The sequence below is a fragment of the Flavobacterium sp. LMO6 genome, from assembly GCF_009495795.1.
In the GTDB taxonomy this organism is placed as follows: Bacteria; Bacteroidota; Bacteroidia; order Flavobacteriales; family Flavobacteriaceae; genus Flavobacterium.
Genome location: NZ_WIBH01000006.1, coordinates 57,672 through 173,014, shown reverse-complemented (window position 1 = coordinate 173,014; position 115,343 = coordinate 57,672). Strand labels below are relative to the sequence as shown.

At 30.4% G+C, this 115,343-nt stretch carries 115 protein-coding genes (2 of these 115 cut by a window edge); 41 read left to right on the top strand and 74 right to left on the bottom strand.

The window, feature by feature from the left end:
• Both uvrA and GFJ99_RS08265 read left to right on the top strand, forming a co-directional pair.
• Nucleotides 1-2,234 carry the 3' portion of an excinuclease ABC subunit UvrA gene (gene uvrA / locus GFJ99_RS08270; protein WP_153208314.1) on the top strand. It extends 559 nt beyond the left edge of the window, so the window shows 2,234 of its 2,793 coding nt (coding positions 560-2,793); the start codon falls outside the window, past its left edge; it ends in the stop codon at nt 2,232-2,234.
• Nucleotides 2,234-3,430, top strand: a complete 1,197-nt coding sequence (locus GFJ99_RS08265) for an LETM1-related biofilm-associated protein (RefSeq protein WP_153208313.1) — start codon at nt 2,234-2,236, stop codon at nt 3,428-3,430. Before uvrA ends, GFJ99_RS08265 begins: the two co-directional genes overlap by 1 nt.
• Nucleotides 3,431-3,536: 106 nt before the next feature.
• Here GFJ99_RS08265 and secA read toward each other — a convergent pair whose 3' ends face one another.
• From secA to GFJ99_RS08245, 4 genes are all read right to left on the bottom strand, one after another.
• Nucleotides 3,537-6,893: a preprotein translocase subunit SecA gene (gene secA / locus GFJ99_RS08260; RefSeq protein WP_153208312.1), complete on the bottom strand. Its 3,357-nt coding sequence runs from the start codon at nt 6,891-6,893 to the stop codon at nt 3,537-3,539.
• An 86-nt stretch (nt 6,894-6,979) separates the two neighbouring features.
• The gene (locus GFJ99_RS08255; protein ID WP_002986941.1) at nt 6,980-7,201 is read right to left on the bottom strand and encodes a DUF2795 domain-containing protein; all 222 of its coding nucleotides are present in this window, start codon (nt 7,199-7,201) and stop codon (nt 6,980-6,982) included.
• Nucleotides 7,202-7,377: 176 nt separating this feature from the next.
• Complete coding sequence (locus tag GFJ99_RS08250; protein ID WP_008253500.1) at nt 7,378-7,947, bottom strand: cob(I)yrinic acid a,c-diamide adenosyltransferase; 570 nt, start codon at nt 7,945-7,947, stop codon at nt 7,378-7,380.
• 16 nt (nt 7,948-7,963) lie between these two features.
• On the bottom strand, nt 7,964-8,845 hold the full coding sequence (locus GFJ99_RS08245; protein ID WP_153208311.1) for a PPK2 family polyphosphate kinase: 882 nt from the start codon (nt 8,843-8,845) through the stop codon (nt 7,964-7,966).
• 76 nt (nt 8,846-8,921) lie between these two features.
• Here GFJ99_RS08245 and GFJ99_RS08240 point away from each other — a divergent pair, with 76 nt between their 5' ends.
• From GFJ99_RS08240 to GFJ99_RS08210, 7 genes are all read left to right on the top strand, one after another.
• Entirely contained in the window at nt 8,922-9,743 is an 822-nt protein-coding gene (locus GFJ99_RS08240) for a hypothetical protein (protein WP_153208310.1), read from the top strand.
• A 50-nt stretch (nt 9,744-9,793) separates the two neighbouring features.
• Complete coding sequence (locus tag GFJ99_RS08235) at nt 9,794-11,257, top strand: DUF5687 family protein (protein WP_153208309.1); 1,464 nt, start codon at nt 9,794-9,796, stop codon at nt 11,255-11,257.
• 20 nt (nt 11,258-11,277) lie between these two features.
• Nucleotides 11,278-11,973, top strand: a complete 696-nt coding sequence (locus GFJ99_RS08230; RefSeq protein WP_153208308.1) for an ABC transporter ATP-binding protein — start codon at nt 11,278-11,280, stop codon at nt 11,971-11,973.
• A gap of 224 nt (nt 11,974-12,197) precedes the next feature.
• Nucleotides 12,198-12,731 (top strand): RNA polymerase sigma factor, encoded by a 534-nt coding sequence (locus tag GFJ99_RS08225; RefSeq protein WP_153208307.1) that lies wholly within the window; start codon nt 12,198-12,200, stop codon nt 12,729-12,731.
• A 2-nt stretch (nt 12,732-12,733) separates the two neighbouring features.
• A complete protein-coding gene (locus GFJ99_RS08220; protein ID WP_153208306.1) occupies nt 12,734-13,627 on the top strand; it encodes a hypothetical protein in 894 nt (297 codons plus the stop codon).
• A gap of 44 nt (nt 13,628-13,671) precedes the next feature.
• On the top strand, nt 13,672-13,986 hold the full coding sequence (locus GFJ99_RS08215; RefSeq protein WP_153208305.1) for a hypothetical protein: 315 nt from the start codon (nt 13,672-13,674) through the stop codon (nt 13,984-13,986).
• Complete coding sequence (locus GFJ99_RS08210; protein ID WP_153208304.1) at nt 13,976-14,320, top strand: hypothetical protein; 345 nt, start codon at nt 13,976-13,978, stop codon at nt 14,318-14,320. Before GFJ99_RS08215 ends, GFJ99_RS08210 begins: the two co-directional genes overlap by 11 nt.
• Before the next feature lie 8 nt (nt 14,321-14,328).
• Here GFJ99_RS08210 and GFJ99_RS08205 read toward each other — a convergent pair whose 3' ends face one another.
• Nucleotides 14,329-15,969: an amidase family protein gene (locus GFJ99_RS08205; RefSeq protein WP_153208303.1), complete on the bottom strand. Its 1,641-nt coding sequence runs from the start codon at nt 15,967-15,969 to the stop codon at nt 14,329-14,331.
• A 106-nt stretch (nt 15,970-16,075) separates the two neighbouring features.
• Complete coding sequence (locus GFJ99_RS08200) at nt 16,076-17,707, bottom strand: ABC-F family ATP-binding cassette domain-containing protein (protein WP_008253513.1); 1,632 nt, start codon at nt 17,705-17,707, stop codon at nt 16,076-16,078.
• 178 nt (nt 17,708-17,885) lie between these two features.
• Here GFJ99_RS08200 and GFJ99_RS08195 point away from each other — a divergent pair, with 178 nt between their 5' ends.
• Nucleotides 17,886-20,006: a M3 family metallopeptidase gene (locus tag GFJ99_RS08195; RefSeq protein ID WP_153208302.1), complete on the top strand. Its 2,121-nt coding sequence runs from the start codon at nt 17,886-17,888 to the stop codon at nt 20,004-20,006.
• A 55-nt stretch (nt 20,007-20,061) separates the two neighbouring features.
• Here the strand turns inward: GFJ99_RS08195 and GFJ99_RS08190 are convergent, their stop codons facing one another.
• From GFJ99_RS08190 to GFJ99_RS08145, 10 genes are all read right to left on the bottom strand, one after another.
• Nucleotides 20,062-20,280: a DUF2007 domain-containing protein gene (locus tag GFJ99_RS08190; protein WP_008253515.1), complete on the bottom strand. Its 219-nt coding sequence runs from the start codon at nt 20,278-20,280 to the stop codon at nt 20,062-20,064.
• An 11-nt stretch (nt 20,281-20,291) separates the two neighbouring features.
• Nucleotides 20,292-20,906 carry a DEAD/DEAH box helicase gene (locus GFJ99_RS08185; RefSeq protein WP_153208301.1) on the bottom strand — a complete coding sequence of 205 codons (615 nt, stop codon included), beginning with the start codon at nt 20,904-20,906 and terminating at the stop codon, nt 20,292-20,294.
• A gap of 78 nt (nt 20,907-20,984) precedes the next feature.
• Entirely contained in the window at nt 20,985-22,148 is a 1,164-nt protein-coding gene (locus GFJ99_RS08180) for a sigma-54 dependent transcriptional regulator (protein ID WP_153208300.1), read from the bottom strand.
• Between the two features lie 10 nt (nt 22,149-22,158).
• Entirely contained in the window at nt 22,159-22,986 is an 828-nt protein-coding gene (locus GFJ99_RS08175; RefSeq protein WP_153208299.1) for a mechanosensitive ion channel family protein, read from the bottom strand.
• 7 nt (nt 22,987-22,993) lie between these two features.
• Nucleotides 22,994-24,292, bottom strand: a complete 1,299-nt coding sequence (locus GFJ99_RS08170) for an ABC transporter permease (protein ID WP_153208298.1) — start codon at nt 24,290-24,292, stop codon at nt 22,994-22,996.
• Nucleotides 24,293-24,294: 2 nt separating this feature from the next.
• Nucleotides 24,295-25,215, bottom strand: coding sequence for an ABC transporter ATP-binding protein (locus GFJ99_RS08165; protein ID WP_008253520.1), 921 nt, complete (start codon nt 25,213-25,215; stop codon nt 24,295-24,297).
• Between the two features lie 158 nt (nt 25,216-25,373).
• Nucleotides 25,374-26,492, bottom strand: coding sequence for a molecular chaperone DnaJ (dnaJ, locus tag GFJ99_RS08160; protein ID WP_008253521.1), 1,119 nt, complete (start codon nt 26,490-26,492; stop codon nt 25,374-25,376).
• Between the two features lie 56 nt (nt 26,493-26,548).
• Nucleotides 26,549-27,112 (bottom strand): nucleotide exchange factor GrpE, encoded by a 564-nt coding sequence (locus GFJ99_RS08155; protein WP_153208297.1) that lies wholly within the window; start codon nt 27,110-27,112, stop codon nt 26,549-26,551.
• Nucleotides 27,113-27,315: 203 nt separating this feature from the next.
• Nucleotides 27,316-28,221: a TIGR01777 family oxidoreductase gene (locus tag GFJ99_RS08150; RefSeq protein WP_203228780.1), complete on the bottom strand. Its 906-nt coding sequence runs from the start codon at nt 28,219-28,221 to the stop codon at nt 27,316-27,318.
• A gap of 127 nt (nt 28,222-28,348) precedes the next feature.
• The gene (locus GFJ99_RS08145) at nt 28,349-28,804 is read right to left on the bottom strand and encodes a DUF4442 domain-containing protein (protein WP_153208295.1); all 456 of its coding nucleotides are present in this window, start codon (nt 28,802-28,804) and stop codon (nt 28,349-28,351) included.
• A gap of 233 nt (nt 28,805-29,037) precedes the next feature.
• Here GFJ99_RS08145 and GFJ99_RS08140 point away from each other — a divergent pair, with 233 nt between their 5' ends.
• From GFJ99_RS08140 to GFJ99_RS08125, 4 genes are all read left to right on the top strand, one after another.
• Nucleotides 29,038-29,367 carry a PadR family transcriptional regulator gene (locus GFJ99_RS08140; RefSeq protein WP_008253526.1) on the top strand — a complete coding sequence of 110 codons (330 nt, stop codon included), beginning with the start codon at nt 29,038-29,040 and terminating at the stop codon, nt 29,365-29,367.
• Nucleotides 29,368-29,372: 5 nt separating this feature from the next.
• Nucleotides 29,373-31,151, top strand: coding sequence for a PspC domain-containing protein (locus GFJ99_RS08135; RefSeq protein WP_153208294.1), 1,779 nt, complete (start codon nt 29,373-29,375; stop codon nt 31,149-31,151).
• An 18-nt stretch (nt 31,152-31,169) separates the two neighbouring features.
• On the top strand, nt 31,170-31,895 hold the full coding sequence (locus tag GFJ99_RS08130) for a head GIN domain-containing protein (protein ID WP_153208293.1): 726 nt from the start codon (nt 31,170-31,172) through the stop codon (nt 31,893-31,895).
• 311 nt (nt 31,896-32,206) lie between these two features.
• Nucleotides 32,207-33,043: a GIN domain-containing protein gene (locus tag GFJ99_RS08125; protein WP_153208292.1), complete on the top strand. Its 837-nt coding sequence runs from the start codon at nt 32,207-32,209 to the stop codon at nt 33,041-33,043.
• A gap of 24 nt (nt 33,044-33,067) precedes the next feature.
• Here GFJ99_RS08125 and GFJ99_RS08120 read toward each other — a convergent pair whose 3' ends face one another.
• From GFJ99_RS08120 to msrA, 3 genes are read right to left on the bottom strand one after another with little or no spacing between them, the layout of a single operon-like run.
• Complete coding sequence (locus GFJ99_RS08120) at nt 33,068-33,379, bottom strand: hypothetical protein (RefSeq protein WP_153208291.1); 312 nt, start codon at nt 33,377-33,379, stop codon at nt 33,068-33,070.
• A 47-nt stretch (nt 33,380-33,426) separates the two neighbouring features.
• Nucleotides 33,427-34,095 (bottom strand): GTP cyclohydrolase I FolE, encoded by a 669-nt coding sequence (gene folE / locus GFJ99_RS08115; RefSeq protein ID WP_040470088.1) that lies wholly within the window; start codon nt 34,093-34,095, stop codon nt 33,427-33,429.
• Nucleotides 34,096-34,109: 14 nt separating this feature from the next.
• Nucleotides 34,110-34,763 (bottom strand): peptide-methionine (S)-S-oxide reductase MsrA, encoded by a 654-nt coding sequence (msrA, locus tag GFJ99_RS08110; RefSeq protein ID WP_153208290.1) that lies wholly within the window; start codon nt 34,761-34,763, stop codon nt 34,110-34,112.
• Between the two features lie 151 nt (nt 34,764-34,914).
• On the opposite strand from msrA, the gene GFJ99_RS08105 reads away from it, so the two are divergent.
• The 4 genes from GFJ99_RS08105 (at nt 34,915) to GFJ99_RS08090 (ending at nt 38,615) form a co-directional block, all read left to right on the top strand.
• Nucleotides 34,915-35,577, top strand: coding sequence for an ABC transporter ATP-binding protein (locus tag GFJ99_RS08105; protein WP_008253540.1), 663 nt, complete (start codon nt 34,915-34,917; stop codon nt 35,575-35,577).
• Complete coding sequence (locus tag GFJ99_RS08100; RefSeq protein WP_153208289.1) at nt 35,577-37,190, top strand: hypothetical protein; 1,614 nt, start codon at nt 35,577-35,579, stop codon at nt 37,188-37,190. The genes GFJ99_RS08105 and GFJ99_RS08100 overlap by 1 nt, the downstream gene beginning before the upstream one ends.
• On the top strand, nt 37,183-37,941 hold the full coding sequence (locus GFJ99_RS08095; protein WP_153208327.1) for a TIGR02757 family protein: 759 nt from the start codon (nt 37,183-37,185) through the stop codon (nt 37,939-37,941). The genes GFJ99_RS08100 and GFJ99_RS08095 overlap by 8 nt, the downstream gene beginning before the upstream one ends.
• 101 nt (nt 37,942-38,042) lie before the next feature.
• Nucleotides 38,043-38,615, top strand: coding sequence for a pentapeptide repeat-containing protein (locus GFJ99_RS08090; RefSeq protein ID WP_153208288.1), 573 nt, complete (start codon nt 38,043-38,045; stop codon nt 38,613-38,615).
• Nucleotides 38,616-38,624: 9 nt separating this feature from the next.
• Here the strand turns inward: GFJ99_RS08090 and can are convergent, their stop codons facing one another.
• From can to GFJ99_RS08070, 4 genes are all read right to left on the bottom strand, one after another.
• Nucleotides 38,625-39,260, bottom strand: coding sequence for a carbonate dehydratase (gene can, locus GFJ99_RS08085; protein WP_153208287.1), 636 nt, complete (start codon nt 39,258-39,260; stop codon nt 38,625-38,627).
• Between the two features lie 16 nt (nt 39,261-39,276).
• Nucleotides 39,277-40,860: a SulP family inorganic anion transporter gene (locus GFJ99_RS08080; protein ID WP_153208286.1), complete on the bottom strand. Its 1,584-nt coding sequence runs from the start codon at nt 40,858-40,860 to the stop codon at nt 39,277-39,279.
• A gap of 69 nt (nt 40,861-40,929) precedes the next feature.
• Nucleotides 40,930-41,220, bottom strand: a complete 291-nt coding sequence (locus GFJ99_RS08075; RefSeq protein ID WP_008253547.1) for a hypothetical protein — start codon at nt 41,218-41,220, stop codon at nt 40,930-40,932.
• Between the two features lie 83 nt (nt 41,221-41,303).
• Nucleotides 41,304-41,783 carry a Dps family protein gene (locus GFJ99_RS08070; protein WP_008253548.1) on the bottom strand — a complete coding sequence of 160 codons (480 nt, stop codon included), beginning with the start codon at nt 41,781-41,783 and terminating at the stop codon, nt 41,304-41,306.
• Between the two features lie 98 nt (nt 41,784-41,881).
• Here GFJ99_RS08070 and GFJ99_RS08065 point away from each other — a divergent pair, with 98 nt between their 5' ends.
• A complete protein-coding gene (locus tag GFJ99_RS08065) occupies nt 41,882-42,820 on the top strand; it encodes a LysR substrate-binding domain-containing protein (protein WP_008253549.1) in 939 nt (312 codons plus the stop codon).
• A gap of 50 nt (nt 42,821-42,870) precedes the next feature.
• Here GFJ99_RS08065 and GFJ99_RS13755 read toward each other — a convergent pair whose 3' ends face one another.
• The 4 genes from GFJ99_RS13755 to GFJ99_RS08045 form a co-directional block, all read right to left on the bottom strand.
• Nucleotides 42,871-43,065, bottom strand: coding sequence for a hypothetical protein (locus GFJ99_RS13755; protein WP_153208285.1), 195 nt, complete (start codon nt 43,063-43,065; stop codon nt 42,871-42,873).
• Between the two features lie 135 nt (nt 43,066-43,200).
• Complete coding sequence (mnmD, locus tag GFJ99_RS08055) at nt 43,201-43,866, bottom strand: tRNA (5-methylaminomethyl-2-thiouridine)(34)-methyltransferase MnmD (protein WP_153208284.1); 666 nt, start codon at nt 43,864-43,866, stop codon at nt 43,201-43,203.
• Nucleotides 43,867-44,033: 167 nt separating this feature from the next.
• Nucleotides 44,034-44,483, bottom strand: coding sequence for a hypothetical protein (locus GFJ99_RS08050; protein WP_153208283.1), 450 nt, complete (start codon nt 44,481-44,483; stop codon nt 44,034-44,036).
• On the bottom strand, nt 44,483-44,974 hold the full coding sequence (locus GFJ99_RS08045; RefSeq protein WP_008253555.1) for a DUF4920 domain-containing protein: 492 nt from the start codon (nt 44,972-44,974) through the stop codon (nt 44,483-44,485). Before GFJ99_RS08045 ends, GFJ99_RS08050 begins: the two co-directional genes overlap by 1 nt.
• A gap of 313 nt (nt 44,975-45,287) precedes the next feature.
• On the opposite strand from GFJ99_RS08045, the gene GFJ99_RS08040 reads away from it, so the two are divergent.
• The gene (locus tag GFJ99_RS08040) at nt 45,288-46,355 is read left to right on the top strand and encodes a branched-chain amino acid aminotransferase (RefSeq protein WP_008253556.1); all 1,068 of its coding nucleotides are present in this window, start codon (nt 45,288-45,290) and stop codon (nt 46,353-46,355) included.
• Between the two features lie 65 nt (nt 46,356-46,420).
• Here GFJ99_RS08040 and GFJ99_RS08035 read toward each other — a convergent pair whose 3' ends face one another.
• Nucleotides 46,421-46,804, bottom strand: coding sequence for a nucleoside triphosphate pyrophosphohydrolase family protein (locus GFJ99_RS08035; RefSeq protein WP_008253557.1), 384 nt, complete (start codon nt 46,802-46,804; stop codon nt 46,421-46,423).
• Nucleotides 46,805-46,879: 75 nt separating this feature from the next.
• Here GFJ99_RS08035 and GFJ99_RS08030 point away from each other — a divergent pair, with 75 nt between their 5' ends.
• The 3 genes from GFJ99_RS08030 to GFJ99_RS08020 are packed head-to-tail and all read left to right on the top strand — an operon-like array spanning nt 46,880 to nt 48,591.
• Complete coding sequence (locus GFJ99_RS08030; protein ID WP_008253558.1) at nt 46,880-47,068, top strand: membrane protein; 189 nt, start codon at nt 46,880-46,882, stop codon at nt 47,066-47,068.
• A 34-nt stretch (nt 47,069-47,102) separates the two neighbouring features.
• Nucleotides 47,103-48,119: a GyrI-like domain-containing protein gene (locus GFJ99_RS08025; protein WP_153208282.1), complete on the top strand. Its 1,017-nt coding sequence runs from the start codon at nt 47,103-47,105 to the stop codon at nt 48,117-48,119.
• A gap of 22 nt (nt 48,120-48,141) precedes the next feature.
• The gene (locus GFJ99_RS08020; RefSeq protein ID WP_153208281.1) at nt 48,142-48,591 is read left to right on the top strand and encodes a hypothetical protein; all 450 of its coding nucleotides are present in this window, start codon (nt 48,142-48,144) and stop codon (nt 48,589-48,591) included.
• A gap of 32 nt (nt 48,592-48,623) precedes the next feature.
• Here GFJ99_RS08020 and GFJ99_RS08015 read toward each other — a convergent pair whose 3' ends face one another.
• Genes GFJ99_RS08015 through GFJ99_RS08005 form a run of 3 tightly spaced genes read right to left on the bottom strand, consistent with a single transcriptional unit; the run spans nt 48,624 to nt 50,611 of the window.
• A complete protein-coding gene (locus GFJ99_RS08015) occupies nt 48,624-49,349 on the bottom strand; it encodes a ThiF family adenylyltransferase (protein WP_153208280.1) in 726 nt (241 codons plus the stop codon).
• A 22-nt stretch (nt 49,350-49,371) separates the two neighbouring features.
• Nucleotides 49,372-50,028: a TatD family hydrolase gene (locus GFJ99_RS08010; RefSeq protein WP_153208279.1), complete on the bottom strand. Its 657-nt coding sequence runs from the start codon at nt 50,026-50,028 to the stop codon at nt 49,372-49,374.
• Complete coding sequence (locus GFJ99_RS08005) at nt 50,021-50,611, bottom strand: DUF1684 domain-containing protein (RefSeq protein ID WP_153208278.1); 591 nt, start codon at nt 50,609-50,611, stop codon at nt 50,021-50,023. Before GFJ99_RS08005 ends, GFJ99_RS08010 begins: the two co-directional genes overlap by 8 nt.
• A gap of 84 nt (nt 50,612-50,695) precedes the next feature.
• Here GFJ99_RS08005 and GFJ99_RS08000 point away from each other — a divergent pair, with 84 nt between their 5' ends.
• The 4 genes from GFJ99_RS08000 (at nt 50,696) to GFJ99_RS07985 (ending at nt 54,712) form a co-directional block, all read left to right on the top strand.
• A complete protein-coding gene (locus GFJ99_RS08000; RefSeq protein WP_153208277.1) occupies nt 50,696-51,922 on the top strand; it encodes an MFS transporter in 1,227 nt (408 codons plus the stop codon).
• A 100-nt stretch (nt 51,923-52,022) separates the two neighbouring features.
• On the top strand, nt 52,023-52,382 hold the full coding sequence (locus GFJ99_RS07995) for a BlaI/MecI/CopY family transcriptional regulator (RefSeq protein ID WP_153208326.1): 360 nt from the start codon (nt 52,023-52,025) through the stop codon (nt 52,380-52,382).
• Between the two features lies 1 nt (nt 52,383).
• Complete coding sequence (locus GFJ99_RS07990) at nt 52,384-54,498, top strand: M56 family metallopeptidase (RefSeq protein ID WP_153208276.1); 2,115 nt, start codon at nt 52,384-52,386, stop codon at nt 54,496-54,498.
• A gap of 73 nt (nt 54,499-54,571) precedes the next feature.
• The gene (locus GFJ99_RS07985; RefSeq protein ID WP_153208275.1) at nt 54,572-54,712 is read left to right on the top strand and encodes an SsrA-binding protein; all 141 of its coding nucleotides are present in this window, start codon (nt 54,572-54,574) and stop codon (nt 54,710-54,712) included.
• Here GFJ99_RS07985 and GFJ99_RS07980 read toward each other — a convergent pair.
• Together GFJ99_RS07980 and GFJ99_RS07975 are read right to left on the bottom strand one after the other, a co-directional pair.
• The gene (locus GFJ99_RS07980; protein ID WP_203228779.1) at nt 54,709-55,152 is read right to left on the bottom strand and encodes a hypothetical protein; all 444 of its coding nucleotides are present in this window, start codon (nt 55,150-55,152) and stop codon (nt 54,709-54,711) included. The two genes, GFJ99_RS07985 and GFJ99_RS07980, sit on opposite strands and share 4 nt — an antisense overlap.
• A gap of 15 nt (nt 55,153-55,167) precedes the next feature.
• Complete coding sequence (locus GFJ99_RS07975) at nt 55,168-55,449, bottom strand: hypothetical protein (protein ID WP_040470094.1); 282 nt, start codon at nt 55,447-55,449, stop codon at nt 55,168-55,170.
• 152 nt (nt 55,450-55,601) lie between these two features.
• Here GFJ99_RS07975 and smpB point away from each other — a divergent pair, with 152 nt between their 5' ends.
• Nucleotides 55,602-56,054: an SsrA-binding protein SmpB gene (gene smpB / locus GFJ99_RS07970; protein ID WP_008253583.1), complete on the top strand. Its 453-nt coding sequence runs from the start codon at nt 55,602-55,604 to the stop codon at nt 56,052-56,054.
• 9 nt (nt 56,055-56,063) lie between these two features.
• Nucleotides 56,064-56,426: a helix-turn-helix transcriptional regulator gene (locus tag GFJ99_RS07965; RefSeq protein ID WP_008253584.1), complete on the top strand. Its 363-nt coding sequence runs from the start codon at nt 56,064-56,066 to the stop codon at nt 56,424-56,426.
• Here GFJ99_RS07965 and GFJ99_RS07960 read toward each other — a convergent pair whose 3' ends face one another.
• The gene (locus tag GFJ99_RS07960; protein WP_008253585.1) at nt 56,427-57,068 is read right to left on the bottom strand and encodes a protein-L-isoaspartate(D-aspartate) O-methyltransferase; all 642 of its coding nucleotides are present in this window, start codon (nt 57,066-57,068) and stop codon (nt 56,427-56,429) included.
• A 168-nt stretch (nt 57,069-57,236) separates the two neighbouring features.
• Here GFJ99_RS07960 and GFJ99_RS07955 point away from each other — a divergent pair, with 168 nt between their 5' ends.
• The 7 genes from GFJ99_RS07955 (at nt 57,237) to GFJ99_RS07925 (ending at nt 64,754) form a co-directional block, all read left to right on the top strand.
• Complete coding sequence (locus GFJ99_RS07955) at nt 57,237-58,202, top strand: Gfo/Idh/MocA family protein (RefSeq protein WP_153208274.1); 966 nt, start codon at nt 57,237-57,239, stop codon at nt 58,200-58,202.
• A 404-nt stretch (nt 58,203-58,606) separates the two neighbouring features.
• Nucleotides 58,607-59,497 carry a 3-hydroxyacyl-CoA dehydrogenase family protein gene (locus GFJ99_RS07950; RefSeq protein WP_153208273.1) on the top strand — a complete coding sequence of 297 codons (891 nt, stop codon included), beginning with the start codon at nt 58,607-58,609 and terminating at the stop codon, nt 59,495-59,497.
• 65 nt (nt 59,498-59,562) lie between these two features.
• Nucleotides 59,563-60,816: a DUF1015 domain-containing protein gene (locus GFJ99_RS07945; RefSeq protein WP_153208272.1), complete on the top strand. Its 1,254-nt coding sequence runs from the start codon at nt 59,563-59,565 to the stop codon at nt 60,814-60,816.
• A gap of 91 nt (nt 60,817-60,907) precedes the next feature.
• Nucleotides 60,908-61,588: a YggS family pyridoxal phosphate-dependent enzyme gene (locus tag GFJ99_RS07940; RefSeq protein WP_153208271.1), complete on the top strand. Its 681-nt coding sequence runs from the start codon at nt 60,908-60,910 to the stop codon at nt 61,586-61,588.
• 60 nt (nt 61,589-61,648) lie between these two features.
• The gene (locus tag GFJ99_RS07935; RefSeq protein ID WP_162523945.1) at nt 61,649-63,010 is read left to right on the top strand and encodes an exonuclease domain-containing protein; all 1,362 of its coding nucleotides are present in this window, start codon (nt 61,649-61,651) and stop codon (nt 63,008-63,010) included.
• Between the two features lie 4 nt (nt 63,011-63,014).
• Entirely contained in the window at nt 63,015-63,965 is a 951-nt protein-coding gene (gene miaA, locus GFJ99_RS07930) for a tRNA (adenosine(37)-N6)-dimethylallyltransferase MiaA (RefSeq protein ID WP_153208270.1), read from the top strand.
• Between the two features lie 63 nt (nt 63,966-64,028).
• Entirely contained in the window at nt 64,029-64,754 is a 726-nt protein-coding gene (locus GFJ99_RS07925; protein WP_153208269.1) for an acyl-[acyl-carrier-protein] thioesterase, read from the top strand.
• Nucleotides 64,755-64,899: 145 nt separating this feature from the next.
• Here GFJ99_RS07925 and GFJ99_RS07920 read toward each other — a convergent pair whose 3' ends face one another.
• From GFJ99_RS07920 to GFJ99_RS07860, 13 genes are all read right to left on the bottom strand, one after another.
• A complete protein-coding gene (locus GFJ99_RS07920) occupies nt 64,900-65,598 on the bottom strand; it encodes a response regulator transcription factor (RefSeq protein ID WP_008253598.1) in 699 nt (232 codons plus the stop codon).
• Between the two features lie 20 nt (nt 65,599-65,618).
• Nucleotides 65,619-67,202, bottom strand: a complete 1,584-nt coding sequence (locus tag GFJ99_RS07915) for a sensor histidine kinase KdpD (RefSeq protein WP_162523942.1) — start codon at nt 67,200-67,202, stop codon at nt 65,619-65,621.
• 71 nt (nt 67,203-67,273) lie between these two features.
• Entirely contained in the window at nt 67,274-67,861 is a 588-nt protein-coding gene (coaE, locus tag GFJ99_RS07910) for a dephospho-CoA kinase (protein WP_008253603.1), read from the bottom strand.
• Between the two features lie 3 nt (nt 67,862-67,864).
• Nucleotides 67,865-68,863: a glycosyltransferase family 2 protein gene (locus tag GFJ99_RS07905; protein ID WP_153208268.1), complete on the bottom strand. Its 999-nt coding sequence runs from the start codon at nt 68,861-68,863 to the stop codon at nt 67,865-67,867.
• 127 nt (nt 68,864-68,990) lie between these two features.
• Nucleotides 68,991-73,538 carry a T9SS-dependent choice-of-anchor J family protein gene (locus tag GFJ99_RS07900; RefSeq protein WP_153208267.1) on the bottom strand — a complete coding sequence of 1,516 codons (4,548 nt, stop codon included), beginning with the start codon at nt 73,536-73,538 and terminating at the stop codon, nt 68,991-68,993.
• Between the two features lie 233 nt (nt 73,539-73,771).
• Nucleotides 73,772-74,962, bottom strand: a complete 1,191-nt coding sequence (gene fabV / locus GFJ99_RS07895) for an enoyl-ACP reductase FabV (RefSeq protein ID WP_153208266.1) — start codon at nt 74,960-74,962, stop codon at nt 73,772-73,774.
• A 63-nt stretch (nt 74,963-75,025) separates the two neighbouring features.
• Nucleotides 75,026-76,678: a DNA repair protein RecN gene (gene recN / locus GFJ99_RS07890; protein WP_153208265.1), complete on the bottom strand. Its 1,653-nt coding sequence runs from the start codon at nt 76,676-76,678 to the stop codon at nt 75,026-75,028.
• A 23-nt stretch (nt 76,679-76,701) separates the two neighbouring features.
• Entirely contained in the window at nt 76,702-77,595 is an 894-nt protein-coding gene (locus GFJ99_RS07885; RefSeq protein WP_153208264.1) for a DUF4835 family protein, read from the bottom strand.
• The gene (gene coaBC / locus GFJ99_RS07880; protein ID WP_153208263.1) at nt 77,585-78,796 is read right to left on the bottom strand and encodes a bifunctional phosphopantothenoylcysteine decarboxylase/phosphopantothenate--cysteine ligase CoaBC; all 1,212 of its coding nucleotides are present in this window, start codon (nt 78,794-78,796) and stop codon (nt 77,585-77,587) included. The genes GFJ99_RS07885 and coaBC overlap by 11 nt, the downstream gene beginning before the upstream one ends.
• 6 nt (nt 78,797-78,802) lie before the next feature.
• Nucleotides 78,803-79,117 carry a DNA-directed RNA polymerase subunit omega gene (locus GFJ99_RS07875; RefSeq protein WP_008253630.1) on the bottom strand — a complete coding sequence of 105 codons (315 nt, stop codon included), beginning with the start codon at nt 79,115-79,117 and terminating at the stop codon, nt 78,803-78,805.
• Between the two features lie 9 nt (nt 79,118-79,126).
• Nucleotides 79,127-79,921: an outer membrane protein assembly factor BamD gene (locus tag GFJ99_RS07870; protein ID WP_153208262.1), complete on the bottom strand. Its 795-nt coding sequence runs from the start codon at nt 79,919-79,921 to the stop codon at nt 79,127-79,129.
• A gap of 97 nt (nt 79,922-80,018) precedes the next feature.
• The gene (dapA, locus tag GFJ99_RS07865; protein WP_153208261.1) at nt 80,019-80,897 is read right to left on the bottom strand and encodes a 4-hydroxy-tetrahydrodipicolinate synthase; all 879 of its coding nucleotides are present in this window, start codon (nt 80,895-80,897) and stop codon (nt 80,019-80,021) included.
• 1 nt (nt 80,898) lies between these two features.
• The gene (locus GFJ99_RS07860) at nt 80,899-81,417 is read right to left on the bottom strand and encodes a hypothetical protein (RefSeq protein WP_153208260.1); all 519 of its coding nucleotides are present in this window, start codon (nt 81,415-81,417) and stop codon (nt 80,899-80,901) included.
• Between the two features lie 45 nt (nt 81,418-81,462).
• Between GFJ99_RS07860 and GFJ99_RS07855 the strand changes: the two genes are divergently transcribed.
• Together GFJ99_RS07855 and GFJ99_RS07850 are read left to right on the top strand one after the other, a co-directional pair.
• Nucleotides 81,463-82,251, top strand: coding sequence for a 5'-nucleotidase C-terminal domain-containing protein (locus GFJ99_RS07855; RefSeq protein ID WP_153208259.1), 789 nt, complete (start codon nt 81,463-81,465; stop codon nt 82,249-82,251).
• Nucleotides 82,252-82,262: 11 nt separating this feature from the next.
• On the top strand, nt 82,263-83,177 hold the full coding sequence (locus GFJ99_RS07850) for a bifunctional UDP-sugar hydrolase/5'-nucleotidase (RefSeq protein WP_153208258.1): 915 nt from the start codon (nt 82,263-82,265) through the stop codon (nt 83,175-83,177).
• A 21-nt stretch (nt 83,178-83,198) separates the two neighbouring features.
• On the opposite strand, the gene GFJ99_RS07845 is transcribed toward GFJ99_RS07850, so the two are convergent.
• From GFJ99_RS07845 to rpsF, 6 genes are all read right to left on the bottom strand, one after another.
• The gene (locus GFJ99_RS07845; protein ID WP_153208257.1) at nt 83,199-83,897 is read right to left on the bottom strand and encodes a hypothetical protein; all 699 of its coding nucleotides are present in this window, start codon (nt 83,895-83,897) and stop codon (nt 83,199-83,201) included.
• Entirely contained in the window at nt 83,890-85,881 is a 1,992-nt protein-coding gene (gene ligA, locus GFJ99_RS07840) for an NAD-dependent DNA ligase LigA (protein ID WP_153208256.1), read from the bottom strand. The genes GFJ99_RS07845 and ligA overlap by 8 nt, the downstream gene beginning before the upstream one ends.
• A gap of 1 nt (nt 85,882) precedes the next feature.
• On the bottom strand, nt 85,883-86,356 hold the full coding sequence (locus GFJ99_RS07835; RefSeq protein WP_153208255.1) for a DUF6495 family protein: 474 nt from the start codon (nt 86,354-86,356) through the stop codon (nt 85,883-85,885).
• 73 nt (nt 86,357-86,429) lie between these two features.
• Entirely contained in the window at nt 86,430-86,873 is a 444-nt protein-coding gene (rplI, locus tag GFJ99_RS07830) for a 50S ribosomal protein L9 (RefSeq protein WP_008253648.1), read from the bottom strand.
• Nucleotides 86,874-86,936: 63 nt separating this feature from the next.
• On the bottom strand, nt 86,937-87,233 hold the full coding sequence (rpsR, locus tag GFJ99_RS07825; RefSeq protein ID WP_008253655.1) for a 30S ribosomal protein S18: 297 nt from the start codon (nt 87,231-87,233) through the stop codon (nt 86,937-86,939).
• 2 nt (nt 87,234-87,235) lie between these two features.
• Nucleotides 87,236-87,577 (bottom strand): 30S ribosomal protein S6, encoded by a 342-nt coding sequence (rpsF, locus tag GFJ99_RS07820; protein WP_008253663.1) that lies wholly within the window; start codon nt 87,575-87,577, stop codon nt 87,236-87,238.
• Between the two features lie 150 nt (nt 87,578-87,727).
• Here rpsF and GFJ99_RS07815 point away from each other — a divergent pair, with 150 nt between their 5' ends.
• Entirely contained in the window at nt 87,728-88,423 is a 696-nt protein-coding gene (locus GFJ99_RS07815) for a LytTR family DNA-binding domain-containing protein (RefSeq protein ID WP_008253664.1), read from the top strand.
• A gap of 1 nt (nt 88,424) precedes the next feature.
• Here the strand turns inward: GFJ99_RS07815 and priA are convergent, their stop codons facing one another.
• From priA to sucC, 5 genes are all read right to left on the bottom strand, one after another.
• Nucleotides 88,425-90,875, bottom strand: coding sequence for a primosomal protein N' (gene priA, locus GFJ99_RS07810; RefSeq protein WP_153208254.1), 2,451 nt, complete (start codon nt 90,873-90,875; stop codon nt 88,425-88,427).
• Nucleotides 90,876-90,975: 100 nt separating this feature from the next.
• Nucleotides 90,976-91,539, bottom strand: a complete 564-nt coding sequence (locus GFJ99_RS07805; protein ID WP_008253667.1) for a chalcone isomerase family protein — start codon at nt 91,537-91,539, stop codon at nt 90,976-90,978.
• 21 nt (nt 91,540-91,560) lie between these two features.
• Nucleotides 91,561-92,484 (bottom strand): YihY/virulence factor BrkB family protein, encoded by a 924-nt coding sequence (locus tag GFJ99_RS07800; protein ID WP_008253668.1) that lies wholly within the window; start codon nt 92,482-92,484, stop codon nt 91,561-91,563.
• 3 nt (nt 92,485-92,487) lie between these two features.
• Nucleotides 92,488-93,345 (bottom strand): carboxylating nicotinate-nucleotide diphosphorylase, encoded by an 858-nt coding sequence (gene nadC, locus GFJ99_RS07795; RefSeq protein WP_153208253.1) that lies wholly within the window; start codon nt 93,343-93,345, stop codon nt 92,488-92,490.
• 125 nt (nt 93,346-93,470) lie between these two features.
• A complete protein-coding gene (gene sucC / locus GFJ99_RS07790) occupies nt 93,471-94,664 on the bottom strand; it encodes an ADP-forming succinate--CoA ligase subunit beta (RefSeq protein ID WP_153208252.1) in 1,194 nt (397 codons plus the stop codon).
• 236 nt (nt 94,665-94,900) lie between these two features.
• Between sucC and lysA the strand changes: the two genes are divergently transcribed.
• Nucleotides 94,901-96,106, top strand: coding sequence for a diaminopimelate decarboxylase (gene lysA, locus GFJ99_RS07785; RefSeq protein ID WP_153208251.1), 1,206 nt, complete (start codon nt 94,901-94,903; stop codon nt 96,104-96,106).
• A gap of 393 nt (nt 96,107-96,499) precedes the next feature.
• Here the strand turns inward: lysA and GFJ99_RS07780 are convergent, their stop codons facing one another.
• The 8 genes from GFJ99_RS07780 to GFJ99_RS07745 form a co-directional block, all read right to left on the bottom strand.
• Nucleotides 96,500-97,021: a hypothetical protein gene (locus GFJ99_RS07780; RefSeq protein ID WP_153208250.1), complete on the bottom strand. Its 522-nt coding sequence runs from the start codon at nt 97,019-97,021 to the stop codon at nt 96,500-96,502.
• An 8-nt stretch (nt 97,022-97,029) separates the two neighbouring features.
• Nucleotides 97,030-98,640 (bottom strand): alkaline phosphatase PafA, encoded by a 1,611-nt coding sequence (gene pafA, locus GFJ99_RS07775; RefSeq protein ID WP_153208249.1) that lies wholly within the window; start codon nt 98,638-98,640, stop codon nt 97,030-97,032.
• A gap of 111 nt (nt 98,641-98,751) precedes the next feature.
• Nucleotides 98,752-99,180 (bottom strand): hypothetical protein, encoded by a 429-nt coding sequence (locus tag GFJ99_RS07770; protein WP_153208248.1) that lies wholly within the window; start codon nt 99,178-99,180, stop codon nt 98,752-98,754.
• Nucleotides 99,181-99,193: 13 nt separating this feature from the next.
• Nucleotides 99,194-100,138 (bottom strand): nitronate monooxygenase family protein, encoded by a 945-nt coding sequence (locus GFJ99_RS07765; protein WP_153208247.1) that lies wholly within the window; start codon nt 100,136-100,138, stop codon nt 99,194-99,196.
• Nucleotides 100,138-101,754 (bottom strand): S8 family serine peptidase, encoded by a 1,617-nt coding sequence (locus GFJ99_RS07760; protein WP_153208246.1) that lies wholly within the window; start codon nt 101,752-101,754, stop codon nt 100,138-100,140. Before GFJ99_RS07760 ends, GFJ99_RS07765 begins: the two co-directional genes overlap by 1 nt.
• A 73-nt stretch (nt 101,755-101,827) precedes the next feature.
• Nucleotides 101,828-102,775: a calcium/sodium antiporter gene (locus tag GFJ99_RS07755; protein ID WP_153208245.1), complete on the bottom strand. Its 948-nt coding sequence runs from the start codon at nt 102,773-102,775 to the stop codon at nt 101,828-101,830.
• Nucleotides 102,776-102,786: 11 nt separating this feature from the next.
• Nucleotides 102,787-103,974, bottom strand: a complete 1,188-nt coding sequence (gene mnmA, locus GFJ99_RS07750) for a tRNA 2-thiouridine(34) synthase MnmA (protein WP_153208244.1) — start codon at nt 103,972-103,974, stop codon at nt 102,787-102,789.
• A 4-nt stretch (nt 103,975-103,978) separates the two neighbouring features.
• Nucleotides 103,979-104,740 (bottom strand): toxin-antitoxin system YwqK family antitoxin, encoded by a 762-nt coding sequence (locus GFJ99_RS07745; RefSeq protein WP_153208243.1) that lies wholly within the window; start codon nt 104,738-104,740, stop codon nt 103,979-103,981.
• Nucleotides 104,741-104,922: 182 nt separating this feature from the next.
• Here GFJ99_RS07745 and GFJ99_RS07740 point away from each other — a divergent pair, with 182 nt between their 5' ends.
• Complete coding sequence (locus tag GFJ99_RS07740; protein ID WP_008253693.1) at nt 104,923-105,873, top strand: fasciclin domain-containing protein; 951 nt, start codon at nt 104,923-104,925, stop codon at nt 105,871-105,873.
• Between the two features lie 60 nt (nt 105,874-105,933).
• Here the strand turns inward: GFJ99_RS07740 and proC are convergent, their stop codons facing one another.
• The 8 genes from proC to guaA form a co-directional block, all read right to left on the bottom strand.
• Nucleotides 105,934-106,734, bottom strand: a complete 801-nt coding sequence (gene proC / locus GFJ99_RS07735) for a pyrroline-5-carboxylate reductase (RefSeq protein WP_153208242.1) — start codon at nt 106,732-106,734, stop codon at nt 105,934-105,936.
• Nucleotides 106,735-106,792: 58 nt separating this feature from the next.
• Entirely contained in the window at nt 106,793-108,679 is a 1,887-nt protein-coding gene (gene yidC / locus GFJ99_RS07730; RefSeq protein WP_153208241.1) for a membrane protein insertase YidC, read from the bottom strand.
• Between the two features lie 52 nt (nt 108,680-108,731).
• Complete coding sequence (locus tag GFJ99_RS07725; protein WP_008253701.1) at nt 108,732-110,345, bottom strand: CTP synthase; 1,614 nt, start codon at nt 110,343-110,345, stop codon at nt 108,732-108,734.
• Nucleotides 110,346-110,712: 367 nt separating this feature from the next.
• Nucleotides 110,713-110,940 (bottom strand): DUF3820 family protein, encoded by a 228-nt coding sequence (locus tag GFJ99_RS07720; RefSeq protein ID WP_153208240.1) that lies wholly within the window; start codon nt 110,938-110,940, stop codon nt 110,713-110,715.
• Between the two features lie 40 nt (nt 110,941-110,980).
• Nucleotides 110,981-111,739, bottom strand: coding sequence for a hypothetical protein (locus GFJ99_RS07715; protein ID WP_153208239.1), 759 nt, complete (start codon nt 111,737-111,739; stop codon nt 110,981-110,983).
• 49 nt (nt 111,740-111,788) lie between these two features.
• Complete coding sequence (locus GFJ99_RS07710; protein ID WP_153208238.1) at nt 111,789-112,193, bottom strand: OsmC family protein; 405 nt, start codon at nt 112,191-112,193, stop codon at nt 111,789-111,791.
• Complete coding sequence (locus GFJ99_RS07705; RefSeq protein WP_162523941.1) at nt 112,193-114,067, bottom strand: LysM peptidoglycan-binding domain-containing protein; 1,875 nt, start codon at nt 114,065-114,067, stop codon at nt 112,193-112,195. Before GFJ99_RS07705 ends, GFJ99_RS07710 begins: the two co-directional genes overlap by 1 nt.
• Nucleotides 114,068-114,180: 113 nt before the next feature.
• On the bottom strand, nt 114,181-115,343 hold the 3' portion of the coding sequence (gene guaA, locus GFJ99_RS07700; protein ID WP_153208236.1) for a glutamine-hydrolyzing GMP synthase. 370 nt of this gene lie beyond the right edge of the window; 1,163 of the gene's 1,533 nt are visible here — the last part of the coding sequence; its start codon lies off the right edge, out of view — the gene reads right to left on this strand; its stop codon occupies nt 114,181-114,183.

Sequence of the window (115,343 nt, the reverse complement as noted above, 5' to 3'; positions counted from 1 at the left end):
GTATTTTAGTGAATAACGAAATGGTGCGTTTGGATACGTTAGAGCAAGACCAATTGGACAACAAAGATATTTTACTAATTGTTGACCGAATTGTAGTTAAAACAGAAGAAGAATTCTTTAATCGTTTAGCCGATGCTGTGCAAACTGCATTTTATGAAGGAAAAGGCGTTTGTTATTTGCAAGAAGTGGATACTAAAAAACGTTTAGAATTTAGTGCCAATTTCGAATTAGATGGCATTTCGTTTTTAGAACCTAATATTCACTTATTTAGTTTTAATAATCCTTACGGGGCTTGTCCTACTTGTGAAGGATATGGAAGTGTTATTGGAATTGATGAAGAATTGGTTATTCCAAATACGGCTTTATCTGTATATGAAAATGCAATTTTTCCTTGGCGTGGCGAAAGTATGAGCTGGTACAGAGATCAATTGGTTAATAATGCTTATAAATTTGATTTTCCAATTCATAAACCTTTATTTGAACTTTCCGATGAACAAAAACAATTAATTTGGGACGGAAACAAATATTTTACAGGATTAAACGATTTCTTTTCTGAATTAGAAGAGAAAAATTATAAAATTCAAAATCGCGTTTTGCTATCAAGATACAGAGGAAAAACAAAATGTAATACTTGTAAAGGAAAACGACTTCGCTCTGAAGCAAATTATATTAAAATTGCTAATAAAACTGTTTCTGATTTAGTGGATTTACCAATAGTAAATTTGATTGATTTTTTCAAAAAATTAGAATTAAACGAATACGATGCAAAAGTTGCCAAACGTTTATTAATTGAAATAAACAATCGGTTAGACTTTTTATTCAATGTAGGATTGAGCTATTTAACGTTAAATCGTAACTCTAACTCACTTTCTGGTGGCGAATCGCAACGAATAAACTTAGCCACTTCTTTAGGAAGTAGTTTGGTAGGCTCGATGTATATTTTAGACGAGCCAAGTATTGGATTACATCCAAAAGATACCGAAAGATTAATTGAAGTTTTAAAAGAATTACGTGATTTAGGCAATACCGTAATCGTTGTTGAACACGACGAAGATATTATGAAAGCTGCTGACATGATAATTGATATTGGACCTGAAGCGGGAACGCATGGTGGCGAATTAGTGGCGCAAGGAACGTATGAGGAAATCTTAACATTTGATTCGTTAACAGCGAAGTATTTGAACGGAAAAGAAGAAATTTCGGTGCCAAAGACAAGAAGGAAATTCAAAAATCATGTTGAAATTATTGGTGCTAGAGAAAATAACTTAAAAAATGAAAACTTTACTTTTCCGTTGGAATGTCTAACTGTGATTACAGGTGTTTCGGGAAGTGGAAAAAGTACATTGGTAAAGAAAATTTTGTTTCCAGCCATTCAAAAGAAATTAGAAGGTGTGGGAGAAAAAGCTGGACAATTCACCGAATTAGCTGGAAGTTTTTCACACATTAAACATATCGAATACGTAGATCAAAATCCTATTGGAAGAAGTTCGCGTTCCAATCCAGTTACTTATATTAAGGCATACGATGATATTCGTGATTTATTTGCAAAACAAAACATTTCAAAACTAAGAAATTATCAACCAAAACATTTTTCATTTAATGTAGATGGCGGAAGATGTGAGGTTTGTAAAGGTGATGGCGAAGTAACCATTGAAATGCAGTTTATGGCCGATGTTCATTTAGAATGCGAAGTTTGCAACGGAAAACGTTTTAAAAAGGAAGTTTTAGAAGTTACTTTCGAAAGTAAGAACATTGATGACATTTTAAAAATGACTATTGATGAAGCATTAGCATTCTTTAACGAACAAAAACAAACAAAAATTACACAAAAATTACAACCTTTACAAGACGTTGGTTTGGGATATGTGCAATTAGGACAATCGTCTTCTACTCTTTCGGGTGGCGAGGCACAACGAATAAAATTGGCTTCCTTTTTAGTAAAAGGAACAATTAAAGACAAAGCGTTATTTGTATTTGACGAACCTACAACAGGATTACATTTTCACGATATTAAAAAATTATTAGCTTCGTTTGATGCTTTATTAGAAAAAGGCCATTCTATAATTGTAATTGAACACAATTTAGATTTGATAAAATGTGCCGATTATATTTTAGACATTGGTCCTGAAGGTGGTGAAAATGGAGGGAAATTAATCGCTTTTGGAACTCCAGAAGAAGTAGCTAAAAACAAGAACTCAATTACTGGAAAATATTTAAAAGAGAAATTAAAGTAATGATAAACTCTTCTGCAACCGGATGGATTGATAAGTTTTTTGTTGAAAATCAGAACAATTTTGTTGATTTTCAAGGCAACCATTTATCATTTTATGAAAGTTGCAGAAAAACAGGTTTCATTTATGGTTATGTTATAAATTTTCAATTAAAAGAAAATCTAAATACTTCAAAATGGTCATATGATGAAATTACTAAAGTTGGGTTTTTAAATACTTTATTTTCAGTTTATTGTTTAGAAGAAAAAGGAACCAATCCAAAAGATTTTATAGAATCGGTTTTTCAATTTTACAATATAATTCAGCCAGAAAATCTGAATTTTATTAAAAAATTACTTCCTGAAGCAACTCCAAGTTCGCGACTCGAAAAAATAATTGATGATCGAATACAAACCAATCAAAACAGCCTTAGTAAGAACTTTTCGCATATTATTACTAACGCTTTATTGTTTATTGATGTTTTAGCTTTTCAACACTTTTTAAAAAAGAACGAATTAGCACCAGAGTATTTAAAAAATGTAGAATCAGATTGTATTAAAATTGTTTCATTAGCACTTAAAATTAAACAAAACAAGTCTAAATACGACGAATTGCTAGTGAAATTGTTTGAAAATTCAATTCGTTATACCAAATTCTCAACTATTGATTCTATTGAATTTACAGACATCAAATTAATAAAATATACCGAATTATTAGAAAAATTATACTTGTTAGATATTGCTCAGATGGCATTGTGGAGCGATGAAAAATTAGAAATCGCTGAAGTTGATTTTTTAAAAGTATTAAATTCGGACTTAGGATTAGAAGCAACTATTCTTCAAAAAAGCATTGATGATATTAACTTTTTCATTAATGAATACAAAGCTGAAATACCGTTTTTTAACTATTCTAATCCAATTAAACATTTTTATGACCAAGCCAATAAAAATGTAACTAAGCTAATCATTCGCAATAAAGATCGCTTAACTAAAGAAATTAAAGAAAGTGGCGAATTAATGCAACTTTTGGCTAAATCAACTACAAAAGACTTAAGTAAAGAAGAAAAAAAGAAAGTAAAAAAACAACTTTTAGATGTTTGCAAAACAGTTCCTTCTTTAACTATATTTTTACTTCCAGGTGGTAGTTTGTTGTTGCCTATTTTAATAAAATTTATTCCTCAATTATTACCTTCTGCTTTTAACGAAAATTTAGAAGATTAGTAAAAATCTCTTGTAAAGTCTTTAAAAAAATAAATCCCCAACTACTTTTCAGTAATTGAGGATTATCTTATGAAACATCCCTAAAGATAGAGATTGCTAAATCGAATTATTCGTTTACTAAAACCCATTCGCCAGAAGCTAACATGCTTTCTGCTTTTTTGAATTTCATGCTTTCGCTTTTTCCACTCATTACGTGTTTAATAGTAACAGTGTCATTACGATTTATTTTTGGCATTTCTCTTGTAATCGTTTCCGTTACTTGAGATTTTTGACTTGCCATCTCTCCTGCTCTTTTAGCTTGAGAAGCAGTATCACTACTATCTAAATCCTCTTTCGTTTCAGTATAGTTTTCTTTTTGTTTTACTTGCTTAGCTTCCTGAATATCTGATGAATTATGAGAAGGTAAATCGCCTTTGAATAAGAATGAAATTACTTCTTTATTTACATCATCAATCATTTTTTTGAACAAGTTAAACGCTTCAAACTTGTAAATTAACAATGGATCTTTTTGTTCGTGAACCGCCAACTGAACCGATTGTTTCAATTCGTCCATTTTACGTAAGTGTTTTTTCCAAGCTTCATCAACAATTGCCAATGTAATATTCTTTTCAAAATCAGCTACTAACGAACGTCCTTCTGAAGTATATGCTTTTTCTAAGTCAGTAACTACATTTAACGATTTGATTCCGTCAGAGAAAGGCACAATGATTCTTTGATACTGACCATTGTTATTTTCGTATACATTCTTAATAATTGGATACGCTTCATGAGCATCTCTAGCAATTTTTTCTTCGTAATGACTTAAAACTGCTTTATATGTTTTTCCAGTAATTTCTCTAACCGATAATTTTGAAAATTCTGCTGGAGTAACAGGAGCACTAATTGAGAAATAACGAATCAATTCAAATTCGAAATTCTTGAAATCTTCTGCCAATTTGTTTTGTTCTACAACTAACTCGCAAGTATCGTACATCATGTTTGCAATATCCACTTTCAAACGTTCGCCGTGTAAAGCGTGACGTCTTCTTTTGTATACTACTTCTCTTTGTGCATTCATTACGTCGTCATATTCTAACAAACGTTTACGAACTCCAAAGTTATTTTCCTCTACTTTTTTCTGCGCTCTTTCGATAGATTTTGTCATCATAGAATGTTGAATTACTTCACCTTCTTTTAGACCAATTCTATCCATAACTTTCGCTACTCTTTCTGAACCAAACAAACGCATTAAGTTATCTTCTAAAGACACGTAGAATTGTGAACTACCCACATCTCCTTGACGACCCGCACGACCACGTAACTGACGGTCAACACGACGTGAATCGTGACGCTCTGTTCCGATAATTGCTAAACCACCTGCTTTTTTAACTTCGTCAGATAATTTAATATCGGTACCACGACCTGCCATATTGGTTGCAATTGTAACTACTCCAGGTTTTCCAGCTTCAGCTACAATTTCTGCTTCACTTTTGTGCATTTTAGCATTCAATACATTATGTTGAATACCTCTAATTTTTAACATTCGGCTTAATAATTCCGAAATTTCTACCGATGTTGTTCCAATTAATACAGGTCTTCCTGAATTTGATAATTGCACTACATCTTCGATAACTGCATTGAATTTTTCACGAACAGTTCTGTAAATTAAATCGTCTTTATCTTTACGAGCCATTGGACGGTTGGTTGGAATTTCCACCACATCTAATTTGTAAATTTCCCAGAACTCACCTGCTTCAGTTGACGCAGTTCCTGTCATACCACCTAATTTGCTGTACATACGGAAATAATTCTGTAATGTAACCGTTGCAAATGTTTGAGTAGCAGCTTCAATTTTTACGTTTTCTTTAGCTTCGATTGCTTGGTGTAAACCATCTGAGTAACGACGACCATCCATGATACGTCCTGTTTGCTCATCTACAATCATTACTTTATTGTCCATGATAACGTATTCGGTATCTTTTTCAAATAAAGTGTAGGCTTTTAATAACTGCGTTAAAGTGTGAATACGTTCCGATTTTACTGAGAAATCACGGAATAATTCTTCTTTTCGCTCAGCCATTTCTTCAGCTGCAAGGTTTTCTTTTTCAATTTGAGCAATTCCGGTTCCAATATCTGGTAAAACAAAGAATTGTGCATCCGTATCTTGAGATAAATATTGGATTCCGTTATCCGTTAACTCAACTTGATTATTTTTCTCTTCAATAACAAAGTATAACGCCTCATCAATTTTTGGCATTTCTCTATTGTTATCCTGCATATAATAATTTTCGGTTTTTTGAAGCAATTGTTTTACTCCTTCTTCCGATAAAAATTTGATTAAAGCCTTACTTTTAGGCAACGCTCTGTACGAACGGAATAAATTAAATCCGGCATCTTTAGCATTTCCTTCTTTAAATAAACGTTTTGCTTCAGTTAAACAATCAGTAGCTAATTTACGTTGCAAAGTAACTAAGTTTTCAACTTTAGGTTTTAACTCATTAAACTCATGACGATCTCCTTGTGGAACTGGTCCTGAAATAATTAATGGTGTTCTAGCATCATCTACTAAAACCGAATCGACCTCATCTACAATTGCAAAATTATGTTTACGTTGTACTAAATCTTCTGGCGAATGTGCCATATTATCACGAAGGTAATCAAAACCAAATTCGTTATTTGTTCCGTAAGTAATATCCGCTTCGTATGCTTTTCTTCTTTCTGGAGAATTAGGTTGATGATTATCTATACAATCTACTGTTAATCCATGAAACTCAAATAAAGGTGCTTTCCAAGTACTATCACGTTTTGCTAAATAATCATTCACCGTTACTAAATGTACCCCGTTTCCAGTTAAAGCATTTAAATATAATGGTAATGTTGCCACTAATGTTTTTCCTTCTCCCGTTTGCATTTCGGCAATTTTACCTTGATGTAATACAACTCCACCAATCAACTGAACGTCGTAGTGAATCATATCCCAAGTGATTGCTTTTCCGGCAGCATTCCATGAATTTGCCCAAGTAGCATTATCACCTTCAATAGCAATATACGATTTTGTTGCCGATAACTCTCTATCTTTTGGAGAAGCTGTTACCGTAATTGAAGTGTTTTCTTTAAAACGACGAGCGGTTTCTTTTACTACTGCAAATGCTTCAGGAAGAATTTCATTTAATACTTTTTCAGAAATTTCATATGCTTCTTTCTCAACTGCATCAATTTCAGCATAAATATCTTCACGAGCATCAATATCTTCAGTTTGCTCGGCATCTTTCTTTAAAGAAGCAATTTTAGCATCTTTTTCAGCACGAGCTTGTTGAATTTTATCTTTGAATTCAGCCGTTTTAGCACGTAATTCATCATGAGATAATGCTTGTAATGCACTCTCAAAAGTTTTGACTTTATTAATAAGTGGTTGAATCGCTTTTACATCTTTCTCCGATTTATCACCCACAAAAGCCTTCAATATGGAATTTATGATACTCATAATTTTTATTTTCTAAATAGGTTTGCAAATATAACCACAAAAAAAGTCTCGGTAAAGAGACTTGTTTCTGTTGTGTTTATTTATTTTTAATATTCATCCTCATTCCAAAGATAATCTTCGTCAGTAGGATAATCAGGCCAAATCTCTTCCATTGATTCATAGATTTCTCCTTCGTCTTCTATAGACTGTAAGTTTTCTACCACTTCTAATGGTGCTCCAGTTCTAATAGCATAGTCGATAAGTTCATCTTTGGTTGCTGGCCAAGGTGCATCACTTAAGTATGAAGCTAATTCTAATGTCCAATACATCTTTTATCGATTTAAGTTTATGCAAAAATAAATTTATTACCCAATAAGGCAAGTTTTTTTTTACTTTTTTTTTAAAAATTTAAGAACGTTTATTTTTTTAGTGTTCAGTGGTTGGTTTTTAGTATTCAGTAAGAGCCATTTGGCTTCTTTTTCTTCATAAAACTAAACTCTGATTACTACTTTCGAGGTATCCATTGTACTTCGTCAGCGTTCAAATCATGAGACAACTTTCGTGCCAAGACAAAAAGATAGTCAGAAAGTCGGTTTAGATACTTAATTACTAACTCGTCTGTAGGTTCAATGTCATTTAAATGCACTGCTAAACGTTCGGCTCTGCGACAAACACAGCGTGCAATATGACAATATGACACAGTTGTATGACCTCCAGGCAGCACAAAATGTGTCATTGGAGGCAAAGCTTCTTCCATAGTGTCAATTTCATTTTCTAAAAACACTATATCTGACTCTATTATTCCTAAGTTTTGTAAACGAGGTTGACCGTTTTTTAAGGTTTCTTTTTCTGGCGGTGTTGCCAATATAGCTCCAACCGTAAATAAACGATCTTGAACTTCAATAAGTACATTCTTATATAAATCACTCATCTCTTGATCGCGAATTAACCCGATGTGCGAATTTAATTCATCAACTGTTCCGTAACTTTCAATTCTAATATGATGCTTTGGAACACGTGTTCCTCCAAACAATGCAGTAGTTCCGCTATCGCCAGTTTTAGTATATACTTTCATTTAATTTTTTTCTTTTTTATTTCTCATTCGCTAATTTATCGCGATACATTTTTATATTTTCTTTAATTTCTGGTTCTAATTCTGGTTCTTTTATATCAGAATATTTCTGTAATTCTTCTAAAATAGTTTTGGCTACTAAATAGCGAGCCGTTTCTTTATTATCTGCAGGAATTACATACCAAGGAGCATGCTTTTTAGAAGTTTTATTAATTGCTTCTTCATAACAAACCTGATAAGCATCCCACAACTCTCTTTCTTTTAGATCGCCTGGAGAAAACTTCCAATTGTGTTTTTCTGTTTCTAATCGTCTTATTAATCGAAGTCTTTGCTCTTCCTTACTTAGATGTAAGAAAAATTTCAAAACAATAACTCCGTTTGAAGTTATGTGTTTTTCAAAATTATTGATGCTTTCAAAACGATTTTCCCAAAAATCTGCCGTTATATCTTCTACAGAATTTATACCTGGAATATTTTCATTCAAAATATAATTAGGGTGCACTCTTGTTACCAATACATTTTCATAATGCGTTCTGTTAAAAACTGAAAACTTTCCTTTTTCTGGCAATGCAATATAATGTCTCCATAAATAATCGTGTTCTAGTTCATTTGAATTTGGTGTTTTAAAACTATGCACCACTACACCACGAGCATTAAATTCTTTAAAAACTTCACGAACTAAACTGTCTTTACCAGCAGTATCCATACCTTGCAAGCAAATTAGCACACCATATTTGTTATGAGCATATAATTTGTCTTGTAATTTACTTAGCTTAATTCTTATTTTATCTAGTTCTTTTTCTTTTTTACTTTCAGAAGTTTCAACATCTATAAAAGTAGGAAGCGAACTTAATTTAATATTTGAAGTTACTTTTAAAGCCTCTATTTCGATATTTTTCATTTTTATAGGTATAATGTGGTAAAGTTAGTATTTTTAAAACTTTTTTATTCTAATTAAAAAACACTTTTGTAAAAATATGGAAAATTTCAAACTTACAAATCTATTCACTATAAAAGGAATTTCAGCGCCGTCTGGATTATTATATTCTCAAGATGTTTTATTTCTTATTTCAGACTCAAGTAATTTTTTATATCAATACGACATTTCTAAAAAGCTATTATTAAAATTTCCATTAGTAAAAGAGGCTAAAGAAAATATAGAAAAAGCTGAAAAACCCGATTTAGAATGTATTACGAAATATGGAAATCAGATTATTATATTGGGATCTGGTTCAACCGAAAAAAGAAATTCGATGTATACTTTAGATTTAGGTTCCGATACTTTAAAATCACAAGATATAAAAGCTCTATATCAAAAATTAAAAAATGTTGGTTCCTTTGCTGATGATCAATTGAATATTGAAGGCGCCATTTATGCGCATCAAACCATGTTGCTTTTTCAAAGAGGAAATTCTATAGGCAGTAAAAACGGAATTTTTATTATACCAAATCATCAAGAAGATGGCATTCGATTTGTACCGATTTCTCTTCCAACTTTAGATAATATCGAAACCACTTTTACCGATGCCGTTTTGGTTGGCGATAAAATTTATTTCTTGGCTTGCGCCGAAAATACATTATCAACTTATGATGATGGAGAAGTTTTAGGAACCATATTAGGGGTTATGTATGCACCAACCTTTGAATTCATAGAAATTCATTTGTTATCAGAACATCAAAAATTTGAAGGCATCACACTTTATAACGAAACAGAAAATGAATTAGCGTTTTTATTGTGTGAAGATAACGATACCGAAACTTCAGAAGCTATAATTTATAAATTGACGTTTGAAAAATAAATGCGTAACATTTTACAAAAAAACACTACAAATAAGAAATCCAAAAAAATATGATTAAACATTTTCTTACTCTCGAATGGAAATCTTTTGTTAGGTCTGCTTCATTTAAAACCAATTTAGCGTTTAAAATATTCATGGCATTACTATTCTTATATTTTGCTTCCATGTTTGTTTTGGCTGGTTTTGGTGCTTTTTACGGACTAAAAAAAGCGGGGTTAGAACCCTTACAAACGGTAAATAAGTTTATCATTTACTATTTATTTGCCGATATGATGATGCGTTATTTTTTTCAAAAAATACCTACGCTAACCATTCGCCCTTTATTAGTTCTTCCTATTAAAAAAAATACGATTGTTCATTTTTCTTTAGGAAAAACAGTTTTAAACTATTTTAATACCACTCACGCTTTCTTTTTTATTCCTTTTAGTATTATATTGCTATACAACGATTACAATATATTAGGTGTAATCAGTTGGCATTTAGGAATTTTAACCTCTATACTGTTTATTAATTTCTTAAACATTTTAATCAACAATAAAGACCTGCTTTTTGGTATTGTAGCAACGATTATCATAGGATTAGTTGCATCTCAGTATTATAATTTATTTGATATTACTGTTTACACACAACCCTACTTTCAAGCGCTATACGAAAATATAATTATGGTATTATTGCCAATTGCAGTACTAGTACTTATCTATTATTTCACCTTTAATTTCTTTAAAAAAGATTTAACTTTAGATGAAAGGCTGCATATTAAAAAGAATTTAGCCACTACAGAAGATTTAACTTGGTTAAATCAGTTTGGAACTTTAGGCACTTTTTTAAAAAACGACATCAAACTGTTAATGCGAAATAAACGAGCAAAAACAACTTTATATATGAGTTTATTTTTCTTGTTTTATGGTTTTATATTTTTTCCGCAAGAAATTTATAAAAACTCGGTAATGCAAGCATTTGCTGCGGTTTTTGTAACAGGTGGCTTTCTAATTAACTTTGGACAGTTTGTACCTAGTTGGGATAGTTCTTATTATCAGCTTATGATGACACAAAGTATTTCATACAAAGAATACTTGAATTCTAAATGGTGGTTAATGATTATAGGAACAGCAATTAGTATGCTATTGGCGTCCTTTTATATTTACTTTGGTTGGGATATTTATATTACGATATTAGCAACAGGTATTTACAATATTGGATTTAACTCCTTTTTAGTATTATTCACCGGTGCTTATACTAGAACTGCAATTGACTTAGAATCGGCAAAAGGAGCTTTTGGCGATAAGAAAGCATTTAATTTTAAAACCTTATTATTCTCATTACCGCAAATGGTTATTCCAATTTTACTGTTTGGCGTAGGAATTTTAGCAGACAATATTTATATAGGAATAGCATTAATTGCTCTTGTTGGAATATTAGGCTTGCTTTTCAAATCGAGACTTTTCTTACTTATTGAAAAAATTTATAAGAAAGAAAAATACGCTACAATAGTTGCATACAAACAAAAAAATTAATTTAATTATACTAAATTATCATGATACAAGTAAATAATCTTACAAAAAAATATAACAACACTACTGTTTTAAATATTCAGGAACTAGAAATTCCAAAAGGACAAAGTTTTGGTCTTGTGGGAAATAATGGCGCTGGAAAAACAACATTTTTTAGCTTGTTATTAGATTTAATTGAACCAACAACCGGTGGAATTATCAATCATACTATTCAAGTAAATACCAATGAAAATTGGAAAAAATTCACTGGTGCTTTCTTAGACGAGAGTTTTTTAATTGGCTATTTAACTGCTGAAGAATATTTTTATTTTATTGGTGAATTACGTGGACAAAACAAGGCAGATATTGATGCTTTACTAAAGAAATATGAAGAATTTTTTAATAACGAAATTCTAAACACCAAAAAATATCTTCGCGATTTATCGAAAGGAAACATGAAGAAAGTAGGCATTATTGCTACTTTAATTGGAAATCCGGAAGTAGTTATTTTAGATGAACCTTTTGCAAATTTAGATCCAACAACTGTAAATAGATTAAAGAAAATTGTAAAAGAACTAGCAGAAAATCCAGATGTAACTGTATTAATTTCCAGTCATGATTTAATTCATACTGTAGAAGTTTGTAATCGTATTGTAGCGTTAAACAAAGGTGAAGTGGTTAAAGACATTATGACTTCGGAAGAAACTTTAAAAGAATTAGAAGCGTTTTTCGCTGTGTAACACTATAATATTTTATACTTTTATAATCGTAAGTTTAACTACTTGCGATTTTTTTTTGAAAATAATTTAAAGTCGTCCCAACCTTTTACCAACTTTTCTGCTCTATATAAAAAAGCGAAGTCAAGAACAAGAACAATGTCAAGTTCAAGTACAAGTACAAAAAGTAAAAAAATTTGAACATTGAATTTGAACTTGAGTTTGAATTTTGACAATAAAAACATTTTATGGATGTAAAACACATACAAGGCTGCCGAAAACAACACCGCGATGCGCAACGCTTGGTGTATGAAATTATGGCACCAAAACTCTATCGTTTGTGCAAACGGTATTTAAAAAAAGAGGAAGAAATTGAAGAAGTGTTGGCCGATGCTTTTTTTACCATTTTCACAAAAATAGAACAACTAAAAGAAGATTTGGCTTTTGAAGCTTGGGCAAGAAAAATAACAGTGAACAATTGTCTATTACAAATTAAAAAGAATATCAACTTTAATTTGTATTTGGAAGATGTGAGTTACAATTCGCAACCTTTAGCAGATGAAGTTACTGATTTAGAAGAAGAAGATTTGCTCAATTTACTAAATTATATTCCAGATGGATGCCAAACGATTTTTAATTTGTTTGTGATTGAAGGCTATTCGCACAAAGAAATTGCTGAGCAACTTGGTATAAGTGAAGGAACATCGAAATCGCAATTGAATGCCGCTAAGAGTAAATTAAAAGAATTGGTAAGAACTTTTTATTATCAAAAAGCAAAATAGTCATGGGAACAGAAGAAAAATTATATAAAAAAATACAACAAGCTGCCGAAAATGCCGAGCAGAAAGACTTTCCTGGTATGGAAAAGATTTGGGCGCGTGTGGAAGATAAATTGGAAACACAAACCCTGAAAAAGGAAAAACATTTGTGGAAAAAATTAGCAGTAGCAGCATCGATAGTTTTAGTTGGAACACTAACTTTTTTCTTACTACAAGAAAAAGAAAATGTTGTTCTCCCAATAAATTCAATTACTACGATTGACACCACAAAAAACAATATTCCAATGCCAGAATCGGCAAACGGATTAGTAAATACAAATCCTGTAATTAAAAAAGAAGCCCAACAAATTTTACAACAGCAAATCGTAATTCAAAACAACATTGTAATTAATGATACCATAAATTATAAATCAAAGAAAGAAGTTTTGCTCTTGGCTCCTATTGCTATGGAAGAAGTTCAAGAAATGGCTAAATCGAGTTTGGTTCCGAATTATAATAATAACATTTCAAATTCAGCTTCAATGAATAATGTTGGCTATTTGGCTAAAGGAAAGCGTTATGATGTTACTATGAATTTAGCAGAAACTACTCAGGAAAAAGACAAAGAAGCAGCAAATGATGATTTAGTTCTTATTGATGGAAAATTGAGTAAAAAATCGCTTTCTAATTTAGATTCTGACAAAATTGAATCGATTATAGAACTAAAAGAACCTATTTATTTTATTAATGGAGAAGAATACTCGGAAGAATCGCTATTTGGAGAAAATCCTACAAGTCCATACGCGCCTTTGAACAAACAAAAAATCGATACAATTGAAGTCATCCAACCTGCAGATGCTGTAAAAATTTACGGTAAAAAAGGAGAAAAAGGAGTGGTTATAATTTCAATTAAGAAGTAAAAATTCAATGTCAAATTCAAAAATCAAAACATAAAAACATAAAAATGAAAACTTTCAAATACACACTAACAATTGTTGTACTATTTATAGTAAATATCACTTTTAGTCAAGATAAGAATGTAAAAATTGTTTCCAAAAAAAACGATCCATTAATTGTAGTAAACGATTCCATCTTAAAATATGAAGTTATAGAATTCTTAAATCCAAATGATATTGAATCGGTAACCGTTTGGAAAGATGAAAAAGCCAAATCGATGTATGGAGAAAAAGGAAAAAATGGTGTTATTGTTATTACAACTAAAAATATTTCGAAAAGAAAACTTAGAAAAATTTACAAACAATACAAAAATGAACTTTAAACTAATTCTCATTTCTTTTCTTTTCACTTTAGCATCCCAAGCACAAGAGAAAAAACAAACAGAGACAGCCAAAATCGAAATTAATTCAAGCACTAAAACCATTTATGTTTTGGGCGGAATTGCATCTGTAATCACCAAAGAAGATCTGGCTTTTGCAAAAAAATACAATATTCAATTTCACGATTTTGGATGTATTGCTCCTACCAATTTTAAAGAATATGAAACTAAAAATGCTATGGTTTTTGAATACTTAAATAAAACTTTTGGTAAATTATGGCAAAAAGAAATTAAACCCAGTGTTTTAGGTTTTGAGAAATGGTTAAATCGTAAATAAAAATGAAATCAATTATATTTTTTTGGTGAAATTCTAATTGGATTTAACTTTTCAAACGCATAGCCTATTTTCAACAATTTATCTTCTTCAAATGGTCTTGTAATAAATGTAATTCCAATAGGTTCACCTGAATCATTATAACCCATTGGTACTGTTAAACAAGGATATTTAGCCATTGCAGCGTGCCCTGAATTATAATTATTAATTGATAAAATGGCGTCTAGATTATGTTTTTTAATTGGAGTTTCAAAAAACGAAACGGCTTCAGTATGAAAGGTTTTTTTTAATTTTTCAAAATCTTCTTCAGAAATAGTTTCCGCTACAATTCCTTCAAACAAAGCTTGACCGTAAGGGATTCGAGAAATTGTATCTTTTTTATTGAAAGCAACAAAATCATCAACTGTTTTAAAGTTTTCATAAACTGAAGAATACGATTTTAAATATTTAGGCAAATCTACTTTCATATCGGCATTTAAAAAAGTAACAAAACCGCTAAAATTTACATTTTGAGATTCAATTTCAATAATTTCTGCTCCTTGTAATTTTAAATTTTCTATAGTTTGTTTATAAACCGCATTATCTAAATACGATTTAAAAATACCAAATCGTTTACCTTTTAATTCGTTCTCTGAAAAACTCGACCAAAAATTTGTATTTGAAGATTTAACTGAACTTTCATCCTCATTATCATAACCCATAATTGCAGAAAGTAAAATTGCAGTATCAACAACGTTTTTAGCCATTGGACCTGCCGTGTCTAAAGTAGATGAAATAGGAATAATTCCAGTTCTACTCACTTTACCTATGGTAGGCTTAAGTCCTACTAAAGAATTTTGACTAGATGGTGAAATAATAGAGCCCGATGTTTCTGAGCCAACAGCGGCAACAGCATAATTTGCGGCAACAGCAACACCGCTTCCTGAACTCGATCCACCAGTATCAAAAATTGTTCTTCCATACGGGTTTAACGTTTGTCCGCCAATTGCACTATAACCACTAGGACAACTATCACATAAAAAATAAGCCCATTCACTCAAATTTGCCTTGCCTAAAACAATACCACCCTTAGCAATAAGTTGTTTTACAATAAAAGCATTTTGACTCGAATTATTTTTTAAAGCGACTGCACCTGCTGTAGTTGGCATTCCCTCTGCATTAATATTATCTTTAAGTAAAATTGGCATTCCATAAATTGGATGGATTTTTTTTTGGCTTCTTTTGAGATCACATTGTCTTGCCTCTTCTACTGCATTGTCGTTTATTGAAATAATTGCATTTAAAAAAGTTTCTTTATCGCTTTCAAACTTCAAAATTCTATACAAATACCATTTTGTTAATTTTTCGTAATTCAACTTTTTATTATCAATACTGTTTTGAATACTTAAAATATTTTTATCTAAAATATAAGGAAGTAATTCAATATAGTCTTCTTCACTAAAATCGCCAATTTGATTATAAATTGATTTAAAAATTTCATTCTTATCCAAATTTTTAGATTGAATAAGTTTAAAGCGCATTCTTTCATTCTCATTAGTAGCAAAATTTTCTATTTGAGATGTCTCATCGTAAGGAGTCCATACTTTATTTGGAATACTATTCTTAGAACAAGAGAAAAAAGCAAAAACGATTATTAAATAACTATATTTCATGTTTATAAATTCTAGATGATAACAAATATATCAAAATAAATGAAACAAATAAAAAACAAAAAAAGCTCCAAATGGAGCTTTTTAACTATTTACGTTTAATCGAAAATTATTTCTCTATCTCTTTTAAAGAATCCATTTTCTTATGCGCTAAGAAACCTTTGATGTCTTCGAAATGTTCTTTCACGCGTTTATGTCCAAATTCAAATACTTTTTCGGCTAAACCGTCTAAGAAATCACGGTCATGCGACACTAAGATTAAGGTGCCATCAAAATCACGTAAAGCATCTTTAATAATGTCTTTGGTTTTCATATCTAAGTGATTCGTTGGCTCATCCAGAATTAAAACATTTACAGGTTCTAATAATAATTTAATCATGGCCAGACGCGTTTTTTCTCCACCAGAAAGCACTTTTACTTTCTTTTGAATATCGTCACCTTTGAACATGAATGCACCTAATAAATCTTTGATTTTCGTACGAACATCGCCAACGGCAATTTGGTCTATCGTTTCAAAAATAGTCATTTCACCATCTAATAACGAAGCCTGATTTTGCGCAAAATAACCAATTTGAGCATTATGTCCTACTTCTAGTTTTCCATCAAAATCAATTTCGCCCATAATTGCTTTAATCATGGTTGATTTTCCTTCACCATTTTTCCCAACTAAAGCTACTTTTTGACCACGCTCGATTACCATGTTAGCATCTTTGAAAACAACATGGTCGCCATATTTTTTTGATAAACCTTCTACAACCACAGGATATTGCCCAGAACGTGGCGAAGGTGGAAATTTTAATTTTAATGCCGAAGTATCAATTTCGTCCACTTCAATTGGAACAATTTTTTCTAACATTTTTACACGCGATTGCACCGATTCTGTTTTAGAAAAAGTTCCTCTAAAACGATCAATAAACGCTTGATTTTCTGCGATGAATTTTTGTTGTTCGTCGTATGCTTTTTGTTGGTGAATTCTTCTATCTTTTCGTAATTCTAAATATTCTGAATATACGGCTTTGTAATCGTAAATTCGTCCCATTGTAACTTCAATAGTACGATTGGTAATATTATCTACAAAGGTTTTATCATGGGAAATTACCATAACCGCTTTCGCTTGATTAATCAAGAAATCTTCTAACCACTGAATACTTTCGATATCCATGTGATTCGTAGGCTCATCTAACAAAATTAAATCGGGTTTTTTCAAAAGGATTTTTGCTAATTCAATTCGCATTCTCCAACCTCCAGAAAATTCTGAAGTTTGTCTCGTAAAATCTTCACGTTCAAAACCTAACCCTTTTAAAACTTTTTCAACTTCCGCTTCATAATTTACTTCTTCAATTGAATAAAATTTTTCAGATAATTCCGAAACGCGTTCAATTAGTTTCATATACTCATCACTTTCATAATCAGTACGAATGGTTAATTGCTCGTTAATTTCGTCGATTTCTTTCTTCATATCCAATACATCAGCAAACGCTTTTGATGTTTCTTCCATTACAGTACAATCATCTGAAGTTAACAAGTGCTGTGGTAAATAAGCAATTACAGCATCACTTGGCGCCGAAATCACACCACGAGTAGGTTTGTTTTCTCCGGCAACAATTTTTAAAAGCGTAGATTTACCAGCTCCATTTTTACCCATTAAGGCAATTTTATCATTTTCATTAATGGCAAAAGTTACTTCGCTAAAAAGAGTGGTTCCGCCAAATTCTACGGCAATGTCGTTTACTGTAATCATAATGTAAGTTTAAAAGTTTAAGGTTTAAAAGGTTAAAAGTGATTCCTTAAATTTTTGAAGGTGCAAAGATAGATTTAAAATTTGATTTTAGAATGGTAGTAAACGATTTCATAAAATATAGTTAAGTATTTATCAAACTCGAAAAAATCATTTATTTTTACTTTTTAAATCCGAAAAAATGAAAATCAAAACTTTACTTTTATTTTCAGCATTAACAAGTGCTGTTTCCATACAATCACAAGACAAAAACAAAACCGCTATGAATCCGTTTTTTGAAACGTATACCACGCCTTATCAAGTTCCTCCATTTGATTTAATTAAAAATGTGCATTTTAAACCGGCTATTTTAGAAGGAATTAAAAAACAAGAAGCCGAAATTAACGCTATCGTTTCTAACAAAGAAAAAGCAACGTTTGATAATACGGTTTTGGCCATGGAAAATTCGGGAAAATTACTTTCAAAAGTAAGTACCGTTTTCTATAATCTAAATAGTGCAAATACGAATAAAGAAATTCAAGCTATTGCAAAAGAATTAGCACCCAAATTATCAGCTCATAACGATAATATTTATTTGAATGATGCTTTATTCAAAAGAGTAAAAACGGTTTGGGACAACCAAAAGAACTTCAATTTAAATAAAGAGCAAGCTAAAATTTTAGAAAATTTATATAAAAATTTTATTAGAAGTGGTGCTAATTTATCTGAAGAGAATAAAAAAAGATTAAGAGAAATTAATTCAGAAATGGCGGTTGCTACATTAAAATATGGTCAGAATATTTTAGCAGAAACCAATGCGTATGAATTAGTAATTGCTGATAAAAACGATTTAGCCGGATTGCCAAATGAACTTATTGAAACTGCTGCTGCCGATGCTAAATCTAGAAAAAAAGAAGGTAAATGGGTATTTACTTTGTCAAATTCGAGTGTTATGCCATTTTTACAATATAGTTCGAATAGAAAATTGCGTTCAGAAATTTGGAATGCTTACCAAATGAGAGCAAACAATAATAATGATAAAGACAATAAAGAACTTGCTATTAAAATTGCCAATTTAAGAGGTGAAAAAGCGCGTTTATTAGGCTATGCTACTCATGCGGATTATGTTTTAGAAAAATCGATGGCTAAAAATCCGGAAACGGCAATTAAATTATTGAATGATTTATGGGTTCCTGCTTTAAATATGGCTAACAAAGAAGCCGCTGACATCAAAGTAATGATGCAAAAAGACGGAATAAAAGATGATGTTCAACCTTATGATTGGAGATATTATACTGAAAAAATTAGAAAAGAGCGTTTTAATTTAGACGAACAAGAAATGAAACCTTACTTTAGTTTAGAAAAAACAAGAGAAGGTGTATTTACCGTTTGTAAAAATTTATACGGATTAGAGTTCAAACAATTGAATAATGTTCCTAAATACCACGAAGATGTAACCGTTTGGGAAGTAACAGAAGCTAACGGAAGTCACGTTGGAATTTTATATATGGACTTTCATCCGAGAGCTTCAAAAAGAGGTGGCGCTTGGATGACTTCTTATCGTTCTCAAAAAATGGAAAACGGTAAACGTATTGCTCCTGTAGTTTCTATTGTTTGTAATTTTACTAAACCTACAGAAAATGCTCCGGCTTTATTGACTTTTGATGAAGTAAGTACTTTTTTCCATGAATTTGGACATGCTTTACACGGCTTATTATCGAATGTAACTTATGAAAGTTTAGCAGGCACAAGCGTTCCAAGAGATTTTGTAGAATTACCATCGCAAATTATGGAAAACTGGGCTTCTGAACCTGAAGTAATGAGAATGTATGCCAAACATTATAAAACAGGTGAAGTAATTCCGGATGCTTTAATTGAGAAAATGCAAAAGGCAGGCACTTTTGATCAAGGATTTATAACAACTGAATATTTAGCTGCTTCTTTATTAGATATGGCATATCATACTCAAAAATCGGCTATTACAATAGATGCTGAAACATTTGAAAAAACAGCAATGAACAAAATTAATTTGCCTGCAACAATTATCTCAAGATACCGAAGCACTTATTTTAACCATATTTTTGCCGGAGGTTATTCAGCAGGATATTACAGTTATATTTGGTCGGGAGTTTTAGATACTGATGCTTTTGAAGTGTTTAAAATTAATGGTTTATTTAATTCTGATTATGCCAAATCGTTTAGAACAAATGTTTTAGAAAAAGGCGGAACAGAAGATCCAATGGAATTGTACAAAAGCTTTAGAGGCGCTGCACCAAGTGTGGAACCATTATTAAGAAAAAGAGGTTTAGATCAAGTAAAATAAAAACCAAAAAGCTCCTGAAAATTCAGGAGCTTTTTGGTTTTATTGTGTTCACAATTTATAAACTCATTCTAAATTCTTCCAAAACAGGACTAATTTTACCATAATAACGTTCGTCTACAAATAATTCAACGGCTAAATCGGTATTACCAAAACCTGCCAAACGAGCCGATTGTAAATTGTCTTTTTTTACAACTTCTACTCCTACTTCTTCAATTTTTTGTTTCAATGCATCGGCAAGAATTTCACTTCCCGAAAAAACTTTCATTATTCCCATATTGTTTTTATTTAATCTTCCATTTCAAAAAAAAGTGGTTCAATCATAATTCTATCAGCTAAGATTTCTACTCTTTCTGTAATTTGAGAACAGAAAAACAAACGTTGCGTTTTTTCGGCACTCATAGATAATCTTTGAATAATTGAATCTTCTCTTTTTCGTAGCATTTCTTCTACATCATCAACTACAAACATTTTAATGGTATTCATATTAAATCCGGCAGAAGAAAACATATCATTAATTCGGATAGGAGTTCCAATTAAAACATCCATTCCTAACGAAATTTGATTTTTATCGTAATCTATATCTCCTTTTTCATGAACACCAAAAACCCTTAAATTGTTATAGTGATTCAACTTTTTAAACTGTTCTACAGCTTCAATCACTTTTTCTTTATTTTGAACCAAAACCAAAGCACGTGTACTTTCGCCAATTGGTTTATCCATTCTTTGAATAACATTTAATAAAATAGTAGTGGTTTTACCCGAACCGCTAATCGATTGGATAACAGCATCTGCTCCACTTTTAATAGTAGAAAATGTTTCTTGTTGCATTTCATTAGCTTCGATTAAATCATTTTCAATCAATGCTTTTTGAAGATTTGGATGTATTTTTTTTAATTGCATTTTATATTTAGTAATTAGTGAATAGTGATTAGTAATTAGCAAACCATTCACTAATTACTAATCACAATTCACTTTATATTATTTACTCGCAAACAGTTTTACGTCTTGTTCTGAAATTTCATTTCCGCCTAAAATTATTAAGCGTTCAACCACATTTCTTAATTCTCTTATGTTTCCTGTCCAATCGTATTCTTGTAATAATTTAATAGCTGATTTTGAAAAGGATTTTGGAGAAGTTCCTTGCTCAGAAGCAATCTTTACTGCAAAATGTTCAATTAATTCAGGAATATCATCTCTTCTTTCATTTAAAGCCGGAACTTTAATTAAAATAACTGCTAAACGATGATATAAATCTTCTCTAAATCTTCCTTCTTCTATTTCCTTTTTTAAATCTTTATTAGTGGCAGCAACTACACGAACATTAACTTTAATGTCTTTGTCTGCTCCTACTCTTTGAATTAAATTTTCTTGTAAAGCTCGTAAAACTTTTGCTTGAGCAGGTAGACTCATATCGCCAATTTCATCTAAAAAAATGGTTCCGCCATCTGCTGCTTCAAACTTTCCAGCTCTATCTTTGACTGCCGAAGTAAACGCTCCTTTAACATGACCAAATAATTCGCTTTCAATTAACTCTGAAGGAATTGCAGCACAATTTACTTCAATAATTGCAGCATTAGAACGTTGACTTCTTTCATGCAATTGATGAGCTACTAATTCTTTACCTGTTCCATTTGGACCCGTAATTAAAACTCTAGCATCTGTTGGAGCTACTTTATCAATCATGGTTTTAATATGATTAATGGCTTCGCTATTTCCAATCATTTCATAGTTTTTAGAGACTTTCTTTTTCAAGATTTTGTTCTCAACAACTAATTGTTTTTTATCTAAAGCGTTACGAACTGTATTTAACAAACGATTTAAATCAGGTGGTTTTGAAATATAATCAAAAGCGCCTAAACGCATTGTATTTATAGCGGTTTCTAAATCGCCATGACCTGATATCATGACCATAGGAATTTCGGGCTTTATTTTTTTAATCGCTTCTAATACCTCAACACCATCCATTTTTGGCATTTTAATATCGCAAAGAATTAAATCATAATCTTCATTTTTAACTTTTTCTACACCTTGTAAACCATCTTCTGCTTCATCTACTACATAAGTGTCATTTTCTTCAGAAAGTATTTTAGTCAATACTCTTCTGATCGCGGCTTCGTCTTCTATGATTAATATTTTTGGCATATAATTTTATTTACTGATTTATAATACGAATATCTCTTTGTGGAAAAGGAATAGCTACTTTATTTATTTTAAACGATTCGTCTATTTTAAAGCGAATATCACTTTGAATTCTTGGACTTTTCATTCCGTTTGCAACGTAAAAGTAAACTGAAAAATTAAGTGATGAATCTGCAAAATCTTCAAAAAGTACAGTTATACTCTCTGGTTCTATTACGCCTTCTGTTTCTCTTGCAGCCTCAATTAATAATCGCTTTACTAAATTTACATCACTTCCATATGCTACTCCAACCGAAACTTGTTCTCTATTAGTAGTGTTATTTTGAGTCCAGTTAAATAATGTTTCTATCATAAATTTATGATTAGGTATAACCATAACTCTATCGTTTCTTGTAACAACGCGGGTTGTTCTTAATTTAATTTCTTTAACTTCTCCCACTTTTCCATCTACTTCAATAATATCACCAACATGTAATGATTGGTCCAAAATAATTAATATTCCTGAAATTAAATCTTGAAAAAATGTTTGAAGTGCAAAACCAATTCCAACAAATAAAGCGGCAGAAGCTGTTAAAAACACACTCATATTTACACCACAAGAATGCATGGTAAACATAAATACTAAAACATAAACTACGTATTTTATGAATTGAAAAACACTAATAAACTTATTTGAATCTTCTAATGGAAGTTTACGAGTAACTATTTTTCTAATAAACTTAAGTACAATTGTTGTAACAAATAAAACAAAAATTAATAACAATAAATTTGCAACAGTAAAATCTATAGTTTTAGTGTCAATTAACTTTAATTTTAGTATTTCTAAAATCTGCTTAAGCATTATAATTTTAGTATTTTAACCATTTATACAATTCTTTCCAAGTTGGTTTTTTTCCGTACATTAAAATACCTACACGATAAATTTTTGCTGCAAACCAGACTACAAAGATAAACGTTCCGTACAATAAAACTACAGAAAGTGCTAATTGCCATAATGGCACTCCAAAAGGAATACGCATAAGCATTACAATTGGTGATGTTAATGGAATTAATGAAAATACAACAGCCACTGTTCCGTGTGGATCATTGATAACCGTTAAAAAGCCAACATAAACCGCTAACATTAATGGCATTATGATTGGCATTAAAAACTGCTGCGAATCGGTTTCTGAATCTACTGCTGCACCAATTGCGGCATAAAACGAACTGTATAAAAAGTATCCTCCAATAAAGAAAACTATAAATGAAATTAAAATAGTAGCTACTGGAATTTCATTTATATATAATTGAAATTGGCTAATGATATTGGAAGCCATTTCAGCTTGTTCTGAATTAATTTGTGATGTTGCAACTGTTTCCTGATTGCCCCCCATAAGAAAGAGAACTGCAAACATTATAGTGCCACCTAATACAATCCAAATTAAAAATTGTAAAATTCCGGCTAATGATGTTCCAATAATTTTCCCCATCATCAATTTGAAGGGTTTTACAGAGGAAATAATAATTTCAATAATACGATTGGTTTTTTCTTCAATTACACTTCGCATTACCATGTTTCCATAAATAATAATGAACATCATGATTAAATAGCCGAAAGCGAAACCGATGATAATTTTAACTAATGTTAAATTTTTCAATCCGTCTTCTCCTGAAAATTTTGCAAACTGAATTTCCGATTTTATTTTAGCTTTTTCAATAATCTCTGCATCAAAACCTAATTTTTTTAAATTTTCTTTATTCAATTTCGTGTCAATCGTTCTTTGCAACGCCATTAAGAAATCCATTTTCGGACTATCATCAGAAATATAAGTCGTTTTTGTAGCTAATTCTTCGATGTTTTGCACTTCTGGAACATAAATTAAACCTTCAAAAGCATTTCTTGAAGAATCTTTTGCTTTCTCGTAAGACAAACTGGAAAGGTTAACATACTTAATATCTTCCGAAATTTTAAAATCGTTTACAAACACATTCGCTCTATCGTGAACTCCAATGGTTTTTACATCGCCTTTGTTTACACTTGATAAATAAGCGATAAAAAAAGTCATTCCTACAATCAATAACGGACCTAAAAAAGTCATTACGATAAATGATTTATTACGCACTTTTGCAATAAATTCTCTTTTGATAATTAAAGATAATACGCTCATAATTATTGACTAACGGTTTGAATGAATATATCGTTTACACTCGGAATTTTTTCAACAAAATGTGTTACTTGACCAAATTGGGTTAAAATGGAAAGTAATTCATTTGAACTATTTTGTCCTAAATGCACTTCTAATTTTAAATCATTATTTAGTGATTTAAAATTGGTTTGATTTAAAGTGAATTTCTGAGTTAGTTGTAACATTAACCCTTCAACGTTATTGGTAATTACGCCAACCTGAAAAGTATTGGTACGATGTTGTCTTTTAACGTCGTCTAGTTTTCCTTCTATTAATTTGTTTGATTTATGAATTAAAGCAATGTAATCGCACATTTCTTCTACCGATTCCATTCGGTGTGTAGAAAAAATTACCGATGTTCCTTTTTTATTCAATTCGATGATTTCATCTTTAATTAAATTCGCATTTACAGGGTCGAATCCAGAGAAAGGCTCGTCTAAAATTAGTAATTTAGGATTGTGCAAAACAGTAACTACAAACTGAATTTTTTGTGCCATTCCTTTTGAAAGTTCCTGAATTTTCTTATCCCACCAACCTTGAATTTCTAATTTCTCAAACCAATATTTCAATTGTTTTTTCGCCTCAGCTTCAGGCATTCCTTTAAGTTGCGCCAAATACAAACACTGTTCTCCTACTTTCATAGTCTTGTACAAACCGCGTTCTTCGGGCATGTAACCAATATATTGAACATGTTCTGGCTTTAATTTTTCGCCATCTAACAACACAATTCCGCTATCAGGCATTGTAATTTGGTTGATAATTCGAATAAGGGATGTTTTACCAGCACCATTAGGGCCTAAAAGTCCATAAATACTTCCTTTAGGAACTTGTAATGAAACATTATTTAAAGCGGTATAATCGCCATATTGTTTTACTACGTTTTGTACTTCGAGAATATTGCTCATAAATTGAGTTGATTTTATTTACTTATTAGTAGCTAAAAATAGATTTTGTTACAAAAAAAACCCACCCTTCATTGCTAAAGGATGGGAAAAATTGCTATGAAAAAGAAAAACTCACTCTCCTAAGAAAGTGAGTTTCAAATGTATTAATATTTATTTAATTATGAAAACATATCTTTAACTTTTTCAAAAAAAGATTTGTCTGACTTTTCTGGTTTGGGTATAAAGTTTTCATCTGTAAGCATTTTCTCAAAAAATTGCTTTTGTTCTTTATTTAATGTTTTAGGCGTCCAAACATTTACATGAACAAGCAAATCACCGTTTCCGTAAGAGTTAATGCTTGGGATACCTTTTCCTTTTAAACGAAGAATTTTTCCAGATTGAATTCCTTCTTCAAGTTTAATACGAACTTTACCCGAAACAGTATCAATTTCTTTTGAAACTCCTAAAGCAGCTTCAGGAAAACTAATGTACAAATCGTAATGTAAGTTTTCGCCTTCACGCTTTAAAAACTCATGTTCAATTTCTTCAATGGCAACAATTAAATCACCAGGAATACTGTTAGAACCTGGCGCTTCGTTTCCTTTATTTGCCACTTTTAATTGCATTCCGTCAACCACACCTGCAGGAATTTTGATAGAAACCGTATCGTCTTCTAATAACATGCCTTGTGCATCCGCTCCTGCTGGTTTTTGATCTAAAATTTGTCCTGAACCACTACAAATATGACACGTAGCAGCTGTTTGCATTCTACCTAAAATGGTATTGGCAATTTTCATAATTTGACCAGAACCATTACAGGTAGGACAAGTTCTATATGTTACTCCTTTAGCTTGAACTTTACGTTTAACTTTGACTTTCTTTTCTACTCCATTTGCAATTTCTTCTAAAGTTAATTTCACTTTTATACGAAGATTGCTTCCTTTTACTCTGCGTTGACCTCCGCCACCGCCAAAGCCAGAAAATCCGCCACCACCAAAAGCACTTCCAAAAATATCTCCAAACTGACTGAAGATATCATCCATGTTCATATGTTGTCCGCCACCATAACCGCCACCATCAAATGCTTGGTGTCCGTATTGGTCGTATTTTGCTTTTTTATTTGCATCGCTCAATACTTCATAAGCTTCTGCCGCTTCCTTAAACTTTTCTTCGGCTTCTTTATTACCTGGGTTTTTGTCAGGGTGAAACTCAATTGCTTTCTTACGATATGCTTTCTTAATTTCTTCTGGAGTAGCACTTTTTGAAATGCCTAATATTTCGTAAAAATCTTTTTTCATTTTAAAATATTATAATAATGATTAAAACACGATGAATCGTGTTTCTATGGTAAAAATTATTGTCCGATTACAACTTTAGGGAAACGAATAATTTTGTCTCCTAATTTGTAGCCTTTTTCAATAACGTCTACAATTTTACCTTTTAACTTATCGTTTGGTGCTGGAATTTGTGTAATAGCTTCTGCAAAATCGGCATTAAAAACTTCTCCTGCTTTTATTTCAACTTCTTCTAATCCTTTAGAAATTAAAGTACTTCTTAATTTGTCATGAATTAATTGTACACCTGTAACTAAAGCCTCGTCTTCTGACTTAGAAATTTGAGTCCAAGCTCTGTCAAAATCGTCTAAAACCGGTAACATGGCTTGTAAAACTTCTTGATTAGCCGTTTTAAATAAATCGATTCTTTCTTTTGAAGTTCTACGTTTGTAGTTTTCAAATTCAGCAAAAAGACGTAGGAATTTATCTTTTTCTGCTGCTAAATCTGCTTGTAATTGTTCTTCAACCGATAACTCAGGCGTTGGAATTTCTTGATTTTCTGAAACAATTTCTTCATTAATGTTCTCCTTTTCGATGTTTTCAGTACTTTCTTGACTCATATTTTTGAATATTTTTTTAAACATTTTTACTTTAGTAAATGGGATTGCAAATGTATTGCCAAATGTTTAAAAATGTCAAATTGTCAGGAAAAATTTAATTGAAATTAAATACGTGTGTTTTAGACCCGATAGAAGCGACATCCTTTATTGCTTTTTTTAATGCAATAAAGATATAGCGCATAGCGGGACAACTATTGAACTGAAATGGAATTGTGTTCTTCTGAAAATTATTTTAATAAATCGGTCAAGGCTTTGTCTAAAGACGCAAATTTAAATTGGAAGTTTTCATCTAATAATTTTCTGCAGCTTACATGTTGACTTGAAAACAATATTTCGTTCATTTCACCAAGAATTAATTTCATGGCGAATTGTGGAATATTTGGAAGAAATAAAGGTTTACCAAGTGTTTTAGCAATTGCTTTAGTTAATTCTGAATTTGATACTGGATAAGGAGAAACACCATTGAAAATTCCGGGTAATTTATAATCGATTACGAATTTAAAAATTGAAGCCAAATCGTGAATATGAATCCAAGATTGGTATTGTTTACCCGAACCAAATGCCGCACCAACGCCAAATTTAATAGGCTTTGCCATTTCTTGTAAAGCACCACCATTTTTTGCTAAAACAATTCCAATTCTAATTTTTGAGACAATTATGGATAGTTTTTCGAATTGACTGACTTCGTTTTCCCATTGTTTTACAACATTTCCTAGAAAAGAATCATCAATATCTAAATCGGTCTCATGATAAATAGCATCTAAACTATCTGGATAAATACCAATAGCGGAAGCAGCAACAATTTGTCTTACTTGATGGTGATTTTTTTGAAGAGTTTGATACAATAATCGCGTAGACAAAACTCGACTCTTTATTATTTCTTCTTTATATGAATTAGTCCATTTTTTTGCCACACTAGCACCTGCTAAATGAACAATAACATCTACATTTTCTAACGAATTAATATCGATTTCTGATGTTTTTGGATTCCAATAAAAACCTTTATAATTTCCGTTCGTTACGAGTTTAGATTTTGAAGTAGATAAGTAATGAATAATGTGTCCGTTTTGCAACAACAAGCCTACTAACTCTTGCCCTACTAACCCTGTTGCACCTGTAATTAAAATAGTCATTTCTTTTCCTTTTTTCAAAGTTACAAAGTATACGAAACTAATAGTAGTAAATTAACTTATGTTTAGGATTAGTTGAAGTTGCGAGTTGCTAACTAAATACCAAAATTAAAAAAAACTATAAAATTTTCTAACCTCTAACTTTAACAGTCCATTCAAACTGCATTTCAGAAACCTGCTCTCCTTTTACATTTTTACCAATAGAAGTTAACCAAATAGTTTGACCTTCATTTGTATCGATTGCATTTTGAATGGTTTGCTTAATAACATTACCTTGATTACAAGTAAAAGTAATTCTTCCGGTAGCTTTTTTAGTAAAAACACTTTTATTTTGAGCGACTAACATTGATATGTTCTTTTTACTTTCTTTTATATGTAACATAACTAAAGAACCTGTTGTAAACTCTGCTGCCATTGCCTGAACTGCAAAATACATAGAATTAAAAGGGTTTTGATTAAACCATCTATGTTTAACTGTAACTTCGCAAATTTCTGATGAAATTGACTTTACTCGAACACCACTCCAAAAAGCAGAAGGTAATTTAAAAAAGGTAAAAAAGTTTAATTTAAAAGGTGTAAACTCCATAATTTATTGATTTATTTTGTAAAAATACAAAAAATACTATGCATTCCTACTATTTTTTAAAATGTTAATTTTATGTTAAATATTAGTACTATGCGTTACATAATACCTTCTTTTAGACTTATCTTTGTATAAGAAATTAATAGGTAATCTATTTTTCAATCATCAAATCAATCATTGCGAGAGCAAAAAAAATCAAAAAATGAACAGTTTAATTAAAAAAATCAAAAGGAATTATGAACATTGAAAACACTAAAGCGCAAATGCGAAAAGGTGTTTTAGAATTCTGTATCTTATCTGTCTTAAAAGAAAAAGATGCTTACACTTCTGAAATACTAGATACGCTAAAAAACGCAAAATTACTTGTAGTTGAAGGAACTGTTTATCCTTTATTAACAAGATTAAAAAACGATGGATTATTAAATTATCGTTGGGAAGAATCAACATCAGGACCACCAAGAAAATATTACGGTTTAACTGATGAGGGAAAAGAATTTTTAAAAGAATTAAATGGTACCTGGAAAGAATTAGCAGATGCCGTAAACATAATAACAAGTCAAAACTAAAGGTCATGAACAAAACAATAAGTATAAATTTAGGAGGTTTTTTCTTTCATATAGACGAGGATGCCTATCAAAAATTATCGTGTTATTTTGATGCGGTGAAGCGTTCACTTTCACCTGATGGAAGAGACGAAATAATGAAAGATATTGAAAGCAGAATTGCTGAACTTTTTCAAGAACGTTTAAAAAACGAAAAACAAGTTGTAGGATTACTTGAAATTGAAGAAGTGATTTCGATAATGGGACAACCAGAAGATTATAAAATTGATGATGACAAAACATCGTATCAATCTAATTCTACATCTTCAACCAATTATTATTATCCATCAAAAAGATTATACCGCGATAAGGATAACGGAATGATTGGTGGTGTAATGGCTGGATTAGGACACTATTTAGGAGTAGATGCTTTATGGTTACGTATTCTTATGGTAATTTTATTCTTTGGATTTGGTACAGGCTTATTTGTATATATTGTGTTATGGATATTAGTTCCGGAAGCAATAACTACAACTCAAAAATTAGAAATGAAAGGGCAACCCATAACCATTTCTAATATCGAAAAAAAAGTAAAAGAAGGTTTTGATGATATTACTTCAAAGTTTAGTAATATAGATCATGAGAAAATTGCAAATACTGCAAAATCAGGTGCTACAAAAATAGGTTCTACTATTGAAGAAGTAATAATGACGATTTTTAAAGTTATTGCAAAAATAATAGGTTCGTTTATTGTGTTTTTCTCTGCCATTGCATTAATAGCAATTGTTGTAACCAGTATTATACTTATGTTTTCATCAACAATGCCTGAGAATTACATTTTAAATCATATTAACACTCCTATTGGATTAGAAACGCCTTTGTGGGCACAAGGGATATTGTTTTTATTAGGATTTGGAATTCCGTTGTTTTTCTTATTCATACTAGGATTAAAATTGATGGTAAACAACTTGAGATCAATTGGTAATTATGCAAAATACAGTTTGTTAGCTATTTGGATTATTGCAGTTGGAATCATTATTTCATTAGGAATTAACGAGGCGTCACAATTAGCATTTGAAGGAAAATCAGTTCAAAAAGAAGTGATAGCAATTGCTCTAACTGATACTTTAAAAATTAAATTTAAGAACAATGATTTTTATTCGAAAAATAAATACAGAAATCATGATTTTAAAATAACACAAGACGAAGGTGATAATGAAATTATTTACTCTAATAATGTAAGTATTGAAATTAAAAAAACAGATGCAGCTGCACCCTATTTATTAATTGAAAAATTAGCAAAAGGAAAATCGACTATCCAAGCTAAAAAAAGAGCTGAAAAAATAAAATATAATTTTAAAATTGAAGGCAATACGCTAATTTTAGATAATTACTTACTTACGGCATTAGAAAATAAATTTAGAGGTCAGGAAGTAGAAATATATCTGTATTTACCTAAAGGAACTGTATTTCAAACAGAAGAAAGCTATGGAAATTACGACAGAAGTGATTACGACTTTTTTGATGAAAATGAATTCGACACAAAAAATCCTGTATACAGAGTAGAATCTGACAAAGTTAGATGTTTAAATTGCTCAGATGAAGAAATTGATGATAACATGAGTTTGAAAATTAATGTTGGAGACACGTCGGCTTCTATCTATTACGATGAAAATGGAGTTCTTGTAAAAAAAGTAATTAATACCGAGGAAAATGGCGTAGTGACAACAAAAGAAGAATACATCATTGAAGCAAGTAAAGAAGAAAAAGAAATTTACAAGGAAATCAAATCAAAAAAAAATAAATAGATTTTAAAATAAATAAACATGAAAACAACTCTAAAAATAATAGTTCTTTTTATATCTATACTGCTTACATCTTGTAATGCAAACTTAAATATAGGTGACGGAATAGACGGAAGCGGAAACGTAATTACAGAAAAAAGAAATATTACTGATTCTTTTACCAAAATTGATGCTAGTACTGGTGTTGAAGTTATTCTAGAACAAGGAACAACAACAGAAGTGGAAGTTGAAATAGATGATAATTTAATGGAATATGTAATTACAAAAGTTGAAAACGGAACTTTAATTGCAAAAATTGATGGAAACATTAATACTACTGAAGCTATCATTATTAGAATAAAAACAACTAAAATTGACGGTTTAGAAGCTTCAAGTGGTGCCAGTATTCGTTCAAAAAGTACTTTAAAAGGAACTAACATTTCTATTGAAACCAGTAGCGGAAGCGTTATTAATACCGATTTAGAATATGAAAAAGTAATAAGCGAAGCTTCAAGCGGAAGTGAAATAACACTATTAGGAAAAGCGTTGATTGTAGAAACAAGTTCTTCTAGCGGAAGCACAATTAATGCACAAGATTTAGCTGCAAATGAAATTACAGCCGAGTCTACAAGTGGCAGTAATACTACCGTAAACCCTATAGTTCTTTTAAATGCAAAAGCCTCTAGCGGCAGTTCAATTGTATATATTAAAGCTGCTAAAAAAATTGTAAAAGAAGAGTCTTCTGGCGGAAGTGTTTCTATAAAATAAGTGTATTTAACAAACAATTAATATTTTATTAACAGCTTTATTATAAGTGTTTTATAATTTTACAAATAACAGTTTTAACCATAAATTCAACTCAAATGATTAAGTTAGTAATTCAGGTCGTAGAATTTGTTTTTACTTTGATAGTAAATCTTATAGATTCCATCATATAACCCATTAAAAGCATTGGCAAAAGCTAATGCTTTTTTGTTGTTTTAAGTTGTAAAACCAAAAGAAAAAGTATATTTCTATATCTAAAAAGAAAAAAATGGAATAAATTTTGTGTATGTTTGTGATATAAAATTATCATAAAAATGTCAAAAAAAATCTCATTTCTATTCACACTTTTATTCCTAACTTCTATTGTAGTTGCCCAAAAAAAAGAGAAAATAAAAGGATCTAAAATTGTAACTGTTTCTGTTAAAGAAACTCCCTCTTTTGAAAACATTGAAATAAATGACAATTTTGAAGTATTCTTAGTTAAAGGAGAAAAATCTTCTATTGAAATTGAAGCCGATGATAATCTTCATGACATTATAAATTACGAAGTGGCAGGTGGAACACTACGAATTACTTCTTTAAGAGATGTTTCAGGTGCAAAGAAATTTGCAATTCGTATTAATTATACTTCTGAATTAAAATTAATAACCGCTAAAAATGAAAGCTCTATTCATGCTTTGGCCGATTTAGAATTAGATAATATTACTATTAAAAATTACGATAACTCAAGATCTTTTTTAAATGTAAAAGCAAATTATTTTGCTCTTGTATTAAATGATAAATCTGAAGCAGAAATTAATGTTAAAGCAGAAAATACTTCTGTAGAATTAAGTAAAAATACGGAACTAAAAGCTTTGATTAATTCGCCAGAATTAAAATTAGACATGTATCAGAAAAGTTCCGCTACTATTGAAGGAAAATCTAAAAATGCTAAAATTAGAATAGACAATAACAGCGTATTAATCGCAAAAAAATTAGATATTTATAATTTAGAATTAACTTCTGAAAATTATGCCAAATGTGAAGTTTATGTTTCAAACAAACTTATATTAATGGCATCAGGAAAAAGTGAAATTGACTTATTTGGCGATTCAAAAATTCAGATAGATAAATTTACCAATAATGCTATTTTATCTAAAAAAGACAAATAAAAAAAGGAGCAATTGCTCCTTTTTTTATTGTTCATTACCTCCTTTTATAACATAGGTGTAAAACCAAGTAATTGTAAAAGTGGGAATAATATCTACAAATGGAATTAACTCTTCTATAAAACCAAAAATTCCTGCTAATTTTCCAACAGTTCCTTTAAACATCAATATCAACAAAACTCCTGAAATTGGTGCCCAAATTAAATCAATCAATTCACCATAAACTGGAATTAAATAAGATATCATTCCTATTCCGTCAAACAATAGACTCAAAATCAGTTTAGTGATTTTGTCGTTTTTACTTGGTTGAATCGGGTTTTTTATTAGTTCATCCTTCATTTTAAATTTTGTAAGTTCTATTACGAATATACAAAACAAATGCCAAATTATTCTTTATGAATCATTTTATAAAAATCGTCGCGAAATTCCTTCTGATTAAAAACACCACCATATTGTAATGTTGATGTATAACTACTTTCGTCTTTAATTCCTCTACTAGAAACACACAAATGAGTTGCTTCCATAACAACCATAACATTATCTGTTTCTAAAACAGTTTTTAATTCATTAAAAATTTGCATAATCATTCGCTCTTGAACTTGTGGTCTGCGTGCATAATAATCAACAATTCTGTTTAATTTAGATAAACCAATTACTTTTCCAGATGAAACATATCCAATGTGCGCTTTACCAACAATAGGTAAAAAATGATGTTCGCAAGTAGAGTTAAAACTAATATTTGCTTCCACTAACATCTTATCATACTGATACGAATTATCGAAAACCGAAATTTTAGGTTTGTTAGCAGGATTTAAACCTGAAAATATTTCTTGAACAAACATTTTTGCCACACGATGTGGCGTTCCTTGTAAACTATCATCGGTCAAATCTAAACCAAGTTCTTTCATGATAATTTCAAAATGGTGTTCAATAACTTCCATTTTTTGAGCATCAGATCTCACAAAAGCATCACTTCGCAAAGGCGTTTCTACAGATGTCATTTGATGATTGTCTCCAATAATGTCGAATATTTCTTTTTCAATAGTAGTGTTCATAGCAATTTTCCCTTCTATTTTAATTTTGTTCTATAATATTTTCTTAGTTTCTCTAATTTTGGTGCAATAACCATTTGACAATAACCTTGACTTGAATTGTCGTTATAATAATTTTGGTGGTATTTTTCAGCTTCATAAAATACAGTTGCTGAAGAAACTTTGGTAACTATCTTTTTATCATACAATTTTTCTTTTTCAAGTAATTGAATGTAATTTTCAGCTTTGTTTTTTTGATCTTCAGAATAATAGAAAATTTCGCTTCTATATTGTGTTCCTATATCGGCTCCCTGACGATTTAACGTTGTTGGGTCGTGAGTTCCAAAAAACACTTCCAACAAATCTTCGTAAGCTACTTCATTAGGATCAAATGTAATTTGAATTGCTTCTGCATGTCCTGTTGTTCCTGTACAAATTTCTGTATACGTCGGATTTTTAGTGGTACCTCCAATATATCCCGAAACTACTTTTTCTACTCCTTTAATTTCTAAAAAAATGGCTTCTGTACACCAAAAACAGCCGCCAGCAAACGTTGCAACTTCCATACCTTCTTTCATTTTTGTTTTAACCGGTTCTTTATATTCTTCTTTTACAATTGGTTTTTCTTTTGCAGTACACGAACTTAAAACCAAACTCAAAACTAACGACAAGCCTTTAATACTATTTCTCATATTTTTTTCGTTTATTTTGTTTAACAAATTTACATAAAAATTAAACACAAATTACATTTTAACTAAAATTTATTACTTGATTTACATGAATAGCGCTACATAGTTTTTTTATTAGACGAAAATCTTTGTTTCTTTGTATAAATATTGGAATATGATACTTGCAAAAAATCTACATAAATATTACGAATCGCTTCATGTTTTAAAAGGCGTTGATCTTCACATAAAGAAAGGAGAAATCGTTTCAATTGTAGGAGCTTCTGGTGCCGGAAAAACAACTTTATTACAAATATTAGGCACTTTAGATCTTCCAAACAAACAACAAAATACCGTATTAGAAATTAATGGCTCATCAGTACTAAATTTAAAAGATACAGCCCTTTCAAAATTTAGAAACCAACATTTAGGATTTATTTTTCAGTTTCATCAATTATTACCAGAATTTACAGCATTAGAAAATGTTTGCATTCCGGGTTTTATTGCAAATCGAAATAAAAAAGAAGTAGAAACAGAAGCAAAACGATTATTAACTTATTTAGGTTTAGCTGAAAGAGTTGACCATAAACCAAGTGAACTTTCTGGAGGAGAACAACAAAGAGTAGCTGTTGCAAGAGCATTAATAAACAAACCCGCAGTAATTTTTGCAGATGAACCTTCTGGAAACTTAGACACACAATCGGCAGAAATGCTACATCAATTGTTTTTTAAACTGCGTGAAGAATTTAACCAAACTTTCGTAATTGTAACCCATAATGAAGATTTAGCCAATATGGCAGACAGAAAATTAGTTATGAAAGATGGTCTAATTTTAGAATAATGATAGTCGTTATAATTAGTTGGTTACTCATTTTTTATATGATTTCTGTTACTGGAATAGTAGCAAAAAAAAGCCTGAAACTAACTGATGATCCTACTTTTATTCTTTTATATGGAATTATATTTCAAACTCTCTTTATTGGAATTTTTGCTTTTTTCTATAAAATTGGAAGTCATTTTTTTATAACAAATTGTTGTTTAGTAGTATTAGCTAGTTTTTTTATAAGAAACGAATTAAAACTATTTACATCTTCTTTATTTACCACTTTTAGCTTAAAATCAAAAGTAATTTTTAGCTTGTTCATTTTGTTAGTTGCTCTTAAATCTGCTCAACTACCAAGTATTTTTGACAATGAAACATATTACATACAAACCATTAAATGGCTTAATGAATTTGGTTATATTAAAGGAATTGCAAATGTCCATCCTTTTTTAGCTCAATGTTCCTTTTGGCATGTTTTTCAAAGTGGATTTAATTTTTCTTTTATTTCTGATTCTTTTAATGATGTGAATGGTTTGCTTTTAATTATAGGAATCTATTATTTCTTTCAAAAATATAATACACAACCAAATATATACCTCATTGTAAATAGCTTATTTTTAGTTGTTTATTTTCAATTTATTGATGCACCATCACCAGATTTGCCTATATTAGTTTTCTTGAGTATATTTTTTAATGAATTTATTTTCAATAACTTAGACACGAGAAAAAGAAAATCGCTATTCCTTTTTTTAATTTTTCTAGTCTTTATTAAGCTAACAATTGCTCCATTGCTGCTGCTTTTATATTTTATATTAGATAAAGAAAAAAAAATAATTGTATTTGCAATTTGTACTGGACTTATCTTTGGTATTACTTGGATCATTAAAAACCTTATTATTACAGGATATCCTTTGTTTCCTTTGAGTTTATTTGATTTTAATTTTGATTGGAAATTACCAATTGAATCCATGAATTATATGTACAAAAACATCAACAATTTAGGTTATGCTGAAAATGTATCTATCGCACACGATTACAGTTTACTTGAAAAATTAAATTTTTGGATTCATTTAAAAGGAATAAACGGATTTTTTAATAGTAGCATCATAATTTTATTGTTTTTAACACCATTTACCAAGTTATATAAATCGATAAAAAACTTTAAAATTCTATATTTTGTGTTGTTGATTCACTTTGTTTTTTTGTTAGTAACATCTCCTCAATATCGATTTTTCTTACCTACAATCATATGCTTAGGAACTGTACTAATTTATGATGTTTTAATGCGTATAAATTTTTCAAACAATGCTATAATCATAAGTTTATCGATACTTTTAATAAATTTTAGTTTGTTTTTTGATTTGAAAATTATTTCAATAAATGAAAAATTCAATATTAATTGTGTTATTTATCCTTCTTCTAATTCAAAACATAATAGCTCTAGATTTAAAGAAAAAAGTATTGGAAATTTTAAATTCTACGATCCAAATCTTCCAAATTTATATAAAACTTCAAATGGAAAATTACCTTGTGTAAACAACAAACTATTTGAATTTTATACGTTTTATCCTCAACAAAGAACCTCAAATATAAAAGATGGATTTTATGCAAAAAAAATCGAAAATGACTAAGCAAGAATTAAAAGATTTCTTAGACGAAAAGGTTGATTTATATAATAATCCTAAATTTATAGAAAGCGACCCTATTCAAATTCCACATTTATATTCATTAAAAGAAGACATAGAAATTGCTGGATTTCTTGCCGCTACAATAGCTTGGGGCAATCGCAAAATGATTATTAATAATGCACAAAAAATGATGAATTTAATGGGAAATTCACCTTATGATTTTATTATGTCGCATTCAAATGAAAATTTAGAATCATTAGAGAAATTTGTTCATAGAACTTTTAACGGTCAAGATTTTATTGGATTTACAAAAGGATTGCAACACATTTATAAAAACCATAACGGATTAGAAGCTGTTTTTGCTAAAGAACATACTACGATGCAACATACCATTTCTAATTTTAAGAAGTTATTTTTTGAAGTTCCCCATTTAGAACGAACTGAAAAGCATATTTCTGATCCAATGAATGGTTCTGCTGCTAAAAGAATCAACATGTATTTACGTTGGATGATTAGAAATGACAACAAAGGTGTCGATTTAGGTATTTGGAAAAACAGTTCTTCTGCCCTACTTTCTTGTCCGTTAGATGTGCATTCTGGAAATGTAGCTCGAAAATTAGGATTGCTCACTCGAAAGCAAAATGATGCAAAAGCAGTAGCCGAATTAGATGCCAATTTGCGAATATTAGATAAAAACGACCCCGTAAAATACGATTTTGCTTTGTTTGGATTAGGCGTTTTTGAAGGGTTTTAAATAGTGAAAATTAAATACTCTTAATATTTGAACTATTTTTAGCTGAAGAAATACTTCGCTTATTAAAATTTAAGTAGTTTTACCATTCAAAATTTAGAAATATGCATACTGACTATATTGTTGATGAAAATTTTTCTGATATAAATTATACGGAAAACGATATAAAATTCAAAGAATATGAAAATTGTACATTTACAAACTGCGATTTTAGAGCATGTTCTTTTATTGCTGTAACTTTTATTGATTGCATTTTTTTAGATTGTAATTTTAGAAATACTAAAATTAATCATGTTTCTTTACGAGATGTTTGGTTTACAAAATGCGATTTTACTTCGGTAAATTTTGCTATGACCGATCAAATTTTATATGAATTTCATTTTAAAGACTGCTTACTCGATTATGCACAGTTTTATAGTTTAAAACTTAAGAAAATGCAATTTATTAATTGCAGCATGATTGCAGTTGATTTTATGGAAAGCGACCTTTCTGAAGCTCTTTTTGACAACTGCAATCTTAGGCATGCGGTTTTTATTGGAACAACAGCCAATAAAACTGATTTTTCTACTAGCTATGATTTTATAATTGATCCTGAAAAAAATAAACTTAAACGTGCTATCTTTTCTACTGAAAATTTATCTGGTTTGTTAAAGAAATACGACTTAGTTATTAAGTAAGTATTTGAATTAAAATTTCAATTGATATACATCATCTAAATCTTTATCACAACTAAAGTTAACACCTAAATCGGTTACATAACCCGAATTTAAACCATAAACCCAGCCATGTAATGATAATTCTTGGCCATTTTTCCATGCATTTTGAACAATGGAAGTTTTAGCTAAATCCATAACTTGCTCTTTTACATTTAGTTCTACAAACTTGTTAAATCTTTCTTTTTCATCAGAAATAGAATCTAAATATTTTTGGTGAAAACGATATACATCTTTTATGTGACGAATCCAATTATCAATAATACCAATAGAACTATTTCCCATTGCAGCTTTCACACCACCACAACCATAATGTCCGCAAACGATAACGTGTTTCACTTTTAAAGCATTTACAGCATAATCTAAAACGCTTAACATGTTCATATCAGAATGAACGACCATATTTGCAATATTTCTATGAACAAAAACTTCCCCTGGCTCAGCTCCTATAATTTCATTAGCAGGAACTCTACTATCAGAACAACCAATCCACAACAAAGGAGGTTGTTGCCCATCGGCTAAATTGTTAAAATATTCTGGGCTAATAGCTAATTTATCTTCAACCCACTTTTTATTATTTTCTAGTATTTTTTTATAAAAATCACTCATTATGTAATTTAATTAATTAGTTATTATGATTAATTTCAACATGATTAAACTTCGTATTTTCAATATTGTAAGATTCTTTAAATCCTTTTAATGTTAATGTTATATTTTTATCAACAGCCTTAACATCTCTAAAATCTTTTATCATTTCAACAACATCAAAATCAATAAAATCTGTATTTGATGCATCTATAATTACTTTAGAATTTTGCGGTATTTTTTTAAATGTATTTTTTATTGCCGCCTTATTTAAGAAAGATACTTCTTGTGCTAATTTTATAGTAATAACATCTCCATCATGAAAAGATTCTCTTTTAAATGAATAAGCAATTTTTAAATTTTGATATAAAATAAACAAGATACTAACAGCTAATCCAATTGCAACACCTTTTAGCAAATCAATTCGTACAACAGCAATAACGGTAATTAAAAAAGGGACAAATTGCGTGTATCCGTTTTTCCATAAATGAATAAAAACACTTGGTTTAGCCAATTTATAACCTACCATTAACAAAACAGCCGCTAAAGCCGAAAGTGGAATTTTATTTAAAATAAACGGAATCGCTAAAGCAAATACAATTAATAATATGCCATGAAAAACTGTAGCTAATTTAGTTCTACCACCAGAATTAATATTTGCAGAAGAACGAACAACAACAGATGTCATAGGTAAACCACCTAGTAAACCGCTTACAATATTACCTATTCCTTGTGCTTTTAATTCTCTGTTTGTATTGGTATACCTTTTAAAAGGGTCTAGTTTGTCTGTAGCTTCTATACATAACAAAGTTTCAATTGAAGCAACAACAGCAATAGTTAGGGCTACTATCCATACTTTTTCATTTGTTAAGGCAGAAAAATTTGGCAGTGAAAACCCATTTTTAATTTCTAAAAAGGAAGGTAAATTAACTAAATGATTCTTTGTTGTAATTGCTAACGATGAGTCTGTTTGAATGAAAAACTCATTTAATAAAATACTAAAAACCACTACAACTAAGGCACCTGGAACAACTTTAATATTTTTTAATAATGGCACTTTTTCCCAAATTATAAGAATAAATAGAGATACTAATACCACAATTAAAGCCCCTGAATGGATGTAGTTGATTGATTCTATTAAGGTATCAAAAGTAGTATGTCCTGATTTTTCTATATAAAAAAAATCGCCTTCATTGTCAACATCATGACCAAAAGCATGTGGAATTTGTTTTAAAATAATGATTATACCAATAGCCGCTAACATTCCTTCAATAACACTAGTTGGAAAATAATTAGAAAAACTACCTGCTCTTAAAAATCCTAAAAGAATTTGAAATAATCCGGCTAAAATAACAGCCACTAAAAACACATCAAAGCCTCCTAAATCTGTAATTGCAACTAATATTATGGCTGTTAAACCAGCCGCTGGCCCCGTAACACTCAAAGCAGAATTACTAAGAAACCCAACAACGATACCTCCAATTACACCAGAAACAATACCTGAAAACAAGGGCGCTCCAGACGCTAAAGCAATACCTAAACATAAAGGCAATGCTACTAAAAACACAACCAATCCAGCTGCAAGATCACCTCTTACGTTGGAAAAAAAAGAATGGTTATTCATGAAATTTTTTATACTAATACATTAATAATACACGCTATAAAATGAGTGCTTATGAAAAAAGAAAATGTATTAGATAAAATTTGGTGGAGGAGAAAAAATTTGATGCGCTAAATTATCAAAACTTAAATCATGTTTAACTAGTACGTTTAGATTTGCTAATTTATTAGATGAAAAATTTATAAAAAAATAACTCGTTGTTGGAGAAAAATGTATCTCATCAAATGAAGCGTGACTTTCTTCTTCTTCACTCAAGTTATAGAAATAAGAAGTATCAACTTGATCATCTACCATACCTATTAAAGTAGGAGTTGCTAAAAAAGCAATAAACAAGATTAAAAAAGTAGTTGATAAAAATTTCATATAACAAATATAAATATATTTTATGTAAAATTTTAATCATAGAGCATAAAAAAAATGCTGTGAAAATTCACAGCATTTTAATTTTAAATTTCTTCTTCCATCCAGGCTTTAAGCATCCAATTTGTCTTTTCTTGTTCAGAAATAAAATCACTCATCATTGAATTTGTTCCTTCGTCATTAATTTGACCTGCTTTATCTAAAATAATTCGTTCTAGTTGCAACAAAACAGATAATGATTCTAAAACTAATTGAATTGCTTCGGTATCTTTAGATATGTTTTTTCCAACTTTTAATTTACTGTTTTCAATGTAATCAGAAAAAGTATGTAAAGGAGTTCCTCCTAAAGTAAGTACACGTTCCGCAATTAAATCGATTTTAATTTGACTATCATTATACAATTCTTCAAACTTAAGATGCAAATCAAAAAAGCGCTTACCACGAATATTCCAATGCAATCCTCTTAAATTTTGATAATATATTTGAAAATTGGATAGTAATCCGTTTAAATCGTTTACTAATTCCTCTGACTCTTTAATGGGTAATCCTAGACTATTCAATTTCATAATTTCTATTTTGATTTATTCAAATTTACAAAATTTAAGCCCTTTAATGTATAAATTTAATTGATAGTTTTTATATTTGCATAAAATTTATCAATAACATGACTATAACACAACTATATTACGTTTTAGCAGTAGCTGAATACAAAAATTTTACACTTGCTGCAGAAAAATGCTTTGTAACACAACCTACATTAAGCATGCAAATTCAAAAATTAGAAGATGAATTAGATATTTTAATTTTTGATAGAAGTAAAAAACCTATAATATTAACTGAAATTGGAGAAAAGATTGTAAATCAAGCCAAAAATATAGTTAACGAAGCAGGACGAATTAAAGATATTGTAGACCAACAAAAAGGCTATATAGGCGGAGAATTTAAAGTTGGAATTATACCAACGGTAATGCCTACTTTACTCCCAATGTTTTTAAATAACTTTATTAAAAAATATCCTAAAGTAAATTTAATAATTGAAGAACAAACAACTGAAGAAATCATTAAAAAATTAAAAAATGGTCATTTAGATTGTGCCATTGCAGCCACTCCACTTGAAGAAGAAAATTTAAAAGAGATTGTGTTGTATTATGAACCTTTTGTAGCATATGTTCCTGCAAATCATCCAACTATTGATAAAAAAGAAATTGAGACTTCCGACTTAGATTTAGATAAAATTTTACTCTTACAAGACGGACATTGTTTTAGAAATGGAATTTTAAACTTGTGCAAAAACAATAAATACATTTCAGATAGCCATTTTCAATTAGAAAGCGGAAGCTTTGAAACCTTAATTAAATTGGCAGATGAGGGATTAGGCATAACATTGCTTCCTTACTTACATACTTTAGATTTAAATGATAAAAATAAAGAAAAATTAAAACCTTTTAAAGATCCAAAGCCTGCTAGAGAAGTAAGTTTAATTTATCCTAAAAATGAATTAAAAATACATATTATTAATGCATTAAGAGATGTGATTTCTGGAGTTGTAAGAGGCGCAATTGCTTTTAATGACGTAGAAATAATAAGTCCTAAAACAAAATAAATTTGAAGTAATTCCATAAAAAAAGTCCCAATTAATTGGGACTTTACTATTTAGTTAATATAAATTAAACATTGTCTTAATTCTGGCTTTTCTTTAGTATATTGAATAAGCCAATCTCGTAACTGATCTATTTCGTAAGGCAGCAATAAACGTACTGCTTTCTCTAATTCTTTACAAAATAATTTCGCATCAAAACTCACTCTCTCCAAAATTGATTTGGTGTAAGAAAACATTGGTCTAGGCATACTTTCTTCTTAATAATTAGTTAGACTTTGGGATAAGAACTTATTGTAAAGATAAATAAAAAAATCTTTACGAAAACGTTTTAGTTGTTAAAATAAATGCTAAAATTTTATTAAATTCTTACTTAGTACTAAAAATCATACATTTTTTGTAGCTCGTAACATTTCTCGTTTTCCTGGAGCTCCGGGTAGTTTTTCTATTGAAAATCCTACACTTAGCATCGCGTTTTTAATTGATGAACGGCATGCATAAGTTACTAAAGTTCCTTTTGGTAAAAGTGCATCGTACATTTTCTTAAAAATGACTTCACTCCATAATTCTGGCTGTAAAGGAAAACCAAAAGCATCAAAATAAATTAAATCAAATTGGCTTTTGTCTTCAATATCTTGAAAAAGCTGTTTTCTCTTAGTTAAATGAAAGTTTTCAAAAATCGTTTCTTGGTTTTCCCAATTACAAGAATGCATCTTATCAAAAACCTCTTGATACTTTTCAGCTTCTAATTCAGAAACGTAATTCATTTGTGCAATTTCTTCCTTTGAAATGGGGTACGCTTCTACTCCAACGTAATTTACTTTTTCTTTATTTATAGTTTCTAAAAAAGTAATAAAAGCATTTAAACCCGTACCAAAACCAATTTCTAAAATGGAAATCGAATCCTGATTTTGAAATAAATCCAATCCGTTTTTTATAAAAACATGTTTCGCTTCCTGAATAGCGCCATGAGTTGAATGATAATTCTCATCCCATTCCGGAATTCGTATGGTTGTGGAACCGTCATCGGTGATAATAATTTCTCTTTTCAAGATTTTTTGCTTCTGTTATTATAATTATTTAAAATATTCCAAAAAATAAATATTATTAATGAAAATAATAACACAAAAAAAGGAGATATTTTTATACCGTAAATTAAATGTAAAAATTCAATCAATATTGCGCTTCCAATAATTGAAATAATTACTTTTTTCATTTATTACTCAATATACAACTTCTTAATTTTCGGTATCGGTCCTCCACATTTTACTTCATGACATTTAATACAAGCATCGATTCCGTTATTAAAATGTTCTTTTGCATTTTTTGGATCTTCATAAATCAATTCTTGTGCTTTGATGAACTTAGCTGCTTGTTCGTTAAAAAAAGCATCTTTATCTGTTTCATCTGTCATTACCGCTTTGTGAATTTTAATAAAATGTTGCGGAAATTTACCAATAGTATCTCCTTTAACAATTCGTTCTTTTAAACGTTGATTATCAACATACATTTGCTCCATTAGCGCTGCCATTTCATACATTTCAAATCCGTCTTTATTTACCTTTGAATCCGATTCGCAAGCTTCTTTTTCTGTTGCTTTATCGTTAGATTTCTTTTCGCAAGAAATTACCAAAAAAGCAAAAGTTAGAATTAGAAAAAACTGTTTCATTATTTAGCAATTAAAACGCCATCAGCCATAAAAGAATAAGTAACTTTTGGCTCCGTAATACTATCAATAGCGGCCTGAGATTTCCCTGCATCTTTAGCATAATGTTTTAAAACATCCACACTTTCAACACTTACAAATGCTTTTCCATTTACAATTACTTCTTTGTCTTGGGCATTTTTTGGAACAAAAAAACCATAATCTTTAAATTTTACAAAAGCCTCTTTTTCATCAGCTAAACCTAAAGTCATCCAACATCCTTTCTTTTGACAAACTTCATTAATTCCAGATTTGAATTTAACTTCTAAAGTATCACCTTCTTTTAATGTTGCAAATTTTTCCATCATTTCAGTGTTAGATAATGCATTTTCAGATGAAATAGAATCTCCAAAAACAGCATAATCTACTTTTTCAGTTACTGGTGTTGTCTCTTTTTTTTGTTCACAACTAATAAAGATAGCTGCTAAAAGTGATAGCGTAAGTATTTTTTTCATTTTTAAAATATAAGATTTAAACAAAATTAGCTATATTTTTTTTACTTTTACGACACTATAAAAAAAATCTTTTTCTTGAACAAGAAATTAAACTTTACATAGCTTTCAAAAACACTATTGACATTGTTTGTTTTAGTATTAGTAATTTGATTTGAAGTTTTTATTAAGACAATAATATATCCGTTGTTGATAATTATTTTTTATTAAGTGAAAAGAAAACTTCTTTTTTTTAGTAAATTTGCAATGAAAATGTAAAAATCAACCTTTTTTTTATTGATTATACAAAATTATAAATTATAACAGTTTACGCCTAATGGAATTAAAAACTTTAAACGAAATTGAAATTATTTCGGCTCCACATTCAAAAATCAACGAAATTGATTTTGAAAATTTAACCTTTGGTAATGTTTTTACAGATCATATGTTGGTATGTGATTATGTAAACGGAGCATGGCAAAAACCTGTTATTGAACCATATGCACCTTTTATGATTGATCCTTCGGCTAAAGTTTTCCATTACGGACAAGCTATTTTTGAAGGAATGAAAGCTTATAAAGACGCACAAGATGATGTTTGGTTATTTAGACCTGATGAAAACTATAACCGTTTTAATAAAAGTGCTACTCGTATGGCAATGCCTGAAGTTCCTGAAGACGTTTTCTTAGGAGGTTTACACCGTTTATTAGAAATTGAAAAAGAATGGGTTAAAAAAGGAAAAGGGAATACCTTATATATACGTCCGTTTATGATAGCAACCGGACATGGTGTTATTGCTGCTCCTTCTCAAGAATATCGTTTTATGATTATTTTATCTCCAGCAAAATCTTACTATTCTGGAGAAGTTAAAGTAATTATAGCGGAACATTTTAGTAGAGCTGCTAACGGTGGAATTGGAGCTGCGAAAGCGGCAGGAAATTATTCTGCACAATTTTACCCAACTAAATTAGCAAATGAGCAAGGTTTTCAACAAATTATTTGGACAGACGATGCAACGCATACCAAATTAGAAGAAGCAGGAACTATGAATGTTTTCTTCAGAATTAATGATACTTTATTTACAGCACCTACAAGTGAAAGAATCTTAGATGGTGTAACTAGAAAAAGTGTTATTGAATTAGCTCAAAGTGAAGACATAAATATAGAAGTTCGTTCTGTTTTAGTAAACGAATTAGTTACCGCTGCAAAAGATGGTTCTTTAAAAGAAATTTTTGGGGCTGGAACTGCTGCAGTCATTAATCCAATTGTAGGTTTTTCTTACTTAGGTGAATATTACGAATTACCAAAATTAGAAAATCCTATTGCATTAGAAATAAAAGAAAAATTAACTAACATTCAATACAAACTAGCTGAAGATAAATTTGGATGGACTGTTAAAATTTAGTAAGCAGTCGCAGTCGCAGTTATCTGTAAAAATAAAACACTGATAACTGTGACTGGAAACTGTGACTATTTTAATATTTCTTCAAAGTTGGGTTTAAAGTAATTTGGACCTTTCATCACTTTTCCATCTTCTCTATAAATTGGTTTTCCATCTTCTCCTAATTTACTCATATTAGAACGTTGAATTTCATCAAACACTTCTTCAATTTTATGTTGCAAACCGTGCTCTAAAATTGTTCCACACAATATATAAAGCATATCTCCTAATGCGTCTGCAATTTCAACTAAATCATTATTTTGAACGGCTTCTAAATATTCTTCATTTTCCTCTTTCATTAAATTAAAACGAAGCTCATTTTTTAACTTTCCTAAATCGGCTCTCATTTCTTCACTAACTCCTAATCCGTAGGTTTCATGAAATAACTTTACTGCATTTAATTGTTTTTGCATAATTATCTGTATAAATTTCATTAAATTTAAAAAAATTGAGCATAATAAATTCTTATTTTTGTAAAAATTTTCAATATGTTTTCAACAGGACAAATTTACTTTGCTATTTTCTTTATTATCGCTTTTGTAATTACAATGATATTAGTTTATCGTAAAGATTTAAAGGTGCTAAAGCCTTTTTATAAAGGAACCTATTGGGTTTTTATTGGATTTTTAGTCTTTATTGGATTACTCTTTGTAATTAAAGTACTTATGAAAGATTAATTTTCTTACTTTTGATGAACAAACATAAGCTGCAATGAGAATTTTAAAATATATTTTACTACTACTTCTTCTTTTAGGTGTGGCTTTTGTTGTATTTGTAGCTACCCAAAAAAGTGATTACACCATTGTTCGTTCTAAAGAAATAAAAATCTCAAAAGATATTGTTTATAATTTTGTAACCGACAGCACCGCACATATAGATTGGAATCCTTGGAAAAAAGACATAGCTGTTTTTGAAAATATAAAATTAGTAACTGGTGACACAATAATCCAATCTATTTTAGTTAAAGGAGAAAAAAACGAATCGTTTATGCGGTTTCAAAACACCAAAAAAGGAGCTTTAGTTACCTGGAAATTAAAAGGAAAGTTAGATTTTAATCTAAAATTACTGAGTGTTTTACAAGGTGGCGTTGACAATGTTTTAGGTGATAAACTTGAGGAAGGATTAAACAATATTGATTCGTATTTAGTAAAAGAACTAACCACTTACAATATTAAAATTAATGGTTTGGTAACCAAGCATGCTACCAATTATATTCAACAAATAGATACTTGTTCTTTTGCAGATTTTCACAAAGTTTCAAAAGCAATGTTGCAAAATATGATGGCGTTTGTTGACAAAAACGATATAATCATTACAGGTTTACCATTTATCAGTTATAATTCTTGGGATAATAAAACAAAAACTACCATTTTTTCTATGTGTGTTCCTGTAGAAGAAGAAATTTTAACTACTGATGGAAGTGAAATTTCTGGTGGTCATTTTGATGAATTTTTAGCTATAAAAACAACATTAACAGGAGATTATTCTCACAATAAAGAAGCTTGGAATAAAACCCTTGCTTACCTAAAAAAGAAAAATCTTATTGAAGATATAAATGGGGCTAAAATAGAAGTTTACAAAATAAGTTTACCTAAAGAACGTAAACCATCAAAATGGGTAACTGAGCTTTATGTTCCAGTAAAAAAAAGAATTTATATTGCTAAACCAAAACCTGAAGTTTCTCAAGAAGATAACACTACTCCTTCTGAAACTACAACTACAAATTAATAATTATTTCAAATTTTAAATAATGAATAAACTATTTTTATCTATTGTCTTTTTACTAATTGGATCGTACATAAATGCTCAGGAAGTTGAAATCAAAAATGACAAAGTTCTTTTAGATGGAAACCCTATATTAAAATATGAAAAAATAAATATTTTACAACATTCGTTCTACTCTTTAGAAAGCGATGATGAAATCTTGCTTTTTAAATGGCATGATAACGAAACATCTGAATATAGCGATGATGACTATATTATTCTAAACTTTTTACTAGAAAAAACTAAAGTTGAAACAACAAGTGTTGAACATGTTATTGCAGGAATTGGAATGAATTCAAAAAAGAATATGCAAAAACTAGTAAAATGGTTACTAAAAGAAAAGGTTTTAGATGCAAAAGGAAACATAAATCCAGAAAAACTTCAAACTTTCTATGATAAGTATAATGAAGACATTACCAAAAGAACATCAAGATAACAAAAAAGGACATTTTAAATGTCCTTTTTTGTTTAATTTTTAACCTTCCCTATTAAATGTTTTACAACTGTTTCTGCAGCATGTAATCCAAAAAGAGCCGGCATCCAACTATTAGTACCGTAAAACGATTTTTTAAAATTAGTGCCATCTGTAGTTTTAATACTCGAATAATCGGGTCTTTCAAAAGAATAAACCACTTTTACACCTTTAGAAATTCCTGCTTCTTTTAAACGTTTTCGTACATTTTTAGCTAACGGACAATATTCTGTTTTACTTATATCTCTCACGCAAACTTTCTCAGCTTCATACTTTCCTCCTGCTCCCATATTACTTATTACTTTAACTTTTTTACGTTTACAAGCAATAATTAAATTTAATTTAGGAGTTACGCTATCAATACAATCTAAAACGTAATCAAATTCATTTGAAACCAGTTCATACGCACGTTCTGGTGATAAAAACTCTTCTATTCGCGTTAATTTTAATTCAGGATTAATATCTAGTAATCTATCGCCAACAATTTTTACTTTTGGCTGACCAACAGTACTATGTAAAGCTGGTAATTGACGATTGATATTGGTAATATCAACCACATCGCCATCCACAATGGTCATGTTTCCAACTCCAGCACGAGCTAAAAATTCGGCAGCAAAACTTCCTACTCCACCTAATCCAACAACTAAAACATTTGCGTTTTCTAATTTTTGAATTCCTTCTTCTTTAAATAACAATACTGCTCTTTCTTTCCACTTTGCCATTTTAAATGTTTAATGTTTTAGTTTATTGATTGTGATTAAAAACTGATGAAAAATTAGCAAAAACAATAGCTTTCATCTCCTCTAAAGAAATTCCTTTTATAGAAGCTGCTTTTTCATACACTTCATAAATAGATTCTTCAATCGTATCTGTTTCTAATAAAATTTGATTTTCGGGTGCAAAGGTAAATACTTTTTCTAAATCTGGATTACGAAGCAAGTATTTTCCAAACGAAAGATAAAAACCATTATTCAAAAGCGATTTTGCTACTTGTTCGTTTTTTGAAAAACCGTGAATGATCATTGGGTTTTCAATTTTAAGTTCTTTTTTTATTGCTATAACTTCATCATAAGCAGCTACGCAATGCAAAACAATGGGTTTATTAGTTTGCTTAACCAAATCTATTTGCATTTTAAAAACCTTAATTTGAGTTTCAAACGGAATTTCTATTCGCTTATCTAAACCACATTCACCCAAAGCTAAACATGAAGTTAATTGTAACTTTTCTTTAATTATATTTAAATCCGATTCTAATCGACTTTCATCAATATACCAAGGATGAATTCCAATAGAATAGTTTGGAATCGACGTATCAAATTCCCATGGATACTGATTTACAACCTCGATAACATTATCTAGATTAGAAAATTTGTGCGTATGTAAATTGATAAACTTAGTCATGGAATTTCTTTACACCAGCTAAAATTTCAATATTCAAATCATTTTCTAAAGGTACAATCGGGCACGAATATTCGTAATTATATGCACAATACGGGTTATATGCTTTATTAAAATTGATAGTCCAAATTTTACCTTTCTGAATTCTCATATCTACATATCTTCCTCCAATGTAACTTTCTTTTCCGCATGTTAAATCAGAAAATGGCAAGAATAAATAATCAGCATAACCTGGTTTTTTTATTAAATCTTTATTCTGATAAACGTTTAATTTAAAATCTTTCCCTTCAATTGAAAAATGCAATTCGCCATATTTTACATAAAGAGGTGTTCTAGAAGTTGTTGTTTTCATGCCAAAAGGTTTTTCCTTTTTGGTTCTAATAAAAGTCGCTTGAACAATATATTTTTCAGAAATTGGATAAAAATCTAAACCTTTAAAATGCTTAAAATCTTCTTTAGTTAATGGACTTTTTAAAGAATCTGCGTAACTTTTATTCAATTCAAGTTGAAATTTTTCGGCTAAAGCCAAATCATTTTGAGCTAATGCAAATGATGAGTAAAGTAGAAAAAGTAAGATTTTATTCATTAGTAGAATTTTTTACAAAAATATATAAATTCTATAACATTTTAATCGTTATAGCTTTTGTAAATTTGCAATTCAACATTAGGTATGCTAAAAAAAGCTTTTCATAAATATATCGATAATTTCAGAGGATTTTCTCGCGAAATTTGGATACTTACACTCGTTACTTTTATTAACCGTGCCGGAACAATGGTACTTCCATTTTTATCAAAATACTTGAAAGAAGATTTACATTTTTCATATAGTCAAGTAGGTTGGATTATGGTTAGTTTTGGCTGTGGTTCTATTTTAGGTTCTTGGTTAGGAGGAAAATTATCCGACAAAATTGGATTTTATAAAATCATGATTTTTAGTTTATTAACCAGTGGAATTGCTTTCTTCGGATTGCAATTTGTTACTAGTTTTGAGGGCTTATTGTTAGCTATGTTTTTAATAATGTCGGTTGCCGATATGTTTCGACCGGCAATGTTTGTTTCGCTAGGTGCTTATGCCAAACCAGAAAACAGAACTCGCGCCTTAACATTAGTTCGATTAGCCATAAACCTTGGATTTGCAGCCGGACCAGCTTTAGGAGGACTTTTAATTATGAATGTTGGATACAAAGGCTTGTTTTGGGTAGACGGTGCTACTTGTATTTTAGCCATTTTAATATTTTGGATAAAAGTAAAAGAAAAGAAAAAATCAAAATATACCGATAATGAACATCCGGGAGAAATTTTAACGCATTCGGTATTTAAAGATACACCTTTTTGGATTTTCTTATCTGGAACCTTAATTACTGGGATTTTATTCTTCCAGTTGTTTACCACGATTCCACTATATCATAAAGAGCAATTCAACCTAAGCGAATTTCAAACCGGTTTATTATTAACATTAAATGGTGTTTTAGTCTTCTTTTTAGAAATGCCAATTGTAAGTTATATTGAAAAACATAAAATCAATAAATTAAAAGTAATTACATACGGATGTTTGGCTATGGCAATAAGTATTTATTTACTTCTTGTGAATAATTGGGCCGGAATATTAATCATTATGATGATTTTCATGACGTTTGCCGAAATGTTCGCTTTTCCTTTTTCGAATTCCTTTGCTATGAGTCGCGCTCCAAAAGGTCATGAAGGGCGCTATATGGCTATTTTTACAATGAGTTATAGTTTAGCTCATATTTTAAGTGCAAAAACCGGAATGGAAATAATTGACCGATTTAGTTATCAAACCAACTGGTTTTTCATGGGAACACTAGGTATTATTGGCGTTTTACTCTTCATTTGGACTAAAAAATTAGTGGCTAATGAACCTGCTAAAAATCTTTAAAACTAAAAAATTAGTTAAATAACTATAAAAATAGTTGTATAACTAAAAATATAGTTATAAGTTTGTTCTTCTACAAATTAAAAAGGACAAATTTATGATGATGCAAAAACTAACGAATAAAGAAGAAGAAATCATGCATATTTTATGGAAGCTAAAAAAAGCTTTTGTAAAAGACATCATGAAAGAAATTACCGACGAGAAACCTCATTATAATACACTTTCAACCATTGTTCGAAATCTTGAAGAAAAAGGGTATGTAGGTTATAACGCTTACGGAAAAACGCATCAATACTTTCCTATTGTTACCATTGAAGATTTTCGAAAAACATTTATGAATACCGCTATTGATAATTATTTCAATAGTTCGTATAAAAATTTAGTTTCTTATTTTGCTGAAGAAGATAAAATTTCGGCAGATGAACTTCGAGAAATTTTAGCATTAATCGAACAAAAGAAATAGTATGGAAAATGTGCTACTATATTTTGCAAAAGCAAATGGTCTCATCATATTATTCTATTTGATGTATGTCTTATTTTTGAGAAAAGAAACCTTTTTTGTTTCAAATCGGTTGTATATGATTTTGGGTTTAATTTTATCCTTAAGTTTACCCTTGATTACGTTTACGAAAACCATTTGGGTTGACCCAACACCTGTTCCTGAATTTTATCAAGAAATAACTCCAGAAAACAATAATGCAATTGAAATTCCTATTCAAGAAAATCCTTTAGATTGGACTTTGATTTTAAGTACGGTTTATGTTATTATTTCAGTAGTAATTTTATTAAAAATTGGAATAGAAATAGCTTCCTTTTACAATAGAATCAGAAAACACAACCAACAGAAAGAATCAGATTTCACTTTAATTCATTCTAATACAACCGAAAATCCGTTTTCGTTCTTTCATTACATTGTTATTAATCCTCATTTATTTTCGGAAGCAGAATTACAACATATTGTAACGCATGAAAGTATTCATGTGAAGCAAAAACATTCAATTGATGTGTTGTTAGGAAAACTATTTTGTGCTGTGTTTTGGGTAAACCCAATCATTTGGTTGTATCGAAAAGCTATGTTGCAAAACCTAGAATTCATTGCCGATAATGAAACCTTTAAACAAATCGAAAACAAATACGAATATCAAAAAACTTTATTAAAAGTAGTGACTCATCAACACGACTTAAGTATTACCAATCAATTTTATCAATCATTAATCAAAAAACGAATCGTTATGTTACACACAAATCAATCCCACAAAAGAAATGCTTGGAAGTATGCTACCATTCTTCCGCTATTAGTTGGTTTTATGCTATTGTTTCAAATTAAAACAGTGGCGCAGGTTAAGGAAAATTCAAAAGTAGCAGCTTATGCTGTTGAAGTAGACTATTCTCATATTGTTACCTCTAAAACTACAGATGCCGAAATTAAAGAAATTGAGACCTCATTTCAAGATGATGAATACAATTTAAAAATCAGCAATGTAAAACGAAATAATGAGGAAGAAATCATCGAAATTAAATTAGAATTTTCTTCTAAAGAGAATTCAAAAACTAAAGATATAAAAATTGTTAAAGGAGATAAACCCATAACTCCAATTCGAATTTATATAAAAGAGGATAAAAACAATACAAAAAGCGTTGGTTTTGAAGATGTGAAAGATAAGTTTGTTTACGGCAAATTTGTTTCAGATGAAGAAAATAGCACAATACAAGTTGAAAAAGTTGAAAATAAAGGATGGACAGTAGACAATATGATTAAAGATGGAAAAAAAATTAATTTAATTATAAACGGCAAACTTCAAGTAGAAAATGAAAAAATCAAGATTCCATTAGACCAAGAAATTGATGTCATGAAAGAATTGAATGCTTCTGATTTAAAATCTAAATACAAAATAGATAAAAAAGAAGGAGAAGTGTATTATGAACTTACAACGAAAAAAGAGTTGAAAATAAATGAAGACAAAAACTTAAGAATTAATGAAAAAACTAAAAACAGTTCTACGAGCAATAAGGCTTTAACCTTTGATGTGAGTTATAAAAAAACAGAGCAAGTTGATATAATTAACAATATAAAAAATGGAGATAATGTAGATGCTAAAAAAGCATTGATAATTTTTAATGACAAAGAAATTACCTATGAAGAATTAGACAAAATTAACCCTAATGAAATAGCATCTTCAAGTGTAATGACAGCAACAAAATATGCTCTAAATAAATATGGCGAAAAAGCTAAAAATGGTGTTATTGTAATAGAATCTAAAGATTTTTTTGAAAAAAACAATCCTGATTTGATGGAAAAATTAAAAAACAATTCTGAAAAACCAAAACCAAAAACAATCGAACTTAAAAGTGGTGATGTTGTCGTAGTTCTTGAAGGTGACAGAATTAAATTTCCTGGTTACCCAACGCATTATTTAAATCAGTTAAAATTAGAGTTTCAAGGTAAAATTCTTGAAGATAACATTGATTTCTTCAAAAACTATGAACTTGAAAAAATAAAAGATATTAAAATCATAGAAGACGAATCATCTCCAAAAGAGAAGAAAAGAATCAAAAAAATAATTATAGAAACCAAATAACAAAAAAATCCCGATTTTGAATAAGTCCAAAATCGGGATTTTTAATTTTACTATATTTGCCAAAAATTTAACGATGTATAAACTACTAGCCAAACTTAACAAAGCACTTTTACCTAGTTTTACCAAACAAGGTTTAGATCCTATTAAAGCTAAAAAATGGCAAAAGGCTATAATTGCTTATCGTTACTTTATAACTTTTAAATCTTTAGATTAATCAATATAGGTTTTATTTCCGTTTTTATTGATGTAGTACTTTCCTCCTTTAGGTCCCGTAAATACTTTTTTACCTTTATATTCTCCAGTTACTTTATCCGTAACTTTTTTCTCTGCTGCTTTAGAAACAGCTGTTTGTTTTAAATCGTCATTTTCTTGTGCTGCAGTTTTCTTTACTTTTGATTTAACTTCAGTTGCTTTTGTATTGGAATTTTTAACCTTTGCAACATCCTGTTTCGCTTCCTTTACATTTTTATCTTGCTTTTTTTTAGCTGTTGCAGCATTTTTCTCTGCTTGCTTTTTCTTGTTCTGAAGCTTTTTCTTGTTTGCTTCAACTTGTTCTTTGGTAACTTTTTTACCGTCTTTAATAACCTTTGTTTCTTGCGCAAATGACCCAAGTGAAAAAAGTAGCGAAACGACTAAAAAAATGATTTTTTTCATAATTTTTATTTTGTATTAAATGATTTTGTGAATTCGATTTACCGGAATAACAACTCCTTGTTTTAAAATTACTCTGTTATCTGTAACGCCCCAAATTGTAGTTTCAACCGATTTTTTTGAAGAATCATCTTCAAAAAATATTTTAATTTTTACATGCTCTAAATTCCCTAAAGTCAATGCTCGATCTAAATCGTTCTTTCTTTGTAAAATATCTGCTTTATCGTGTAAAACTTCACTGGTAGGAAATGACAAAATACCTATTTGTTCTTTTTCTATTAGTTCAAAATCTTTGCTCATGGTTTTATTAGTTAGGTTAGTTGCATAAAAATAATAAAAAAAGTAAATAAAATCGCATTTTCATTCTTTTTTTCAATTCTAATATTTTAATTAATAATATATGTAATTATCACTTTAAAATACTACAATTTTAATTTACATTTGTGGTCCTTATGCAAAAGACAGTTAACATACTTAATAAAAGAGCAAAGTTCGATTACGAAATTCTCGATAAATACACTGCTGGAATTGTTTTAACCGGAACCGAAATCAAATCAATTCGTTTAGGAAAGGCTTCTATAACTGAAAGTTTTTGTGAATTTAGTGATGGTGAATTATTTGTAATCAATTCTAATATTGAGGAATATTTATATGGAACGCATTACAATCACAAAACAAAAAGTGAACGTAAATTACTTTTAAACAAAAAAGAACTTAAAAAACTTTTTAAAGATTCTGACAATAAAGGACTAACTATTGTTCCACTTCGTTTATTTACTAACGAAAAAGGATTGGCTAAGTTAGATATTGCTTTGTGCCGTGGTAAAAAGAATTACGATAAACGCGAATCGTTAAAAGAACAAGATACAAAACGCGATTTAGACCGAATTAAAAAAAGTTTCTAATCATATTTTATGAAAGAAATTTTAAAACAAGCCCGAATAGAAAAAGGTCTTTCAACTAGAAAATTGGCCGAACTTACAAAAATTGACCAAGCTTTAATTAGTAAGTTTGAAAATGGATTACGAATTCCTACCAAAAAACAAATTCAAACTATTGCCTTTGTGCTAGAAATTGAATTGCCTACTCTTTTAGTGGCTTGGTATAAAACTAGATTGTTAAATAATTTAGATTTTAATCAATTTGCTATACAAGCAATAAGTCAAATTCTTCAAGAAAAAGGAATTGAAGTTGTTAAAGAACAAAAAGACAATAAAATTGACGAAATTTTAGACGAAATTGAATTGTTAAAACAAAAATTAACAGGACTCCGATAGTTAGTTTTTATTTTCTAAAAGGGGCACAAATTTAAAATCACCAAATTCATGCTTTTCAAACTGTGTTTCATTTTTTCTAATTAGCAATGTCATAATTTGGTCTTTTTCTCCTACCGGAATTACAAGCCTTCCTCCTATTTTTAATTGCGCCATTAAAGGTTGCGGAATAAAAGGTGCTCCAGCCGTTACAATAATACTATCAAACGGAGCCGCCTCAGAAAAGCCTTTGTAACCATCTCCAAATATTAGTTTTTTTGGCCGAATACTTAATTTTGGTAATAAAAGTGATGTCTTTTTAAATAATTGATTTTGTCTTTCAATCGAATATACAACCGCACCTAATTTACACAAAACTGCCGTTTGATAACCACTTCCAGTTCCAATTTCTAAAACTTTATGGTCTTTTTCTACCTCTAATAATTGCGATTGAAAGGCTACAGTGTAAGGTTGCGAAATAGTTTGATCGGCACCTATAGGAAATGCCTTGTCTTGGTAAGCAAAATCTTCAAAACTAGAATCTAAAAACAAATGACGAGGAATTTTACTAATAGCTGACAATACATTTTTATCTGTAATTCCTTTTTCTTCTAGAATTTTTACTAGCTGATTACGAAGTCCTTGGTGCTTATTAGTGTCTTTCATGTCATTATAAGGAACAAACCATTCCTATTCCTGTTTTTGTTTGCGTAAAAATAGACGGAAAATTTCCAAAAAACAAATTCAAATTTTTAAAAACTTTTATACCGAAGTTTCAGTATTTAAACTTTTAAACTTTAAACTAAAATTGTACTTTTGATAAAATTTACTTTTATGCTTAAAGTTGGTGTTTTAGGTGCAGGGCACCTTGGAAAAATACATTTACGATTGTTAAATCAATCTGAAAAATATGAATTAGTTGGCTTTTACGATGCTTTTGATGAAAATGCTAACAAAGTAGCGGCCGAATTTGGTTACAAAAAATTTGATTCTATTGCAGAATTAATTGCCGCTGTAGATGTTGTAGATGTTGTAACGCCAACCATGCAACACTTTGATTGTGCGAAACAAGTTATTGAAGCCGGGAAACACATTTTTATTGAAAAACCCATTTCAAATACAGTCGAAGAAGCGGAAAAAATAATTGAATTATCTAAAAAATTCAATGTAAAAGGTCAGGTAGGACATGTGGAACGATTCAATCCTGCGTTTACCGCTGTGAAAGATAAAATCAAGAATCCAATGTTTATTGAAACACATCGCTTGGCTGAATTTAATCCGCGTGGTACTGATGTTCCTGTAGTTTTAGATTTAATGATTCACGATATCGATGCTATTTTGAGTGTTGTAAAATCGAAAGTGAAATCTATTAATGCTAGTAGTGTTGCGGTGATTTCAGATTCTCCAGACATTACAAATGCACGAATTGAATTTGAAAACGGATGTGTAGCTAATATTACTTCGAGTCGTATTTCAATGAAAAATATGCGTAAATCGCGTTTCTTCCAGAAAGACGCTTATATTTCTGTTGACTATTTAGACAAAGTATGTGAAGTTGTTCGCATGCAAGATGCTCCTGAAGTACCGGGTGATTTTGATATGATTTTACAAAATGCCGAAGGCGTAAAAAAACAAATCTATTTTGACAATCCGAATGTACAAGCAAATAATGCAATTTTGGACGAATTAGAAACATTTGCAGATGCAATTAATAACAATACAACTCCAATCGTTACATTAGAGGATGGTACAGAAGCACTTCGTGTAGCGTATCAGATTATTGATTGTATTAAAAGATAGTAATATTAGATGACTAGGAAAGAATTTATTATTACACTTATTGAGAAAAAACTAAAACCGTTACTTTTTTTAATTGTTCTAGTTTATTTTGTCGTATATCTATTCCATGAATATAATGATGATACAAATAGCAATGTTGATACTATTTTCAATTTAGTTTTTTCGATTTCAATATTATTTTTAATTCTAGGAATTATAAAATACATAATGGATATCATAAACTATAATTTACCAAATTCAGTTAAAAATAAATTAGCATATTTATCTAAAATTATAAATTCAATAGCTTACATAGGCCTATTCTTTATGGGATATTTTTCCTATATTGAAGAAAAATTTATTCATACAATCCTTATACTTTTAACAATAATATACTTAACCTATTCAAAAATTAAAATATCAAAATGAACACAATCGCAGTTATAGGAGCAGGAACTATGGGTAACGGAATTGCTCATACATTCGCTCAAAGCGGATTTACCGTAAAATTAATCGACATTTCAGACAAATCTTTAGAAAAAGGAATGGCAACTATAGCCTCTAATCTTGATCGTATGGTGGCAAAAGGAACTATTACCGAAGATGATAAATTTAAAACAATAGGTAATATTATTACGTATACTGATATTAAAGATGGTGTAGTTGGTTGCGATTTAGTAGTAGAAGCGGCTACAGAAAACGTTACTTTAAAAATGAACATCTTCAAACAATTGAGCGAAGTTTGCGAGCATAACGTAATTTTAGCTTCTAACACTTCATCTATTTCAATTACGCAAATTGCAGCACAAGTTGTTCATCCAGAAAGAGTAATTGGAATGCACTTTATGAATCCGGTGCCAATAATGAAATTGGTGGAAATTATCCGTGGGTATTCTACTTCAGATGAAGTGACTAAAATCATCATGGATTTATCGGTAAAATTAGGAAAAACACCTACTGAAGTAAACGATTATCCTGGTTTCGTAGCCAACAGAATCTTAATGCCAATGATTAACGAAGCTATCGAAACGTTATATAATGGCGTTGCTGGTGTTTCTGAAATTGATACGGTGATGAAATTAGGTATGGCGCACCCAATGGGACCATTACAATTAGCTGACTTCATCGGATTAGATGTTTGTTTATCTATCTTAAATGTTATGTATGACGGATTTAAAAATCCAAAATATGCCCCTTGCCCGTTATTAGTAAACATGGTAATGGCTGGAAAATTAGGAGCAAAATCTGGAGAAGGTTTCTATGATTATGCTGAAAGCAAAAAAGCAGAGAAAGTTGCAAAGCAATTTTCAAAGTAAAAAGTCACAGTTTTCAGTCGCAGTTACATCTGAATACTGCGACTGAGACTGATAACTAAATAAAAATGGCTAAAATAAAACCTTTTAATGCAGTACGACCGGTAGCTGATAAAGTTGCCTTAGTAACATGCAGAACGTATGATGATTACAGTTCGGCTGAGCTCGCTGCTTGGTTGAATTTTAATCCGTATTCATTTTTGCATGTGATTCATCCTGCGTATGCAAATGCACAAAAAGTGTCATTAGAAAAGCGTTTTAAAGCCGTTGCAAACAAATATCAAGATTTTAAGCACGACCAAATTCTTATTGAAGAAGAACATCCTGTTTTTTATCTTTACGAAATTCAGTCAAAAGGACAAACTTTTACTGGAATTATTGCTGGAACTTCGGTGAAAGATTACCAAGATAACGTCATCAAAAAACACGAAGATACCTTGCAATATCGCGTGGAATTGTTCAAAGATTATTTACATCAAACGAATTTTAACACCGAACCCGTTTTAATTACGTATCCCGATAGTGTGGAAATTAATACGTTTATTGCGTTGCGAAAAAAGAGTAAACCTGTTTATGAATATTCGACAACCAATAAAGAAAAACACACGCTTTGGAAAATTGATACGCAATCTGAAATCGATTGGTTGCAAGAACATTTTGAAAATATTCCGAATTTGTATATTGCCGATGGACATCATCGTTCGGCTTCAGCGGAATTGTTGTACGAACAAGACAAGCATTTAGGTAACGAAAATCTGAATTATTTCATGAGTTTTTTAATTGCCGAAAGTAATGTCAAAATATACGAATTCAACCGATTAATTCGCGATTTGAATGGTTTTAGTAAAGATGATTTTATCAAAAAATTATCAGAAAACTTCATCATTAAAGCAAAAGATCAAGAAATTTGGAAACCCCAAAATAAATTTGAATTTGGTATGTATCTCGATGGTAGTTTTTATGCTTTATTTTACAAACAAAGCAACAAATCTGTCACATCGAGCGCTGTCGAGATGCTTGATGCTCCAAAATCTATTTTAAACAATCTAGATGCCCAAATTTTATACGATAAAGTCTTATTCCCAATATTAGGAATTGAAGATTTACGAAACGACGAACGAATTGATTACATTCCAGGAAAACAATCGATTTCAGTCATAAAAGATTTAATCGACGAAGGCGAATTTGAAGTAGGCTTCATGCTCTACCCTTCTGATATCAATGAAATTAAAGCTTTAGCCGATAACAATTTAATCATGCCTCCAAAATCAACGTACATTGAACCGAAGTTTAGAAGTGGTTTGGTAGTGTATGAATTATAATTATAGAGTAATTAAAACTTAGAATCACAGATTGAATAAATTTTGGAAATTTTAATAATTTCTTAAATCTGTGTTCCAAAAAAATAAAACAATGTCAATAGCTAAAAACCTTATCAAAATAAAATCCCAACTTCCAGCACACGTTACCTTAGTTGCGGTTTCAAAAACCAAACCTGTAGACGATTTAATGGAAGCTTACAATGCTGGGCAACGCATTTTTGGAGAAAACAAAATCCAAGAAATGACCGACAAATGGGAAGTCATGCCAAAAGACATCGAATGGCACATGATTGGTCACGTGCAAACCAACAAAGTCAAATTCATGGCGCCTTATGTAAGTTTGATTCATGGTGTAGATAGTTTAAAATTATTAGAAGAAATCAACAAACAAGCGGCTAAAAATAATCGTGTGATTGATTGTTTGTTACAAGTATATATTGCCGAAGAAGAAAGTAAATTTGGTTTAGACGAACAAGAATTAGAAGAGATGCTGAACAAACTTCTCGACTCCGCTCGAAATGACAATAAAACGTTGAAAAACATCAAAATTGTTGGTTTAATGGGAATGGCAACGTTTACGGAAAATAAAAACCAAATCGAAAAAGAATTCAAACATTTAAAAACGATTTTTGATAAATACAAAACCCTGAACACTGAACACTGTCAACTGAACACGCTCTCAATGGGCATGTCGGGAGATTATCAACTCGCAATTTCATGCGGAAGTACAATGGTTCGAATTGGAAGTAGTATCTTTGGAAATAGAAATTAGAAAATTAAAAAAGAATTTTCAAAAAACATTTAAACATATAACCTTTTAAACTTTTAAACTATTTACTGCATTCTCGACATAGAAACCACTGGAGGCCAATTCAACGAAGAAGGAATTACCGAAATCGCCATTTATAAATTTGATGGTCATGAGGTAGTGGATCAATTCATCAGTTTGGTTAATCCTGAAAAGCCAATTCAACCTTTTGTGGTAAAATTGACTGGCATTAATAATGCCATGCTTCGAAGTGCTCCAAAATTCTATGAAGTAGCGAAAAGAATTATCGAAATTACTGAAGGTTGCGTTATTGTAGCACACAACGCGTCATTCGATTATCGTATTTTAAAAACAGAATTTAGACGGTTAGGTTACGATTTTAAAAAGCAAACCCTTTGTACCGTTGAATTATCTAAAAAACTAATACCAGAACAACCTTCGTATAGTTTAGGAAAATTAGTTCGCGCATTAGGAATTCCTATGGCTGATAGACATAGAGCTAATGGAGATGCATTAGCCACTGTAAAGTTGTTTAAAATGTTACTGGTTAAAGATATTGAAAAAGAAATTGTAAAAAGTTTTATTAAAACGGAAATCAAATCGGGTATTTCTCCAAAACTATTAGATATCGTAGAAAGTTTGCCTTCAAAAACGGGAATCTACTACATTCATAATGAAAAAGGCGATTTGATTTACATTGGAAAAAGTAAAAATATCAAAAAACGAGTTAATCAACATTTCACCGGAACTTCAAATAAAAGTAAAAAAATGCAACGCGATGTTTATGCGGTAACTTTTGAAGAAACCGGTAGCGAATTAATTGCATTACTGAAAGAAAGTGAAGAAATAAAAATTAACAAACCCATTTACAATGTAGCTCAACGCAAAAGCATTTTTCAATACGCTTTATATTCTCATAAAAACGAACAAGGATATATTGCTTTTACAATTGAAAAAGCAGATGGAAGAAAAAAAGAAATAACTTCATTTAGTACTTTACAAGAAGGTAGAAACTTTCTTTTTAAAATTACCGAAAAATATAATTTGTGTCAGAAGATAAATGTTTTATATAGCACAAAAAATGCTTGTTTTCAATATAAAATTAAAGAGTGTAATGGCGCTTGTATTGAAGAAGAAAAACCGGAGCAATACAACGAGCGTGTAAAAGAATTTATTGAAGAAAGTTCTTTTGAAAACAATAATATGATAATTTTAGACCGAGGTAGAACTTTTGATGAAAGAAGTGCTGTATTAATTGAAAATGGAATTTATAAAGGATATTGTTTTTATGAATTAAATTATCAAATTAGTAATATTGATATATTGAAAAACATTTTAATTCCGATGCAAAATAATCGTGATACCAAAACGATTATTCAAAGCTACATACGAAAAAACAAAGTATATAAAGTAATTAATTTTTGATGAAATGGATTCCAAAAATTATTTAATTACTATTATTGGACCAACAGCAATAGGAAAAACCGCTTTAAGCATTACTCTAGCACAACATTTTGGTTGCGATATTATTTCATGCGATAGTCGTCAGTTTTTTAAAGAAATGAAAATTGGTACGGCTGTTCCAAGCGATGAAGAATTAGCTGCTGCACCACATCATTTTATTCAAAACAAATCGATTTTTGAATCGTATTCTGTTGGTGATTTTGAGCAAGAAGCTTTATTAAAATTAGACGAATTATTTCAGAAAAACAACATTCAAATTATGGTGGGCGGTTCTGGATTGTATGTGGATGCGGTTTTAAAAGGTTTTGATGATTTTCCTGATATTGATGATTCGGTTAGAGAAACAATTAATACAAAATTTGATACTTTAGGAATCGAATATTTACAACAACAATTACAAGAATTAGATTTCGAATATTACCAAAAACTACAAACTGAAAATCCGCAAACACTTCAAAATCCACAACGATTGAAACGTTTTGTTGAAGTTTGTATTGGAAGTGGAAAACCGTATTCTAGTTTTATTGGAAAACGAAAAAATGTGAGAAACTTTACTCCTATTATCATTGGTTTAGAAGCGGATAGAGAAATAATGTATGACAGAATCAACAAGCGTGTTGATATTATGCTAAATGAAGGACTTTTAGCCGAAGCACAATCACTTTATCCAAACAAACATTTAAATGCGTTACAAACAGTAGGTTATAGAGAATTGTTTGATTACTTTGATGAAAAAATCACATTAGAATTCGCCATTGAACAAATCAAAATAAACACACGACGTTTTGCTAAACGACAAATTACTTGGTTTAAACGAACCGAAAATGTGAGTTGGTTTGAATATTTAGCAGATAGAAATAAGATTATAAATTCTGTAAACAATACAATTAATAATATAGAAACACAGATAGAATAAATTTAAAATATTATTATAATTTCTCAAATTTTAATAATCTGTGTTTCAAAAAAAAAAAATAAAATGCCCATTTCTCCCAACTTTACTTCTATTTTAGAACAAGAATACGAAATCAACTTTCTACAATGTTATCCGAATGGTTTGTTGAAATATACTGATTTATGTAATATTTTTCAAATCACTGCTGGATTTCATGCTGATTTAGGTGGCATTAGTTTTAGCGACATGCAAGATCATCACCAAGCTTGGGTAATGAGTAAAATGCGTTTAGAAATCATCAACTTACCCAAATGGAAAGAGAAAGTTACCGTAAAAACGTGGATAAAATCCTTAGAAAATTCGCGTTCGACACGTTGTTTAGAATTGTATCGTGGTGATGAAAAATTGGTAGGTTGTGAGACCTATTGGGCGGTTTTAAACACTCAAATCAGAAGACCAGAAAATTTGGCTTTGCCTCACGAACATTTTATAAAATATCCGGAACATAGCGCAACTGAAAAATCGGTACAACGAATTAATTTGGATATTCCTTTTGAAAAAGTTTTGGATTACAAAGTACAGTTATCGGATTTAGATATTGTAAATCACGCTAACAACGTAAAATACCTAGAATGGTGTCTGAATACAATGGATAGAAAATTAGTCTTAAAACAACACATAAAAGGTTTTGAAATGAATTTCTTAAAAGAATTAAATTTAAATGACGAAGTCACCATTTCTAAAAACGAAAATACCTTCACCATATCTAAAGAAGATAAGGTTTGTTTCGCATTGGAAATAAACGAATAAAAAAACTCTGTCATTAAATTAAGACAGAGTTTTTTTATCATATAAAATTCAACAAATTAGTCAAGCCTAACTTGTTTCACTTCGATTTCAGCTACTATTGGATAAAGATTCTGAAACAAGTTCAGAATGACAAAAATAGCTTTTCTTATTTTTTTATTACCAATCTAAAACCTTCGCCATGAATGTTTAAGATTTCTACGTTTTCATCTAATTTTAAGAATTTTCTCAATTTAGCGATATAAACATCCATACTTCTTGATGTGAAGTAATTATCGTCTCTCCAAATTTTAGTTAAAGCCAATTCTCTAGGCATTAAATCATTTTCGTGAAGTGCTAACATTTTTAAAAGTTCACACTCTTTTGGTGATAATTTAATTGGTTCTTGTCCTGGAAAAGTTAAGAAACGTAATTTAGAATTCAAGTGAAATTTACCAATTTCAAACTCAAATTTCGTAGTATCTGGTTTAACTTCAGATGCTTTTCTTTGAATGATAGCTTTAATTTTCATTAATAAAACCTCAGAATCAAACGGCTTATTTAAATAATCGTCTGCTCCTACTTTATATCCTTTTAAAACATCTTCTTTTAATGTTTTAGCCGTTAAAAAAACTATTGGCACTTCCTGATTTTTCTCACGAATTTCTCTAGCTAAAGTATAACCATCTTTATATGGCATCATAACATCTAAGATGCATAAGTCGTAAGTATCTTTCTTAAATTTTTCAAATCCTTCCATTCCGTTTTTAGCCAACGTAACTTCAAAATCATTTATCATTAAATAATCTTTTAACACGGCGCCAAAATTTGGATCGTCTTCTACTAATAATATTTTCTTTGCTTCCATATTAATTATGTGTATTTTTTTTAATTTATTAATGGCATTTTTATAATAAAGGTGCTCCCTTTTCCTTTTTCACTTTCTACAAATATTTGTCCGTTATGATCTTCAACAATTTGTTTTACATACGACAAACCTAATCCATGTCCTTTTACATTATGTAAATCACCAGTATGTTCTCTATAGAATTTTTCAAAAACTCTTTTTTGAGCTACTTTACTCATTCCGGCACCTTGATCTTGTATTTTAATTACAATAAAATCTTTTATATTTTCTGTAAAAACATCAATAATTGGAGCCGAAGGTGAATATTTAATGGCATTATCTAAAACATTTACCAAAACGTTTGTAAAATGAACTTCGTTTAATAAAATGGTATTTCGTTGTGCATTAAAATGCTGATTAATTATACCTTCTCTATCTTCAACAATTAAACTTACGTGTTCAATTGCGTCTTCAATAATTTCCGAAACATCTCTTGGTTCTTTTGAAATATCCAATTCGTTTTTTTCTAATTTAGATATTCGTAAAACATTTTCAACCTGAGCGTGCATTCTTTTATTTTCTTCCTTAATCATTTGAAGATAACGTTGTACTTTTTCTTTATCATCAATAATTTTAGGGTTTTTTATGGCATCTAAAGCTAAATTAATAGTAGCAATAGGTGTTTTAAACTCATGTGTCATGTTATTAATGAAATCGGTTTTGATTTCAGAAATTTGCTTTTGTTTAATTAATTGATTCAACGCACTTGAATAAGTTAAAACAATAACTAAAGTAAATAATAATGACAAACTAGATATTCCTATCAACGATGAAAAAACGAATTTACTCTTCTGAGGAAAACTTACTAATAATTGGTATTTAGAAAGTCCTTCGTTATCTTGAAAAATAGGAATTCCGTAAGTAATATTACTATTGTATTTAAAATTTTCTGAACGAATTTTTGTTGCTAAACCGTTGCTATAAATCCCAAACTCAAAAGGAGTCTTAACTCCGTACTTATGAAGTTCCTCTTTCAAGAATTTGGCTAATTGTTCTGCCGTAACCCTTTGTTGAATAGGCTTTAATGAGACTACGTCTTTAAAAGCGACTTCGAAATTTGCTTTATCTAAACTAGAAACACTTCCTGATTTTTTAATGGAAACATCTGGAAAAGATCGAACTTGTAAACTTCCGTCATTTAATGAATTTCCATTATAAATCTCTGTTTTTCGTTTAGAAAGAACTTTACCAAAATTGGCAGAGTTTACATTTTTATCAAAGAACGAACCATTAATTCCATAGTTTTCTGCGACTAAGGTATTGGTATAAATTATAGTTTCATTAGTTTTTTTATCGCGCTCGTAAAAGTATATTTCTTTTAATTCTTCTTCTTTAGGAATTTTCCCAGTACTATCAATAATTTTATTGTAATACGTATAAAAAGAAACTAACTCTTTTTCATTTATCTTATTTGAAACATTTCCTAAAACTTGCTGAACATGATATTTAAATTCTTCCTCATTTTTATCCAAAGAAGTAGAAATCCAATACAATTGAACTAAAATAATTCCAATTAATGATAAACTCATTAAAAAGACTAATAATCTAAACCTTGACTTATTCATCGAAACAAATTTAACATTTTAACACTTCTTGTTAAAATACATTAACCAAAGATTAACATAAAAACATTTTTTTAAGGTTTTGCTAAAATTTTAAGAATTTCATCAGTTTTTAATATGGTTTTTTGCAGAATTATATTTTCTATAACAAAATCGCTTAATTTTATTTTGTCAGATTCAGGAAGTTGATTTTTAATTCGCGATAAAATGCTTTCTCTACTCGCATTATCTCTTTTCATAGCTCTTTCTATTCGAACTTCTTCTGGAGCTGTAATTAATATAATTTTATCGCAATCTTTATTTCCACCAGTTTCAAAAAGTATGGCAACTTCTTTAATTACAAAAGGAAAATTCTTGTGTTCATTTAGCCAATTTTGAAAATGAGCTTTAACTTCTGGATGCACAATAGCATTTAATTGTTGTAATTTATCTGGGGCATTAAATACCAACTCAGCTATTTTCTTTCGATTCAATTTAGAATCAACAGTAAGAACAGATTCGCTAAATAAATCTTGAATTCTTTGAATTATATTTGGTTGTTCCATGATTTTTTTGGCTTCTTCATCTGCTATATAAACCGGAATTCCTTTTGAAGCTATATAATTAGCTACAGTAGATTTTCCACTTCCTATACCACCTGTTAAACCAATAATCTTTGTCATACCTTATTTTTTAAAAAACAATTCTGGAAATGCTTTTTGAGGTTTTTGTTTAGCTAAACTAATTTTATAGTATGAAAGTAAAAAACCTTTTCCATACCCATAAAACTGAATAACTGTTGCCCATAATGAGTATAACGCAATTTTTATGCTTTTATTAGTTATTAATGAACTTATAAACAATAAACTAAAGTATAAAGCGTATAAAGAAAGAAATAGATAACTAATAAAAAAACTAAATAGAATAGAAAAAACAAATCCTAACAAAAACAAACTTGGAAACCAAAATGTAATTTTTGCGTGTTCTGGATACCAAGAATTTAAAATAGGTCGTGCTTTTCCAAATTTATTAACTTGAATTTGAAATTTCTCCCAACTTATTCTTCTTTTATGATAAACAAAAGCAGTTTTAATTAATTTAGTTTTAAAACCTAAGTTCCACAATCGAATAGATAAATCTGGGTCTTCGCCAGGATGTATATTTCCAAAACCATTTGAAGCTTCAAAGGCTTTTTTAGACAATCCCATGTTAAAACTTCTGGGTTGAAATTGAGTAACTTTTTCGCTTCCACCTCTAATACCTCCTGTAGTTAAAAATGAAGTCATTGTAAAATTAATCGCCTTTTGAATATCTGAAAACGAATCTAAAGCAGCATCGGGACCTCCAAAACAATCTACATATTCTTCTTCTAAACTATTTTTTACTTGGGTTAAATAGTTTTCTGGAATTATACAATCAGAATCTAATATTATAAAGTAATCGCCTTTCGCTTTTTGCATTCCATAATTACGAGAATCTCCAGGACCGGAATTAGGCTTGTAATAATACGAAATTGATAATATTGATTTGTATTTTTCTATTATATCTTGGCAAGGTTGTGTTGAACCATCTTCAACGATTACTACTTCAAAAGGAATTGAAGATGTAAACCTAGCCATACTTTCTAGTAATTCATCAATTTCATCTGGACGATTGTACACCGGGATTATAAACGAAAAATACATCTTATTTTTTTTACAAACCTACATAAAATTTACAAATGTTCCTTTTCTATTTGGTATAAAATATTTCATTATAAAACAAAAAAAGTCCCGATAAATCGGGACTTTAATCATTAACTTAAATTATTAATTATTGCTTAACTACTTTTAAAGTTTTAATAGCGTCTCCTACTGTTACATTTACAATGTAAGTACCAGCACTTAAATGAGACATATCAACCTGAGATGAAGTTGCATTAATATTTCTAGAAAGTACTTCTTGACCTATCATATTGATAACTCTTACAGAAGAGATTTCAGAAGTATAAGAAATATTTAATACATCTTTAACTGGGTTTGGATAAGCAGAGAAAGAGTTAGCATCAAAATCTCCATTACTCAATACACAAGTAACAGCCATTTCAAAATTACCATTATTAGCTCCAAATCCTTCCACCATGATATAGTAGGTAGTTGTACCATCTGCAGCAAAAGTTACTTGAGATTGTGCACCACAGAAATCATCATTAAATCCAATTTCAGTACCTCCACAAGCGTCAAAAACTCTTAAATAACTATCATAAGCTGTATTATTACATAAGCTAACCGTAATATCACCAGCAGCACCACTGTAAGAATACCAAACATCCGCAGATGAATTGTTACCTGAGTCAGTTGCACCATTAGCAGTTGAACCAGTAACAACATCACCACAATTAACAGCGATTGCATTAACACAATCATCATTTGTTGGAGGACAAACATAATCTAAAGCGCCTGAAGAGATACTACAACCAGCATCTTGTTCATTTGTAATAGATATTGTTGCACTTGCACCATCTGCATAAGGACCAAAAGTTTGAACACCAGTAGCAGAGATACCAGTTAAGTTTGTAGTACCATCAGAAATTGCTAATGAAGTTGCAGAACCAATATTTGTAACGTCTACATCAATAGAAAATTGACCATTTGCACAATCAGGTACAATAGTAAATGTAGCTGTTGGATTAACACATGTTGCACAAGCAATATCAAAATCCCATGAAGTATATGCAGAATCACCACAGTTTGCAGATCCATCAGAAGAAATCATAACAGTAATAGTATCTCCTGTAGAATCAAAAGTTAAACCGGCTAAATTACCAGCAGCACCATAACCGTTGTATAATTGTGTTAAACCATCTGAATCAATTACAATTAATTCATCCCAGTTATTTTCAACTTGACCAGCATTAAAAGTTAATCTTAATGGACTTCCATCATTAGATGTAAACGTCCAAGAAGTTGAATCATTATCAGTATAACAATATGTAGTATTTACTGGTGTACCACAAATAACTGCAATATTAGTTTGCACATTAAATGGTCCAACCCAAATACTTTGTTCAGTTAAAGTACAAACTGCTCTTAAATAAATCTCATAAGGAGTATTAGATGATAAACCAGAAATTGTAAGAGGATTTGAAGTAGTAGAAATACCAGCACCAGCAGGAACACCTGTTCCTTGAGCTTGAATTACATATTCCCACTCTGTTTCACCTGCACCAGCAGTCCAAGAAACCGTTACACTATCAGTACCTACTGTATCAAAAGCAAACAAAGTTGGTTCTAAACATGAAGGCGTTTCTTCAATTGTAACATCATCAATTGCGATATCGTCATAGAAACTAGCAGATTCAACAATAATAAATCTAACTTGAATATCACCAGTAATTGTAAGAGTACTTAAATCGATTACTCTTTTTTCCCAACCATTTGTGTTAGTATTATATGTAGCCATTGGATTCCAAGCAGCACCATCCCATACTTCAACATTTAAAGTAGAGTTTGGATTAGCACCTTCATTATTACTTAATTCAAAGAAAGTTAATCTTGGCACTGTTAACGCCGTAACGTCAATCATTGGAGATGTTAAAGTTGCATTAGTGGTATTTGGTGTTGAGTCATCTACCCATGCATAATAACCCCCAGATGTAGTTGAACCAGTAATTAAACCATTGTTACCAATGTGGTTAAAACCAGGAGCATTAGAAAACAACCAGTTTTCAGAACCACTCATATTCCAACAAGAAGGAATAGCTCCTGCATTTTCAAAACCTTCTGTATAAGGAGCTACAAAAGTGTTACATAATGTAGTAAAAGTAATTGGTCCAATCCAAGGACTAAAATCACCACCACCACAATCAGCTCTTACATATACTTCATAAGTTGTATTAGCAGCTAATGGATCTCCATTAATATCAAAACCTTCACCTACAACAGTTACGTCTCCAATTTGAGCACCAGCTGTTGCAGGAATACCTGTACCAGGAGCTTGAATAGCATATTCGTAATCAAATTGTGCACCACCTGAACCATCAGTCCAAGATAAATCTACAGTAGAAGAAGTAACGTTAGAAGCTAAAATAGTATTTGGTTCCACACATGATGGAATATCTTCTACAATTACATCATCAATTAAGACATCATTATAAAAAGTGAAACCTCCATTAGCAACACCTGTAACAGTAAATCTAATTTGTATTGGTCCTGTAATCGTTAAAGTAGATAAATCTGTTGTAAACACAACCCAGTTAGCACCTAAATTATCAGAAACAGTATTAACTAAATTCCATGCTGCACCATCCCAAACTTCTACTTGTAAAAGATTTCGAGCAGCGTCATCAACGTTGTTACTGAAAACTGCATACTTTAATCTTGGAGTAGTTAAAGGAGTAATATCAATTAAAGGAGATGTCAAGGTACTAATTTCACCATCAGTGTTATCAGAACCATCCATACCAATAAAAGTTCCACCTGCACCAGTGTTGTCTGGCGCTAAATCAGCACCATAATCTGCAAAACCTGCAGGTGTAGTAACATTACTACCAAACTCCCACGGAGTAACACCGCCTTGTGCCCAACAATCAGGAAAAGTGTTCGTACTAAATGGTTCATTAAATGGCGCAACGAAAGTAGCACATAACGTTCTGAAAGTAATAGGACCTACCCATGGGCTAAAGTCACCACCACCACAATCTGATCTTACATATACTTCATATAGTGTATTTGGCGCAAGCGGATTTCCGTTAATATCAAATCCTTCACCTATAACAGTTACGTCTCCAATTTGAGCACCAGCTGTTGTAGGCTCTCCTGTTCCAGGAGCTTGAATTACGTATTCATAATCAAATTGTAAACCTCCTGAACCATCTGTCCAAGATAAATCAACAGTTGAAGAAGTTATGTTTGAAGCAACTATTGTATTTGGTTCCACACATGATGGAATATCTTCAACAATTACATTATCAATATATAATCTCCATCCATCTAAACCACCATTAGGTACATGCCAAGCAATATTAATATCTCCAGAATATGCAGAAAGATCAACTACTTGCTCTACATAAGTTATATTTGAATAACTTGTATTAGCAATTAATGTATTTGTAAAACTAGCTGGAGTATTTCCAGTTGTTGATAATAATAATTCAAAATCATTTGGCTCACCAGCTGATTGAACTCTATAGTGGAATTTTAATCTTTGATTTCCAGTTAAAGTAATTGCAGGAGAAATTAACCAGTCATTATTAACACCTGCATTGAAGTCAGTATAAATAACAGCAGATTGATCACCTTCAAATGGATTAGTAACATAGTTAGTATCCCAAAGATCACCATCAGCATTAACATTTAAAACTGTCCAACAAGCTTCTGTTGTAGAAGTTGAATTAAAACCTTCTGAAAAAGGAACTGAAAATGCATTACAAGTAGTTCTGAATGTAAATGGACCAGCCCAAGAACTATAAGTACCACCACAGTCTGAACGTAACCAAACGTAATATGTAGTATTAGGTGTTAATCCTGATAAATTATCAGTTAAAGCATTTATAGGAGTTCCTGCTCCTGTAGGAGCTGTATTTACATTAGAATAATAATATTCATAACCTGTAGAAGGAACTGGAACCGCTGCATTCCATGCAATAGTAGCAGTTGAAGCCGTTAATGCTGAAGCAACAAAACCTGCTGGCGATGCACATGATGGCGGTGTAAATGTAAGTTTCTTACCTGCTAAATTAGCCATTGTAGCGGCATTAATAGTATTGTTAGCAGCTGCTGAAGATACTGTTGAAGTAGCTGCAGGAGTTACACTTAAAAAAGATGCAGCATCATTTAAACCAACAGATGCAGTAACTGTATTAGTAGTTGTAAATGGATTGCTATATACAATTTCAATAACATTTGTAGTTTCATACAGTCTTAACAAAGTAGAGACTGCAGCACCAGCTGTGGAACCACCTCCACCTATTTTAGAATTGTGCCAATTTACAGTTAATACCTGATTAGGAGCAGTACCAGTAACTGAATATCTAATTTCTCCTCCAGTCATATTATTGTCATCCCAAAAAGCAGCAATTAAAGGTCTGTAAGCTGCTGCATTTGCTAATGAATTTGTAAATGAACCAGTAGTAATTGTGTTTCCTAGTCTTATCCAGCCATTAGTATTAATACTAAATGTTGTATAGTCAACACCTCCGAAATTAAAAGTAAAACCAATAGCAATCGTATTTTGACTACCATCATCACCTGTAGCGGTGGATGTAGTACCTGTAATTTGGGCATAAGTCTCGGTAGATTCTGCAAAAGCATAGGAACTTACCTGAGCATTTATTTGCCAACACGTAAAGAGCGCAAATAAAATTAAAGTAATTTTTTTCATTTATTAATAATTTTTAGTTAATCAAAACAAATATAAAATAATTAACTAACATATTTTTAACAAATTATCCAACGTTTTGGTGATGTTTTCTTAATATCGACAAAGTGTACGGAAAAGTCGTTTAAAAGCATATTGTGTTTGTTTGTTTGTTTTTTATAACTTTTTCAATTCAAAATGTTATAAAAAACAAAACCTCGAATAAATCGAGGTTTTAAGGTATATCTAAATTCTATTTATTTAATACTTGGCACTAGTATAATTTCATTCGCATCTGCCAGGTAATCTACTCCTTCGAATCCAAATCCAAATAAATTTAAGAAATCTTGTTTGTAACCAGCTAAATCTCCTAATTCTACTAATGTTTCTGTTGTAGATGCTAACCATAATTTGGCAATTCTTTCTTGTACATCAGCTCTCATTTCCCAATCATCAATACGGATTCTTCCTTTATCATCAGTAGGAACAGCATTTCCTGTATACAATCGATCTGCATATAAACGTTGGATTTGCTCTATACAACCTTCGTGAATTCCATCTGCTTTCATGATTTTATATAACAATGAAATATATAATGGAATTACTGGAATTGCCGAACTAGCTTGCGTAACTAATGCTTTATTAACTGAAACATATCCTTTTCCGTTAAGGTCTTTTAATTTATCTGTAATTTCAAAAGCAGTCGCTTCTAAATGATCTTTGGCACGACCAATTGTTCCTTTTCTGTAAACCGCTTCAGTTACTTCTGGTCCTATGTAAGAATAAGCAATCGTTGTTAATCCTTCCGCTAAAACTCCTGCTTCTTTCATTGCATCAATCCACATTGCCCAATCTTCACCACCCATTACTGTAACGGTGTTTGCAATATCTTCTTCATTCGCTGGTTCAATCGAAACTTGTGTTACATTTCCTGTGTGAAAATCAACTGTTTTATTTGTAAAAGTACTACCAATTGGTTTCAAAGTAGAACGATGTAAAACACCTGTTACTGGATGTTGACGCACTGGAGAAGCTAAACTATAAATAATTAAATCAACCTGACCTAAATCAGCTTTAATCATGTCTATTGTTTGTTGCTTCACTTCGTTAGAGAATGCATCACCATTAATACTTTTTGCATATAAACCAGCTTTTGTAGCTTCTTGTTCAAAAGCAGCTGAGTTGTACCAACCTGGAGATGCTGTTTTGCCTTCAGCAGGTGCTTTTTCAAAAAATACACCAATAGTAGCTGCATCTGAACCAAAAGCACTTGTAATTCTTGAAGCCATACCAAAACCTGTTGAAGCTCCAATAACAAGTACTCGCTTAGGTCCGTTTATTTTTCCTTTAGACTTTACATATTCAATTTGATTTTTTACATTTTGCTCACAACCTTTTGGATGGGCTGTTAAACAAATAAATCCTCTCATTCTTGGTTCTATAATCATCTTATTCTATTTTTAATATGGTTTGTTGTCGTTAAATTGGTAAACAAAAGTACTTTAAAAAAATTAATTCAACAAAGCTTTTGCATGTTGTAAAGCCGATTCTGTAATCTCTTTTCCTGAAAGCATTTCTGCAATTTGTTGGATTCTTTCTTCTGCAGTTAACAAATTTAATTCTGATATAGTTGTTTCGCCTTGATTTCGCTTTGAAACTTTATAATGCGAACTTCCTTTTGCTGCTATTTGAGGTAAATGAGTAATAGCAAATACTTGCATGGTTTTGCTCATTTCTTTCATTATTTCTCCCATTTTTATTGCAATTTCTCCCGAAACTCCAGTGTCAATCTCATCAAAAATAATTGTTGGGAGTTTTGAATAATTGGCTAAAATGGCTTTTATAGCTAACATAATTCTTGACATTTCTCCTCCGGAAGCTACTTTTTTCAATAAACCAAAACTAGTTCCTTTATTCGCTGAAAATAGTAAAACCACTTCATCTTTTCCTTTTGGATAATATGAATTGGTATGATTGATTTCAATTTGAAAATTAGCTTCAACCATTCCTAATTGCGATAAAATTGTTCTTATTTTTTCAATTAAAATTGGTGCCGTTTTTTTTCTATTTTCAGAAACTAATTTTGCTATTTCATCAACTTGTATTTGTTGTTTATTTAATTCTGATTCCAACTTATAAATAGCTCCGTCCAAATCATCAACACGAATTACTTTTGCATCTAATTCGTCCTGGATTAACAGTAATTCTGATACAGTTTGTACTTGGTGTTTCTTCTGTAAATTATAAATAGACTGTAATTTGGTGGTAACTAATTCTAATCGTTCTGGATCAGCTAAAATCTTTTCATTACTTTGTTCGCACTCCGAAATAATATCTTCTATTTCAAGCAAACTACTCGTTAAGCGTTCTTGTAATTGTGAATATAGATTAGAAAAAGTAGCAATTTTTTGAAGTGAAATTTTAATTTCTTTCAAATTCATTAAAGCCCCAACTTGCTCTTCGTTTGCAATAGCTGAAATTCTTTCAAGATTTTCTTTTATAAATTCAACATTGCTCAATTGTTCTAATTCTTGTTCTAAATCTTCTTGTTCGCCATTTGCTAAATTGGCTGCTAAAAGTTCGTTTAACAAATACGAATTGTATTCATATTCCTTAACTAGAGCTTCTTTTTCAGCAACTAATTGTTTTAGTTCTTTTTGTGTAGCTTTAAAATCAGATAAAGCATTTTTATAAGAAATAACTATACTTCCGTTATTGGCAACAGCATCTAAAATATCAATTTGGTAATTTTCTTCTGTTAATTCTCGTGTTTGATGTTGCGAATGAATATCTAACAACATAGCTCCTAATTCTTGTAATTCTTGCAAATTTACAGGACTATCATTAACAAAAGCACGCGATTTTCCGGTAGGTAATATTTCTCTTCTTATGATTGTTTTATCTTCATAATCCATGTCGTTTTCATCAAAAAAAGACTGAAGATTGTAATTTGAGATTGAAAATTGAGCTTCAATAATACATTTTTGCTCTTTATCTTTCAAAGAAGTTAAATCGGCTCTATTACCTAAAACCAAACCTAAAGCACCGAGTAATATCGATTTTCCGGCACCAGTTTCACCAGTAATAACGGAAAATTGGTTAGAAAAATCGGTTTCCAGAGATTCTATTAAAGCATAATTTTTTATAGAAAGAGAAAGTAACATAAATAATAGATTCTAATAAATTATTATTTAATTTGACTCCATTTTTGAGAATTCAACGGAGATATTCTATTTAAAGTTACAAGTAAAGGCGCTACATCAACATTTGGTCCTCCACTAAAAATAGATACAATTTCGTCTGTTTTTGCATCAAAAAATGTTCTAGTCAATAAAGCATTAGGTCTAACTTTTTGAACTTCTGCCAAAGCATTAATTCCTTTAATTACACCTTCTTTACCTTTTTTAATATCTTGCTCCATTATATCTAATCCTAGTCTGTGATATTGATAAAGAGCTCGTCTAAAAGGCGTAAATGTATTTGACAACATATCTGAAATTAAAAAATTTCTATTATTATTGTTTCCTTCAGATTGGCTCCATCCTTTATATCCACTTGTTTGCGCTACATTAACTATGTTTGATGCGATTTGAAGATATTCCGTTCCTCCTAATTCTGAAAAAGAATCTTGATCTAATCCAATTATCAAGTTAGAATAAAAGGCTAAAACAGAAACTAAGTTAGAATTAAATGAGTTTTGATCGTAAATTAAATTTTCAAACTCTATAAATCTAAATGTAAAATTTTTATCATTTATATTTAATATTGGAGATGATAAACTTGAATTGTAAACAGGTCTAGAAGATTGCACTTGTAATGTAGCTTCAAAATTATTGGAGCCATAAGTATTTACGTTTATAAAAAAATTGCAATCAACCTTTTCAACATCCGTATATTCTTTCGTAGTCCATTTAGTGGTATTTAAAAATTCTTTAACCTGAGTTTCAAGATTTTTAAATAATTGTGGATTTCCATTTGCTACTTGTTGATAATTTACAGAAACTGTTGCATTTAGTTCTTGTGAAAACACATTAACTATTGCAAACAAGAAAACCACTACTACTAATATTTTACGCATCATAAAATTGAATTATTTTATTTATAATATCTTGAGCCACTTCTTCTTTTGATTTTAATTCTTTAGGTTCTACAACAAAGTCTTTAGAAATAAAAGTAACTTTGTTCGTAGGAAATCCAAAACCAGCTCCTTTATCATTTAAAGAATTTAAAACTATCAAATCTAAGTTTTTTTTCTGGATTTTTTGCTTTGCATGTTCAATTTCATTTTCAGTTTCTAGTGCAAAACCAATCAAAAACTGATTTTTCTTTTGTTCACCAAGGGAAGCTAAAATATCTTTTGTTTTTTCCAACTCAATTGAAAACGTAACATCGCTCTTTTTTATTTTCTGATTGGCCACATTTTTTGGTCGATAATCCGCAACAGCAGCAGCTGCAATAGCCACATCAACAGAATTAAAATACTCGTTACAAACATCAAACATATCTTGAGCCGATGTTACACGAATTAAATTAATAGAAGAATTTATCGTTTTTAAATGTGTAGGTCCAGAAACTAATATTACTTCGGCCCCTTTATTAGCTGCCTCATTAGCAATATCAAATCCCATTTTACCAGAAGAATGATTCCCAATAAAACGAACAGGATCAATAGCTTCATAAGTTGGCCCAGCAGTAACCAGTATTTTTTTCCCTTTTAAAGGTAATTTTTCTAAAAGGTCATTTTCTAAAAATGTTAGAATATTCTCAGGTTCTGCCATTCTACCCTCACCAGATAGACCACTGGCTAATTCCCCATTTTCAGCAGGAATTATAATATTACCGAAAGATTTTAACTTATGAAAACTATCTAAAGTGGATGGATGTTTGTACATATCCAAATCCATTGCAGGAGCAAAATAAACCGGACATTTAGCAGAAAGATAGGTTGCAATAAGTAAGTTATCGCAATTTCCATTTGCCATTTTAGAAAGTGTATTAGCAGTTGCAGGAGCAATTACCATTAAATCGGCCCATAATCCCAGTTCTACATGATTATTCCACTCCCCTGTTGCTTCTTCTTCGTTATAAAAAGTAGAATAAACGGGGTTTTTAGAAAGTGTAGCTAAGGTTAGTGGGGTAACAAAATGCAAAGAAGCAGGCGACATTACAACTTGTACTTGTGCACCTGCTTTTATAAATAATCTAACCAAATTGGCTGTTTTATATGCAGCTATACCACCAGATATTCCTAGTAAGATTTTTTTACCGCTTAAAACAGACATGTTGATTTATTTAGAGTCTCTGTAATAAATTTTACCTTCTTCCCACTCTTGTACTGCTAAAGCATGTGGTTTAGGTAATTTTTCATAGAATTTTGAAACTTCAATTTGTTCTTTGTTTTCAAAAACTTCTTCTAAACTATCATTATATGTTGCAAACTCTTCTAATTTTTCAATCAACTCTTTTTTAATTTCAGTATTGATTTGATTAGCACGTTTTGACATGATAGTAATCGCTTCATAAATGTTTCCAGTAGGCTCTTCTAATTTACTTTTGTTATAAGTAATAGTATTTACAGGAGCATTTGTTTTCTTTAAATCCATGATTTACTTTTATTTAGTATATTTTTCTAATTCTTTTTCCACTTCAGCCAACATTTTATCGGCTTTTTCTTTGTATTCTGATTGTTCATTAAACTTTACCAAGTTAGCATAAGTTGATTTAGCATAACTTAAACGTTCTTGTTTTTTTAATTCAATACTATTAATTGCTAAATTGTAAGCAGAATCTAATCTGTAATACAAAGCTTGTTCTTTAAAAGGTGTTCCAGGATAATCAGCTAAGAAATTTTCCAAAGCTTTTAAAGCTCCTTTATAATCTGAAATTGTATTATATTGTTTTGCAATTTCAAATGCTTTTTTCTCTAACTTCTCTCTCAACTCTTTTACATAAACATTGGCTTGAGGTAAAAATTGAGAATCTGGATAAACATCTATAAAATGTTGCATTTTATCTAATGCCTTGCTTGTATCTGTTTGATCTAAACTATATTTTGGAGATAATTTATAAAAACACTCTGCTGCATAAAAAGCGGATTCTTCTCTTTTCTCACTTTTTGGATAAGTAGCAACAAAATTTTCTAATTGATAACCAGCTAAATAATATTGGTTTGATTTATATAAAGCCATAGAATAAAAGTAAAACATACGCTCAGCACTAGGTTTTCCTTTATAAGCCGGAGCAATTTGCTCATACAATCTAATAGCTTTTAAATACTTTCCTGATTCATACATTTTGTTTGCTGCTTCATTTTTCACTGCAACATCATCTGATTTTAAAGCCTTTTGATACTCACTACAAGAAATCAAAAAAAACGCAATAAAAAGGAAACTAATTACTTTATTCATTTATTTAAATTTAATCTTTCTTAAAATTCAACTTTTTTGAAGTCTAAAAAAGCAACTGCAAATTTAGACATTATTTGTTTACTACAAAAATCTTTTTTTAACTTAATTTATGTGTGAAATTATGCAATCTTGTTGCTAAATCTTCATTAACATTAACGAGCGGTAATCTTACTGTATTTTCAGACAAACCTAGTGCTTTAAACACTTCTTTAATTCCGCCAGGATTTCCTTGTTCAAAAATCATATCTATACTATCTGCCAACAAGTAATGTAATTTATAGGCTTCGTCTACTTTTCTTTGCAAGCCTAAACGCACCATTTCAGAGAATTCTTTTGGAAAACCTTCTCCAATTACAGAGATTACTCCTGCTCCACCAGCTAAAACCATTGGTAAAGTAATCATATCATCTCCAGAAATTACTAAAAATCCTTCTGGCTTATTTTGTATTAACTTCATTGCTTGCACAATATCTCCTGCTGCTTCTTTAATTCCAATAACATTTTTGAAATCATTTGCAATACGATTTACAGTTGAAGGCAACATATTACTTGCCGTTCTCCCTGGTACATTATATAAAATAACCGGAATTGGAGAAGCTTCTGCAACTGCTTTAAAATGTTGGTAAATTCCTTCTTGCGTTGGTTTATTATAATAAGGAGAAACAGACAAGATAGCAGAAAAATTAGAAAAATCTCTTGTTTTTAATTCATCTACAACTTTCATAGTATTGTTTCCACCAACTCCTAATACTAAAGGCAATTTTCCTGCATTTGCATTAACTATAGTATTGATTACCAATTCTTTTTCTTCTTGTGATAAAGTAGCAGATTCTGCCGTAGTTCCTAGAACCACTAAATATTCTACTCCACCTTCAATAACATGATTTACAATTCTAATTAACGCCTCAACATCAACCGAAAAATCTTTTTTAAACGGAGTAACTAAAGCAACACCAGTTCCTATAAATGATTGCATTTTATATTTTATTTAAAATTTTTAAATACTTAAAGAGTTCCAAAACGAATTCGTTAAAATTTTCGACAAGTGATTTTATTATAAAATGATTCACTCTTTTATCAACTGTATCAAACCCAACTTTAAACTTTGCCTTAGATTTTACTGATAATAATAAAAGTGAACTTTTAGAAACATCATAATAATTTAGTAATAAATCAAATGGCGTTTCAATAAAATCCTTTACTTCTGGTTTCGTTATTTCACCAGAAAGCGAAATATTTTTTATCGTTAAAAAAGGTTCATTTATTTCTTCTTTTTTCTTGATTTTATCTTTATAAACTAAAACAGAAATATTATTTGCATCTATTCCTTGAGAAACTATTCGTTCAATTAATTGGTTCGTTTCTGAAAAATAGGATTCATCAACTAAAATTCCAACTGTTATTACTTTTTCATTTGATGCAAAAGAATTTTCACTAGTTAATCGTTTAGTAACATTTTTTTTAAGAAAAAAGTTCTTTATTATATTATAAAACATAGTATTTTTACCTAATCTACAAATTTAAAATTTTAAACTTTTGTTATGCTTGTAAATGTAAAAAAGAATACAATATCTTTTCATTTTTTTGTTATATTATTAACATTTAACTTTATTATATCCTGCAAATCAGCATCTTCTTATCAAACCATTACAGTTGAAGGAAAAAAAATAGGAATTACTGATAAAAATGGAGAGAATGAAGCAATTGCTAGTTATGTAAAACCTTATGGCGAAAACATCAATAATGATTTAAATAGCGTTTTAGCTTATTGTCCTGAAACACAAGACAAAAGTAAAGGCGCTTGGCAAACAAACATTGGAAATTTATTAGCTGAAATTACATTTGAACTAGGAAATCCTATTTTTCTTAAAAGAGAAAACAAAAATATTGACATTTGTTTACTTAATCATGGTGGAATACGATCTGTAATTGCTAAAGGCAACGTCACTACAAGAACCGCATTTGAAGTAATGCCTTTTGAAAACAGTTTAATAATTGTAGGACTAACAGGAAAGGAAATAAAAACGTTAGCAGAATATATTATCAAGGAAAAGAAACCACATCCTTTGTATGGTATGAAAATCTATATTGATTCAACAAATTCAACTATAAATAAAATAGAAATTAACAACCAACCTGTAATTGAATCTCAACTATATTATGTAGCTACATCCGATTATTTAGCAAATGGTGGTGATAATATGACTTTTTTTAAAAACAGTACCATTAAGTTTGACATGGAATACAAACTTAGAAATATGTTAATTGACTATTTTAAAAAAGTAGATACAATTCCAAATATTACAACTGAAAAAATAATTTTAGAATAACACTTATAACAATGAAAAGAAGAGATTTTATCCAAAAAACAGCTGCTAGTTCTGCTTTACTTGGTTTAACCGGAATGAGTTTAAGTAGTTTTTCTAGCCCTGACACTAAAAAAATTACAATTCTACACACTAACGATGTTCATAGTCACATTGATCCATTTCCTGTAGATCATCCAAAAAATCCAAATATGGGTGGTGCTGCAAGAAGAGCTGCAATCATTGAAAACATTAGAAAAGAAGAAAAAAATGTTCTATTGTTAGATGCGGGCGATATATTTCAAGGAACACCTTATTTTAATTATTATGGTGGTGAATTAGAATTTAAACTAATGAGTATGATGCAATACGATTTGGCTACTATGGGAAACCATGATTTTGACAATGGTATTGATGGTTTTTATGCTCAATTACCTCATGCCAAATTTGATTTTGTATCTGCAAATTATGATTTTAAAAATACCATTTTACATGATATTGTAAAGCCTTATAAAATCATTATAAAAGATGGAATTAAAATAGGCATCTTTGGATTAGGAGTTCAATTAGATGGACTTGTAGATAAAAAACTTTATAAAGAAACAGTTTACAACAACCCTATTGAAGTTGCTCAAGACATGACAAAAATCCTAAAGGAAGAAAAAAAATGTGATTTAGTGATTTGTTTATCTCACCTAGGTTTTAAATACAAAAACGATCCAGAAAAACCAAGCGATATTATGCTAGCCAATAAAACAAAAAATATTGATTTGATAATTGGAGGTCATACCCATACTTTCTTAGACAAACCTGTTATTGAAAAAAACAGTGAAGGAAAAGAAGTTTTAATTAATCAAGTAGGATGCTTTGGAGTTAACTTAGGTAGAATCGATTTTTATTTATCAAACGATAAAAACCATCACAATCATACAAAGAATATTATCGTTTAAGATGTATTTCGCTATTCTATTTTAACTTCTTAAATGCGGATATAATTTCGTTCTGTAAACAAAATATCCAACATATAAATAATACGATAATTGTTGAGAAACCACATTAATTAGTTTTAGAGCCATGACATCTTTTGTACTTTTTGAAAAAATATAAAATAAATCAGAAATAATAAAAAATACAATCATTAAAACCATAAATGATATCGCTTTATTATTAAAATTAAACTGTATTAGAAAGCTAAGTAATCCCATAACAAGTAATAGAATTCCATATATAATATAAATACTAAACTCTATTTGAGATGTTTCATTTATAAAAGACAAAACATTATACAGCAAGTAAAATAAAAGCATTAGTATAATATAAAAAGAAATATTATTTACATCGTATTTTTTTATTTTTAGATAAAATAAAAAATCTTGTGCTAAAAAAAATGTAATGATTATATAAGGGATTCCAAAAAAGACTAAACTTGAAACTAAAAAATCATCTTGGTTAAGTAAAAACAAAATCTCACCTATAAAATAAGATAAAACTGAAAAAGTAAACAAATAACTAATTTTACCTTTTACACTAGTATAATAAAAATAATAGATTGAAGGAATGATAATTGGTTTACTAAAAAGTTCTAAATTATCACTTCCAATTAATACAGCTACAACATAAAGAAGAATAGCTGCAAAATAAAGAAATAAGGCCGAATTAACTTTAACCATCTATCATTTGTTTAAAATCGATTTCAGAAATTATAGCAATTTTTAACTGATTCGCTTTTTCTAGTTTTGAAGGTCCCATATTATCTCCTGCAATAACAAAATCTGTTTTTGATGAGATGGAACTTCCTACTTTTCCACCATTATCTTCAATGGATTTTTTGAGTTCATCTCGTGAATAAATTTCAAAAACACCTGATACTACGAATGTCTTTCCTTTTAGTTTTTCTGAAACCAAAACATCTTCTACATCTGATTCTAACTGAACTCCAAAACTCTTAAGCTTATCAATGATACGAATATTTTCTTGATTATCAAAGAATTGCATTACACTTTGAGCAATTTTATCACCAATTTCATCTACTAATATCAAATCCATAATACTCGCATTTGCAATTGCATCTATCGATTTATAATGTTTGGCTAATTTTTTTGCAACTGTTTCTCCTACATAACGAATTCCTAACGCATACAAAACACGTTCAAATGGAATCGTTTTTGATTTCTCGATTCCGTTAATTAAGTTATCTGCAGATTTTTCTGCCATGCGTTCTAACGGAATGATTTGCTCTTTTTTTAGTTCATACAAATCGGCATAATTCGTAACCAAACCTGCGTTGAACAACAAAGCAACCGTTTCTCCTCCCAAACCATCAATATCCATGGCTTTTCGAGTGATAAAATGCTGAATTCTTCCAATAATCTGAGGCGGACAGCCATAGAAATTCGGACAAAAATGATTCGCTTCGCCCTCGCTTCTAACTAATTCCGTTTGGCACTCAGGACAATGCGTGATGTATTTTGTAGGTTCTGCTTGATTTCCTCTTTTAGCAACAGCAATAATCTTCGGAATAATTTCGCCTCCTTTTTCAACAAAAACGTCATCGCCAATTCTAATATCCAATTTTTCAATTTGGTCGGCGTTGTGCAATGAAGCACGTTTTACAATCGTTCCCGCCAATTGCACTGGCTCTAAATTCGCCACTGGAGTAATAGCTCCTGTTCGCCCAACTTGATACGAAATCGAGTTTAATTTCGTAGTCACTTGTTCGGCTTTAAACTTATACGCCATTGCCCAACGTGGAGATTTTGCCGTATATCCTAATTCTTCTTGATGTTGTATATTATTGACTTTTATTACAACTCCATCCGTTTCATAAGGTAAATCGTGACGGTGTTTGTCCCAATAATTGATGTATTCAAAAACTTCATTAAGATTTTTTGCTAATTTAGATTGGGTTGGCACTTTAAATCCCCATTCTCTTGCTTTTTGCAAGCCTTCAAATTGCGTTTTAAAGGGTAAATTATTACCTATGACAAAATACAATAAACAATCTAACGGGCGCTTTGCGACTTCTGCACTGTCTTGTAATTTTAAACTTCCAGATGCCGTATTTCTTGGATTGGAATAAGGAGTTTCGCCAATTTCAATTAATTCTTGGTTCATTTTTTCAAATCCGGCAAACGGAAGAATAATTTCTCCACGAATATCAAATTTTTCAGGAAAATCGCCTTTTAAATGAATTGGAACCGCTTTTATTGTTTTTATATTATTAGTAACATCATCACCCTGAACTCCATCGCCACGGGTTACTGCTCTTACTAATCGACCATTTTCATACGAAATACTAATAGATGCTCCATCATATTTTAATTCACAAGTATATTCTAACGGAACATCACCTAAAACCTTTTGAATTCGGGTTTCCCAATCTTGTAAATCTTCAATTGAATAGGAATTATCCAACGAATACATGCGGTATTCATGTTTAATAGTCTCGAAATTTTTGGTCACCATTCCTCCTACTCTTTGAGTTGGCGAATTTTCATCAAAAAAATCAGGATTTTGTATTTCTAAATCTTGAAGCTGTTTTAGTTTTTGATCAAATTCAAAGTCAGAAATCGTAGGATTATCTAACACATAATAGTTGTAATTATGCTGGTTTAATTCTTCTCTTAAATTTTTAATAGTATCTAAAACGCTCATATTATTGATTGATTAAGCTATCTAACTTAGTAAACAATTCTCCTTTACTTATGATTCCACCTTGTTTGATAATTTCAAACAACGATTCATTTCTGTTTTCTGATAAGTCTTTCTTACCTCTTGTAATTTCTACTTCGTCGGAAAATAAATTATCAGATAACCAATGAATTCCATCAGCAGAAACAAAATCGATTTTTGGATTATTGGTTTTAATTACGAAAGAAAAAACCGCATTTTGCATACATTTAAAAAGGAAAATGTAATTTTTAGAAAAATGATCAATATGCGTCACATTTGTTAATGCTTTTTCCCAAATCATATCGGAAAAAATATCGATTTCTTGCTCGGCAACTTGTGGTTTATTTTGTTTAATTTCATCCCATTCCTTCTTATCTATCGATTGTGTCGCTAAAAAAGTAATAAATTCTGGATGTAACTCTTCTAATTGCTCTTTAGTTAATCTTGCGTACTTCATGTAGTAATTTTATAAAGTAAAGATAAAAAAAAAGCCCCGATAAAATCGGAGCTAATTTATATTTTAAGAAAAATTATGCTTTTTCACCTACGATTTCGTAAGCTAATTCAACGATAACATCTCTGTGTAATCTTACGTTTGCAGTATATTTACCTACACGTTTTACTACACCACTAGTAATGAATTTTCTATCAATTGAATGACCGTTAGCTTCTAAAGCTTCCACAATGTTAGCATTAGTAACAGAACCAAACAATTTATCACCACCTGCTTTAGCAGTAATTTTAATTTCTAAAGCTTTTAATGCTTCAGCTAAAGATTTAGCGTCTGCAACAACTTTAGCTTCTTTGTGCGCTTTTTGCTTTAAGTTTTCAGCTAAAACTTTTTTAGCAGAAGGAGTTGCTAAAATAGCAGCACCTTGAGGAATTAAGAAGTTACGTCCGTATCCGTTTTTTACAGTTACTACATCATCTTTAAATCCTAAATTTTGAACGTCTTGTTTTAAGATAAGTTCCATGTTGTTGTCCTTTTAATTAGAAGTTAGCCCGCCAATGGCGAAGCAACAACTATTTGTTAAATATTATTTTAATAAATCGGCCACGTATGGCATTAAAGCTAAGTGACGAGCTCTTTTAACAGCTACAGAAACTTTTCTTTGGTATTTTAATGAAGTACCTGTTAAACGTCTTGGTAAAATTTTACCTTGCTCGTTAACAAATTTCAATAAAAAATCTGCGTCTTTATAATCGATATATTTAATACCTGATTTTTTGAAACGACAATATTTTTTAGTTTTGTTTGTATCTATGTTTAAAGGCGTAAGATATCTGATATCTCCGTCTTTTTTACCTTTTGCAGATTGCTCTAATGTAGACATGATTAGTTTGATTTAGCTTTTAGTTTAACTCTTCTTCTTTCTGCCCAAGAAATTGCATGTTTGTCTAAAGACACAGTTAAGAAACGCATAACACGCTCGTCACGACGAAATTCAGTTTCAAATGCAATAATAATTTCAGCTGGCGCTTTGAATTCGAATAAGTGATAAAATCCACTTTTCTTGTGTTGAATTTCGTAAGCTAATTTTTTTAAGCCCCAATCTTCTTTCGATACCATCTCAGACCCTTTAGAAGTAAGAAAATCTTCAAACTTGCTTACTGTTTCCTTTACCTGTTGTTCAGATAAAACGGGATTCAAGATGAAAACAGTTTCATAATGATTCATAATCTTTATATTTATTGTTATAAAATTGGGTGCAAAAATAGTACTTTTATTTGAATAAACAAACCCTTAACAGAGTTATTTTTTTACTTAAAACTTGTTAAATGTAAATTATTTTATTATTTTTATCGATACTTTAAAAAATATAAGCCCATGAAGTTGAATTGTATTGTTGTAGATGATAGTTCCATTCAAAGAATTACCATTACCAAATTAGTAAACGAATCAACATTTTTAAATTTAGTAGGAGATTTTGCGAATGCTCTTGAAGCAAAGAATTGCATTAACAACAATTCAATAGACTTAATATTCTTAGACATAGAAATGCCCTTAATTAATGGGTTTGACCTTTTAGACGGACTAAAAACAAAACCTCAAATTATATTTATCACTTCAAAAGCCGACTATGCTGTAAAGGCATTTGACTATGAAGCAACTGATTTTCTTCAAAAACCTATTTCAAAAGAACGTTTTATTAAAGCCGTAAAAAAAGCCACTGAATTGCACTCTCTTCGTTATGAAAACCATGAAGAAAATGGAGATAGTATTGTTATTAAAAGCAATTTAAAAAAACTAAAAATATTTGTTTCAAAAATTAAATGGGTTGAAGCTTATGGCGATTACATTAAAATTGTAACAGATGAAGAAAGTCATTTAGTACTCTCTACAATGAAAGGATTTGAAAAAGAATTACCTGAAGGCAAATTTATTCGAGTTCATAAATCATACATTATTAATTTAGATCGTGTGGAAAAATTCAATAGTAAGTTTGCTGAAATTGGAACCACTAAAATTCCATTAAGCAGAAACAAAAAGGAAGAAATTACTAAAGCAATAGAAAACGCTTAATTTAATACACATCTACATTTATCGTAATTTTAATAGAACGATACTGCGCAATAGCTTCAAAACTATTGCGCATTTTATTTATAATCGATTTGGTTTGTCCTAAATTTGAGTTTACAGGAATTTTAACCATAATGGTTCTAATATATTCATTACGAATTCTATTAATTGCTGGTTCTTCTGGCCCTAATACAGGAATTGGCAAACTTTGCACTAATACGTTATAAAACCAAAGCGAACCTTCTTTTAATTTATCAAAATCACGGTGTTTTAGTGTTAATTTAATCAAGCGATAAAATGGTGGGTATTTAAAATTTTGACGTTCGTAAATTTGTTCTTTATACATTGCCGCATAATCATTACCCAAAACCTGCTGAATAGTATTATGATACGGATTATAAGTCTGAATTAATACTTTTCCTTTTTTTTCTGAACGCCCTGCCCTGCCCGAAACCTGTGTCATCATCTGAAACGCTCTTTCATAAGCTCTAAAATTAGGCTGGTTTAATAAATTATCTGCATTAAGAATCCCCACTAAAGTAACATTATCAAAATCCAATCCTTTTGCTAACATTTGAGTTCCTACTAAAATATCAATTTCTCTATTTTTAAAGGAATCAATTATTTTTTCAAAACCAAACTTTCCGCGTGTTGTATCTTGATCCATTCTTCCAATATTTTTCTCTGGAAAAAGGGTTTTCAATTCCATTTCTATCTGTTCTGTTCCAAATCCTTTCGTAGTTAAATCTACTGACTGACAACTGTGACAATGTGTAGGATTTGAAATAGAATAACCGCAATAATGACAACGTAATTGGTTTTTAAACTTATAATAGGTTAAACTTACATCGCAACTTGGACAATGCGGCACATGTCCACACGTCATACATTCTACATAAGGCGAAAATCCTCTTCTATTTTGAAACAATATTACTTGCTCTCCGTTAGAAATGGTTTCTGAAATGGTTTCTAATAGTTCATCTGAAAAATGACCGGTCATTTTTTTTCTGAAATATTTATCTTTTATATCAATTAACAAAATTTCAGGTAAAACTACATTTCCGTAGCGCACTTTTAATTCGGTTAAACTATACTTTTTAGACTGCACATTATGATACGTTTCTAAACTTGGCGTAGCACTCCCTAAAACCACTTTTGCTCCGTGTTGCTTTGCTAATACAATTGCCGCATCTCTTGCATGATATCTTGGCGCTGGATCGTGTTGTTTATAAGTTTGCTCATGCTCTTCATCAACAATAATACATCCTAAATTTGAAAACGGAAGAAACAAAGCACTTCGAACACCAATAACTACTTTTGCTTTTGGTGAATTTTCTAAAACCTGATTCCAAACTTCTATTCGTTCATTATTAGAATATTTGGAATGAAAAACAGCTACTTCATTACCAAAATAGGCAGTTAATCGTTGAACCAATTGAGTAGTTAATGCAATTTCTGGCAATAAGAGTAATACTTGCTTTTCTTGTTGCATGTATTTTTCTAAAAGCTTAATATATATTTCCGTTTTGCCCGATGCCGTAACTCCTTGTAAAAGTGTAACATCAAACGATTGTAAATTTTCTTGAATACTTTGAAAAGCTTTTTGTTGGGCTTCGCTTAGTTCAAAAGCAGCATTGTCTTTTTTATCAAACACAACTCTATCTTGCGCAATATGATATTCTTCAAAAATAGCTTTATCTACTAATGACTTTATTATAGAAGAAGAACTACCAGAAGTTGCAAGTAGTTTTTTTACTGAAATTGGATTTTTATCTTGGGCTTGTAATTGAAAATAATGCAAAACTAATTCGCGTTGTTTTTTAGCTTTTGATAAAACATCTAACAATGCCATTAATTTATCTTGTTGCAAAAACTCGTCATGTAATTTTAAGTAGCGAACCAATTTAGGCTTATATTGTTCTGAGATTTCTTCCTGTAAAACCAATGCTCCTTTTGCCAAAAGCTTATTTATAATAGGAAAAACAGTTTTCTTTCCTAAAATCTTAATTACATCTTGAATCGTAATTGAAGATTGACTTTTTAAAGCTTCTAAAATTAAATATTCATCATCTTTTAAACCCTCCGATGAAACTTCATGATTTTCTTTTGCAGAAATAATTGTTTCGCTTTCTAAAATATATCCAGAAGGCAATGCACTTCTATACACTTCACCTAAAGAGCACATATAGTAAGATGCTATCCATTTCCAATGTGTTATTTGAAATGAATTTACAACAGGTTTTTCATCTAAAATTTGGTGTATTTCTTTTGCTTGATATAATTGTGGAGGAATATTATTTTTATCTAATACTAATGCCGTATACATTTTTGTTTTACCAAAAGGCACAGCAACTCTCATTCCCACTTGAATGTAGTTAAACTCAGCTTCTGAAACCTGATAAGTAAAGGTTTTAGAAACCGCCAACGGCAATACAACTTCTATGAAATACAACATAAAGCAAATATAGTTTGAAAAAAGAGAAAAGAAAATAGAAACTATTACAAAAAAAGCGCTCTCAATTGAGAACGCTTTCATTTATATTATGTGCTTGGATTTATTTTCCTAACATTCCATCTTTTAAATCTTTATCTGCTGGTTTATCACATAACCAAATTCCAAATAAAGCCTTTTTAAAATCATGTCCGTCAATAGTACCTTTTTTAACTCCGTTTTTATATACAACAACGCCTTCGCTTGGTACATTCATAATAATAAACACATCTCCTTTTTTAATTTCATCTTTAAAGAATCCTTTAAATTTGTCAATTTTAGCTTTTAAAGCAGCTGTATTTTTATTAGTAGAATTTTCAAACCCTTCATTAATTGCTGAAATCATTTTATCAGAAGTAATCATTCCTGAAATGATATTTAATTTTATGGCAGCAGCATCTTTACTATCCATAATATCTTTTGCACTCGAACTCTTTTTTGGAAGATACAATGAACCAACATATAAATCGATCCACATTTTTTCTCTAGTTCCAGCACCATTTAAAACTAAATTTTGCCCGTCTAAAGCTAATTTAGCGTCAACTTTTACTCCTGAAACGGTTTGTTGTGCATTAACAGTCAAAGTAGTAGCAATAAGCACTAAAAATGTAATAATTTGTTTTTTCATAATAATTTGAATTAATTTTTGTTAAATATATAAATTTTTTCTTTTCAATTTTGAAATTGTAGCATTTAATTCAAACCCTAAAAGCAGAACCATGCAGTTGATCCAAATATAAAACATAAGTACAAGAAGCGTACCAATTGAACCATATAGTTCATTATATCGAGCAAATTTTTCTACATATACCCCAAAAATATAAGATGAAAGTATAATTAAAATTGTAGTTAAAACAGCTCCATAACTGATAAATGAGATTTTTGAAGTTTCTTTAGCTCCAAATTTATATAGTATAGATGTTGTAATTAGTATCATTAGAATAATAAAACCATAACGACTCCATTCTATTACAGAAACATCTGCAACATAACCATGAACATTAATTTTTTGGATCATAACCTCGGTTATTACAATTGCAGCAACTGTAATAATTAAAATTAAAGATAAAACTAATGATATAGCTAAAGAAATAAAATACTGTTTAAAAAACCCACGAGTTATGGTAATGTGAGCCGACATCTCAAATCCACCTAAAATGGCATTGATTCCATTTGTCATTAACAAAATAGATAATATAAAACCAGAAGAAAGCAAACCTTGGTGACTAGTACCCATAATATCTTTTAAAATCATTTCTATCGCCTCATAAGTATTTGGCGGAACTCCGTTTTCAACAAATTTTAAAAAATCGGCTTGAAAATTTTCTAACGGAATAAATGGAATTAAATTCAGAATAAATAAAGCAAAAGGAAATAATGCCATAAAAAAACTAAACGCAATAGCACTTGCTCTGTATGAAAAAGCACCTCTGAAAATTCCTAAAACATACATTTCTAAAATATCGTAAAGCGATAACCCTTCTAAAGATTTCAACTTTATGGCTTTTGCAAGTAAAACCAACTGCTTTATAACAGGAATTTTATTTAGTTTAATTTCTATTTCTTCCGACATAATTTAAATCGCTTTTAAACTTAAATCCATATTATAAACTGAATGCGTTAATGCACCAGAAGAAATATAATTCACCCCACATTCTGCATAATTGCGAATGGTTTTTTCATTAATGTTTCCTGAAGATTCCGTTAAAGATTGATTGCCAATCATATCTACCGCTTTCTTTGTCGTTTCGTAATCAAAATTATCTAAAAGAATACGAAAAACGCCACCAGCATCTAAAATTTGTTGCACTTCATCTAAATTTCTAGCTTCAACAATGATTTTTAAATCTTTATTATTATCTAATAAATATTGTTTGGTTTTTGCAATCGCTTGTGGAATTCCTCCAGCAAAATCGTTGTGATTATCTTTTAACATAATCATATCGTACAAAGCAAAACGATGATTTTCGCCTCCACCAATTTTTACTGCCCATTTTTCAATGGCACGAATTCCCGGTGTGGTTTTACGGGTATCTAAAATTTTGGTTTGCGTTCCTTCCAATAAATCAACAAACATTTTAGTTTTGGTGGCAATAGCACTCATTCGTTGCATTGAATTCAAAACCAAACGTTCAGCTTTTAAAATAGATTGCGAACTTCCAGAAACATGAAAAACAACATCACCATATTTTACTCTTTCACCATCATTGATAAAAGTTTCCACTTGCAAATCTTTATCCACGTAATAGAAAATCATTTTAGCAAATGCTACTCCAGCAATAATTCCTTCGTCTTTTACTAACAACTTTGCTTTTCCTTGTGCTAAAGCTGGAATACAAGCCAACGAACTATGGTCGCCATCTCCAACATCTTCACGAATAGCATTGCTAATAATTAATTCTAATTCATTTTGAAATTGCGCTTCTGAAATCATCCTTTATATATTGAATGGCTAATGTAAGAAATCCTTTGTAGTTTTAAAAATATTTAAACGGCTAAAAAACAAAAAACTCCCAGATAAATCTGAGAGTTTCTTTATGATTGAATTTTAAATTCTAATTAAGATAAAGCCGCTTTTACTTGATCAGCTGCTTCTTGGAATTGAACAGCAGATAAAATTGGCATTCCTGAATTATCAATTAATTCTTTAGCGATTACTGCATTAGTTCCTTGTAAACGAACAATGATTGGCACTTTAATAGCGTCGCCCATGTTTTTGTATGCATCTACAACACCTTGAGCAACACGATCACAACGAACGATTCCTCCAAAAATGTTAATTAAAATAGCTTTTACATTTGGATCTTTTAAGATAATACGGAAAGCTGTTTCAACACGTTTTGCATCAGCAGTTCCACCTACGTCTAAGAAATTAGCTGGTTCAAAACCTGCATATTTAATTAAATCCATAGTAGCCATTGCTAATCCAGCTCCGTTTACCATACAACCAACAGTTCCATCTAAATCTACGTAGTTTAATCCTACTTCTTTAGCTTCAACTTCGATTGGGTTTTCTTCTCTAACGTCTCTCATTTCAGCATACTTTTGCTGTCTGAATAAAGCGTTATCGTCGATATTAACTTTAGCGTCAACTGCTAAAATTTTATTATCAGATGTTTTTAATACTGGGTTAATTTCAAACATTGATGAATCTGAACCGATATACGCTTTATATAAAGCATCGATAAATTTCACCATTTCTTTGAAAGCCTCACCAGATAATCCTAAGTTAAATGCAATTTTTCTAGCTTGAAAAGCTTGTAATCCGTATGCAGGATCAATTTCTTCAGTAAAAATTAAATGTGGAGTATGCTCAGCAACTTCTTCAATATCCATTCCACCTTCTGTAGAATACATAATCATATTACGACCAGTAGCTCTGTTTAATAAAACAGAAACATAAAATTCAGAAGTTTCAGTTTCACCCGGATAATAAACATCTTCAGCAATTAATACTTTGTGAACTTTTTTCCCTTCAGGTGGTGTTTGTGGTGTAATTAACTGCATTCCGATGATTTGCTCAGAAATTTCAGTTACTTGATCTAAGTTTTTAGCTAACTTAACCCCTCCACCTTTACCTCTACCTCCAGCGTGAACTTGAGCTTTAACTACGTACCAACTTGTACCTGTTTCAGTAGTCAATTGTTTTGCAGCCGCTACAGCTTCAACCGGATTGTTAGCTACAATTCCACGTTGTACGCGTACTCCATAACTAGCTAGGATTTCTTTACCCTGATATTCGTGTATGTTCATAATTATTATGCGTTTATCTTATTTAAAAAAGTGCCACAAAAATAGCAAAGTAATTTTTAATGGACTAACTTTTTTTCGTTTAATTTGGGAATTTGATATACATAATCGCAATAAAAGTAAAATTTAAAAAGCGACTAAAAAGTTACAAATAAAACATTTTGTTATTTTTTGTTAATATTTGTTTTAAAAATAGTTTATAGTTAAAATCGAACTACTTTTGCACAAAATAAAAAAGAATGAAACCTGAAGTATTACAACAATTAGCAACAGAATTTAGTAGTCCATTATATGTATATGATGCAGAAAAAATTGCCTTTCAATTCCAAAGATTACAAAACGCTTTTAAGAAAGTAGAACGTTTTAAAGTTCATTATGCTGTAAAAGCGCTATCCAATATTTCGATTCTAAATTACTTAAAAAGTTTAGGTTCTGGATTAGATACGGTTTCTTTACAAGAAGTTTTGCTTGGGCTTCATGCTGGCTTTGATCCAAGAGATATTATTTACACTCCAAACGGAGTTTCTATGGAAGAAATTGAAACAGTTGCTAACTTTGGAGTTCAAATTAATATTGATAATTTATCGATATTGGAACAATTTGGAAAAAAACATCCGAATGTTCCCGTTTGTATCCGAATTAATCCACATGTAATGGCAGGTGGAAATGCCAATATTTCTGTTGGACATATTGATAGTAAATTTGGGATTTCGATTCATCAATTACCGCATATTTTAAGAATTATTGAAAACACAAAAATGCACATCAACGGAATTCATATGCATACGGGTTCTGATATTTTAGATGTGGAAGTATTTTTATATGCTGCCGAAATTTTATTTGAAACGGCTAAAAATTTCAAAGATCTTGATTTTATTGATTTTGGAAGTGGATTTAAAGTACCCTATAAAAAAGATGACATTGAAACGAATGTAGAAGAATTTGGAACCAAATTAACCAAACGATTTTTAGCGTTTGAAAAAGAATACGGTCGCCCATTAACTTTAGCTTTTGAGCCTGGAAAATTCTTAGTAAGCGAAGCGGGTTATTTCTTAGCGAAAGTAAATGTTGTAAAACAAACTACCTCAACGGTTTTTGCAGGAATTGATTCAGGATTTAATCATTTGATTCGGCCTATGTTATATGGATCGCAGCATCATATAGAAAACATTTCTAATCCAAAAGGAAAAGAACGCTATTATTCGGTAGTAGGTTATATTTGTGAAACCGATACTTTTGCAAGTAATAGAAGGATTTCAGAAATTCATGAAGGCGATATTTTATGTTTTAGAAATGCAGGCGCTTATTGCTTTTCAATGGCTTCGAATTACAACTCGCGACTAAAACCAGCCGAAGTGTTATGGAAAGACGGAAAAGGGTACTTAATTAGAGAACGCGAAACATTTGATGATATTTTGAAAAATCAGGTGATGATTGAGGTGTAACACGAATTGGTACGAATGAAAAATCACAACTAATTGTCAAGCTGATCTTGTTTCAGCTTCTAAAAGAGATTCCGAAACAAGTTCGGAATGACAAAATTGAGTTGGTGTAAAACACCGATTCCACGAATTACCACAGATTAAAATTAATAAAAATGTTAATATTAATTTGTTTAAACTTATAATGTAGATTCCGAAACGAGTTCGGAATGACAAAATTGAGTTGATGTAAAACACGAATTTCACAAATTAGCACGTATTAAAACTAATAAAAATGATAATATTAATTTGTTTAAACTTATAATGTAGATTCCGAAACGAGTTCGGAATGACAAAATTGAGTTGATGTAAAACACCGATTTCACAAATTAGCTCGGATTAAAAAAGCATCAAATTTTAGTTTGATGCTTTTTTGTTATACTGACTTTCTGTATATTTCTTTAATCTGTAAATGTATTTTTCTTCTTTTAATAAAATAGCTTTTGAATTGAGAGATTTTATCTTTTTATTTTCAAAATAAACATCTGTTTTATTAATTTTTGGATAAACAATAAAAATAGAATCATGAAATTTATGATAAACTCCATCTTTAAAACTATCCCAATCAGCTTGAACTCTTCTCAAAACTAATTTTTCAATCGAATCGGTATTTAAATCAAAATATACTCTTCTTTCTGAAAAACCAGCTTCTGGATTAAATCTAAATTTCAAATATTTAAGTTTTGAATTTATAAAAAAGTTTTCTTGCGGAACTAAGCCATCGTCTAAATATTTAAATTCTTCAGCATTTGTATTAGCAATAGTTCCCTTAGACTCTTTCTCTAAATCAGAATCTAAAATATCATTTGTAGCATTTTCACATCTGATAAATAAAAATGATAAAAATAATGAAGAAAGAAGTGTTAAATAATACTTCATAAATAAAATTATTTACTCAAAACCTCCAACAAAACCTTACCATCAGAACTATTTGGCATGGTAATTTTTAGCATTTGGGTAACTGTTGGAGCAATTTGTGTAATTTCTTTTCTATCGTGAGTTTGCCCTTTTTTAATGTTCCAACCAAAGAAAATTAGTGGAACATGTGTGTCATACGAATAAGGCGAACCATGCGTAGTGCCGGTTGATGAATATTCTACATAACCCGGTTTAAAAATTAAAACTAATTCTCCGTTTTGTATTGGGTCGTAACCTTTTGAAACAAAATTCAAATAATAATCGGTTGCGTTAGCATTGGCCACTTCTTCTTCTGTGTAAACACGTTTAATGTAATCTTGTTTTTGCAAATACTCTTTGAAACTTTGCTTCACTTCCTGTAAATTCAATCCTTTTGATTTGACTTTATTTTTATCGATAAAAACATTATAATTAGAATAATCTAATACTAAGTTTTCTCCAAAAGTAGTTTCTGAAAATTCTTTCAACTCTTTTTGAATGTTTTTATAATTGATGTTGTCTACTTTGTATTTATTATCTTTTAAATACGTTACGTTTTCCGCTCCTGCATGATCTGCTGTTAAAAAAACCAAGTAATTTCCTTTTCCAACCGTTTTATCTAAGTAAGCCAAGAAATCAGCAATCGTTTCGTCTAAACGCAAATACGTATCTTGTAATTCAATTGAACGTGGTCCTAAAACGTGCCCAATATAATCAGTAGAAGAAAAACTTATCGCTAAGAAATCGGTGATATTGTCTTTTCCTAAGTTTTCACTTTCAATTGCTTTTTTAGCAAAATCAGCCAATAAATTATTTCCAAAAGGAGTTGAACGCAACACTCCAGCATCGTTAGCATCATACATATCTTTTAAATTATATGGCATAAACGGTGCTTTTTTATATAGCTTTCCTTCGTATGGATTGTTATCGTTTAAACTTTCATTGTAGGTTTCTTTTGGTTTAAGTAATTCCCAATTCTTACTCAAATATTTTAAATAATGCTTTTCTGAATTAAACTGTGTAGCCCATTCTGGTAATTTTTCACCATAATACGTACTCGAAATAAACGCTCCGGTTTTGCTGTACCAAAAAGCACAATCGGCAAAATGTCCAGCTGGAAGAATAGCTCCCCTATCTTTAATACTCATTCCAATTACTTTCCCTTTGAAATTGGTAGCTAGCTTCAATTCATCTGTCATGGTTGAACTTTGTAAGTTTCTTGGCGACATTTTTCCTTCTTTTTCAGAATCATCACCTAAGGTTGAAACCGTTGCATCATCAGTACAATACATTTCTTTCCCAGTTGCTTTATTGAACCAATCGTTTCCTACAATTCCATGAACAGCAGGCGTAGTTCCTGTGTAAATAGAAGCATGACCCGGTGCCGTGTATGTTGGCATGTAATTGTAATGCGTGTTAAGAAACGTATAACCTTCTTTCATTAATCGTTTAAAACCGTTTTCGGAAAAATCATTTGAAAAACGGTATAAGTATTCCATTTTCATTTGGTCTACTACGATTCCTACAACTAATTTTGGTTTATCTTGAGCAAAGTTTGCTGATGCAATTAACGATACAATGATTATAAAGGCTTTTTTCATTTTTTTGTTATTTATACAAAAGTACGTTTTTGATGTAAATGGAATGTTAATAAATAAAAAAATGACTTTCTATTGCATTCAATAAAAAGTCATTTTAATTTATTTTAAAAATTATATCTTTTTTGCCGGATTATCTTCAAATACTGTCATATTGTAAGCAATAATCATGTCTTGATACGTAATGTACAATTGATTACGCCCGCCTTGTTTTTTTCTTGTGTAAATAGCTAAAGTACATTCTACTCCATTATTATCTACACAATCAAAAGTAACAACATCATCGTCTCCTTTTTTTTCTTGATTTCCATATTTCATAATAGAAAACAACTGAAGCACTTCTGAATATACCACAATTCTGTGACTTTCCATATCTAAAAGTACGGTCATCTCTGTTTTTTGCAATTTAGACCAATCGCTCCAATTTCCTTTTTTGTCTTTCTGGCTTACCATATATCCAGAAGTTTTGAAATTATATTTTTGCGCATAAGTTGTAGCCGATGCAAAAAATAAAAACAATAGTAAATATTTTAAAATCTTCATTTTAGTTCTTTAATTAAAATTCAAAGGTAGTAACCTCTTTTTTAGCAACGTTAAATTCGGTAATTATGTTATCAACAATAGTTTCAACAGGTAAAATATCATGAATTAATCCGGCAATTTGACCTATTTCTAATTCACCTTCTACTAAATCACCTTCAAACATGCCTCTTTTTGCTCTTCTTTTTCCAAGTAAATTTTCTAAATCTTCTTTAGACGGACATTTAGTATATAATTCTTGAACATCATTAAAGAATTTGTTTTTGATTAACCGAACAGGAGCTAACTCTTTCAACGTTAATTGTGTTTCACCTTCACCCGTTTCAACAATGGTTCTTTTAAATTCATCATGTGCCGAACTTTCGGTTGAAGCAGCAAAACGACTTCCCATTTGAACGCCATCGGCACCTAAAGTCATAGCGGCTAGCATTCCTCTTCCTGTAGCAATTCCTCCGGCTGCGATTAATGGAATAGAAATTTGTTCTCTTACCATAGGAATTAAAGTTAAGGTTGTTGTTTCTTCTCTTCCATTGTGTCCGCCGGCTTCAAAACCTTCAGCAACCACAGCATCAACTCCGGCTTCTTGAGCTTTTAAAGCAAATTTAGAACTACTTACCACATGAACAACAGTTATGCCATTTTCTTTTAAAAACGGTGTCCAAGTTTTAGGATTTCCTGCAGAAGTAAAAACAATTTTAACTTCTTCTTCTTTTAAAATTTGCATGATTTCCTCAATGTTTGGATATAACATTGGAACATTTACTCCGAAAGGTTTATCAGTAGCTTTTTTACATTTTTGAATGTGTTCTCTTAGCACTTCTGGATACATAGAACCAGCGCCAATTAAACCTAAACCACCAGCATTACTTACAGCACTAGCTAATTTGTATCCACTGTTCCAAATCATTCCACCTTGAATAATTGGATATTTAATATTGAAGAGTTGGGTAATTTTATTCATTATAATTTCAATAATTTTCCTTTCGTTGATTTATGAGTTGTATTTACTTGGTAAAAATACAAACCTGATGCCAAATTAGAGAGATAAACTGTTTTATTTGTTTCCGAAAGGGTAAATTCGTTTACTAGTTGCCCTAAATTATTAAATAAAATTAATTTTCCTGTTACTTCCGATTCAGGAAGAACAATTGAAAGTTCATCTTGCACAGGATTTGGATATATTAAAATGGTGTTATTTTCGAATAAACTTGTTGATAAAGCATTTGATAAAGCCAATTGAAAATCTGGAATTCCATATCCAAACTGACTAGTAGGCATTGTGTATCTATCTGCTGATTCTTTAACAAATTGAACTACTTCGGCCGCAGTTAAACTTGGTACAGCAGACCAAAAACTTGTAATCATACCTGCCATAATGGGACCTGAGAAAGAAGTTCCGTTTGCTGTAACTACAGCTCCACTTGTATTTGCTACAACAGAAGCTTGTCCTTGCGCCATAACATCTGGTTTTATGCGTCCATCAAAAGAAGGTCCAATTGAACTAAAAGTAGCATATGTCTCATCTGATTTTACTGCACCAATTGCTAAAACATGAGTAGCTTCACCCGGAACACCAACATACGGATCTGCAGTTGCTCCTGAATTTCCTGCGCTTGCAATTACTACAATACCTTTTGAAAAAGCAATATTAGCTCCTCTTGAAGCAAAAGCTTGATTTCCTGTCATTTGACTATAAGTGTGACTGTAATTAGGATTATCATAACCAAAATAACCTAGAGACGAAGTAATTACATCCACTCCTAATCTATCTGCTTCTTCAGCTGCTTCAACCCAGTAGCTTTCTTCCACAGGATTTTCGCTAGCCACATCTTCTGTTACAAATAAATAGTATTGAGCATCTGGAGCGGTTCCTATTAATTGCCCATCAACATATCCACCCATACAGGAAAGCACCATTGTTCCGTGATTATGTAATGTATATACATCTGTATTTTGACTTACATAATTATATCCGCCTAAAATTAAGTTGTTTGTAAATAGTCTTTGAAAAGGTTGAACCGAATTTACATTTATAAAACCCGAATCTAAAACGGCAATAATTTTTCCGGCACCCGTATAATTTTGTTGGTGCAACAAATGTCCGTTTAACATTTGGATTTGATTGGCCGAGCTACCGTAATTATAACTCACTTGAACATTCATTTCTTTATTCACCATAGAAATAGCTGAACTTTCAGCGTTTCGTCCTCTACTATTTAATGTCTGATTTGCAAATTCTATTGAACTTACAAATGGAAAACTTGTTAATGCTTCAATATTTGATTGACTTCCTCTAATATGCAATGCATTTAACCATTTTGATTTTGCCATAACCGTTATACCAGAAGCTGCAGTAACCTGATCTATGTATGTTTGAGCAATAGGAACATCTGAATTGTTTAATGCAATTCCTTGAGCTGTTCTTCTGTCTAATGCTCTTTGTGTGAGCATTGATAAAGGGTTAGACAAATAGGTTGCAGCATCAGGTTTATCGTTAAAATAAACCCAAGCGTCTTCTTGAGCTTGAACAATAAACGAAAAATTAAATATAATGACAACTAGTATTTTTTTTATCATAATTGAAATTTTAGGTTTTACTTTAAGGCAAATTAAACGTTACTTCAAATATAATGAAAATGCTTTAACCAATTTAAGATATTGTAGAATAAACAAATATAAAATACAACAACAATAAAACAATGCCTTCTTTAAAACTCAAGCTATTTCGTTTGGGTAAAAAAGCTAATGGAAGTAAAACAAATGCAAATCCTAACATCCAATAGACATCTTGCTCCAAAAGTCTAACATCTATTTTATCAATTGGTTTGATAAGAACGGTAATTCCTAAAACACTAAGAATATTAAAAATATTAGATCCAATAATATTTCCGATAGAAATGGCATTTTCTTTTTTAATTGAAGCTATTATTGAAGAAGCTAATTCTGGAATACTTGTTCCAACAGAAACAACAGTAATAGCAATAACTCTTTTACTAACACCTAAATTTTCTGCTAAATTAACAGCACCGTTTACTAATAATTCAGAACCTAACCATAAACCAACACCTCCAAGAAGCAGAAAGAAGAAAATCATTCCGTTAGATAGTTTTCCTGCAATTTCAACATCAGGATTGGTTTCATCTTCATGAACAACTTTATTTGAATTTTTGATTAAATAAAGCAAATAAATAATTAGAACAATGATAAATATAAAACCTTCTGTTCTACTTAAAACCCCATCAATAATCAAGAAAACAAACAATAAAACCGTAGTTATCATTGTAACAGGCCAATCGATTTTTAAAAATGAGTTTTCTAATTGTATCGCATTTATAAGTAAAACAATTCCTAATACTAATCCAATATTCGCAATATTAGACCCCACTATATTACCAAGTGCAATATCTGAATAACCAGATAATGCCGCTTTAATACTTACAATCATTTCAGGTGCCGAAGTTGCAAATGAAACTACTGTTAATCCGACAATAATTTTAGAAATTTTTAATTTTATTGAAAGACCAATTGCCGATTTTAGCAACCAATTTCCTCCTAGAACTAATAAAATTAAACCCGAAACTATATAAATAAAATTCATAAAATAAATTATTAAGCAATAACACCACTTCCTAAAACTTCATCATTATGATGCCAAGCAACAAATTGACCTTCTGTAATTGCAGATTGTGGTTTTTCAAACACAACATACATTCCGTCTTTAAATTGATGTAATGTAGCTTTTTGTAGCGGTTGTCTATAACGAATTCTTGCCATTACTTCTAATGTTTCACCCTCTTTTAAAGTTAAATCTTCTCGAATCCAATGCACTTCGTTGTTTGCAATAAACAAAGCTTTTTTAAATAATCCGGGATGATTATTGCCTTGACCGGTATAAATAATATTTTTTTCAACATCAGTCTCAATAATAAATAAAGGTTCTTTCGTTCCTCCAACATTTAAACCTTTACGTTGCCCTTTTGTGAAATAATGAGCACCTTGATGTTTTCCCATTACTTTTCCAGGAACTTTTAAATAATCGATTCGTTTGGCTTCAAAAGCAAAAACCTCTTCATTTGAATTGAAATGCGGTTTTTCTTGATTGAAAACAGTTGCATCAGCAGGAATTTCAACAATTATTCCTTCTTTAGGTTGTAATTTTTGTTGTAAAAATTCGGGCAATCTAACTTTACCTATAAAACAAAGACCTTGAGAATCTTTCTTTTCAGCAGTAATCAAATCTAACTTTGTGGCAATTTCACGAACCTCTGGCTTTGTTAATTCGCCAATAGGAAATAACGCTTTAGCAAGTTGGTCTTGAGATAACTGACAAAGAAAATACGATTGATCTTTATTATCATCTTTTCCTGCTAATAATTGAAATACTTCTTTTCCATTTTCTTCAATTGTTCCTTTGCGGCAATAATGTCCGGTAGCCACATAATCTGCACCTAAAGACATGGCAATTTTCATAAAAACATCAAATTTGATTTCTCTGTTACATAAAACATCTGGATTTGGAGTTCTTCCTTTTTCATATTCATTGAACATGTAATCCACAATTTTTTCTTTATATTGTTCAGATAAATCAACTGTTTGAAAAGGAATTCCAAGTTTTTCTGCTACTAATAAAGCATCGTTGCTATCTTCTAACCAAGGACATTCATTTGAAATGGTAACCGAATCATCGTGCCAATTTTTCATAAATAGACCGATAACTTCATATCCTTGCTCTTTTAATAAATAAGCGGCAACACTCGAATCTACTCCTCCAGAAAGCCCTACTACTACTCTTTTCATTCTATTATTCTCCTCCTTTTTCTTGTTTCATTTGTTCAAGCGTTTTAGATACTTCTTTTGTATTTCGTTGCTCGTATTTTATTAATTCCTTACTAAATTTAGACGCTTTAACCTCTTTTATTACTTTGTTCTTTTCGAAAAATTTCCATATTCCAACACGTTTTCCGTTAACATAATTTCCTTCATACATTTTATTTCCTAAACCATCAAAATAAGAAGCTAAACCATTGTATTGTCCGTTTTTGTATATGTGAGCATCTAGTAATTCTCCTTTTTCAGAATAAGTTTTTGAACTACCTTCTTTAATTCCGTTTTTATAATTGGTTTCCTCTGCTACTGTTCCATCTTTATAAAAAACTTTACGAACTCCAACTAATTTACCTTTACTATAAAACTCAACAGACATTAGTTGTTTCGATTCGAAATGAAAATATTTCCATTCGCCTTCCGGAAGTTTATTTGCTAAAGTTCCTTCACTAACTTTATTTCCTTTTTGATCATAAAAAACAGCATAACAAGAACCATCTCCTTTTGAGAAATCTCGAGTTGCAATAGTAGTTGCCGCTTTTGTATCATCAAAATATTTAAAAACACCTACTTCTTTTCCATGATTAAAACTACCTTCATATCGAATTCGATTCGATTCTTTGTGAGTTCCTCTCCACAAACCATGACGATTTCCTTTATCGTCTAATTGATTTATTTTATCTTGAGCATTTGCTATAAAAGCACTAAATATTATAACCAGAAAAATTAATTGTTTCATTTTTAAACATTGTTTAATTTATTAATTTGTAATTGCTTAATAAATATTGGAAAAATCAAATATTAGACCAAAAATTGATTAAACAAAAAATAAATGTGAGTTAAATTTACTACATAACGCTATTCAATAGTTTTTTATTTGTTTAATCTTTTTTAGCTTTGGTGAAACAAAAAAAATACCCTATGAAAAACTATGCAAAATTAATCAAATTAACATTACTAGCTGTAACTTCTACGTTAATGTTTTCATGTTCTGATGATGATTCAACTTCATCATCTATTAGTTCAATATCTGATGTAGCTTCAAAAAACTCAGATTTATCTATTCTTGTTGATGCTTTAGAGAGAACAGATTTACTTGATGTACTAGATCAAAATGGTTCTTACACTGTGTTTGCTCCAACTAATGGTGCCTTTAACACTTTTCTAGCCGACAACAATTTTAGTTCTTTAGATGCTGTTCCTGTAGATGCATTAAGAGAAGTATTGTTAAACCATGTTGTGGTGGGAGCTAATTTAGCTAGTAATTTAAGAACAGGATATGTTAAAACATTAGGAAAAGGTAGTGCTTCATCTACAAATACTTTAAGCATGTTTATCAACACTTCAGATGGCGTTACATTAAATGGCGTTTCTAGTGTTATTATTGCAAATATTGGTGCTTCAAATGGTGTAATTCATGTTGTAGATGCTGTAATTGGTTTACCTACTATTGTTACACACGCATTAGCAAATCCAAACTTTAGCACATTAGTAGGAGCTTTAACAAGCAATGGTCAACCTGACTTCGTTGGAATTTTATCAGGAACTACTAATTCTCCATTTACTGTTTTTGCACCATCTAATGATTCATTCACTGCATTTGAAAATCAAAATCCAGGTGTATTAGGAAGTTTAACAGCTGCCCAATTAACATCTGTATTAAGTTATCATGTAGTTGCTGGAGCTAATGTATTATCAAATGCAATTCCTTCAGGTCCAATTACTACATTTGAAACAGGAACGTTTACTATTACTGGAACAACTATTACTGATGAGGCAATGAGACAAACTAATATTGTAGCGGTAGATGTACAAGCGGCAAATGGCGTTATTCACGTGATTAATAATGTAATATTACCAGAGTTAAATTAATTCGTTTCTATAAATAAAATTGCTATGAACAAAAAACGCTTTCAAATTGAAAGCGTTTTTTTATGACCCTAATTCGATAGCTCTTATATTGGCTGATTGTATTCCTTCTATTACAATTTCTTGAAGTTCATTTTGATTAAATACAGACAAAGCAGCCTCTGTAGTTCCACCACGAGATGCCACACGATGAATCCATTCTTCATTAGAAAGTTTACTTCTATTTTGTAATTGAACCGAACCTGAGAATGTTTGGCTTACCAAAAACTCGGCTTCAGATGGTGAAAACCCTAATTTTATAGCCGATTCAATCATAGCTTGCATAAAATAAAACACATAAGCAGGTCCACTACCTGATACCGCTGTAGCAGCATTAAGCATTTCTTCTTTTTCTATATAGATGGATTTTCCTGTTGTATTGATTAAATTCTGAACAATGAAAAGCTCTTTTCTGTCTACTGCATTTGAAGCACAAAAAACCGTCATACCTTCTCCTATCTGCGTTGGAATATTTGGCATTGAACGTACAATTTTAGTAATACCTAATTCTATTTGCATGGCTTCAATTGAAATTCCAGCCATTACGGACAAAACAACATGTTCTGAATTTAAAAACGGTTTTATTTCTGAAGCTAATTGCTTAAAATCCTGAGGTTTTACTGCTAAAATTAAAATATCAGATTCAAATATTTTAGAATTTGGTTTTGAATAAAAATTTTCTGACTCAATTCCATATCTATTCTTCTCATCAATTTTAGATTTATTTAATACTAAAATATCGGAAGCTCCTACAAACCCAGAACTCATAAAACTATTGGCATAGGTTTGTCCCATATTACCAAATCCTATAATTGCAATTCTCATAATTAAATTAAAAAATAAACCCTGTCTATGCAGACAGGGTTTGTATAAAGATAAAAAATTATTTTTTCTTTTGTGCGGCTTTTTGAGCTTCTGCTTGCTCCATCATTTCGCGCATTTTTCTTTGGAATTTACTTTCCTTCTTCTCTTTAGTCTTATTCTCTTGAATTTGAGCGTGAATTTTATCTTCTTTCACAATGTAATTTTTAATAACTAACATAATTCCGATAGTAATTAAATTAGAAATAAAGTAATACAAACTCAATCCTGATGCATAATTGTTAAAAAAGAATAACATCATAAGCGGAGAAATATAAATCATGATTTTCATGATTTTTCCCATATCTGGCATACCTTCTTGCGGTGGTGTGCTCATCGCTTGATCTCCAGTTGTCATTTTCATGTAAAAGAAAATTGCAATAGAAGCTAAAATTGGGAATAAACTCACGTGACTTCCATAAAATGGAATATGGAAAGGCAATTGATAAATGCTATCGTAAGACGATAAGTCATCTGCCCATAGGAATGATTTTTGTCTTAAATCGAACATCGATGGAAAGAACTGAAACAACGCATAGAAAATTGGCATTTGCATCACCGCTGGTAAACATCCTGCCATAGGATTTACACCGGCTTTAGAATACAATTTCATTGTTTCTTGTTGTTTCTTCATTGGATTGTCTTTGAATTTTTCATTCAATTCAGCAATTTCAGGACGTAAAACCTTCATTTTTGCTTGCGACAAGTATGATTTGTATGTAACTGGTGACATTACAATACGAACTAAAATCGTAAATAAAACAATTGCAATTCCGAAACCAATTCCTAAACCAGAAATAAATCCGAAAACTGGGATAAAAATATAACGGTTAATCCATCCGAAAATTCCCCAACCTAATGGCATAATTTCGTCAAGATTACGTTCATAACCATTCAAAATTTCATATTTAGCCGGACCATAATACCAATTCATATTATAGTTTAAAGCGCCATTTTTAAATTCTAAAGGAACTTGTGCTGTGAAATTCTTTGTAAAAACAGTATCAACTTCTTCATTATCAACTAAATTATCTGATTTGAATTTAGCTGTTTTAAACTTCGTATCTGTTAATAAAATAGAAGTAAATAAATGTTGTTTAAATGCAATATATGAAACGTCTTTTGCTTCATCTTCAGAATCTTTTGCAGCATTTAAATAATCATCTTTTCCGTCTTCATATTCAAAAACCAACTCCGTGTAACGATTTTCATACGTAACACTTTTCTCGTTTCTATATGTTTTTAATTGCCATTCTAAATCTAATGGTTTAGAAGTATTTACTACTTTTTCTAATCCTTGAGAACGGATAGCAAAATCTAACATATACTCGTTAGGTTTTAGTACATAACGGTATTCTAAAAACTGATCTGGACCTGCTTTTAATTGTAAAGTTAAGACTTGATTTTTACCTTCAGTTGTTACCTTAGGTTCAAAATACATATCTTTTGTATGTAATGCTCTATTGTCTGAAGTATTTAAAGTAATATCTAAAGAAGCATTATTGTCTTTGATAATTTTTACCGCTTTATTTGAATTTTTCTCAAATTGATCAAATCCTAAAACCGTTGCCTCTACTATATATCCACCTTTATTAGAAATTTTAAGCGATAAAACTTCATTTTTTATTTCCGTAACAGCATCTGTTGCTGATGGAAGCGTTGCAGAATATCCAAATGAACCTAATTGAGCTTGTGCGGCAGCATTTTTTGTAGAATCTGCTACGGGTGCTGCTTCAATTGTAGAAGTAATTGTTTTAACTTCTTTTGCTTGCTTTTCAACTTGTTCCTTTTTTTCTTTTTCTTTTATTTCTTCTGGTGTTGGTGCATTTGACCAAAGCATCCAAATTAAAATTCCAGAAATCAATACAAATCCGATAATCGAATTAAGGTCTAATTTTTTTTCTTCCATCTAATAATAGTGTTCAGTGTTCAGTCCCTAAATTATGGGATTAGTGAACGATTTATTTATTTTTATGTTGCACAGCTGCAGCTACAAAATTCACAAAAAGTGGATGAGGATTAGCAACTGTACTTTTATATTCAGGATGGTATTGAACGCCGATAAAGAAAGGATGAGTTGGAATTTCAACAATTTCTACCAACTTTGTATCTGGATTTACTCCAGAAGCTACTAATCCTGCTTTTTCTAATTCATTTAAATACGATCCATTAAACTCGTAACGGTGACGGTGGCGTTCCATAATTTCTGTTTTACCATAAATTTTATGTGCCAACGTATTTTCTTTAATACTACATTTCCATGCACCTAAACGCATAGTTCCTCCTTTATTTTCAATATTTTTTTGCTCTTCCATTAAATTAATAACCGGATGAGCAGTACTTTCATTCATTTCGGTTGAATTAGCATCTGCATAACCTAAAACGTTACGCGAATATTCAATTACCGCCATTTGCATTCCCAAACAAATTCCAAAGAAAGGAATATTATTCTCTCTTGCATAACGAACCGTGTCTATTTTACCTTCAATACCACGACCGCCAAAACCTGGTGCAACAAGTATACCATCTAAATCTTTTAACTGACTTTCTGCCGATTTGGCATCTAAGAACTCAGAATGAATAGAAATGACATTTACTTTTGTCTCATTTGCTGCTCCTGCATGAATAAATGCTTCTAAAATTGATTTATAAGAATCTTGTAATTCTACATATTTACCTACCAAACCAATATTAACTTCATGCTTTGGATTTTTTAAACTATATAAAAACTCGTTCCAGTTGTTTAAATCTGGTGTGTTTTTTTCTGGTAAATCTAATTTTTTCAAAGCTACTCTATCTAATCCTTCTTCCAACATTAAATTTGGAACTTCATAAATAGTTGAAGCATCAATAGATTGAATTACTGCTTCTTTCTTAACATTACAAAATAACGCTAATTTCTGACGTAAATCTTGCGAAATTTCATGTTCAGTTCTACAAACTAAAATATCAGCTTTGATTCCGCTTTCCATTAAAGTTTTAACCGAATGTTGTGTTGGTTTCGTTTTTAATTCTCCGGCAGCAGCCAAATAAGGCACCAACGTTAAATGAATTACGATTCCGTTATTTTCACCTAATTCCCAAATCAATTGACGTACCGATTCTATGTAAGGTAAAGATTCAATATCTCCAACAGTTCCACCAATCTCAGTAATTACAATGTCAAAATCACCCGATTTACCAAGCAACTGCATGCGTTCCTTAATTTCGTTTGTAATATGAGGCACAACTTGTACCGTTTTTCCTAAAAACTCTCCTCTACGTTCTTTTTCAATAACAGAAAGATAAACTCTACCTGTAGTTACATTATTCGCTTGAGAAGTTGGAACATTTAAAAAACGCTCATAGTGACCTAAATCTAAATCTGTTTCTGCTCCATCATCTGTAACATAACATTCTCCGTGTTCGTAAGGATTTAATGTTCCTGGATCCACGTTAATGTATGGATCAAACTTTTGAATGGTAGTTCGGTATCCTCTGGCTTGCAATAATTTGGCTAACGAAGCAGCGATGATTCCTTTCCCTAAAGAAGAAGTCACACCTCCGGTAACAAAAATATACTTAGTTTGGTTCATTATGTTGTTGTTTGTGTTGTTGTATTGTAGTTTCCTTCGACAAGCTCAGGATGACCGTTGTAAATAATTAATAAAATCGTGCAAAGATAACACTAATTAGTCAATGTGCCAATTAGTCGATGTATCAATTTTGTAATTAAATTGTAAACAATATTCTATCTAACAATGAAAAGACAAAATATTTCGTGAAACAAAATTTTAGAGCCACGGATTACACAGATTAACACGGATTAATAATTTTAAACTGTATAAATATTTTATTTTTTTGAGAAGTTTCTTGTGTTATAAACAAAATTTTACAGACAAGTATTACACAGATTAACAAAAGGTAATCCGTGAAAATCCATTAATCTGTGGCAAAAAAAAATTACTTTTTTGGAAAGTTCCTGCGGATATTTCGAACGAGTTCTTCTAAGCCGTTTAGCTTGAGTTCGTGTACCAATTTTAATTGTTCGCCTAATTGCCCTTTTGGAAAACCTTTATTAGCATACCAAACCACATAATACTCTGGAAGATCGATTAAATGATAACCTTCGTATTTACCAAATGGCATTTTAGTGTGTGCGAGTTTTATAAGGAGTTCGTGGTTGGTCATTTTTGCTTTAGAGGTTATAAAAAAGAGAAAAGAAGAAAGACTAGTTCGCTATTTTGTAAAACTTGAATCTTTCTGAATCTTTGTTAATTTTTTTATATTCTTTATCTTCAATATGTTTAGGAATTTCGAAATTAGATATCGGAATTTCCTTTTGTTCTATTTTTGATAGTTCGATATCAACAATCATATAGCCTAACAAGGTTGTTGTCATCGTATATTTTAAAATTAAATTAGAACCTATTAAATCTTCTACTTCTTTATCATAAATCTGATTATCTTCGCTAATCAAAATATTTCTTTTTACAGGGAGTTTTAAAAAATCATTAGAAATTAAATATACTTCTTTAGAGTATTTTTTCTTAACAATTATCCTATTGGCTTTAATTTCAGTATTGTTGAATTCTATGATTGTATCATTTTGCGTCAACTCTATGATTTTATTATGATTATAATCTATACCTAATTGTCTATTGTAGATATTTCTAAAATTCAAGTCATCAACAGTAAGTTCTTTCTCGGAAATTATATATTTCTTTTTTTCATTGAAATTTAAAATTATTATTTCGTTTTTACCATTATTTATTTTTTTAATATAACCCAAATCTTTAATCTTAATATTAAGGGAATCAAAATACTGCCCTTTTTTAATCATTTTAGCTTTTATTTCTTTAAATTTCAATGTATCCGATTTATAGATTGTAAAACCATCCATTTTAACTGAATAGTTTAACTCACCTTCAAAATTTTGAGACTGAATTGAATAAAAAGCAAATAATAAGAATATTGAAAATAACTTCATAAAAAAGATTCCTTCGGAATGACAAGATTGTGGATAAAATTCTGTTTAATTACTTCCAATTAAAAACAATCTCCTTTTTAATATCAGGATGCAAGCTGTAAAAAACAGGACAAGTCATAGCCGTTCTTTTTAAAATAGTTTTTGTTTTTTCGTCGGGATTAATAGAGAAATGGAAGGTTACATGAATTTCTGTAATTCGTCGCGGTTCGGTTCCCATGATTTTAGTTACTTCTGCGGTTGAACCTGAGAAATCTACCTCTAAATCGCGTGCTTTGATTCCCATAACGGTAAACATACAACTAGCTAATCCATTAGCAACCGTATCCGTTGGAGAAAAAGCTTCTCCTTTTCCATTGTTGTCTAGAGGTGCATCCGAAATAATTTCAGAACCGGATTGTAAATGTATGGATGATGTGCGTAAATCCCCTAAATACGTAACTTTTGAAGTTGCCATTATTGTGCTTGTTTAATCGTTAAATCGGTATCATAATACAATAAATAACTTGCATTATTAGAAATCAATCCGTTATTTGAATTATAATCAAAAGCGTTTTCAATGTACTCCGTTTTAGTTGTTTCTGCAGATTTAACAAATCCTTCTGGCTGACAAATTCTTAGCAAGGTATCAAAAGTAACATCAAATCCTTTTTTAGCAACTGCATTTGGATAAATATTATTAATCTTTTTGAATTCTTTTTCAAATATTTTTTCTTCAGGCGTTGCTACTACTTTCGTTGTTGAAGGAAATAACATTTTTAATTCTGCTAAATTTTTCATTGGAATTTCCTCAAAATTTAAAGTATCGTACAATTCAAAAACAGCCAACTGAATGTCGTATTCTTTCTGCAATTCAATTAAAATTTTGGTAATATTTAAAACCGTACTCGCTTTTTCAATTTCCATAAGAACAAAATTCTTTTGTCCTTTTATTAATTGCGTTTTTAAAAGCACCACATCTAAAGCGCCTTTATCATTAAACAAAGCGTGTTTAACTTCTGGATAATTAGCAATTATAAAATCTTTTGAAGTTGTTTTTTTTGTACTAATAATTGCTACAACATTTCCGTTTTTTGACTTAAAATAATCAAACATAGACGATCGTAAAAGATCTTCAGCAGGAACGGTATAATATAAATTTGACAACGGTAATCCACGTTCTTTTGAAAGAGGAGAAATTACTGGGGTATTATATTTTGTAAGCAACTGAGCTGTAGTTTCTACAATCGAATTTTGAAATGGTCCAATTACTGCATCTGCATTTTCAAAATTATTCTTTGAAATAATAGAAGCTACATTTGAAGAATATTTAGTGCTTTCTACATCATATACTTTTACATTAACTGGCAATCCTAAAACTTTAGCTGAATCAATTGCCATAAGTGCTCCAGCATAAAAATCTAAGGTAAGGTTTAAGAATTTATTTGTTTTAATATGATCTGTTCTGGTTTTAATTGAATCGTTATCAATTTTATTCATATTAAAAGGCAACAATAAAACCATGTTCTTTTGTTTCGATTTATCAACTGTAGCTATTAAATCTACTCTACTTTTAGTAATCAAGATTGAATCTTTTGCTTTTGCTTGAAAAGTTCCATTTGAAGGAACTTTCAAAATCATTCCCATTTTTAATCCATCTTGTAAATCAGGGTTTAACGTAGTTAATTCACCTTGTGATATATCAAATTTTTTAGACAAACTATAAAGTGTTTCTTTTGGTTGTACTTCATAATCTATAAGTGTAATTGTAGAAGGCTTTTTTAATAAAACACCTGGCTTTAATATAAGCGTTTGCCCTTCATTTAAACCTCCAATGATTTGTGGATTTAATTGTTCTAACTCGGTAACCGTTAAGCCATATTTGGTAGAAATACCATATTTTGTTTCTTTCGCCTGAACTAAATGGGTGGTAGCATTAGAAACCACTTTAGATTTTATTTGATTTGTTTTAACACCTAAAGCTGATGGTTTTGAAACATAAATTTCTTGACCAATTTTTAAGCCGTTCTGCAATATGTCTTTATTCCAATTTTCAATATCTGATACAGAAACATTATATTTTTTTGAAATTCCATATAGCGTTTCTTTTTCACTAACTAAGTGAATAACGGCTTTTCCTGTTGTTCCTTTTGGAATTAATAAAGTGGTATTTTCCTGAAGTCCATTTTTTGCATCAGGATTTAATCTGTAAATATCAAAAGGTGTAACCTCGTATTTTTTTGCGATTTGAAAAACAGTTTCTCCTTTTGCCACCACATGTTTAATCTGAGATTGAATTGGTAAGACGAAAAGAAAGATCATAGGGATTAAAAAAATAACTCTTTTTATCATAATCATAATTTAAAAACAATACTAAATAAAAAATTTCAATAGCAATTTATATCGTAAAAATAGAATAAAAATAGTTGCTATTGAAATTTATGTGTTGAAATTGGAAATTTATTTTACTCCCATTCTATCGTTGCAGGTGGTTTAGAGCTAATATCATACACTACTCTATTAACACCTCTAACATTATTTATAATTTCATTAGAAATTTTCATCAAGAATTCATAAGGCAAATGTACCCAATCTGCTGTCATTCCGTCTGTCGATTCTACTGCGCGCAAAGCTACTACTTTTTCATACGTACGCTCATCGCCCATTACTCCTACACTATTTACAGGCAACAAGATTGCTCCCGCTTGCCATACTTTATCGTATAATCCGTGTTCTTTTAATCCGTTGATAAAAACCGCATCTACTTCTTGTAAAATAGCTACTTTTTCTGGTGTAATATCACCTAAAATACGAATTGCTAACCCTGGTCCTGGAAACGGATGACGTCCTAATAATTCATCGTCGATTCCTAAACTTCTTCCCACTCTACGAACCTCATCTTTAAATAACATGCGTAAAGGTTCTACCACTTGCAATTTCATAAAATCAGGTAATCCACCTACATTATGATGCGATTTAATCGTTGCTGAAGGTCCACCCGTTGCTGAAACCGATTCAATAACATCTGGATAAATAGTTCCTTGACCTAACCATTTTACATCAGTTAATTGGTGTGCTTCATCATCAAAAACTTCAATGAACGCTTTTCCAATGGCTTTACGTTTTGCTTCTGGATCATCTAACCCAGCTAATGCATCCAAAAAGCGTGCCGAAGCATCAACTCCTTTAACATTTAAGCCCATTCCTTTGTATTGATCCAATACATTTTGGAATTCGTTTTTACGTAATAATCCATTATTTACAAAAATACAATATAAGTTTTCGCCAATGGCTTTGTTTAATAAAACTGCCGCTACTGTTGAATCTACACCACCAGAAAGTCCTAAAACTACTTTATCGTTTCCGATTTTAGCTTTCATTTCGGCAACTACTTCTTCTACGAAAGCGTTTGGTGTAAAATTTTGAGGCACTTGTGCAATTTTCACTAAGAAGTTTTCCAACATTTGCTTTCCATCTGTTGAATGGTATACTTCTGGGTGAAATTGAATAGCATAAGTCGTTTCACCTTCTATTTTATAAGCTGCGTTTTCTACGTCTTTTGTACTAGCAATCATTACCCCATTAGTTGGTAATTTCTTGATAGAATCGGAATGTGACATCCAAACTT

Excerpts from the sequence above, each read along its gene's own strand:
- GFJ99_RS08265 (WP_153208313.1), top strand. The coding sequence starts at position 2,234 with ATGATAAACTCTTCTGCAACCGGATGGATTGATAAGTTTTTTGTTGAA.
- secA (WP_153208312.1), bottom strand. The coding sequence starts at position 6,893 with ATGAGTATCATAAATTCCATATTGAAGGCTTTTGTGGGTGATAAATCG.
- GFJ99_RS08255 (WP_002986941.1), bottom strand. The coding sequence starts at position 7,201 with ATGTATTGGACATTAGAATTAGCTTCATACTTAAGTGATGCACCTTGG.
- GFJ99_RS08250 (WP_008253500.1), bottom strand. The coding sequence starts at position 7,947 with ATGAAAGTATATACTAAAACTGGCGATAGCGGAACTACTGCATTGTTT.
- GFJ99_RS08245 (WP_153208311.1), bottom strand. The coding sequence starts at position 8,845 with ATGAAAAATATCGAAATAGAGGCTTTAAAAGTAACTTCAAATATTAAA.
- GFJ99_RS08240 (WP_153208310.1), top strand. The coding sequence starts at position 8,922 with ATGGAAAATTTCAAACTTACAAATCTATTCACTATAAAAGGAATTTCA.
- GFJ99_RS08235 (WP_153208309.1), top strand. The coding sequence starts at position 9,794 with ATGATTAAACATTTTCTTACTCTCGAATGGAAATCTTTTGTTAGGTCT.
- GFJ99_RS08230 (WP_153208308.1), top strand. The coding sequence starts at position 11,278 with ATGATACAAGTAAATAATCTTACAAAAAAATATAACAACACTACTGTT.
- GFJ99_RS08225 (WP_153208307.1), top strand. The coding sequence starts at position 12,198 with ATGGATGTAAAACACATACAAGGCTGCCGAAAACAACACCGCGATGCG.
- GFJ99_RS08220 (WP_153208306.1), top strand. The coding sequence starts at position 12,734 with ATGGGAACAGAAGAAAAATTATATAAAAAAATACAACAAGCTGCCGAA.
- GFJ99_RS08215 (WP_153208305.1), top strand. The coding sequence starts at position 13,672 with ATGAAAACTTTCAAATACACACTAACAATTGTTGTACTATTTATAGTA.
- GFJ99_RS08210 (WP_153208304.1), top strand. The coding sequence starts at position 13,976 with ATGAACTTTAAACTAATTCTCATTTCTTTTCTTTTCACTTTAGCATCC.
- GFJ99_RS08205 (WP_153208303.1), bottom strand. The coding sequence starts at position 15,969 with ATGAAATATAGTTATTTAATAATCGTTTTTGCTTTTTTCTCTTGTTCT.
- GFJ99_RS08200 (WP_008253513.1), bottom strand. The coding sequence starts at position 17,707 with ATGATTACAGTAAACGACATTGCCGTAGAATTTGGCGGAACCACTCTT.
- GFJ99_RS08195 (WP_153208302.1), top strand. The coding sequence starts at position 17,886 with ATGAAAATCAAAACTTTACTTTTATTTTCAGCATTAACAAGTGCTGTT.
- GFJ99_RS08190 (WP_008253515.1), bottom strand. The coding sequence starts at position 20,280 with ATGGGAATAATGAAAGTTTTTTCGGGAAGTGAAATTCTTGCCGATGCA.
- GFJ99_RS08185 (WP_153208301.1), bottom strand. The coding sequence starts at position 20,906 with ATGCAATTAAAAAAAATACATCCAAATCTTCAAAAAGCATTGATTGAA.
- GFJ99_RS08180 (WP_153208300.1), bottom strand. The coding sequence starts at position 22,148 with ATGCCAAAAATATTAATCATAGAAGACGAAGCCGCGATCAGAAGAGTA.
- GFJ99_RS08175 (WP_153208299.1), bottom strand. The coding sequence starts at position 22,986 with ATGCTTAAGCAGATTTTAGAAATACTAAAATTAAAGTTAATTGACACT.
- GFJ99_RS08170 (WP_153208298.1), bottom strand. The coding sequence starts at position 24,292 with ATGAGCGTATTATCTTTAATTATCAAAAGAGAATTTATTGCAAAAGTG.
- GFJ99_RS08165 (WP_008253520.1), bottom strand. The coding sequence starts at position 25,215 with ATGAGCAATATTCTCGAAGTACAAAACGTAGTAAAACAATATGGCGAT.
- dnaJ (WP_008253521.1), bottom strand. The coding sequence starts at position 26,492 with ATGAAAAAAGATTTTTACGAAATATTAGGCATTTCAAAAAGTGCTACT.
- GFJ99_RS08155 (WP_153208297.1), bottom strand. The coding sequence starts at position 27,112 with ATGTTTAAAAAAATATTCAAAAATATGAGTCAAGAAAGTACTGAAAAC.
- GFJ99_RS08150 (WP_203228780.1), bottom strand. The coding sequence starts at position 28,221 with ATGACTATTTTAATTACAGGTGCAACAGGGTTAGTAGGGCAAGAGTTA.
- GFJ99_RS08145 (WP_153208295.1), bottom strand. The coding sequence starts at position 28,804 with ATGGAGTTTACACCTTTTAAATTAAACTTTTTTACCTTTTTTAAATTA.
- GFJ99_RS08140 (WP_008253526.1), top strand. The coding sequence starts at position 29,038 with ATGAACATTGAAAACACTAAAGCGCAAATGCGAAAAGGTGTTTTAGAA.
- GFJ99_RS08135 (WP_153208294.1), top strand. The coding sequence starts at position 29,373 with ATGAACAAAACAATAAGTATAAATTTAGGAGGTTTTTTCTTTCATATA.
- GFJ99_RS08130 (WP_153208293.1), top strand. The coding sequence starts at position 31,170 with ATGAAAACAACTCTAAAAATAATAGTTCTTTTTATATCTATACTGCTT.
- GFJ99_RS08125 (WP_153208292.1), top strand. The coding sequence starts at position 32,207 with ATGTCAAAAAAAATCTCATTTCTATTCACACTTTTATTCCTAACTTCT.
- GFJ99_RS08120 (WP_153208291.1), bottom strand. The coding sequence starts at position 33,379 with ATGAAGGATGAACTAATAAAAAACCCGATTCAACCAAGTAAAAACGAC.
- folE (WP_040470088.1), bottom strand. The coding sequence starts at position 34,095 with ATGAACACTACTATTGAAAAAGAAATATTCGACATTATTGGAGACAAT.
- msrA (WP_153208290.1), bottom strand. The coding sequence starts at position 34,763 with ATGAGAAATAGTATTAAAGGCTTGTCGTTAGTTTTGAGTTTGGTTTTA.
- GFJ99_RS08105 (WP_008253540.1), top strand. The coding sequence starts at position 34,915 with ATGATACTTGCAAAAAATCTACATAAATATTACGAATCGCTTCATGTT.
- GFJ99_RS08100 (WP_153208289.1), top strand. The coding sequence starts at position 35,577 with ATGATAGTCGTTATAATTAGTTGGTTACTCATTTTTTATATGATTTCT.
- GFJ99_RS08095 (WP_153208327.1), top strand. The coding sequence starts at position 37,183 with ATGACTAAGCAAGAATTAAAAGATTTCTTAGACGAAAAGGTTGATTTA.
- GFJ99_RS08090 (WP_153208288.1), top strand. The coding sequence starts at position 38,043 with ATGCATACTGACTATATTGTTGATGAAAATTTTTCTGATATAAATTAT.
- can (WP_153208287.1), bottom strand. The coding sequence starts at position 39,260 with ATGAGTGATTTTTATAAAAAAATACTAGAAAATAATAAAAAGTGGGTT.
- GFJ99_RS08080 (WP_153208286.1), bottom strand. The coding sequence starts at position 40,860 with ATGAATAACCATTCTTTTTTTTCCAACGTAAGAGGTGATCTTGCAGCT.
- GFJ99_RS08075 (WP_008253547.1), bottom strand. The coding sequence starts at position 41,220 with ATGAAATTTTTATCAACTACTTTTTTAATCTTGTTTATTGCTTTTTTA.
- GFJ99_RS08070 (WP_008253548.1), bottom strand. The coding sequence starts at position 41,783 with ATGAAATTGAATAGTCTAGGATTACCCATTAAAGAGTCAGAGGAATTA.
- GFJ99_RS08065 (WP_008253549.1), top strand. The coding sequence starts at position 41,882 with ATGACTATAACACAACTATATTACGTTTTAGCAGTAGCTGAATACAAA.
- GFJ99_RS13755 (WP_153208285.1), bottom strand. The coding sequence starts at position 43,065 with ATGCCTAGACCAATGTTTTCTTACACCAAATCAATTTTGGAGAGAGTG.
- GFJ99_RS08050 (WP_153208283.1), bottom strand. The coding sequence starts at position 44,483 with ATGAAACAGTTTTTTCTAATTCTAACTTTTGCTTTTTTGGTAATTTCT.
- GFJ99_RS08045 (WP_008253555.1), bottom strand. The coding sequence starts at position 44,974 with ATGAAAAAAATACTTACGCTATCACTTTTAGCAGCTATCTTTATTAGT.
- GFJ99_RS08040 (WP_008253556.1), top strand. The coding sequence starts at position 45,288 with ATGGAATTAAAAACTTTAAACGAAATTGAAATTATTTCGGCTCCACAT.
- GFJ99_RS08035 (WP_008253557.1), bottom strand. The coding sequence starts at position 46,804 with ATGCAAAAACAATTAAATGCAGTAAAGTTATTTCATGAAACCTACGGA.
- GFJ99_RS08030 (WP_008253558.1), top strand. The coding sequence starts at position 46,880 with ATGTTTTCAACAGGACAAATTTACTTTGCTATTTTCTTTATTATCGCT.
- GFJ99_RS08025 (WP_153208282.1), top strand. The coding sequence starts at position 47,103 with ATGAGAATTTTAAAATATATTTTACTACTACTTCTTCTTTTAGGTGTG.
- GFJ99_RS08020 (WP_153208281.1), top strand. The coding sequence starts at position 48,142 with ATGAATAAACTATTTTTATCTATTGTCTTTTTACTAATTGGATCGTAC.
- GFJ99_RS08015 (WP_153208280.1), bottom strand. The coding sequence starts at position 49,349 with ATGGCAAAGTGGAAAGAAAGAGCAGTATTGTTATTTAAAGAAGAAGGA.
- GFJ99_RS08010 (WP_153208279.1), bottom strand. The coding sequence starts at position 50,028 with ATGACTAAGTTTATCAATTTACATACGCACAAATTTTCTAATCTAGAT.
- GFJ99_RS08005 (WP_153208278.1), bottom strand. The coding sequence starts at position 50,611 with ATGAATAAAATCTTACTTTTTCTACTTTACTCATCATTTGCATTAGCT.
- GFJ99_RS08000 (WP_153208277.1), top strand. The coding sequence starts at position 50,696 with ATGCTAAAAAAAGCTTTTCATAAATATATCGATAATTTCAGAGGATTT.
- GFJ99_RS07995 (WP_153208326.1), top strand. The coding sequence starts at position 52,023 with ATGCAAAAACTAACGAATAAAGAAGAAGAAATCATGCATATTTTATGG.
- GFJ99_RS07990 (WP_153208276.1), top strand. The coding sequence starts at position 52,384 with ATGGAAAATGTGCTACTATATTTTGCAAAAGCAAATGGTCTCATCATA.
- GFJ99_RS07985 (WP_153208275.1), top strand. The coding sequence starts at position 54,572 with ATGTATAAACTACTAGCCAAACTTAACAAAGCACTTTTACCTAGTTTT.
- GFJ99_RS07980 (WP_203228779.1), bottom strand. The coding sequence starts at position 55,152 with ATGAAAAAAATCATTTTTTTAGTCGTTTCGCTACTTTTTTCACTTGGG.
- GFJ99_RS07975 (WP_040470094.1), bottom strand. The coding sequence starts at position 55,449 with ATGAGCAAAGATTTTGAACTAATAGAAAAAGAACAAATAGGTATTTTG.
- smpB (WP_008253583.1), top strand. The coding sequence starts at position 55,602 with ATGCAAAAGACAGTTAACATACTTAATAAAAGAGCAAAGTTCGATTAC.
- GFJ99_RS07965 (WP_008253584.1), top strand. The coding sequence starts at position 56,064 with ATGAAAGAAATTTTAAAACAAGCCCGAATAGAAAAAGGTCTTTCAACT.
- GFJ99_RS07960 (WP_008253585.1), bottom strand. The coding sequence starts at position 57,068 with ATGAAAGACACTAATAAGCACCAAGGACTTCGTAATCAGCTAGTAAAA.
- GFJ99_RS07955 (WP_153208274.1), top strand. The coding sequence starts at position 57,237 with ATGCTTAAAGTTGGTGTTTTAGGTGCAGGGCACCTTGGAAAAATACAT.
- GFJ99_RS07950 (WP_153208273.1), top strand. The coding sequence starts at position 58,607 with ATGAACACAATCGCAGTTATAGGAGCAGGAACTATGGGTAACGGAATT.
- GFJ99_RS07945 (WP_153208272.1), top strand. The coding sequence starts at position 59,563 with ATGGCTAAAATAAAACCTTTTAATGCAGTACGACCGGTAGCTGATAAA.
- GFJ99_RS07940 (WP_153208271.1), top strand. The coding sequence starts at position 60,908 with ATGTCAATAGCTAAAAACCTTATCAAAATAAAATCCCAACTTCCAGCA.
- miaA (WP_153208270.1), top strand. The coding sequence starts at position 63,015 with ATGGATTCCAAAAATTATTTAATTACTATTATTGGACCAACAGCAATA.
- GFJ99_RS07925 (WP_153208269.1), top strand. The coding sequence starts at position 64,029 with ATGCCCATTTCTCCCAACTTTACTTCTATTTTAGAACAAGAATACGAA.
- GFJ99_RS07920 (WP_008253598.1), bottom strand. The coding sequence starts at position 65,598 with ATGGAAGCAAAGAAAATATTATTAGTAGAAGACGATCCAAATTTTGGC.
- GFJ99_RS07915 (WP_162523942.1), bottom strand. The coding sequence starts at position 67,202 with ATGAATAAGTCAAGGTTTAGATTATTAGTCTTTTTAATGAGTTTATCA.
- coaE (WP_008253603.1), bottom strand. The coding sequence starts at position 67,861 with ATGACAAAGATTATTGGTTTAACAGGTGGTATAGGAAGTGGAAAATCT.
- GFJ99_RS07905 (WP_153208268.1), bottom strand. The coding sequence starts at position 68,863 with ATGTATTTTTCGTTTATAATCCCGGTGTACAATCGTCCAGATGAAATT.
- GFJ99_RS07900 (WP_153208267.1), bottom strand. The coding sequence starts at position 73,538 with ATGAAAAAAATTACTTTAATTTTATTTGCGCTCTTTACGTGTTGGCAA.
- fabV (WP_153208266.1), bottom strand. The coding sequence starts at position 74,962 with ATGATTATAGAACCAAGAATGAGAGGATTTATTTGTTTAACAGCCCAT.
- recN (WP_153208265.1), bottom strand. The coding sequence starts at position 76,678 with ATGTTACTTTCTCTTTCTATAAAAAATTATGCTTTAATAGAATCTCTG.
- GFJ99_RS07885 (WP_153208264.1), bottom strand. The coding sequence starts at position 77,595 with ATGATGCGTAAAATATTAGTAGTAGTGGTTTTCTTGTTTGCAATAGTT.
- coaBC (WP_153208263.1), bottom strand. The coding sequence starts at position 78,796 with ATGTCTGTTTTAAGCGGTAAAAAAATCTTACTAGGAATATCTGGTGGT.
- GFJ99_RS07875 (WP_008253630.1), bottom strand. The coding sequence starts at position 79,117 with ATGGATTTAAAGAAAACAAATGCTCCTGTAAATACTATTACTTATAAC.
- GFJ99_RS07870 (WP_153208262.1), bottom strand. The coding sequence starts at position 79,921 with ATGAATAAAGTAATTAGTTTCCTTTTTATTGCGTTTTTTTTGATTTCT.
- dapA (WP_153208261.1), bottom strand. The coding sequence starts at position 80,897 with ATGCAATCATTTATAGGAACTGGTGTTGCTTTAGTTACTCCGTTTAAA.
- GFJ99_RS07860 (WP_153208260.1), bottom strand. The coding sequence starts at position 81,417 with ATGTTTTATAATATAATAAAGAACTTTTTTCTTAAAAAAAATGTTACT.
- GFJ99_RS07855 (WP_153208259.1), top strand. The coding sequence starts at position 81,463 with ATGCTTGTAAATGTAAAAAAGAATACAATATCTTTTCATTTTTTTGTT.
- GFJ99_RS07850 (WP_153208258.1), top strand. The coding sequence starts at position 82,263 with ATGAAAAGAAGAGATTTTATCCAAAAAACAGCTGCTAGTTCTGCTTTA.
- GFJ99_RS07845 (WP_153208257.1), bottom strand. The coding sequence starts at position 83,897 with ATGGTTAAAGTTAATTCGGCCTTATTTCTTTATTTTGCAGCTATTCTT.
- ligA (WP_153208256.1), bottom strand. The coding sequence starts at position 85,881 with ATGAGCGTTTTAGATACTATTAAAAATTTAAGAGAAGAATTAAACCAG.
- GFJ99_RS07835 (WP_153208255.1), bottom strand. The coding sequence starts at position 86,356 with ATGAAGTACGCAAGATTAACTAAAGAGCAATTAGAAGAGTTACATCCA.
- rplI (WP_008253648.1), bottom strand. The coding sequence starts at position 86,873 with ATGGAACTTATCTTAAAACAAGACGTTCAAAATTTAGGATTTAAAGAT.
- rpsR (WP_008253655.1), bottom strand. The coding sequence starts at position 87,233 with ATGTCTACATTAGAGCAATCTGCAAAAGGTAAAAAAGACGGAGATATC.
- rpsF (WP_008253663.1), bottom strand. The coding sequence starts at position 87,577 with ATGAATCATTATGAAACTGTTTTCATCTTGAATCCCGTTTTATCTGAA.
- GFJ99_RS07815 (WP_008253664.1), top strand. The coding sequence starts at position 87,728 with ATGAAGTTGAATTGTATTGTTGTAGATGATAGTTCCATTCAAAGAATT.
- priA (WP_153208254.1), bottom strand. The coding sequence starts at position 90,875 with ATGTTGTATTTCATAGAAGTTGTATTGCCGTTGGCGGTTTCTAAAACC.
- GFJ99_RS07805 (WP_008253667.1), bottom strand. The coding sequence starts at position 91,539 with ATGAAAAAACAAATTATTACATTTTTAGTGCTTATTGCTACTACTTTG.
- GFJ99_RS07800 (WP_008253668.1), bottom strand. The coding sequence starts at position 92,484 with ATGTCGGAAGAAATAGAAATTAAACTAAATAAAATTCCTGTTATAAAG.
- nadC (WP_153208253.1), bottom strand. The coding sequence starts at position 93,345 with ATGATTTCAGAAGCGCAATTTCAAAATGAATTAGAATTAATTATTAGC.
- sucC (WP_153208252.1), bottom strand. The coding sequence starts at position 94,664 with ATGAACATACACGAATATCAGGGTAAAGAAATCCTAGCTAGTTATGGA.
- lysA (WP_153208251.1), top strand. The coding sequence starts at position 94,901 with ATGAAACCTGAAGTATTACAACAATTAGCAACAGAATTTAGTAGTCCA.
- GFJ99_RS07780 (WP_153208250.1), bottom strand. The coding sequence starts at position 97,021 with ATGAAGTATTATTTAACACTTCTTTCTTCATTATTTTTATCATTTTTA.
- pafA (WP_153208249.1), bottom strand. The coding sequence starts at position 98,640 with ATGAAAAAAGCCTTTATAATCATTGTATCGTTAATTGCATCAGCAAAC.
- GFJ99_RS07770 (WP_153208248.1), bottom strand. The coding sequence starts at position 99,180 with ATGAAGATTTTAAAATATTTACTATTGTTTTTATTTTTTGCATCGGCT.
- GFJ99_RS07765 (WP_153208247.1), bottom strand. The coding sequence starts at position 100,138 with ATGAATAAAATTACCCAACTCTTCAATATTAAATATCCAATTATTCAA.
- GFJ99_RS07760 (WP_153208246.1), bottom strand. The coding sequence starts at position 101,754 with ATGATAAAAAAAATACTAGTTGTCATTATATTTAATTTTTCGTTTATT.
- GFJ99_RS07755 (WP_153208245.1), bottom strand. The coding sequence starts at position 102,775 with ATGAATTTTATTTATATAGTTTCGGGTTTAATTTTATTAGTTCTAGGA.
- mnmA (WP_153208244.1), bottom strand. The coding sequence starts at position 103,974 with ATGAAAAGAGTAGTAGTAGGGCTTTCTGGAGGAGTAGATTCGAGTGTT.
- GFJ99_RS07745 (WP_153208243.1), bottom strand. The coding sequence starts at position 104,740 with ATGAAACAATTAATTTTTCTGGTTATAATATTTAGTGCTTTTATAGCA.
- GFJ99_RS07740 (WP_008253693.1), top strand. The coding sequence starts at position 104,923 with ATGAAAAACTATGCAAAATTAATCAAATTAACATTACTAGCTGTAACT.
- proC (WP_153208242.1), bottom strand. The coding sequence starts at position 106,734 with ATGAGAATTGCAATTATAGGATTTGGTAATATGGGACAAACCTATGCC.
- yidC (WP_153208241.1), bottom strand. The coding sequence starts at position 108,679 with ATGGAAGAAAAAAAATTAGACCTTAATTCGATTATCGGATTTGTATTG.
- GFJ99_RS07725 (WP_008253701.1), bottom strand. The coding sequence starts at position 110,345 with ATGAACCAAACTAAGTATATTTTTGTTACCGGAGGTGTGACTTCTTCT.
- GFJ99_RS07720 (WP_153208240.1), bottom strand. The coding sequence starts at position 110,940 with ATGACCAACCACGAACTCCTTATAAAACTCGCACACACTAAAATGCCA.
- GFJ99_RS07715 (WP_153208239.1), bottom strand. The coding sequence starts at position 111,739 with ATGAAGTTATTTTCAATATTCTTATTATTTGCTTTTTATTCAATTCAG.
- GFJ99_RS07710 (WP_153208238.1), bottom strand. The coding sequence starts at position 112,193 with ATGGCAACTTCAAAAGTTACGTATTTAGGGGATTTACGCACATCATCC.
- GFJ99_RS07705 (WP_162523941.1), bottom strand. The coding sequence starts at position 114,067 with ATGATAAAAAGAGTTATTTTTTTAATCCCTATGATCTTTCTTTTCGTC.